Source organism: Saccharopolyspora tripterygii, from assembly GCF_054778355.1.
Map to the genome: position 1 here is coordinate 56,798 of NZ_BAAGZP010000015.1, position 113,542 is coordinate 170,339.

A 113,542-nucleotide genomic window follows, 5' to 3' on the forward strand; every position below is an offset into this window, starting at 1 on the left:
CTGGCACACCATGTACTTCCGGTACAAGACCGTGGACCCGTACTACGGGACGTCGTTCTACACCATCGACTTCTCCGGACCGGCGCCGCTGATCCGCCGGAAGACCGTGGTGCTGAAGAACGACTACATCCACCACGTCGTCGACGTCTACCACATCTGAGCGAGGCCGTCATGACCCACCAAGTCGCACTGTCCTTCGAGGACGGTGTCACCCGGTTCATCACGTGCGAACCCGACCAGACCGTGGCCGACGCGTCCTACCGGCAGCGTATCAACATCCCGCTGGACTGCCGCGACGGAGCCTGCGGCACCTGCAAAGCGCTCTGCGAGTCCGGTGACTACGACGGCGGCACCTACATCGACGACGCGCTGACCGCCGACGAGGCCGACCGCGGTTACGTGCTGCCGTGCAGCATGACGCCGAAGACCGACCTGGTGCTGCAGATCGCCAGCACCTCGGAGGTCGCCAAGACCAGCGCGGCGAGCTACTCGGCCACGATCGCTGAGCTGCAGCGGCTTTCATCGACCACGGTGGCGCTCACCCTGGAAACGCCTCAGCGCGACGACCTGGCGTTCCTGCCCGGCCAGTACGTCAACATCGCCGTGCCGGGCACCGATGAGGCGCGGTCGTACTCCTTCAGCAGCTCACCGGACGACAAGAGGCTGACGTTCCTGATCAAGCTCTCGCCCGGCGGCGTGATGTCGGACTACCTGACGGAGCGGGCTAATCCCGGTGACGAGCTGACCTTCACCGGGCCGCACGGCAGCTTCTTCCTCCGCGAGGCGGAACGACCCGTGCTGCTGCTCGCCGGTGGCACCGGGCTGGCGCCGGTCCTGTCGATCCTGCGGACCATGCGCGCCGCGGGGTCGACTCGGCCCGCGCACCTCGTCTACGGCGTCACGACCGACGACGACCTCGTGGAGTTCGAGGCGCTGCGCGAACTCGCCGGGGAGATGGACAACTTCAGCTGGGACTACTGCGTCGCGGACCCGGGAAGCCAGGCGCCGAACAAGGGCTACGTCACCACGCTCATCGGCGCCGAGCACCTCCACGAGGGCGATGTCGCGGTCTACCTCTGCGGTCCGCCGCCGATGGTGGAGGCCGTGCGGAAGCACTTCACCGACGACGGGTTCCAGCCGACCGGGTTCTACTACGAGAAGTTCGCGCTCGCGGCCCCCGGCGGTGAGCAGCCGCAGGCCGAAGCGCCGACAGCGCCGGAGGTGGTGGCTCAGGAACCGGAGCCTGCCGCCTCCGAACCGGTGGCGGAGGCCGAACCCGAACCCGAGCCCGCCGCGCAAGCGGCTCCCGTCCGCGCGGATCTCGGTTCCGCGAGCAGCGGGGCGAGCCGGACCATCGCCGGGCAGACCATCTTCTCGCCGACGACGGCAGAACCGCTGCGCGCGGGGTCGCCGCGGGCGGCGGAGGAGGAGAGCGCCACCGCACGCGCGATCGTCGGCCAGGTGATCTGGTCCGGTGGTGGCGGGAGCAGGGTGCTCGATCCCGGCGAGCCGATGATCGGCGACGCCGCGGGCCGGTCGATCGCGGGCCAGGAAATCCTGCCCGCGCGCGACGACATCGCCCCGCTGGCGGAGCCGGAACCCGCGCCCTCACCGGGCTGCTACGAGATCGGCGAGGAACATCCCTCGGTGCACGAGTCGGACGCCGTCTTCGAGGCCCGGAGGGCCCTGGAGCTGGGCGCCGTCGACATCACCCTCGGCCGGCTCACCTCCCAGCAGCTCGCCGGGTACCGGTTGCTGGCGGAGTCGACGGTGCCCTACGTGGACGGCGACCGGTTCGTCGACGCCGCCGCCTACACCGAGTCCAACGCCGCCTTCCACGAGTACCTGTTCACCCTCACCGGCAACGAACACCTCCTGAAGGCCTACCGCGCGCTCGGCATCAAGGGCCACATGGAGACGACCCTGCGCAACGCGACCTGGTGCCACCCGCGCTGCACGCAGGACCACCTCGACATCGTCAGCGCCTTCGAGGCGGGCGACCGCACGACCGCCCGGCGCCTGATCGCCGAGCACTCCGACCGCTCGAAGACCACGACGCGGCGGGCGATGTCCGACGCGGACGCCGCGAAGCGGCCGCGCTTCGTCACCCCGGGCCGGTTCGAGGGCAAGGTCGTCGTGGTCACCGGCGCCGCCCAGGGGATCGGGGAGCACGTCGCCCGCAGGATCGGGGCCGAGGGCGGCTCGCTCGTGCTGGCCGACCGCTCGGAGATCGTCGAAGGCCTGGCCGGAGAGCTGCCCGGCGAAGCGATGCCGGTGCTGGCCGACCTGGAGAACTCCGAGGGCGCCCAGTCGGTGGTGGACGCGGCGCTCGCGCGGTTCGGCCGGATCGACGTGCTGATCAACAACGTCGGCGGGGCGATCTGGTTCAAGCCCTTCACCGAGTTCACCCCGGACCAGATCGAGGCCGAGGTCCGCCGCTCGCTGATGACGACCCTGTACTCGTGCCACGCGGTCCTGCCGACGATGACCGAGCGGGGGAGCGGTGTGATCGTCAACGTCTCCTCGGCGGCCACGCGCGGGATCCACCGGATCCCGTACTCGGCGGCCAAGGGCGGCATCAACGCGATCACGGCCTCGCTGGCGTTCGAGTGCGCCGATTCCGGTGTGCGGGTGGTCGCCGCCGCACCGGGCGGTACCGACGCACCGCCGAGGCGCGTCTCCCGGGGCGGCGATCCGCTGGAGACCGACGAGGAGCGCGCCTGGTTCCAGGCCCACATCGACCAGACCGTGGGCACCTCGCTGATGAAGCGCTACGGCACGCTGGACGAGCAGGCCGCGGCGATCACGTTCCTGGCGTCCGAGGAGGCCTCCTACATCACCGGCACCGTGCTGCCAGTCGCCGGCGGCGACCTCGGGTGACGAGCTCCAGCGGGACTCACCGGCGTCCCGGCACGGCGATCCGCGCCCGCACGACGCGGGGAGCGGATCGCCGTGCTTTCGCCGCACCTGATTCGTCGCCGCTCGGGCCATGCGTCATGGTGGACGAGCAGGTAGCGGCAACCGCGCTCCTGGTCGGCGACGATCGTGAGGTGGACGTGACGAGAGCGGTGGGCTCGCTGATCGGGCGAGCGGAGCTCGTGGCCGGGCTGGAGCAGAGCCTCCGGGCGGGATCGGGCTGCTTCCTCCTGCTCTCCGGTCCCGCCGGGATCGGCAAGTCCGCGGTCGTCCAGCACCTCCTGCGGCGCAGCGAAGCGCCGCGCCACCGGCTCACCGCAGCGCCCTGGGAGTCCGACCGCCCGTACGCCCTGCTGTCCCAAGCTTTTCCGGGCCTGGCAGCCGCCCACCCGCTGGACGCCGCCACGAGCCTGGCCGGGCGCTTGGTCGCGGACACCCTGCTGGTCATCGACGACGCGCACTTCGCCGACCTGGAGTCGCTGCAGGCCCTGGCCTCGACCACACGGCACCACCCCGAGATGCGGCTCCGGGTCCTGGCGACGGCCACCACCGGCGAACGGCGAGCGGACCCGGCGGTGCTCGACCTGCTGCCTCGGATCGCGACCGACAGCCTCCGGATGCCTCCGCTGGACGCCCGGCAGATCAGCGAGCTGGCCGCTTCGTACGGCGTCGCGCTGCACCCGTCGATGGCGGGAAGGCTGCTGCGCCACACCGCCGGTCGCCCGAAGCCCGCCGTGGAACTGCTCTCCGAGCTGCCGCGTGCCACCTGGTCGCAGTTCGACCCGGCGCTGCCTGCCCCGGCTGCCGTCGACACCCGAGTTCGCAGGGCGCTCGCGGAGTGCTCACCGCCGGTCCGGCAGTTCGCGGAGGCCACCGCTGTCCTCGGCACCGACACGCCGGTGCGGGACGTGATGATCCTGGCCGAACTGGACGCGGACCCGCTGGCCACGCTGGACGCGGCTGCCGCGGCGGGACTCGTCGAGCCCGCCGCGCGCGGGCTCACCCAGGTCAGCACACCCGATCACCTGGTGCGGGCGGCCGTCCTGGGCGGCCTCGGACCCGCGAGACGCGCCGATCTGCAGCGTCGCGCGTCGGAGCTCGTCGACGACCCGGTCCGGTCGCTGCGCCTGCTGGTCGCGGCCAGTCCCGTTCCCGACGCGGAGGTCGCCGAGCGGCTGGACGCCCTCGCCCGCGAACACGCCGCCGGGGGCGCGTGGGGCACGGCGGCAACGCTGCTCCGCGACGCCGGCCGGCTCACCGACGACCCGCAGCAGCGGCAGTCGCGGATCACGCGGGCCGTCGACGCCCTGATCGGCGCGGGTGACGTATTCCGCGCGGCAGCGCTGGTCCCGGAGGTGGAGAGCCTGCGCGAAACTCCGCTCCGCGACGCCGTTCTCGGCTACCTCGCGGTCGTGCGCGGCCGGTCGGCGGAAGCCGGGACGCGGCTTCGTCGCGCTTGGGACATCGTGAGCGCCGAACGCGAACCCGAGACGGCGGCGATCGTGTGCCAGCGCTACGTCCTGGACGCCCTCGCCCGCTACGACGGTGCGGACCTCGTGCGGTGGGCCGATCGCGCGGTCGAGTTGGGTGACGCCGAGACACCGCCCGCCGTGGAAGCCGCGGCGATCCGCGGGCTGGGTCTGGCGGGGATCGGACGGGCGAAGCAGGCGCGCCGCGACTACGAGCAGCTGACCGGCAGGCTGCGGCACGGCGCTCAGGCGCAGCGCGCGATGCTGGCCCGCGGCTGGCTGAACCTGATCACCGACCGGATCGACGACGCGCGCATCGACCTCGAGAGCTCGGTGCCCACCAGCTATCTCGGCGGCTCGGCCCGGATCTCGCTGTGGGCGCGCGCGTGGTTGGCGCGGACGCAGTTCCTCACCGGGGAGTGCGACAACGCGCTCGCGACCGTCCGCGAGGCCTTGGAGCTGCAGGAGAGCACCGGCATCCTGCTGACGGGTCCGCTGCTGCTGTGGACCGCCGCGGGGGTGCACGCGCTGCGCGGCGAGTGGTCGGCCGCCGAGGACGTCCTGGTGCGCTGCGACACCGGCGCGAGCGACTACCGGATCATGCGGGTTCCGAGCCTGCTCGCGCGCGCCCACGTCGCCGAGGCGCGCGCCGATTCGGCCGGGGTCGTGCGGGCGCTGTACCCGCTGACCCGCTCCGCCCAGCACTCCAGCGTGGACGAGCCCGGGCACTGGCCCTGGCAGGACATGTACGCCACCGCGCTGGTGCTGCTGGGACGGCTCGACGAAGCGGACGAGTTCCTCGTGCCGCACGAGAAGCTGGCGCTCAAGCGCGACCACGGCACGGCGCGGGCCCGGCTCTGCGCCGCGCGCGGCCGCTTGCACGGCGTGCGCGGTGACGTCACCGCCGCGACGGCTTCCTTCGAGGAAGCGCTGGAGCTGATCGGCGCGCTGCCTGCCCGCTACGACCAGGCGCGCATCAACTTCGGCTACGGCCAGACCTTGCGCCGGCTCGGTCGCCGCGCCCGCGCCGACGTCGCGCTCACCACCGCCCGCGACGGTTTCGCGGCGATGGGCGCCACCACCTACGTGGAGCGCTGCGATCGCGAGCTGAAAGCGGGAGGCGTGCACGCCACCCGCTCGGACTCGACGCTGACCCCGCAGGAGGACGCGGTGACGCGACTGGTCGCACGAGGCCTGTCCAACAAGGAGGTCGCGGCGGAGCTGTACCTGTCGAGCAAGACCGTGCAGTACCACCTCACCCGCATCTACGCGAAGCTCGGCATCCGCTCGCGCACCGAGCTCACCGCCCGCCACATCGCGGCTCTCGAAGAAGACGCGGAGGACTGACCGTCCTCGAAAGGGACGCGATGAAGGGATCTTTCGCTGTTCAGGTTGTCGGGCCGACTGACCGCGGATCCCCGGCGACGGGAGCGATGCCGCGACGCGTGGTACGAATGGCGATGACCGAGGTGCTCGCGTGCAGGTCCGCGAGACCGGGTCCGCAGCAGTCCTTCGATCGAGAGGAACGAGCGCGATGAGCGACCAGACACCGGAACCCGATGTCGAGCAGCTGACGATCTGGCGCAACGTGCTGGATGCCCTGGGACAGCTCAACGCGGCCTGGGAGAACGCCGTGGATTCCTCGGCTCAGGACGACGGCGGGGCCGGAGCGCTCCCGAGCTTCCCGGACGAACTGGTGGTCTCCCTCGCGAACGCGGGTGTGAAGGGCGCCCGCGCCCTGACCGGGATCGCCGGCGCTCTCGACGAGCGCTCGGAGCACGACTTCTCGGAGGTCGTCGAGTCCCAGAAGGGCGTGGAAGGCCGGTGGGAGAGCTCGCGCGACCGGGTCGGCGAGCCGAACGCGAGCTGAGGCGCGCTCGAACGCGCCAGGAGAACTGATCGCGGCTGCCGTCGCCCGGTGCACCGGACGACGGCAGCCGCGTTTGGTGTCAGGAGGCCAGCGAGGCCGAGAGCGAGATCGTCGTGCCCGCCAGCGCCTGGCTCACCGGGCAGTTGGCCTTGGCGTCCTCGGCGGCCTTGACGAAGGCGTTCTCGTCGACCCCGGGCACCTCGCCCCGCACCGTCAGGTGGATGCCGGTGATCCCGTCGCCCGGCTTGAACGACACCTCCGCGTGCGTTTCGAGCTTGGTGGGCGGCGTGCCCGCCTGGCTCAGGCCGTTCGACAGCGCCATCGAGAAGCAGCTGGAGTGGGCGGCGGCGATCAGCTCCTCGGGGCTGGTCTTGCCGTTGGGCTCCTCCGCGCGGGACGGCCAGGAGACCGGGTACTGCCCGACTCCGGAGGAGTCCAGAGCTACCTCGCCGGTGCCCTCCAGCAGAGTGCCCTGCCAGACGGTGTGCGCGGTGCGTGTAGTGGCCATGCCGGTTCCTTCCTCGTCGAATGGTGATACGCCGCGTTCGCCGCAGCGCCACCCAGCATCCGATCACACCTCACGCCCCGACGCCCACCACGTGGCCCGGAACGGGGGGTGCGCGGCGGTCCGCCGCGACGGCGAAAACCGTTCGGGTTCGGCTCCGGGCGGATGACGGGGACGAGAGCGGGGGAGAGCTACTGCGAGCTAGTCCACTGTGGATCCGGTCGTGGGGGTGGGGAAGTTCTCATGAAAACTTCCCCACCCCCCACACGGGCCCACTGTGGAAGGCCACTTGCGATGGCAGGACGACCCTGAGCGTTCCAGAGCCGACCGCGTGCTCGTAGCCGCCGAGACTGGGCGGAACCGTCCGGGATGGAGTTCTCGACCGCCTCCTCGATCGTGCCCGAGCACACCACGCTGACGAGGACCCCCTCTCCCGCTTCGGCACCTTCTACCTGGAAGGGGGCGTCACTTGATGAGCCGGAGCACGTCGCGGAACGCGGGGTTGTCGCTGTCGTGGAGCCACTCGAACATGACCATTTCCGCGGTGACCACGTCGATTCCGTGAGCCCGCATCCGGTCCAGAGCGCGATCGCGGTCGGATGCGGAGCGGCTGCCCACGGCGTCGGCCACGACGGCGACGTCCCGTCCGCGGGCGCGCAGGGCGAGCGCTGTCTGCAGGACGCAGACGTGGGCCTCGCAGCCGGTGATGATCACGGTCCCGTCGCCGGGGTCGTTCTCCGCGCCGAAGCTCGTCTTGAGCTCCGCCGGGCGGGGGAGCAGGTTCGCGATGTCGGAGGCAGTCGCTCCCAGGCCCGCCGGGTTCTGCTCGGTCGCGCGGACGTCGACGCCCAGGAGCCCGGCGGCGCGGATCAGCCGCGTGGTCTTGTCCAGCACGGCATCCGCCGAGGCGATCGCCGGCATCAGGCGCTCTTGGAGGTCGACGACGAGCAGCACCGAGTCGTCGGCACGCAGCAACGGCATGAGAATTCCCTGGTTGAGGCCGGTGGGGCGAGTCTACGCGGCCGTTGGTGGACGGTCAGCTCTCCCGCTGGCTCCCGGAGGTGGTGGTGTCGCGCCCGCGCAGGATCTTCCACAGGACCGCGGCGAGGGCGATGAGCGTGAGGACCAGCAGCACAGCGGTGTTGGAGACGCCGGAGATGAGCTGCTGCAGCCACGCCTGAACCGCGAACTGGGTGTCCACATCGGTCAGTCCGCCGAGGCTCGCGGTGCCCTCGGTGAGGACGAACATCAGGCCGATCGCCACGAAGACGAGTCCGGAGATGATGTTGGTGGTGTGCAGGCGAAGCGGACCGATCGAGACCTCGCGCCCGCGCAGCCACGCTCGCTGCCCGAGCCGGAACCGCTCCCAGAGCAGCGCCAGCACGAAGAGCGGGAACGCCATGCCGAGCGCGAAGACCGCGAGCAGGATCGCGCCGTAGACCGCCTGGCCTCCGGCGGCCGACACCGTGAGCACGCTGCCCAGCAGCGGCCCGGCGCAGAACCCGGCCAGGCCGTAGACCGCGCCGAGCGCGTAGACCGAGAGCCCCGAGCCGATGCGGATCCGGCCGGTCAGCTGCTGGGCCGCGCTGAACCCGAAGCCCTTGCCCGAGATCTGCAGGACCCCCAGGCCGATCAGCACGGCTCCGCTGACCAGGGTCAGGGTCGTGCGGTGCTGGGTCAGCAGCGCTCCGAAGAGCCCCGCGGCAGCGCCGAGCGGAACCAGCGTGGTGGCCAGCCCGAGGTAGAAGACGGCGGTTCTGGCGACCAGCTTGCCGACACCGTCGAAGGCGTAGGCGAAGAAGGACGGCAGCAGCATCGCCGAGCACGGGCTGATCAAGGTGAGCAACCCGCCGAGGAACGCTCCGAGCAGCCCGATCTCGCTCATCCCGCCGCGGCCTTCGACTGGTCGATGACGGCGGCGAACTGCTCCAGCGGCTGGGCTCCGAGGATCGGCTCACCGTTGACCAGGAACGTCGGGGTGCTCGACACGCCGATCTGCGAGCCCTCGGTGGCATCGGCCTGGATGGCGGAGAACGTGGCGGGGTCGTTCATGTCCGCTTCGAACTTCGCGATGTCGGTGATCCCGACCCGCCCGGCGTAGTCGACCAGCTTGTCGTGGGGGAGGGCCGGGTGACCCTTTTCCGGAGCGTCGGCGTAGATCGCGCCGATGTACTCCCAGAACTTGCCCTGGGCGGCTGCGGCGCGGCCCGCCTTCGCGGCTTCCAGCGACTCCTCGCCGAAGATCGGGAAGTCCCGCCACTCCAGGCGCAGGACGCCCGCGTCGACGTAGCGCTTGATGAGCTCGGGCTCGATGTCCCGGGAGAACTTGGCGCAGAACGGGCAGCGGAGCTCCGCGTAATTGATCATGACGACCGGTGCGTCCGGCCTGCCCAGAGCCAGCGGGTCGTCGGGGGCTCGACGCGCCAGCTTGGCCAGGGGCTTCTCCTGCTGGGCCTGAGCTGTCGACGGTTCGTCCGACCCGTTCTGCGTGGCCAGCATCTTGCCCAGCAGGACCGCGGCCACGAGGGCGAGCGCTCCCGCGATCCCGTACAGCAGCGTCCTCTTCGTGCTCGTCCCGCCCACCGGTGTCCACTCTCCTTCGCTCGGGCGCCACGAGCCTACCTACGACGATCTGTAGTAGTGGAGCCGGGGACCGGTGAGGTACGCCATGTGGGCGAGCTGGGCAGAGCGCGGGTAGCGCGGCCCGAACCGCCGTCAGGACCAGCAGTAGAGGAGCACGAGGCACGCCACGGCGCCCACGGCGAGGACCGCGGGTGAAGCGGACGCGACCGCGGCGGCCGCGCACGGCGCGCGCAGGCGACCGCCAGGAGCCGACGTCCTCAGCCAGTGCAGGCGCAGCCGGGTCGATTCGCCCGACATCGCCAGCGACGTCGCGGGCACCGCGTCGGCAGTGACCGCGCGCAGCGCCGCGCGCACCGACCTCGGTCCGCACCGCTGGGCGGCCGCGGCGTCGGCGGAGAGCTCGACCAGCACGCGCACCGCGGGCGTCGCGGCGCGGAACAGCGGGACGAACGGCAGCGCCCTGGCGAGCGAGGTCACGATCAGCAGCAGCGCGTGGTGCCGCCCCGACAGGTGGGCGCGCTCGTGCGCCAGGACCGCCTCACGGGTGTCGGCGTCGAGGCGCCGCACGCCGGTGGTCGCCACGATCGCGCCGCGCCGGCCGCCGACGCTGTAGGCCACCGGCTGCTCCTGCTCCAGCCACAGCACGTGAGAATCCGGATCTTCGCAGGAGAGCAGGCGCACGGCGGTCAGGTGCCGTCGCCGCAGCGCGGCATCCTTGCGGACCTGACCGACGGCGACGACCAGCACGCGCAGGACTGCGACCGCCACCAGCGCCGCCCCGGTGAGCCGGAAGAGGTTCTCCCAGGCCGCCGCCTGGCCGTGCACCACGTTGACGCAGCTCTTGGCCATGCCGATGGTGCTGTCGACTGACGCGTTGTTCGGGGTCAGCAGCAGCGTCGCCCCCGCGACCGCGGACCCCACCGCCACCAGCGGGGACGTCACCCAGCCGGCCAGCGCGATGCCGGGCGCGACCCGGGGGTGGAGCAGGTGGCGCAGGTAGAGCGGCCCGAAGACCGCGATCGCGATCGCTCCCGCGAGCAACCCGAGGGCGATCGTCATGGCTGCCCGCGTCCCTTCTCCAGCGCTCGCCGCAGCAGCTCGGACTCGCGCTCGGAGACCGAAGCCGCGAAGTGCAGCAGGACCGACTCGGCATCGCCGGAGGAGTCGAGCACCTCGCGGAGCAGGTCCGCGCTCGCCTCTCCCCGGGAGCGGGCGGGCGAGTAGCGGTAGGCGCGCCCGCTGCGGGTGCGCTCCAGCCAGCCCTTGTCGTGCAGCCGGTCGAGAACGGTCATGATCGTGGTGTAGGCGAAACGGCGCTCGGTCGGCAACCGGTCGAGGACGTCGCGCACTCGCAGCGGCTCATCCGACCGCCACAGGACGTCCATGACCTTGAGTTCCAACTCGCCGAGCCCGTGCATCGCACCTCCAACCCCGGCCATTTTAGGCGACGAAGTGGATCATCGACGTGGCTCCTCGCGCGGCCGGCCGCCACTTCCAGGGCTTTCGACCGTGCCGAGGTCGCGGTCGTGGCTAGTGGAATGAGGTGGTGCCACCAGGCTCGCGGTGGCGGGGACGGGCCCGCTGACCGGCAAGCGGAAGGGGTGCACCACGGTGACTGCGCTCGAAGCGGACGAACAGCTGGCAGGCGGACTCGCGGTCGAGGTGATCGAGACGTCGTCCCTGGGCGACCGCAGCTACCTGGCCACCGACGGCGACGTCGCGGTGGTGGTCGACCCGCAGCGCGACGTGGACCGGTTGATCGCTTCCGCGGGCAGATCCGGCGTGCGGATCGCACTCGTGCTGGACACCCACGTGCACAACGACTACGTCTCCGGTGGGCTGGAACTGGCTCGGCTGACCGGTGCCGAGTACGGCCTGGCCGCCGCGGACGACGTGCCCTTCCGCCGGCGGCCGCTGTCCGACGGCGAGGTCGTGGATGTCTCCGAGCGGCTGCGCGTGAGCGCGGTGGCCACTCCCGGGCACACCTTCCACCACCTGTCCTACGTGCTGGAAGGTCAGCGGGGTGCGGTGGGCGTCTTCACCGGTGGATCGCTGCTGTTCGGCACGACCGGGCGCACCGATCTGCTGGGCGAGCAGCACAGTCGGGACCTGGCCCGCCACCAGCACGCGTCCGCGCGCAAGCTCGTGTCGATGTTGCCGGAGGGCGCGCAGGTCTGGCCGACCCACGGGTTCGGGAGCTTCTGCTCGGCCACCCAGGCATCCGGGGACTCGGGCACCGTCGGGGAGCAGAGGCGCATCAACCCGGCGTTGACCCTGGCGGAGGCGGACTTCGTCGAGCAGACCTTGGCCGGCCTGGACGCCTACCCGGCCTACTACGCGCACATGGGCGTGCAGAACGCGGCGGGGCCGAAGCCGCTGGACCTGCGCGAACCCGAGCGCGCCGATCCGGCGGGCCTGCTGGACCGCTTGGAGCGCGGCGAGTGGGTGGTCGACCTGCGTTCCCGGAAGGCCTACGTGCTCTCGCACCTGGCGGGGACGGTCAGCATCGGACTGGACGGGCCGCTGGCGACCTGGCTCGGGTGGATGATCGACTGGGGCGCCCCGATCACGCTGCTGGGCACGTCTCGCGAGCAGGTCGCCGCGGCGCAGCGCGAGTTGGCGCGCATCGGCATCGACGAGTTCTCCGCGGCGGCCGTGGGCGCGCCGGAAGAGCTGGCCGCCGACCCGTCCCAACTCCGCCGGATCCCGACGGCCACGTTCGCCGATCTGGCGCTCGCCTTGAAAGGCGATTCCGACGGACTTCCCGCGCCGGACGCGGTGATGGACGTGCGCTCCCGCAACGAGTTCGCCGCAGGCCACGTCGCCGGGGCGGTGCACGTTCCGCTCCACGAGGTCGTCGGCCGTCTCGACGAGCTCCCCACGGGTGTGGTGTGGGTCCACTGCGGCAGCGGTTATCGAGCCGCCGCCGCTGTGGCGCTGCTGGAAACGGCCGGTCGCGCGGTCGTTCTCATCGACGACCGGTTCGCCGACGCCGCCGAAGCAGGTGTTCCCGTGGTGGGCGGGAGCTGAGGTCGCGGGCCGGGGTCAGGGGCGTGCGGTCGGCAGGACGTCCTCCGCGACGTCGAGCACCGCGTGCAGGGCTGCGGACTGGTCGGTGGAACGCCAGACCAGGGAGACCGGCAGGACCGGAACGGGTGCCTTGAGCGGGACGAAGACCACGTGCTCCAAGGCGATGCTGTGGGCGGCTTCCACGGTGAGCGCGACTCCGACGTTGGCGCCGACCAGCGCCAGCAGGGTGAACGAGTCCGGTGCCTCCTGAACGATCCGCGGTGTGAAACCGGCTTCGAGGCAGGAGCGCACACCGAGCTCGCGGACCTCCGAACCCCGTGCCGCGGGGAAGGTCACGAAGTGCTCGTCGGCCAGATCCTCCAGCGCCACTTCCTCTTCGGCGGCCAGCGGGTGCGAATCGGCGACGGCGAGCAGGAGCCGGTCGTTGCGGACCACGCGGTTGTGGAGGCCGCGGTTGTTGGTGACCGTGGCGAAGGCGAGGTCAAGGCTGCCGTCGGCGACCCTGCCCACGGTTTCACCCGAGTAGTACGGGCCTTGCAGGACGAACTCGATGCCGGGCAGTTCGGCGGTGACGGCTCTGGTCAGGATCGGCAGGGTGACCGCGCTGCTCGTTCCCGCGAAACCCAGGGCGACCCGCCCGATCTGGCCGCGGCCGGCGGCTCGCGCCGCGCGGCGCGCCACGGCTGCGGCGGCCAGCACCTCTCGCGCCGGTCCGAGCATGGTCGCGCCGGCCGCGGTGAGCTTCACCGATCGGGTGCTGCGGTCGAACAGCGTGGTGCCCAGATCGCGCTCCAGCAGGCGGATCTGCTGGCTCAGGGGCGACTGCGACATGTGCAGGCGCGCCGCCGCCCGGCCGAAGTGCTGCTCCTCGGCGACCGCGACGAACCCCGCCAGGTGCCTCAACTCCATCTGCATCGGTTCCCTCACCCAGCCGAACGGGACCCCATATTAAGCCCCCATCACCAACAAAAACACCAACAACCCAAACCAAATCCAACTCAGTGCCGGGTCGAGTCAGGGGTGAACGTGGGCCGGTCCCAGTTTTAGTCCAAACCGAGCCATGATCATGTCCGTTTTGCCCGCTCAGTTCGGACTAAAACTGGGACCGGACGAGGAGATGCCCGCTGATCGGCGGTGGCCGGGCTGGAGTGGTGCCGGATTGAGTGCGATGACATCTCACGGTGGGTCGAGATTGATGTTGGACGTTCCAGAATCGCGCTGCCATCGTGAAGTTCACCGCGCCGCAGGACGACCGCCGATCCGCACGATTCGGGGATCCGCGTACCTCGTGATCAGGCCGGCGCGATCGCCCGGGAAGTCGCCGTCCCGGGCCGGAACTCGCGAGAGGATCACCGTGAACTTCGCCGACAGAGACCCCGCCCTCAGGCCGCTGCTCGACAGCTACCTCCCGGCCGAGGACCGCGCGCGCATCGAGCCCTTCCTGAGCGAGCTCGGAGAGATCGCCGGTGGCGAGCTGGACCGGCTGGCGGCGACGGCCGACCGGAACCCACCCGCGCTGAGGCAGTTCGCACCCGACGGCACCCGCATCGACGAGGTCGAGCACCACCCGGCCTACGACCGGATGTCCGAGATCGCCTTCGGCACGTTCGGCCTCGCCGCGATGTCGCACCGACCAGGCGTTTTCGGCTGGCCGACCAAGGCCCCGCACCTGGTGAAGTACGCCGTGTCGTACCTGTTCGTGCAGTCCGAGTTCGGCTTGGCCTGCCCGGTGTCCATGACCGACTCGGCGGCGCGAGTGCTGCGCCTGTTCGACCAGGAGAACTTCGCGGCGGAGATCGACGCGCTGACCGCTCGCGATCCCGCGTCGAGGGCGACCGGTGCGATGTTCATGACCGAGAAGCAGGGCGGCAGCGACGTGGGTGCCACGTCCACGGTCGCGACCGACCACGGCGACCACTGGACGCTCCAGGGCCACAAGTGGTTCTGCTCCAACGTGTCCGCGGACGTGATCCTCACCCTCGCCCGGGTTCCGGGGCAGGGGGAGGGGACTCGCGGTCTGGGGCTGTTCATGGTCCCGAAGCACCGGCCGGACGGCACCCGCAACCACATCAGGATCGACCGCCTCAAGGACAAGCTCGGGACCAGGTCGATGGCCAGCGGCGAGGTCACCCTGGAGGGCGCTTTCGCCCGTCCCGTCGGCGACCTGACCCGGGGATTCGTGCAGATGGCGGAGATGCTCAACGTCTCCCGCCTGTCCAACGCGATGCGGGCGAGCGCGCTGATGCGCCGCGCCGCCCGGGAGGCCGTCGACCACGCCCGCGGCCGAGAGGCGTTCGGGGCGCTGCTCTTCGACCAGCCGCTGATGCGTTCCACTCTGCTGCCGCTGCTGCTGGACGCGGAGGCGTCGCTCGGTTTCGTGCTGGAGGCGGCCGACAAGCTCGACGCGGCCGATGCCGGAGATGAGCGGGCGAGCGCGCTGGTCCGCGTCCTCACGCCCCTCGCCAAGCACACCCTCTGCAAGCGGGCCCGCCACGTCACCGGGGAGGCGATGGAGGTGCGCGGCGGCAACGGCTACATCGAGGACTGGGTCAACCCGCGACTGCTGCGCGATGCCCACCTCGGGTCGATCTGGGAGGGCTCGTCCAACGTGATCGCCCTCGACGTGCTGCGCTGCATGCGCCGCGAAGGTTCCCACTCGCTGCTCATCGACACCTATCGGGAGAGGCTGGGCGCGATCGACGAACCGGCGGCCGATCTCCTGGCGCAGCACTGGGAATCCCTGAGGTCCCGGGGCGCGGAGCTGCTCGATGCCGCACCGTTCGACCAGCAGGTCGGCGTCGCGTCCTACGCCGATGACCTCAGCGACGCGGTGATGGCCACGTTGCTGCTGGAGCAGGCGGACCGCGAGCTGAGAGCCGATCGCGGACACCGGAAGCTGCTCGTCGCGCACACCTGGATGCACCGCCTCGTCGAGGGGCGGCTGCTCCGCGCACCCGCGCTGGGGGCGTTGGAGCAGATCGCCGACGGCGGGGAGGTCGACGCGGACACCGCCCGGGCGGCGCGCGATGCCTTCTCCGGGGGCGTGCGAGGGGGACACCGTGCCTGACCCGACCGCACCCTCGCCCGCGATCGGTCCGCTGGCCGGCCTCCGCGTCGTGGACCTGTCCAAGATCCTCGCGGGCCCCTACGTCACGATGTCGCTGGCGGACCTGGGCGCCGAGGTGGTGAAGGTCGAGCACCCCGAAGGCGGGGATCCGACCCGCAGGTGGGGGCCGCCGTTCAACGGGCCGGACGCCACCTACTACCTGTCGGCCAACCGCAACAAGCGCTCGGTGGTCCTGGACCTGAAGTCCGAGGCCGGTCAGGTGGCGGTGCACCGGCTGATCGAGACCGCCGATGTGGTCGTCGAGAACTTCCGGCCCGGCAGCTCGCTGCAGGAGCTCTACAGCGGCGAACGCCTCTGCGAGCAGTACCCCGAGCTGATCGTGCTGCACATCTCCGCGTTCGGTGACTCGGGTCCGATGCGGGGGGAACCGGGTTACGACATGGTGGCGCAGGCCGCGGCCGGGCTGATGTCGCTGACCGGTGAGCCCGATGGCCCACCGCTGAAGGCCGGCTACGCGATGGCCGACCTCAGCGCGGCGTTGTTCGGCATCATCGGCGTGAACGCCGCGCTGGTCGAGCGCGCCCGGACCGGACGCGGTCAGCACATCACCACGTCGCTCTACGAGAGCCAGCTCGCGCTGCACGTGAGCTGGGCGACCGGGTACTTCGCGACGCGCGAGCGTCCCGGCAGGCTCGGTTCCGGTCATCCCAACCTCGTTCCCTACCAAGCGTATCCGGCTTCCGACGGGAACTTCGTGATCGCGGTCGGCAACCAGGACATGTGGCGACGGCTGTGCACGACGATCGGTCGCGACGACCTGCCGGAGGACCCCCGGTTCGGCACCAACGCGGGCCGGGTGGCCCACCGCGAGGCCCTCAACGTCGAGCTGGAGACGACGCTGCGCGAGCGGACGGTCGAGCAGTGGTGTGCGGAGTTGGGGGAGGCGGGGGTCCCGGTGACGCCGATCCGCTCCCTCGACGAGATCTACGCCTCCGAGCAGACGCGGGTTCTGGGCATGATCGGCACCGTCGATCACCCGGCCGTCGGGGAACTGGAGCAGATCCGGTTCCCGGTCAACTTCCGGGGACAGCGCCCGGAGTTGCGCTCCGCGCCGCCGATGCTGGGCGAGCACAGCCGAGAGGTGCTCACCGAGATCGGCTACGACGACGACGAGATCGACCAGCTCCTCGGAAGGGCCGGCTGACCGGCCCGCGCACTGGGAACCCCTGTCCCCGAAGAGCAATCACCCCTCGCTGGAGCCGGGACCGCGTCGGTGCATTGAGACGCAACCGGTCTCAGCGGAGCAGAGAAGTCGTCTTGGACATGTCCTAATCGGGCTGCCAGGGTGATGCGCATCTCGTCATGCGGTCGGCGGTGCTGGTGCGCCCGCGCAACGGGAACGCGACACGAGAGGAATTCGCAATGGAGCGAGCACAGGCCGAAGCGAACGCTGATGCGGAACACGCGCCCGCCCGCGCCCGGGAGGCGCGAAGAGCCGGTGTCACCGCCTTCGTCGGGACGACCATCGAGTGGTTCGACTTCTACATCTACGGCTCGGCCTCGGCCCTGGTGCTCGGCAAGATCTTCTTCCCCGAGGCATCCCCGGCGCTGGGCACGCTCGCCGCGTTCGCCACGTTCTGGGTCGGCTTCCTCGCCCGGCCGCTGGGCGGAGTCGTGTTCGGCCACTTCGGCGATCGCGTCGGGCGCAAGAAGGCCCTGATCGTCACGCTGGTGATGATGGGCGGGGCCACGTTCTGCGTGGGCCTGCTGCCCACCTACGCCCAGATCGGCGTCGCCGCACCGGTTCTGCTGATCGCACTGCGGATGGTGCAGGGCGTGGCGATGGGCGGGGAGTGGGGTGGCGCCGTCCTGATCGCCACCGAATACGCGCCGCCGGGCAAGAAGATCCTCTACGGCGCCTTCGCTCAGCAGGGTTCGCCTGCCGGGAACCTCCTCGCCACGCTGGCCTTCCTCGGCATCGCCCACCTGTCCGACAGCGCTTTCGAGTCCTGGGGCTGGCGCCTGCCGTTCCTGGCCTCCGCCGTCCTGGTGCTCGTCGGTCTGTTCATCCGGCTCCGCCTCAGCGAGACACCGGAGATGCGCGCGGTCATCGAGTCGAAGCAGCGCTCGAAGCTGCCCATCAAGGAAGTGCTCGGTCGCTACCCGATGCTGGTCGCGCTCGGCGTGGGCGCCGGTACCGCCGGTGTGGCCATCACCTACGTCAAGACGACGTTCGCCTTGTCGTGGGCGACCAAGGAACTCGACTTCAGCCGCTCGTCGTTCCTGACCGTGATCACGATCGCGCTCGTGGTGCAGGTGTGCGCGCAACCGTTCGGCGCCGTGCTGGCCAGCAAGGTCGACCTCAAGCGCGCGGTCCTGTGGATGCTGCTTCCCGAGATCGTGCTGCTTCCGGCGATGTTCGCGCTGGTGAGCACCGGATCGATGCCCCTGGCGATCCTCGGGATGGCACTGGCCACCGCCCCGCACGCGATGTACTACGCGGCGCTGGCCGGACTGCTGGCCCAGGTGTTCCCGGTGGAGGTCCGCTACACCGCCATCTCGCTGTGCTACCAGCTGTGCACCACGATCTTCGCCGGAACGGCGCCCATCGCCTGCCAGTTCCTGCTGGCCCGCACCGGATCCATCGTGCCGGTCGTGGCGCTGGGCATCGGCTACGTCGTGATCACCCTGGTGTGCGCCATCGCCCTCATCCGCCGCAGCAAGGCCCTGTCGCAGCAGGACGTTCGATGACCGTGGACGCCGAGGACACCGGCAGCGTCCGCTGACCATCAATCGTCCGGCGAAGGCGAACGCGCTGCTGCACCACTACCTCGGGAATCGACCGCTACTCGCAGAACCGCTAGCAGCGCAGGCGAACCGCAGCGACTCTCCGGTCGCTGCGGTTCGCCGCGGTCGCGACCCTGTTCAGCGGGTCATCAGGCGCGTCGGCGCGGTGGAGGCGTGGTGCAGAACCCACTCCAGCGGACCGCGGCGCAGCAGTGCGCGCCAGACCGTGGTGAGCAGGACGGTCGCGGCCACCAGGACGAGCCACGGCAGGTAGGGGTGCGATTTCATGGTCCGGCCCAGCTGCTCGGCGCCGAAGGCCTTCAGGGCCAGCAGGTGTCCGGCGTAGGCGGTCAGGGCGAGCGCTCCCACCGAGGAGATCGGCAGCAGCGTCCGGGGGAGCCGTTGTCCCCACAGGCACAACCCGATCACCGCGAAGGCGATCCCCGTGGAACCGATGATCTCGAACGGGGTTCCGCTGTGCGCGGAGGCGGTGAGCAGCCACGCCGCCGACGTCGTGGGAGCGGTGCCCATACTGGTGGACATCACCGCGTCGAGGACCTCCGGCGGAAGTCCGGGCGGGAGCATCGCCATCAGCGCTTCCCGGCCGCCGAGCGGGTTCAACGCGATCCACGAGCCGCCGTAGCCGAGAACGGCCAGCCCCACGCCGAACGCGACGAGCCTCCCGCGCACCGCGAGCAGGTCGAGCCTGCCCACCGCCATGCCGGCCAGCAGGAAGGGGAACCAGGTCGCCACCGGGTACGCGCCGGTGAGCAGCAGACTGTGGGTCAGCATCCACAGACCGTCCAGCGAACCGAGATCGCTGAACCGAGGCGCGTAGCCCAGCACGTTGGTGTCGATGCCCTTGCGCAGGAAGAACGACAGCAGCGGCCCGCCGATCGCCAGCACCGCCGCCAGGACCGCCAGCGCACCGGTCCGCAGCCGCAGCAGCGGGACCGAGAGCAGGAAGAGCACGCCGTAGAAGGCCAGGATCACCATCGCGGGAACCTGGAGGGTGCTCAGCGCCAGGCCCAGCGCGAACAGCAGGACCGCGCGCACGGCGATGCGCACCCGCGACATCCGCATCCGGGGCCCGCGGTGCGGTTGTGAGCCGCCGCTGAGCAGCGAGATCGACACGCCGGCCAGCACTGCGAACAGCGCGGCCGCGCGGCCGGTGACGAGGCTGGACAGCCAGGTGGTCGGAGGCATGGTGTGCGCTGCGAACATGCCGAGCACGGCGAGTCCGCGCGCCACGTCCAGCCCGACCAGCCTGGTCCGTTCGGCCTGCTCCGGAGGGTGGTGTTCGTCGGCCATGACGAGAGTCGTGGAAGTCACGAGGAACACCGTCACATCCGAGATCGGCTTCGCGGATCAACCGCAGGGCCTCGGCGACTAGAACTTTGGGCCAGTACCGCACTAGTACTCCTGGCCAAGCTCGCATCAGCGGGACTCGGGACGGGAATCCGCCTCAAGCGGGGGTGGAAGTGCGGTGCGATGGGGCACATTCGGGCTCGGATCGCCCGAGCTACTGCCCGGCCACGACATCATGCGAGGTGGACGCTGAGCGAACCTGGGGAGAGACCTGGTGGCCGTGATCGCAGCACTGTTCTCCTACCCGATCAAGGGCTGCGCGGGTGTGCACCTGCAGCGGGCGACCGTGGAACCGACAGGTCTGCCGCAGGACCGCGCCTTCATGGTCGTCGACGAACGCGGAGTGGCCCGCACCCAGCGCCGCGACCCCCGGCTCGCGACGCTCCGGCCCGCGGTCAGCGCGGACGGCCGGAACCTGGTGGTGGGCGCGCCGGGTGCAGCGGACGTCCAGGTCGAGGTCGACTTGAACTCGGCGCGGCGGGAGGTGGAGATGTTCGGGGTGCCGCACCCCGGAATCGACCAGGGCGAGGAGGTCGCGGCGTGGCTGTCGGAGGTCCTCGACGCGCCGTCCAGGCTGGTTCGGGTGCCGCCGGAACGTCGTCGCGTTGCCGACGGCTGGGTGTCCGGGCCGTCGCACTACGCCGACAGCAGCGCGGTGCACCTCATCTCGCAGGCCTCCCTGGACGAGCTGAACGCGCGCCTGGTCGGACGAGGCGAGCCACCGGCTCCGATGGAGCGGTTCCGCCCCAACATCGTCGTCGCGGGGTGGGCGGAGCCCCACCTGGAAGACCGGATCCGGTGGTTGACGGCCGGTTGCGCCACGCTCGCCTACGCGAAGCTCGCGATCCGCTGCGCGGTCCCGATGGTCGATCAGCGCACGGGTGCCAAGGACGGTCCGGAGCCGTTGCGGACGCTCGCGACCTACCGCCGCGCGGCGCGAGGTGGCCTGGCGCTCGGGATCAAGCTGTCCGTCGTCGCGCCCGGTGAACTCGCGGTGGGTGGCGAGGTGCGGGTCGATTCGTGGGGCGACTCGGAACTCTGAACGCGTGTGGGGCTTGCCCTGGTGCCGGGGTTCAGGTGGTCACCGCCGCGCGCTGCGGCTCGGTGACGGGGGCGAGGCGCTGATGTGCCGCGGCGAAGCACGCCCGGCACAGGTCGCCCTTCGGGATGCTCGTCAGCCAGCCCGCTGGCGCGAGGCAACCGGGTGCCGGGGTCTCCTGGCAGATTCCGTGATGCCCGGCCGCGCTGCAGAGGCACGCGCACACCGGTTGCAGTTTTCGCATCGTGTATCGCCCTCGCGGTTCGCTGCTTCGTCGGACGTCTCCAGAAGCTATCCGCAGCAGCGGCCGGAAGTCAACGCTATGTGATTTCGCGGTAGTAAGAAGGCAAGTGCATTATCCCTGGTGAAAGCCCAGGCCAAGCCGTCAAGTGAATGTCGGGTAGCCGACTGCCGCATCTCGCGCCGACCGCGTCCGCGTAGCAGGTGCGACGGCGCTTCGGCGTGGGCCGCGCCCAGCGGTGCTCCGTCGCGCCTCGGGGGTCGGGCTGGTGGCCCAGTTTTAGTCCAAACCGAGCCATGATCATGTCCGAAATGTCGGCTCAGTTCGGACTAGAACTGGGATTCGACCCGAACGGGGTGATCGGCGAGGTGCTAGCCGGGTCGGGGATCGATGCCTCGTGCCGGTGAGGGTGGCCGGCTGGGCCGAGGAGGGCGCGGAAGCGATTCTCGTCCCGTCGGGCTTCACCTCGGCGTCGTTCTGCTCCGGTCATTTTCTTCGAGTAAACCAGTGCGGTCTGCGTACGGCGTTGACACCGAACCGACTGCAAGGGCGGATGAACGCCCTCATCCGCATGGTGGTCATGGGCGTGGCACCGGCCGGTGCTTTCGCGGGTGGGGCGCTCGGCGGTTGGCTCGGAACCCTGCCGGTCCTCGCCCTGGGAGCCGTGGGCGTCCTCCTCACCGGAGGCTCCCTGCTCCTTTCTCACATCCGGACGATCGTCGCGCTCCCTGATCTGGAGAGCAACACCAGCTGAGAGTCGGCACCCGCCCCCTAACGGCGCCATCCCTCATCAACACAGCGATGCCGTTGGCATGGCTGAAAGTACGGCGCGATCCTTCTTGCTGCCCACCGCTGACCGCCGTCCCGCCTCGTGGAGGCTTCTACGCGTGGGTGGACGTGTCCCGGGCGGGGCTGGACGATCGGGAATTCGCCCTGGAACTCCTCGAATCCGGGGCAGCGGCCGTCGCGCCCGGGAGCGCGTTCGGTCCGGGCGGACGAGGACACATCCGCCTGTCGCTCACGACGCGCGGCCGAGGCGGTCTAGGGCGCCGCTCGCATCAACCGGTTCACCGCAGACCGGTGCGGTCCGTGCGTCCGGCCGGTTGCGGCCAGTTCCGACACGTCCGGGCCCACGATCTGAGATCCGTTGACCACCAGGTGTGATGGCTGGCATTCTCCGAATCATGCACCTCCGGCAGCGGTTCATCACTCGACGCCACGTTGACTTGCGTCGAACCGCCAGCGCGCTGTGTGCTCAGCCGCTCGGCTGACACCTCGGTGTCACGTCCTTCTCCGGTGCCGTTGCGGCGCTTGAGAAGTCGACTTCTCCTCCTCATCCGCTGAACACCTGCGTTGAGCGGTTCCCCGGTTCGTCGTGAACCTCTCTCGGCATGCCGTTTTCCACCTTCGTGTGCGCGGCCGACCTCGCGCGCCCTCTGACACCTCCTGGAGGCCCTCCATGACCTCGACCGACGTCCCGGTCGACAACGGCGTCAACGTCGATGCGCTGCTCGGTGCCCGAGCCGCATTGGCCGATGCTCCCGACGTCGCTCAGTTCCGCTGGCGCGCGACCAACTCCTGGGTGAAGGGGACCCACAGCCAGTCCACTGTGGAGACCTTCTACGGGCTCGGGGACGAGCAGCGGCACAAGAAGACCTTCTCCTACGACGCCGACCACCCCGAGGTCTTCGCCGCCGAGGACAACGGTTCGACTCCGGTGGAGTTCGTGCTCGTCGCCCTGGGCAGCTGCCTCACCGCGGGTGTCGCCTCCGTCGCCCAGCAGCGCAAGATCCAGCTGCGGTCGGTGCGCGCCACCATCGAGGCAGACTTCGACCTGCACGGCATCCTCGGTGCGGACCCCGAGGTGCGCAACGGGTTCAGCGGCGTGCGCGTCAACTACGACATCGACGCCGACGCCACTCCGGAGGAGATCAAGGCGATCGTCGCGCAGTCGCAGAAGCGCTCCGCCGTCTACGACGTGCTCACCAACCCGACCAGCGTCACGGTCGAAGTGAACTGATCCGAGGAGCACAGCCTTGTCGAAGGTGACCACGGTCGTCGTGGGCGCGGGACAATCCGGGCTGGCCATGAGTCGCTACCTCGCCGGCAGTTCGATCGACCACGTGGTCCTCGAACGCGGCGAGGTGGCCGACTCGTGGCGAACGCAGCGCTGGGATTCCTTCCGGCTGCTCACGCCCAACTGGATGACCCGCCTGCCGGGCTACGCCTACACCGGTGACGACCCGGACGGCTACCTCACCGCGGCCGGGACCGCGGGTCTGCTCCACGACTACGCGGTCTCGATCGATGCGCCGGTCCGCAGCAACACGGCGGTGACGTCGGTGAAGCCCGCCGAGGGTGGGTTCGAGGTGCGCACCGACCGGGGGACCTGGGAGGCCCGCGCGGTCGTGGTCGCCTCCGGTGCCTTCGGTGAGGCGAAGGTTCCCGCGGTGGCCGAGCGGATACCGCCCGACATCCCGGAGTTCACCGCGGTGAACTACCGCTCCCCGGACCAACTCCCGGACGGCGGTGCGCTCGTCGTGGGTGCCTCGTCGACCGGGGTCCAGATCGCCGAGGAGCTGCAGCGCTCCGGGCGCCCGGTCACCTTGGCGGTGGGCGAGCACGTCCGGATGCCCCGCACCTACCGGGGCCGGGACGTCCTGTGGTGGATGGACGCCGCAGGCGTTCTCGACGAGTCCTACGTGGACGTCCCGGATCTCGTGCGGGCGAGGAACCTCCCGTCCATGCAGCTGGTCGGGACGCCGCAGCGCACCACGCTCGACCTCAACGCCCTGACCCGGATCGGCGTGCGGCTGACCGGAAGGCTCGCCGGTGTCCAGGACGGCACGCTGCAGTTCTCGGGTTCGCTGCCGAACATGTGCTCGCTGGCGGACCTGAAGCTGGGCAGGCTGCTGGAGTCCTTCGACACGTGGGCCGAAGGCGCGGGTGTCACCGACTGCGGCCCCGTCGAGCGGTTCGAGCGGTCCGAGGTTCCGGCCGCACCGCTCACCCTGGACCTGCGGTCCGGCGAGATCCGCAGCGTCGTCTGGGCCACCGGGTACCGCACGGACCTGTCCTGGCTCGACGTCCCGGTGCTGGACCGCAAGGGCCGCATCGTCCACGACGGCGGTGCGACTCCCTGGCCCGGTCTCTACGTGATGGGGATGCCGTTCCTGCGGCGCCGCAAGTCGACCCTCATCGACGGAGCCGACGCCGACGCCCGCGACCTGTCCGAACACCTGGTGGGCCACCTCGCCGGCCAGGACACGCACGCACAGCCGGTCAGCTGATCGCACGACCGGCGCTTCCCGGAGGACCGATGGACCGCCAGTGGGGATTCCGCACCCGTGCGCTGCACGCCGGTGCCGTGCCCGACTCCGCGACCGGCGCCCGCGCGGTGCCGATCTACCAGAGCACCAGCTTCGTCTTCGAGGACACCGCCGACGCGGCGAGCCTGTTCGCGCTGCAGAAGTTCGGCACCGTCTACAGCCGGATGTCCAACCCGACGGTGGCGGTGCTCGAAGAGCGGCTGGCGAGCCTGGAGGGCGGGCTCGGCGCGGTGGCCACGGCCAGCGGGCAGTCCGCCGAGTTCCTGACGTTCGCCGCCCTGGCCGGTGCGGGCGACGAGATCGTCGCGGCCGCCGGGCTCTACGGCGGGACCATCACGCAACTCGACGTCACGCTGCGCCGGTTCGGCGTGACCACCCACTTCGTGCCGGGCGGCGACCCGGAGGCCATCGGGGCGGCGATCACCGACCGGACGAAGGTCGTGTTCGCCGAGGCGATCGCCAACCCCTCCGGCGAGATCGCCGACATCGCGGCGCTCGCCGAGGTCGCGCACGCGGCGGGCGTCCCGCTGGTCATCGACGCCACCCTGGCCACGCCGTACCTGCTCCGGCCGATCGAGCACGGCGCCGACATCGTGATCCACTCGGCGACGAAGTTCATCGGCGGCCACGGCACCACGCTCGGCGGCGTGGTGGTCGAGGCAGGCAGGTTCGACTGGGGCAACGGCCGGTTCCCCAGCATGACCACCCCGATCCCGTCCTACGGCGGTTTGAGCTGGTGGGGCAACTTCCAGGAGTTCGGGTTCCTCACGAAGCTGCGCGCCGAGCAACTGCGCGACATCGGCCCGACCCTGTCGCCGATGGCCGCGTTCCAACTGCTGCAGGGCGTGGAGACGTTGCCGCTGCGCATGTCCGAGCACGTCGCCAACGCCCGGGCCGTAGCGGAGTGGTTGGAGGCGGACCCGCGCGTGTCCTACGTCCGCTGGGCCGGGTTGCCCGACCACCCGCACCACGAGCGCGCGCAGCGCTACACCCCGGAGGGACCGGGCGCGGTGTTCGCGTTCGGCGTCGCGGGAGGTCGTGATGCCGGCCGGAAGTTCATCGAATCCGTCCAGCTGTGCAGCCACCTGGCCAACGTCGGCGACGCCCGGACCCTGGTGATCCACCCGGCGTCGACGACGCACCAGCAGCTCAGCGAGACCCAACTGCAGGACGCCGGTGTCCCACCGGACCTGATCCGCATCAGCATCGGACTGGAAGACGTCGAGGACATCATCTGGGACCTCGACCAGGCGCTCACCGAGGCAACCGAGGAGAAGGCATGACCGCGCCAGGATGGGTCGGCCCGTCGGCTCTGGAACGGCAGGCGCTGCTGCGCCGGACGCGCAGCGTCGCGGTCGTCGGCGCCTCGCCGAACCCGGCCCGGGCCAGCAACTTCGTCGCGACCTACCTGCTTGCCAGCACCGACTACGACGTGCACTTCGTCAACCCCAACGCCACCGAGATCCTCGGCCGCCCGGTGCACGCGTCGCTGGCGGACCTGCCCGTGGTGCCCGACCTGGTCGACGTCTTCCGTCGGCCGGCCGACCTCCCCGGCGTGCTGGCGGAAACCGTGGAGGTCGGCGCCTCGGCGCTGTGGTTGCAGTTCGGCCTGCACGACGAGGCGATCGCGGTGGAGGCCGAGGCCGCCGGGCTCGACGTCGTGATGGACCGGTGCGTGAAGATCGAGCACGCCCGGTTCCACGGCGGGCTGCACCTGTCCGGTTTCAACACCGGCGTGATCAGCTCGCGGCGGGCGCGATGACCAGAACCGGCGTCGCCGTCACCGGAGCCTGGAGAGAGGGCGATCCGGTGGGGCGGCGGCGCTTCGTCGACGTCCCACCGCTGACGCTCGAACGCGGTGCGACGTTGCCGACGACCAGGCTCGCCTACGAGACCTGGGGCCGCTTGAACCCCGAGCGGGACAACGCGGTGCTCGTGCTGCACGCGATGTCCGGTGACAGCCACGCGGCAGGCGAGGCCGAACCGGGACACCCCGGCCAGGGCTGGTGGGCCGGCGTGATCGGGCCGGGTCTGGGCATCGACACCGACCGGTGGTTCGTGGTCTGCCCCAACGCCCTCGGCGGGTGCCAGGGTTCGACCGGTCCGTCAACGCCCGCGCCCGACGGACGGGCGTGGGGGAGCCGGTGGCCGGCCGTCACGATCCGCGACCAGGTGCAGGCGGAAGTGGCGCTGGCCGACGAGCTCGGCGTGCGCAGCTGGGCGGCCGTCGTGGGCGGTTCGATGGGCGGGATGCGGGCGCTCGAGTGGTCGCTGTCGCGCCCGCAGCAGGTGGATCGCGCCGTCGTGCTCGCGGTCGGCGCCGAAGCGTCGGCGGATCAGGTCGCGACCTGCCGTGTGCAGATCGAGGCGATCCGCGCCGACCGCGACTGGCACGGCGGCGATTACTACGACGAGCCGTCGGGCCCGACCGGCGGCGTGGCCATCGCGCGCAGGATCGCGCACCTGACCTACCGCAGCGCCGCCGAGATCGACGACCGCTTCGGCCGCGACGCCGCGCTCGGCGGTGATCCGCTGGAGGAGGGCTTCGCGGTCGAGTCGTGGCTGGACCACGTCGCCGCGGGCCTGGTCGACCGCTTCGACGCGGGGAGCTACGTCTCGCTCAGCGAAGCCATGAACAGCCACGACATCGGCCGGGGGCGTGGTGGCCGGGCGTCCGCGCTGCGGGGGATGCGCGCACGCCCGACGGTCGTCGGCGTCGACTCCGACCGCTTGTACCCGCTGCACCAGCAGCGAGAGCTCGCCGATCTGCTCGGGGTTCCGCTGCGCGTCGTGCGCTCCTCGCGCGGGCACGACGGATTCCTCGTGGAGGCCGACCAGGTCAACGCGATCCTCTCGGACGCGCTGGCATGAGCGTTCCCCTGGTCCGGCGGCTGCACATCGACCTGCGACGGGTAGCAGCCCAGCGCTGTTGACCTCCCGGAGCTGCGCTGCGAAATCCATCGCCCTGACCACGAGGGAGAACCCCATGTCTTTGACCGAAGTCATCGAAACCACCCGCTCAGCGGTGGACGCGGACCCGAGCAACGCGGCCGCGTCGTTCAACGCGACCCACCGGCTGGTGCCCGGAACCAAAACCCAGGTCGAGGTGTCGATCCGCGACCACGAGCTGACCGTGGACGAGCCCGTTGCTCTCGGCGGCGAGGACGCGGCCGCCAACCCGGTGGAGTTCGCGCTGGCCTCGCTCGGCTCCTGCCAGGTCATCACCTACCAGTTCTGGGCGGCCCGGCTGGGCATCCGGCTCCAGGACGTGACCGTGCGCGTCGAGGGCGACCTCGACCTGCACGGGTTCTTCGGCTTCGACGACAACACCCGCGCGGGCTTCCGCGAGGTGCGGGTGCGAGTCGATCTCAGCGGACCGGAAACCCCGGAGCGCTATGAAGAACTCCGCAGGCACGTCGACCAGCACTGCCCGGTCCTGGACCTGTTCCGCAATGAAACCCTCACCACGACCGAACTCTCGGTATGAGGGATCCGCGCGGCGAGGGGTCTCGCGCCCCCGCCGCGCGGTACCGCCGAGCGGGTGCGAGCATCATGGCCAGGTGAAAACCGTTGTGCGACTTGGGGTAGGTTCGGTGAACGGCTGATGGCGCAGGTCGCGGAGTGAGGCGGTGGGGCGGCGCTCACGCGGTTCGTCGCCCGGGCCCGGGCTCGCCAACTTGAACGAGGCAGGAGCTCCTCCAGCGCGGGACCAGTAAAGACGTTGCCCTGGGGCAATCAAAAATGCGCGTGAGGGATGTTACTCTTCAGAGGATCTTGACCGGCGCGTTCGCGCGGGGGCATGTTCGCATGTCTGCTTGGATCACCTGTCTGGAGGAGAGCCTGATGCGATTGCCGACACCGCGCGCGACCACGGCTCTGCGAGGTCGACCCATATCCTGATCCGCGCGCGCCGCTCTGCGGAGGCGGCTGCACGAGCGGAATCCTCGCCCGCGCCAATCGGGCGAGGAGCGTCCGAGGACGAGCGCCGGAGCAGAAGAGGCTCGCACGACGTGCCTCGATTCGGTGCGCAGATCGTCGCGGAATCACGGAATTCGGGCCGGATGATCCGGCCACTTCTCAGCAAGGACGCCAGCGGCGCAGGCCCGCGTGCATCGGGCCGATGCGTCGGTGGTCATCAGGTCCTGCCTTCAGCACACCGCGGAACAGACCGGGACTCGGTTGTGTCCGCCACCGCCAGAACTGGACTCGCCGAAAAGGGAGGAACGGCCCATGTCACAGCCAGAACCGGTCGCCAAGAACGCGGATAAGGGATATGTAGCTCTCCTCGGCTGGAGCCTCAACGCGGTCGAGGCGCTCGACCGGTTCGATCGGCGGTACGTCGTCGTGGCGCCGGACTGGGCCGAGAAGTACTGCGTCGAGCACGATATCCCCTACGTGCCGTGGAACTTCGAGCGGCTCAACGACCGCTCGATGGAGATTGCCGAAACCCTGCAGGAGAAGGGCGTCGACGTCGCCATCCCGCTGTTCGAGGAGACGGTGGAGTGGGCGGGGGCGATCAACTCCGTGCTGCTCGACAACCCGCGCCTGTTCGGCCAGGCCATGCTGCTGCGCGACAAGGCGCTGATGAAGCGCCGCGCGCAGCTCGGCGGCATCCGGGTCGGGATCTTCGAGGAGGCCCACGACCGGGACGACGTGATCCGCTTCCTCAAGCGCGTCAACCAGACGCTGCTCAAGCTCGACGGCGACCCGAACGACCCGATCCACCTCAAGGCCTTCGACAAGGCCGGCTGCCTGGGACACCGGGTCATCCGCACCCCGGACGAGATCGACGTGATCCCGGACGAGGAGTTCCCGGTCCTGATGGAGTCGCACCTCGACGGCTGGGAGTTCGCGGTCGAGGCGTGGATCCACAACGGCAAGATCAAGTTCCTGAACATCTCCGAGTACGTCAGCCTCGGTTACTCGGTGTTCGTCCCGGCGACCCCGGAACTGGAGCGGTACAGGCCGCAGATCACCGCCCAGATCGAGAAGCTGATCAAGACCTTCGACATCGAGTTCGGCTTCATCCACCCCGAGTACTTCGTCACCAGCGACGGGGAGATGTACTTCGGCGAGGTCGCTTACCGGCCGCCGGGCTTCAAGGTCTTCGAGCTCCTCGAACGCGCCTACGGCTTCAACGCCTACCAGGGGCTCGTGCTGGCCTTCGACCCCAAGACCACCGAGGAGGAGATCGACGCGTTCTTCCCGCGCGAGGTCGTCGACTCCAACGGGGTGGCGGGCTGCTTCGGCGTCTACCCCCGTCGCCGCGTCGTCAACGAACTCCAGATCCCGGAGCAGACCGAGGACGACGACTACTATGATTCGCACGACCTCTCGGCGCCGCTGGAGGAAACGGTCACGAAGAGGACCGCGTTCGGCACCCACTGGGGTCTGCTGTACTTCTTCGGTGAGGACCCCTACCGGATGCGCGAAGTGCTGAAGGAGCAGGAAGAGCTCGACTTCTACGTCTGACGACAGCGTCGACGCAGGAGAGACCTACCAGAGGGAAGCCCTTGAAACCGACCGCGGACGCAACGAGCCAGGCCACGACGCTCGACAAGCGCGTGGCCTCGCTCGACGGCGCGATCCAGGCCATGGCCGAGACCCCCGATTTCGGCAAGCACGCGAAGGTGCGGCGGGTCCTGGAGTCCTTGCGGCGGGTGCTGCTGCAGAACGGCGGCGCCGCCGCCGTGCAGGCCCGCGCGCAGGCGCTGGAAGAAGCCGGCCTGTTCCTGGGAACCGACTGGGCCTCCCCGGAGATCCTCATCCCGTCGCTGGTGGGCCCCGGCCTGCGCAGCAGGGACGTGGACACGGTCGTGATGGAAGCGGTCAGCGAGCTGCGCATGCTCGCCGTGTCCAGGGGTGAGTTCGCGCACCCGACGATCTCCGCCGAGGACGCGGGCCACTTCCTGTCCCAGGTCATGGCGATGAACCTGGAGCTGCTGTTCACCGCGCCCAGCGAGGCGGAGCGAATCAAGCAGGGCCGGATCGCGCACCTGATCAGGGACCTGTTCCGGCACCTCGCCGAGGTCGTCGGCTACGAAACGGTCCTGGACAAGCTGGTGGACGAGATCTGGCGGATCCTGCGCCAGCGGCCCATCCAGGTCGACCAGGTGCAGGCGCTGATCACCCGGATCGCCGTCTACCGGGGCGACCCGGAGATCGACCTGGGCGCCTCGTCCGGGCAGGGCATCGACCGGCTCATCAGCAGCCTGTTCGGGACCACCGAGGTGTGCCGCGACGACCCGGGCGTGGAGGTCTTCCGCTCTCGGCTGGAGGCGATGGACACCGGCGGTCTGCAGTACGAGGCCAGCGGCTTCGCCCGCGCGATGCACGACACCGGATTGGTGTCGCCGTACCACGCCGAGCTGCTGCGCTTCGTGCTCAACGAGAGTGACTACCTGGTGGGCGAGGCGCTCGGGCTCTCCGACACCGGGCGGAACTGCCTGATGCGCTTCAGCCACCTGGTGCACGAGCTGATCGAGACCGCCGTGCACCCGCAGACCGCGCAGTGCGTCTACGGCCTGGCGCTGCTGCTCGACCGCGGCATCCTCTACGAACCGCCGGTGGTGCCCGCGCTGTGGCGCCAGCTCGCGCTGGAGCTGTCCTCGGCCGCTCGGGAACGCCTGACCCTGGCCTTCGGCGACCAGCCCTCGCCCGAGGCGAGGCTCACCGCCGGGGTCCTGTCGATGCTGGGCCAGCCGCTCGGCGTCGGGCAGGGCGACAACCCGACCTGCCAATCGGCCCGGGCGCTGTCGATGTGGGCCTACAACGACCCCGACTACCTCCTGCAGATGGTGGTGTGGGCCGCCCGCGACGACGAGGTCATCATGCACTTCGAGGGCCAGCCGATCTCCTCGAAGGAGCTGGCGGCCGGTGTCGCCACCGCGATGCCGGTGGACCTCGACCCGGTCTCGCTGCTGGTCGTGCCCCACCTGGACCGGATCTACGCGGAGATGGGCCGCCGCTGCGCCGACCGGCCCGGCGACCCGCACCGGTGGGTCAACCCGGAGTTCCACGGCTGGTGGGCCTCGCGCGGATTCCGGATCAACGTCGACGTGGCGACCGGCAACCTCATCGACCTCGACGCGTTCCTGCGGGAGTTCCACGCCAGCTACCACCCGTCCTACAACGGCGGCCGGCCGCTGATCCACCCGCAGCCCGCGGGCGTGGCGGTCACCGACAGCGCGGCCCGCTACATCGGGTGGCACGCGATCACGATCCTGCGGGTCGCGGCCGATCCGCAGGAGGTCACGCGGGTCTACTTCTTCAACCCCAACAACGACAGCGGCCAGGACTGGGGCGACGGCGTCGTGGTGTCCACCGCGGGCAACGGCGAGCGCTTCGGCGAGGCCTCGCTCCCGTTCGGCCAGTTCGCGTCCCGGCTCTACATCTTCCACCTCGACCCGCTGGAGCGGATGGAGCCGGAGAAGGTGCCCGCCGAGGACGTCGAGCGGATCATGGGCTTCATCGAGCGCAGCTGGGGCGCCGAGCGGCTGCCTGCGGGGAGCTTGCAGGCCTCGAAGGACCCGCAGAGCTGACCCGCCGCGGCTCAGCCGTGGTCGGCGCGCAGCGCCTCGCCCAGGGTGGCGTGGCATTCCAGCAGCACGTGAAGCCCGGAGGCGCGCAGCGCTTCCTGCACGGCCAGGTCGTCGACCACGACGCGCAGGGCTCCGCCTCGCGCCTGGACGAGCATGTGCGCGTAGGTGAGCAGCTGCAGGTCCGGGACGTCGAGCAGCCGCATCTTCGTGAGATCCACGATGACCGAGCGCGCCGTTGACGTCGGTTGCGGCCAGAGCATGGTTTCGAGCTGGGCGACCGTCTCCTGATCGACCGGAGCGGTCACGGCGACGACGATCGCGGCCGGGTTCGGGAACGACACCTGCACGCTGGGCGCGGGTGCCTTGACCACGGGCTCGGCCGAGGGCGCCTCGTCGACGAGGGAACCGGGAACCCGGGATTCGACGGTCATCCTGTCTTCCTTCCGCGCACCGCCGGAGTCCGGCGCGATCCGCCGCCACCGCCTCGGTGCCTCGCGCACCACCGCACGCCGAGTGCTCGCCCTGATCGAGTTGAACCAACCAATTCTAGCGAGCGCTTGCCCGAGGGCAAGTGGTTTCCCGTGACCGGTTCGCGTTTCCGGGCTCCACGCGGGCGGAGCGGCGGAGAGCGCGTTGATTGTCGTGCGGCAACGAATCCGCCTCCGCGCTCAGAGCACGATCCAGTCCCGACCGAGCGCGACCGGGCGCACGCCGGTGTCAGGGCCGATCCAGTCCACGCACACCGCCACGGCGTCGTCGTCCAGCTCGCTGTCCTGCAGGAAGGCTCGGAGGTCGCTGAGCAGGGAGCGCACCGCCTCGGCCGGGGGCAGTCGGAGGCTGCTGCGCAGCGCTCGGCGCAGCGAGCTGGTGCTGTAGTCGCGGTCGGCGAGCACCGCGTTGTAGATCCCGTCGGTGAGCACGAACAGCCGCTCGCCGGGTTCGAGCTGGAGGCGCTGCACCTCGTACTCGGTACCGTCTGCCATGCCCAGCGGGAGCTGGGCGTCGAGGTCGACCTGCTCGGCGGAGTCGGCGCGCACCCGCCACAGGCGGGGAGAACCCGCGTCGATGATGCTGAGCTCGCCGGAGGTCAGGTCCAGCTGCATCAGCAACGTGGAGACGTGCTGCGCGCCCGCGTGCTGGGCCCAGATCGCCTGATCGGCGAGGGCCGCTTGGGTGGCGAGGGTGCCCCCGCTGCGACGAGCGTTGCGCAGCGCGGTGATCCCCAAGGTCGTCAGCATGGCTGCGGTGGTGCTCTCGCCCATCCCGTTGGTGACCGCGACCGTCAGCGAGTCGAGGTCCTGAGCCCAGTCGAAGTTGTCACCCCGCACCGCGTAGGCAGGTTCGAGCTGACCCGCGAGCCGGTAGGCGGCGTGATCCACCGAACGCACCGGCAGCAGCTGCCACTGCATCTCGGCCGCGAGCGTCAGCCGCTGCGGCCGGCGAGCCCGTCGGTACCGGTCGGTGGCCACTTCCGCGAGCGTGATCGCGTGCGCCACGAGATCGGCCGCGGCGGCCAGCTCCTCGCGCGTGGTCTCGTCGGGGGACTCCGGTAACCGCAGCCACAGGACCCCCAGCCGGTCGCCTCGCACGGTCATCGGCAGGTGCAGCGCGACCTCGTCCTCGATCGGCTGCTGGAGGCACACCTGGTCGCAGAACGCGCGCCCTTCCAGCGTCGCCACCAGCGGGACGCCCGGTCCTTCGGGTTCGAGCACGGGTTCCAGGACCGCGAGTCGCAGGTCGACCAGGTAGATCTCGAGCCCTGCCACCCCGAAGTGCTCTCCCAGCGCGATCATCAACGTCTCCGGCAACTCGTGAGCCGGGACGTCGCGCAGGGTGCGATCGAGGGAATCCAGACGCGTGGGGACGGTCACCAATTTCTCCGGCTTCACCAGGGCCCGCTCAAAGCTGCGGGCGGGCATGGGTCGTGACATGACACAATACGCCCGGAGCCGCACGTGCCCGGACCCGAGACATCCGGCGAGGAGGGCCTTCTTGGCGCACAAACTCGATTCCCTGTCCTCCGAAGCCCTGGACGAGCTCGAAGCCGGCGTCGGCGTGCTCATGGTCGTCTGGGGGCGCAGCGCCGAACGCATCAAGCCGCAGGTCTCGCCCTCGCAGCTCCGGGCGCTGGTGGTGGTGGACCGGCACGGCTCCATCAACCTCATGAGCCTCGCCGACGAGCTGGGATCGATCCCGTCGGTGACCAGCAGGCTCTGCGACCGGCTTCAAGCCGCGGGCCTGCTCAGCCGCGTCGCCGGCGCCGACGACCGGCGCGAGGTGATGCTCCAGCTGTCGAAGGACGGCAGGCGTCTGCTGCGGCAGTTCCAGCGGGAGCGCAAGGCCGACCTCAAGCAGGTGCTGGACGCGATGACGCCCCGGACTCGCAACGCGCTGCTCACCGGCTTGAGCGCGTTCCACGCGGCAGCGACCGAGATGGGCCTGCCCGACGAGGAATTCGCCTGATCCCCACCTGAACCGGTCGAGGTGCTCGGCGCGTGCGTTGGTTGCCGCAGGGCAACGAAACCGGACGCGAGAGGCCGGTGACCAGCGCGGCCGTTCGAAGATCAAAGCCGGCAAAGAACCTGCTGTGCAACGGTTCCGTCGCGAAGCGTGACAAGCGATGTCGGCGCGCACTACGGTGGCTCCCACTCTGGCGGCGCGCGCCCGACCGGCTATCTGATCTGGAGAAACGACATGGCACGCAAGCGAATTCGGTTCTGGATACGTGGTCTTCTGCTCGTCGTGGTCCTGTTCGTGGTCGCGGTGGTGGTCACCGCGATCGTGATTGCGAACGATCCGGCCAACGCCGCCGGCGGGATCAACGGGTTCCTCTCCAGCATCGACGACGGCGCCAAGGCTGTGCTCCGCGCTCCGATCGCTTTCTTCGGCGCCTTGCTGACCTTCGTGGAGCGCATCGGTTCCTGACCGGCAGGAGGACTTGAGGGGCACCGGGGGCGCGGTTGGGCACGTGAATCGCGTCCCCGGTGCCGCGGCATCTCGGGAGAAGTCCACTCGCGCTCGGCGAGGTGTTGCGGAACACAGCTGCGCTGGGTCGAAAGGCCTGCCCGGAGGGTGACCGCCGCGCTGCATCCTGGTGTTGGTTCTCGGGGAGCGGGAGCTATCGGGGACGGGGTCGGCGTCGGCCGGGCCTGCGAGTGCGAGGGGAGCATCGATGGGGCAGATCGCGGAGGTCGTCGGGGCATCGGGCCCTGCGACGCTGGAGGACGTGGTGTCGGCGGAGGAGCGTGCCGCGACCCAGCCGTTGACGAGACTGGTCCCGCCCCAGCGCGGGCCCGCGGACGGCGGCATGCGGCTGGTGGTGAGCCGAGGGCCGGACACGGGGGCGGAGTTCGCGATCTCGGCGCCGCTGACGGTGATCGGCAGGCACCGGGACAGCGATGTCGTGGTCGACGACGTGACGGCCTCCCGGCATCACGCGGAGCTCGAGGTGATCGACGGCCGGTGCGTGCTGTTCGACGGCGGTTCGCTGAACGGCACCTACGTCAACCGGCGGCCGGTGACGTGCGTGGAGCTCACCGACGGCGACGAGATCTGGATCGGCACCGCGCGGTTCCTCTTCCACGCGGCGTGACGACGTCGCGCGGAGCTCGACTCGGGGCGCGGGTTCCCCAGCGGATCCCGCGCCAGAACTCTGCGTCCGAAAGGCGTTGTCGCAGAGGAAAATAGCCCCAATTCGGGGATGCTTTCGCGCTCGGTGAAGCGGATACTGGCGGATGTCACGTTCTATTGTGGAGGTGGAGTGATGTCGAGCAGCACACCGATCGCTGGGCATCCGGATCTCACCGAGATGCGCACGCGGTACGAGCGGGCTTCGGAAACCCCGACCGCTCAGGTGGCGGACGGCCTCGTAGTGCTCGGAGGCCTGTTCGTCGCGTTGTCGCCGTGGATCACGGGATTCGCCGCCACGACACCGTCGCTGGCGCTGAACAACCTGATCATCGGCCTGGCCGCCGCGGTCCTAGGGCTGTCGTTCGCGGCGGCCTACCACCGCACCCACGGCATCGCCTGGACCTGCCCGGTGTTGGGGGTCTGGACGATCCTGGCCGTCTTCGTGATGAGCGGAACCGCCATGACGACCTCGACGGTCCTGTGCAACATCATCGGCGGAGCGGTGCTGGTGCTGGCAGGCGCAGCGACCATGGCTTCAGCGATGTCCTCCTCTCGATGATCCCGGAGGTTCGCTGAACCACCGCGGGGTCGTGATCGGGGGAGGGGCAGGGCCACGGGGGTGCCGGCAGTGGCGTTGGAGACGGCACCTCCCGTGACCCTGGTGATCAGCTCAGCGTCGGACGCACCGCCGCGGTCGCGCTGATCACGTTCTTGAGGGCCGTGTTGACCTCGGCGTAGCCCCTGGTCTTGAGGCCGCAGTCGGGGTTGACCCACAAGCGCTGCGCGGGAACGGATTCCAGCGCAGCGCGCAGCAGCGAGGTCACCTCGTCGGTCTCCGGCACGCGTGGCGAGTGGATGTCGTAGACACCGGGACCGACGCCCTTGGCGAACCCGACCGCGTTGAGGTCCGAGAGCACCTCCATGCGGGAGCGCGCGGCCTCGATGCTGGTGACGTCGGCCTCCAGGGCCACGATCGCGTTGATCACGTCGCCGAACTCCGAGTAGCACAGGTGGGTGTGGATCTGGGTGGTGTCGGTGACCCCGGAGGTGGCCAGCCGGAACGATTCCACCGCCCAGTCGAGGTAGTGCTTCTGCTGCGCGGCGCGCAGCGGCAGGAGCTCGCGCAGGGCCGGTTCATCGACCTGGACCACGCGGATACCGGCCGCTTCGAGGTCGTGCACCTCGTCGCGGATGGCCAGCGCCACCTGCTTGGCGGTGTCGGCCAGCGGCTGGTCATCGCGGACGAACGACCACGCGAGGATGGTGACCGGGCCGGTGAGCATGCCCTTGACGGGCTTGTCGGTCAGCTTCTGCGCGTAGGTCGCCCACTCGACGGTCATCGGGTTCGGGCGGGAGACGTCGCCGAAGAGGATCGGCGGGCGCACGCACCGCGACCCGTAGGACTGCACCCAGCCCTTGTGCGTGCTGACGAATCCGTCCATGAGCTCGGAGAAGTACTGGACCATGTCGTTGCGCTCGGGCTCACCGTGCACGAGGACGTCCAGGCCGAGCTCTTCCTGCAGCTCGATGACCCGCTGGATCTCGTCGCGCATGCGCTGCTTGTAGGTGGCGGCGTCGATCGTGCCGTTGCGCAGCGCAGCGCGAGCCTTGCGGACGTCGGTCGTCTGGGGGAACGAACCGATGGTCGTCGTCGGCAGCGGGGGCAGCTGCAGCGCCTCCTCCTGGGCCTTCTGCCGCTGCGCGTAGTCATTGCGGCGGGAGTCCGCGGGCCGAAGCGCGCGCAGCCGGGTCTGGACCTCGGCGTTGCGGACGCGGTCGGCGGCGGCCCGGTCGGCGACCACCGCGGCGGCCTCGGCGAGCGCGTCGGCGACGACCTCGCGGCCCTCGCGCAGCGCGCGGCCCAGCACGACGACCTCCTGGACCTTCTGCGCGGCGAAGGCCAGCCAGGACTTCACCTGAGGGTCGATCTGGGTTTCGGCTTCGACGTCGTAGGGGACGTGCAGCAGCGAGCACGAGGTGCCGATCGCGACCTCGTCGGCCACGCCGAGCAGGGTCGCGCCGGTGGTCAACGCCTGGTCGAGATCGGTCCGCCAGATGTTGCGGCCGTCGACGAGGCCGGCGACCAGCGACTTGGTCCGCAGGCCCGTGAGCGCGGGCAACTTGTCCACAGCGGAGGGACTGGTGACGAGGTCGAGGCCGAGCGCCTCGACCGGCGCGTCGGCGAGCACGTCGAGCGCGTCACCGAGATCGCCGAAGTACCCGGCGACGAGCAACGCGGGGCGGTCCGAGAGCTCGCCCAGCCGGCGGTAGGCCTCGCGCAGCGCGTCGAGCTCGGCCTGCGTGCGGTCGGCGGCGAAGGCGGGCTCGTCGAGCTGTACCCACTCGGCACCGGCCTGCTTGAGCTCCGACAGCAGCGCGGCGTAAGCGGGCAGCAGCTCGTCGAGCTTGTCCAGCGGTGCGAACGAGTCGGGGGCGCCTTCAGCGGGCTTGGACAGCAGGAGGAAGGTCAGCGGCCCGACCAGCACCGGCCGGGTGGTGACGCCCTGCTCGGCTGCCTCGCGGAACTGCTCCACCGGCGTCCGGTCGGTCAACGAGAACCGTTCCTGCGGGCTGATCTCCGGGACCAGGTAGTGGTAGTTGGTGTCGAACCACTTCGTCATCTCCAGCGGTGGGGTGGAGTCCACACCGCGGGCCATCGCGAAGTAGGTGTCGAGCGGGTTCAGCCCCAGTTCGGCGTACCGGGACGGCACGGCGCCGAAGGTGACCGCGGTGTCGAGCACCTGGTCGTAGTAGGAGAACGTGTTGCCCGGCACCGAGTCCAGGCCCGCGTCGGCGAGGAAGCGCCAGGAGTCGGCGCGGATCTTGCCCGCGACGGCGCGCAAGTCCTCCTCGCTGCTGCGCCCGGCCCAGTAGCTCTCCAACGCGCGTTTGAGTTCACGGTCCGGCCCGATCCGGGGGTAGCCGAGTACGGTAGATCCGATCTTGGTGGTCAACGCCCTCTCCTCGCGAGCTCGACATCAGAGGCTCCGAGGTCGCCGTGGAGGCGTGCGGGCGGACACGGGCAGCCGCTTTCGGGCAGCACCGCTTTCCGTTCGTCCGCCAGGTCCTCCCTCGAGACCTCGGATCAGCGCGCGCCGCGGCGCGCGCACCGGTGGCAGGTCTTCGGACTCGCGGGCGCTTCCCGGCCTGGCCGGGCGTTCCTAGTGGCCGTCGCTTCCCGGGCCTCTCGGCCCAGTGCTTGTCTTCGGTCGTGCGACCGGTGACGGCTGTCGTTCCCGCTCACCGCTGCGGGGCAGTCCCGGGTTCGCACCGGGTTCCCTCTTGCCTCGTCCGTCCCTGCGCACGACCTCGGTCGCACCGGGGCGGACGAACCACCAGCACTCACCAGGTTAGTGCCGAAACTTCCTTTGGCAAGCAGTTCCACGATGTGCGCGCCCGGTGCGGACGAGTTGCCGGCGCCCAGCACCGCCCGTGAGGTCGCGGTTCTCCAGATGCACACGCGCTGATGAGACTCCGGTCACAGGGAACCCGCGGGCCGTCGCGCACGGGATCCGGCCGGGTTCATCACCCTCCACAACGGACGGTGAAAGAGCTTGGTGGAGGGGCCGGGTCGGGCTACATCGCGAAGTAGCGGAGCCAGACGTAGAGGGTGGACAGCGCGATGGTCACCGCGGTGACGACCATGCCGTACTTGGTGAACTGCCAGAAGCTGATCGGGTACCCGTTGCGGGAGGCCCAGCCGATCGCCACGACGTTGGCGCTCGCGCCGATCGCGGTGGCGTTGCCGCCGAGGTCGGCGCCGAGGGCCAGCGACCACCACAGCGCCTGGCTGATCTCCGGGTCCGGAACCGTGGCCACGAGCTCCTCGACGATCGGGATCGTGGTCGCCACGAAGGGGATCGTGTCGATCATGCCGCCGATCACCGCCGACCCGATCAGCAGGCCGACCGCGGCGAGGAAGTAGTTGTCGCCGACGAGATCGATCGCGGCGCGCCCGAGCGTGTCGATCACCCCGACGTCGACGAGCCCGCCGACCATGACGAACAGCCCCATGAAGAACACCAGGGTCGACCAGTCGACCTCCTCGAGGAACTGCGGCGCCGTGGTCTGCGAGACCAGCACCATCAGCCCGGCGCCGAGCAGGCCCACGAAGGCCGGGTCGATGCCGATCGGCCCGTGCAGGACGAAGGCGACGACGACCGCGCCGACGACGATCAAGCAGCGCCGCAGGAGCCGGTGGTCGTGGATGGCGTCGCTGCCGTCGAGCTCCATGATCTCGGCCATGTGCTCGTCGGCGTCCAGGAACGCCTTGCGGAACAGCACCCGGCACATGCCGATGAAGACCGCGAGCAGGATGACGGTGATCGGTGCGAGGTTGTAGAGGAAATCGGTGAAGGTGAGTCCCGCCCGGCTGCCGATCATGATGTTGGGCGGATCGCCGATCAGGGTCGCGGTGCCGCCGATGTTGGCCGCGAGCACCTCGGCGATCAAGAAGGGGACGACGGGCAGCCGGAGCCGCTGGCAGACGGCGAGGGTGACCGGCGCGATCAGGAGCATGACCGTGACGCTGTCGAGGAACGCCGAGACCAGCGCGGTCAGCAGGACGAGGATGATCATCAGGCGGAACGATTTCCCGCGGCTCTGCTGGGCGGCCCAGATGGCGAGGTATTCGAAGACGCCCGTGTGCTTGAGCACGCTGACGGTGATCATCATTCCGAGCAGGAGGAAGATGACGTTCCAGTCGATCCCGGTCTTCTCGTCGAAGAAGGCGGAATGGGCGTCGACGGCGCCGATGAGAACCATCACCGCAACGCCGCCGAGCGCCGCGGAGACGCGGTGAACGCGTTCGGTGGCGATCAACCCGAATGCGATCAGGAATGTGCTGATGGTCAGTGCGATTACCACGGCCGGGTCGCTTTCGGGGAGGCTCCGCGGGGGAGCGGTCGGTCGTGGTCGGTGGTCTCTGCGTCGTGCCGGTCGATGGTCACCACCGTCTCTCGATTCACGGTTCGCGGGTGCGTTCCCCTTCCGCAGCCGGTTCTCCCGCGCGCTGGAACCGGTGCGCGGCGGTGAACGAGAGGATCAATCCACCTGCGATCATCAAGGCCTGTCCGAGGGCGAGACCGGCGACGACGGCGATGAGCGCTGTGGTGAGCACCAACCAGTCGAAGCCTCGTGAGATCCCATCGGCAGGGGCGTGCGGATCTTCGTCTCGGCGCTGGAGCGGCCCCTCGGTCGTTTCCGAGGATTGTAGCGGTAGATGACGGCTCCTTCCGTGGAACCATGTTTTCCGCTGAACGTCCTCGTGAATGGGATCGGCGTGCGCAGGACAAGTTTTTGGGGCGATGATCTCGTGTTCGAGTCGGGATCGGCATCGGGGTGAACACCCATTTTCTCAGCGTGATCTCCGCTTTTCGTGAAACGGATACGGCGGAAGTCGGATGTGAGATGTGGTCGGTTTGGATTCCCATTCCGGCTGCTTGGAATCGCGGTCAGCTCGGGCGAACGCCGTTGCTGAACCGAGCATCGTTCGGATGAATCGTGGCCCTGGGTGCCGCGGTGCGCCGGCGATCACCGGGGCCCGCGCTCGTCGCGGCTCCGGCGCCTCTCGGCGCGTCCGATCACGGCCTGGGCCGGGATCAGCAGGAGCCAGCAGGCGGGTGCCCACCTGGGGTTCAGCAGCGCGACCGGCATGGAGACGACGAAGATCGCGACCGTGACCGCTGAGGGAGCGAACGCGGACGTGGCCGACATGCCGCTGCGCAGGTTCCCGGAACGGTGGGCGAGCACCACAATGATCAGCTCCAGCGCGGCGACGGCCGAGACGTTCGCCGCGTAGCCGATCACCGCGACCGGCTCGTGCCCGTAATCGGCGAGCAGCGAGGAGGGGAACGGCAGCAGCGCCACGAACCCCAGCAGGACCACGTTCACGGCGGGAACCGGCGGCGTGATCCGCCGGATGTCGCGGAACAGTTCGCGGTGGCCCAGCCACAACAGGCCGATGACGAGGAACGCGATCGCGTAGGCGGTCATGGCGGGGGCCAGGTCGCGCAGCGCTTCGCGCAGGCCGCTGTCCGGCAGGCCTTCCGGCACGCGGAGGTCGAGCGCCAGCAGGGTGGCCGCGATCGCGAACACCCCGTCGGACAGAGCGAGCACTCGCCCGTCCTGATCCGAGATGTCGTCCTCGACGGCCACACCAAGAGAGTGGCCCACATCCCACGAACGAGCACAGTGATCTCGGCGTGGCCCGGAAGCCGCTGCTGTCGGTTCGGAGAACGCCGGGACGGGGCTTGATCATGCCGTGACGGCATCGTTTCTGATGTGGGAGTCCACCTCCGAGAGGAACCCGAGAATGCCCGTCGAGACCCAGTCCGCTCCTGCGATCGGGGTGCCCGCATCACCGACCCCGGTGTCCGAGCGCGCGCTCGCCCCGGATCTCGCCCGGGGCGTGATGCTGCTGCTCATCGCCCTCGCGCACGCCCCGTGGTTCGCCTACACCGCCGACATCGGCGTGACGCTGATGCACCCGGGGCAGGGCGGCGTCGCTGACCGGATCGCCCAGGCGGTCACGATCATCGCGGTCGACGCCAGGGCCTGGACGATGTTCGGGTTCCTGTTCGCGTACGGGATCGGCCAGCTCTACGCCCGCCGCACGGCAGGCGGCAGTTCGACCCGCGACGCGCGGCGGCTGCTGCGCACCCGGCACTGGTGGTTGCTCGGGTTCGGGCTGGTGCACGCCGCACTGCTGTGGCAGGGCGACATCCTCGCCACCTACGGACTCCTCGGGCTCCTGCTCGTCCCGCTGTTCCTGCGGCGCAGCGACCGCGTGCTCAAGGTCTGGGTCGGGGTCCTGCTCGGCGTCGGCGCGGTGTTCTCCGTCGGATCGGCAACGCTCGCGCAACTCGTTCCAGCGGCCGGTGGCGGCTCCAACCTGCAGCAGATGACCATCGCCGAACCGAACTACCTGGTCGCGATCCCGATGCGGCTGCTGACCTGGAGCACGGGCCTGGTGTCGGGGTTGGCGACGCTCGTCCTTCCTGCCGCGTTCCTGCTCGGGCTGCTCGCCGCCCGGCACCGCGTGCTCGAAGGGCCCGCGCGTCACCTGCCGCTGCTGCGCGGCACCGCCTTCGGCGGCCTCGCGGTCGGTTGGAGCTTCGGGCTGGTGCAGGCGCTCGTGCACTTCGGCGTGATCGAGCTGCCCAACCCGATGGCCTTCGGCACGGTGCACCTGTTCACCGGGATCTTCTGCGGCATCGGGTACGCGGCCCTGTTCGGACTCCTGGCCCACCGCATCGCCGGTCGCGGCGAGCCACCGCTCTTGGCGCGCGCCCTGGTCGCTCTGGGCCGCCGGTCGCTGAGCGGATACCTGACCCAGTCCCTGCTGTTCGTGCCGCTGCTCTCGGCGTGGGGCTTCGGGCTGGGCGCGCACCTGACGAGCTGGTCTGCGATGGCCGTGGGCTTCGCGGCGTGGCTGCTGACGCTCGTGGTCGCCCACGCCCTCGACCGCAGGGGCATCAGAGGTCCGGCCGAAACGCTGCTCCGGCGCCTCACATACCGTCCCGGACGTCACCGGGCAACGGCTGTCGAGTAATGAAACACGTCCTGGCCGAAGCGAAAAAGACTGGGCCGCAGAGGGATCAGAGGCAGCAGGTCTGGAACACCGAGCGGGGAAAGGGGCGTCAGCCTCGACCGGGAGTGGCGTCGTGCTCGGGTGCGGGCGCGGTCATGACCCAGCCTTCCGGTGCACGCGTCGCACGGTGTTCACGGCGTCCTGCGCGTCGGTGGCGGTGCCGAAGGTCGTCACGGCGAGGAAGGTGCTCGTGCGCTGCAACCGCCCCCACGGATCGCCCCGGTAGCCGGAGTGCGCGGCCACCGCGGCCATCGCCAGCGGGTGCAGCGACTGCAGCAGCAGCGCCCGCAACCCGCCGACGAACATCGCGGCGTCGGCGTGCACCGCCCGGATGGGCCGGTCCTCGGCGAACCAGCGCGGCCCCGGGAGGTCGTGGATCCGAGTCCGCTTCTCCGGGCCGTCGGCACCGGCCACGCGTGCGAACAGCGCGGCGCCCCAACGCTGCCGCAGCAACGTCAGCGCACCCTGCGGGCTCTCCGACATCAGAGCGCCAGTATGGGCCTGACGCGGGCTCAGGTCCACGGCGCCAAGCGGGTGACGCGGCCGTGCCCGGTTGACCTCCGGCCCGCGCGGGTATGACGAGAGGCGATGCGGACGCGGGCACGCGGTTCCGCCGGGGTTCGATCGTCAGGAGGTTCGCATGGCCGAGGAAGCTCGTTCAGCGGTGCTCGCGGGTTTCGACGGCTCGGAGGCGTCTCGTGAAGCGGTCCGGTGGGCCGCGCGCGAGGCCTCCAGCCGGGGTTCGCCGCTGTTGCTCGTGCACGTGCTGGCACGTCCTTTCCAGCACTCCATCCAGATGCGCATCCCCGACCAGGAGCACGTCATGGACAAGCTCCGGGAAGCGGTGCGCCAGGAACTCGATTCCCTCGAAGAGGAGTGCAGGACGAGCGCTCCCGGTCTCGAGGTGCGCAAGAGCATCCCGGTCGGCGACGCGGCGCAGTTCCTGGTCGAGCTCGCCGGCGAAGCGGATCTGGTGGTGCTGGGCGGACCGCTGGTGGGAGCCAGCACGGATCGCCTGGGCGTCACCGCCGCCGAGGTCATCGCGCGCCGGGCCGCCGCTCCCGTCGTGGTGGTGCGCGGGGACACCAGCGCCTCCGCGGACGCGCCGGTGGTCGTCGGCGTCGACGGGTCCGACGTGAGCACCCGGGCGATCGGGTTCGCCCACGAGACGGCCTCCCGGCAAGGCCGTCCCCTGGTGGGCGTGCACTCGTGGAGCGAGTCGGCGTTCAACCCGTTCGACGTCGTGGACGAGTGGGACGCCGACCGGAGCGAGTTCCGGGAGAAGGCGAGCGAGGTGCTGGCGGAGTCGATGGCCGGATACCGCGAGCAGTACCCGGACCTGCCGGTGCGGCACGTGGTCGGCCCGGACCGGCCCGCGCAGCTGCTGCTCGGCGAGTCGGACCGCGCGAGCCTGCTGGTGGTGGGCAGTCACGGCAGGGGAGCGGTGCGCCGCACCTTCCTGGGCTCGGTCAGCCACGCCGTTCTGCACCAGGCGAACTGCCCGGTGGCCGTGCTGCCCGCGGAGTGAGCCGTCCCGCGGCGCGAGGTGACTTAATGCCCTGGGGAGTTCGCGGCAGCGTCTGGAGCATCGGGCGGTGTTGAACTCATCCCGGCGCGGGTGGTCTCCACCGCGCCAGCGTCGAACCTGGGAGGGCTGCATGGGCACCATCACCACCGCGGACGGGACCGAGATCTACTACAAGGACTGGGGATCGGGACAGCCGATGGTCTTCAGCCACGGCTGGCCCCTGTCGGCCGATGACTGGGACGCCCAGATGTTGTTCTTCCTGCAGCGCGGGTACCGGGTGATCGCACATGACCGGCGTGGACACGGTCGTTCGAGCCAGACCGGCGAGGGCCACGACATGGACCACTACGCCGACGATCTCGCGGAGGTGTTGAACCACCTGGGGATCACGGGTGCGGTGCACGTGGGCCATTCGACCGGCGGTGGGGAGGTCGTGCGGTACCTGGGGCGTCACGGTGAAGCGCGGTCGTCCAAAGCCGTTCTCATCAACGCGGTTCCGCCGCTGATGGTCCGGACGGACGCCAACCCCGGTGGGCTTGCCCACGAGGTCTTCGACGGGCTCCAGGCGCAACTCGCGGCCAATCGCTCGCAGTTCTACCGCGACCTGCCGTCCGGGCCCTTCTACGGGTTCAACCGGCCCGGCGCCGAACCATCCGAAGCGCTCATCCAGAACTGGTGGCGTCAGGGCATGATGGGTGGCGCCAAGGCGCACTACGACGGGATCGTCGCCTTCTCGCAGACCGATTTCACCGACGACCTGACGAAGATCACGGTGCCGGTGCTGGTGATGCACAGCGAAGACGACCAGATCGTGCCCTACGAGGACGCGGGCCCGCTGTCGGCGAAGCTGTTGCAGAACGCGACGCTCAACACCTACCAGGGCCTCCCGCACGGCATGCCCACCACGCACGCGGAGAGGATCAACGCCGACCTGCTGGAGTTCCTGAACGAGAACTTATGAGGCCGCGCTGCCCAGCGGTCCTCCGCCGACCGCTCGTCCGCGAGGACGGGCGCTCGACGAATGCACGCCTGCATCCGCATAGAACGTGTTACAGTTCCGTGCGTGTCGCAGGGGCATGCGAGCTCGACCCTCGAGTCTGCCGGTGACCGCCGCGTTGGCGTGGCGGAGTCAGCCGGGGGTCTGGTCGCCGCACTCACTAGAAGTGGCAACAAGTTCTAGAATGTGAGCGTGCATGGGCGTGGAGATCCCTGACTCGATTTCGGTCGAGTCGGTAGGTACCTGGTCGGACGAGGTCGACGTGGTCGTGATCGGCGCCGGGATGGCCGGGGTGAGCGCGGCCCTGGAGGCCAGGGCCTCCGGCGCGAGCGTCCTGGTCCTCGACAGCGGTGGCCGTCTGACGTGCACCAGCGCGATGGCCGGTGGGCACTTCTACCTCGGTGGTGGTACCGAGGTTCAGCAGGCGACCGGGTGGGACGATTCGCCCGAGGCGATGGCCGATTACCTGGCCCTGATGTCGCCCGAGTGCGACCCGGCGAAGATCCGCGCCTACGCGGAGGACAGCGTGGAGCACTTCCACTGGCTGGAATCGCTCGGGTTCGAGTTCAACCGCTCGTTCTACCCGGAGAAGGCGGTCGTGCAGCCCGGGGTCGAGGGGTTGAGCTTCACCGGCAACGAGAAGTGCCTCGACGTCGCCGAGGTGGTCAAGCCGACGCCGCGCGGCCACAAGGTTCCGGTGCCGGGTGACACCGGCGGGGCCGGGCTCGTCGTGGGTCTGGCGCTCGACAAGCTCGACGCCCTCGACGTCGAAGTGCGGTGGGAGACCGGAGCGACCGGGATGATCGTCGACGGCGACCAGGTCGTCGGCGTCACGTGGAAGAACTACGACGACACCGGTGCGATCCGGGCGGGTTCGGTCATCGTCGCGGCGGGCGGGTTCGTGCTCAACCGCGAGATGCTGGAGGAGCACGCGCCGGACCTGCTGGCCGTCGAGAGCAACGGCATGGCCCTGGGCAACACCCACGACGACGGGCTCGGCATCCGGATGGGGCAGTCCGTCGGAGGCGTGACCGACCACCTCGACAAGGTCTTCGTGACCGGCCCGTTCTACCCGCCGGGCGAGGCGCTGCGCGGCATCGTGGTCAACAAGCTCGGGAAGCGGTTCGTCAACGAGGACTCCTACCACTCGCGCACATCGGCCTTCGTCTTCGAGCAGCCCGACCGCGAGGGGTACCTGATCCTCGACTCGGCCACCATGGTGCAGCCCTCCTACCGGTTCCAGCCGCTGGTCGACGGCTGGGACACCATCGAGGAGATGGAGCGGGGACTGGGAATTCCCGCTGGAGCGCTGGCGAAGACCATGGCCGACTACGACGAAGCCGCTGCGCGCGGCGAGGATCCCGAGTTCCACAAGGCGCCCGAATACCTCGTTCCGCTCGACCAAGGTCCCTGGGGTGCCTACGATCTCACTCCCGGCAAGTGTTTCTACGCCGGTTTCTCCTGCGGTGGCCTGCGGGTCACAGTGGACGGACAGCTGCTTCGCGCGGACGGTTCGGTCGTGCGCGGCGTCTACGCGGCGGGGGCGTGCGCCTCCAACATCGCGGTGGACGGCAAGGGCTACGCCTCGGGAATCCAGCTCGGCGAGGCGTCCTACTTCGGCCGCCGAGCCGGCCGCCGCGCGACGGCCGAGGTCGCCCAGCGCTGACGCCGGTCCGGAGTTCTCGGTCGCCACGAGTTCCGCGCCTCCTCGGCGACCGAGGTCGGGGCGCCGGGCGTTGCCACGTGCGACGCCCGGACCTCGCATCTCGGGAAGCCGAAAGGTGAACGGAGAGCGAAAAATAGCACTCGACTCCGTGCTGGACACGTGTCTAGAACGTGTTACGGTCGAGTGCATGGTCGATACCTCGGTGGGGACGGTCGAGCGCAGTGATCGGGACCGGGTCCGCACGCTCACGCTGAACCGTCCCGCTGCGCTCAACGCGCTCGACGAGGCCATGTACGACGAGCTGACAGAGGCGCTGCTGGCCGCCGCCGAGGACCCAGACGTGGCCGTCGTGACGATCATCGGGGCCGGGCGGGCGTTCTGCGCGGGCACCGATCTCAAGGAGATGTTCCAGCGGGCGACCGACCCTGAGTTCGTGCCGGGACGGCACGGCTTCCTGGGGCTCGTCGATGCTTTGGCCGATTTCGCGAAGCCGCTCGTGGTGGTGGTCAACGGGCTCGGCGTCGGCATCGGCCTGACGATCCTCGGCTTCGCCGACCTGTCCTTCGCCTCGACCGAGGCGAAGATGAAATGCCCGTTCACCAGCCTGGGAGTGGCGCCGGAAGCGGCGTCCAGCTACCTGCTTCCCCGGCTCATCGGCAGGCAGAACGCGGCGTGGGTCCTGCTGTCGAGCGAGTGGATCACCGCGCAGGACGCGCGGGAGATGGGCCTGGTGTGGAAGGTCTGCCCGCCGGACGAGCTCGCGGAGACGGCCCAGCGCCACTGCGCCACCATCGCCGCGCACCCCATCTCCAGCCTCACGGCGGTGAAGAGCTCCGTGGCAGCACCGTTGAAGGCCGGGATCGCCGCGGCCCGCGAACGCGAGAACCAGCACTTCGCGGAGCTCTTGGGAAGTCAGGAGAACCAGGCCGCCCTGGTCTCCTTCGCCGACGGCTGAGACGCGCGGGAGAGTCCCTTGTGGACGGATACGCGCGGGATCAGACCGGGGTGCTGCCGTTGACGATGAGATCACCGACCGCGCGACGCGGTGCGGGAACGGTGGGGCGCCCGTAGCCGATGCGCAGCATCGCCTGCGGGTGCAGCGTCCCGCCCAGGAGTTGGCGGAGCTCGTCGCGGATCTCGTGCACCTCGACGACTTCGGAGAGCATCGAGGCGGACAGGCTGCGGGAGGTGGCCGTCAGCCACACGTTCTCCAAGGCCTGCCCCGCCCGCAGCTCGTCGGCGGGACTCTCGTGCTGCGTGCACAGCACGACCAGCAGGGGGCGGGACTCGTAGGCGACGCCGTCGGGGCGTTCCGCGAGACCTCCGGAGAAGTCTCGGTGCACCCACTCGTCCTGGGGGTCCGGCCTGGGTCCCGCGGAGTCCGTCGGGACGCCGTCGACCGCGCTCGCGGACGGACCCGTCCAGGCCGCCAGCTCGGCCCGGAACCGGGCATCGGCCTGCTGCACCCGGTGCGCCCTGTGCACCAGTACTTCCAGGGCCCCGAGCTCGCCCGGTGTCACCGCGTGCAGCCAGCACTGCTCGCTCTGAGCCGCCAGCAGCAGCTCGTGGCGGTCGGCGGCCTGCACCGGGACGTCGCGGAACGGCGCGCGGTGGCTGTGCCGCTGGGGGATGGCAGCGTGCAGCTTCACCGCCACCGGCCGGGGCTCCGGGCGCCCGCCGGCCCGGACCTCGGCGAGCGTCGTCGCGTGGGCCAGGTGCGGGAGCAAGGTCACGACCGGCCGCACCCCGGCGCCCTCGAGGGCGATCCGGAGGTTGAACAGCGCGGCTCCGCAGGCCAGCCGGAGCTCGCGCCCGTCGGGGTCGGCGGCGGGCAGCCGGCGAGCGGGGTCGAAGTGAAGCTCGATCAGGTGAGGCAAGATCCGGAACTGCCACGGTTGTGTGTTGTGCAGCGACGGAGCCAGTCCGGCCAGTCCGATGACCTGTTCGACCTGGGTGGGTGTCAGGTCGAACGCCGTGGAGATCCTGTGCACGGCCACCTCCTAGTCGAAGTCGCGGCACCCACGAGGCGTGGGACCTGGCGATCGGACACCGCGGGTGTCCGGGGATCGCGGACCTGCGCCACTGCGGCCACGTGCGCACCAGGCGCACCTCCGGTCGCCCGTGGTTGCGGCCGGCGGTTGCGGGACTACTCGGTCTTGACCGACCAGCCGTTGAGCAGGAACAGCACCGCCGCCAGGGCCGCGGTGGTGAAGAAGGCGGCGCCTTCGCCGAGCATGAGGCACAACGCGGCCAAGAACGTCACCGCGAGTCCCAGCGATCGGCGCGGTGTGATCCACACGCGGAACCGGTCGCGCGCCCGCTCGGTGGTCAACTTGCTGACGAACGAAGGGTCGTCGCTGCGCAGTTGCCGTTCCATCCCCTCGAGGATGCGGATTTCGTGTCGTCGAAGCATGGTCTTCTCCGGCGGTCGTGTGGTCTGGTCCCGCCACCATCGCGAACCGCGCGGTGGCTCCGGTAGAGCCGATAGGCCCTCCCGTCTCGACCCGCCTGCGGCGGCGCGCAGGAAAAAATGAGGACGAAAGGCCTGGTAGACAGGCCGGGTTCGCCTGCATCCTGGTGGTGGTTCCCGGGGAGAGCGCTCGGAGACCGACGCAACGCACCACGTCGCGCTAGGAGAACGCTGATGGGCCAGATCGCAGAAGTCGCCGGACTGCTCGGCGAGCCCACGTTGCACGTGACGGGTCGGGAGCTGCCCGTCGTTGGACCTCAGCCGGGGCTGATCCCCGCGCAGCGCGAGTCGGCGGAGACCATGCGTCTGGTGGTCGGTCGGGGACCGGATGCCGGTGCGGAGCTGGCGATCTCGGCGCCGCTCACGGTGATCGGGCGCCACCGCGACTGCGACATCGTGATCGAGGACGTGACCGTCTCCCGCTACCACGCGGAGCTGGAGGTCGACGGCGACCGCTGCTACCTCGTCGACGGCGGTTCGCTCAACGGCACCTTCGTCAACAGGCGCGCGGTGGACCGGGTCGAACTCGTCGAGGGCGACGAGATCTGGATCGGCAAGGCCCGGTTCCTCTTCCGCAGCGGAGCAGCCGAAGAAGCCCGCTCCGCCGCTCAGCGCTGAACAGCCTTCGGGCTCACCGGCGGCGGGTGCCTGAGCCGGTGTCCTCGTGGATGTGCTGGGTCTCCGCCCAGTACTGCTCGGCATGGCGCATCGCCGACGCCAGGACGGCGTTCATGCCCTGGAGGTCCTTGATGGCCCGGTCGAGCGCCTCCTGGGGGTGGTTGCGCAGCGCCTGCCGGTACAGCTCGACCCGGTCGACCTGGTCCAGCTTGCTGGTGAGCTCGCCGGACAGGCTGTGCAGTGACCCCAGAACGCCGAGCAGGGCCGCGCCGTAGGGCGGCCAGTCCAGGGAGGCGAGGTCCCGGTCCGCGCAGTTCCTGGCGGCCCGGTCGAGCGCTTCTCGCGCTGCGTAGAGGTCTTCGAGGGGATGCCGCCTCATCACGTCCACCTTCCCCCAAGCTGGTCGCGCTCGTTGTTACCCACGTCGCGGAGCGCCGAAACATCGCCCGGGGGTGCTGCCGGTCAGCCCTGCGAGCCGGTCCCGCGGTGCTGCTGGAACCGCTCGCGCGCTGCTTCGAGGTCGACCAGCGGGGCCGGGTAGCCGAGCTTGCCGAGCGCATCGGTGCCGAGCCGCCAGGGCTGGTGGAGCTCGCGCGGGTTGTCGAGGTCGGCGAGCTCGGGCACCCAGCGGCGCACGTAGTCACCGGAGGAGTCGTAGCGCTCGGCCTGCCGCACCGGGTTGAGGACCCGGTTGGGACGGGTGTCGGTCCCGGTTCCGGCCACCCACTGCCAGTTCATCTGGTTGTTGGCGACGTCGCCGTCGACCAGGTGCCGCTGGAAGTGCTCGGCGCCCGCGCGCCAGTCCAGGTAGAGGGTCTTGGCGAGGAAGCTGCCGGTGATCAGCCGGGCCCGGTTGTGCATCCAGCCCTCGGACAGCAGCTGCCGCATCCCGGCGTCGACGATCGGGATGCCGGTCTGGCCCTCCTGCCACGCCTGGAGCGCGTGCGGGTCGTCCCGCCAGGTGTCCGCGCGCGGCCGGTAGTCGGCGTGCGCGGTGGCGGGTCGCGCCGCCAGCACCTGGAAGTGGAAGTCCCGCCAGGCCAGTTGGCGCACGAAGGCATCGGCGCCCTCGGTGTGGCGGGCGCCGGCCTCGGAGGCCAGTTCGAGCGCCGACAGGCACCCGAAGTGCAGGTAGGCGGACAGGCGGGAGGTGCCGCGTTCGGCGGCGAGGTCGTCGTGCCGGGCGTGGTAGCGGTCGGCGTCCTCGTCGAGCCAGCGGTGCGCCCGCTCCCGGGCTTCGGTCTCGCCACCCGGCATCGGTGCTGCGGTGCGCGCCGGGGAAGGAGCGTCCGGTGTGGATACCTGCGGAGGAAGTCGCAGGCGGCGCGGAGCGCTCGCGGTGCTGCGGCGGGCGGTGCTCGCCCAACGCCGGTGGTAGGGGGTGAAGACCGCGAAGTGGTCCTTGCCCTGCGGGGTGACCTCCCCCGCCGGCAGCACGGTGTGCACCGCCTCGTGGACGGTGAGCTCGCACCGCTGCGAGGCCAGCGCTTCGGAGAGCCTCCGCTGGCGACGCGCGGCGAAAGCGGAGGCGTCCGCTGCGATGTGGACGTTGGTCGCGCCGACCTCGTGCGCGAGGCGGGCCACTTCGGCGACCACGTCGCCGTCCCTGCGGACGAGCGCGGCGCCGCGTTCGCGCAGTCGCGCGTCGAGATCCGCGAGGCAGTCGTCGAGGAAGCGGCGGCGGGGCCCCGCGGCGAACCCCGCCGCGCTGACCGCCTCGTCGTGCACGAACAGCGGCAGGACGTGGTCGGCGCGGGCCGCTGCAGCGAGCACCGGGTTGTCGTGGACGCGGAGGTCACGGGTGAACACGGCGATCGCGGTGGTGGACATCGGTGGCACCCTCCGTGGGGCAGGTGGTGGTCTCCTCCGGACCGTTGCGAGGGTCCCACCCTCCTCGCGCGCCCGCCCTACGCACCCCGGCTCGCAGGGGTCAGGTCGTGGTGCGGAACAGGTGCTCGGCCCGATTGATCGCGTGCTCCAGGTCCTCCGGTACAGGAGTGAGGTCTGCGGTGATCTCGTCGATCGCGCGCAGGCCCGACCGGTGCAGCAACCGCTTCTCGTTGGTGACCCACTGGCCGCGCGCTGCCAGCACAGCGTGCGCGGACTGCGTGGCGGCCGTGGCCAGCGCGCCCGCGACCTCGGTGAGTTGTCCGCGCGGGGCGTGGGCGCCTCGGGCGTAGTGCAGCATCAGGTTCGCCTGTCCGCGCCACACCGGTGGAGCCGCTTCGCGCAGCGCCTCGGGGTAGGTGGGACGTGGCAGGGTGCCGCGCAGCGTCCGGTTCACGGCGAGCTCGGCCACCACGAGGTAGGTGGGAATGCCCGCCAGGTGGAACATCAGCGGTTCCCACCGGAACCTGCCGTGCTGAGCCTCGGCCAGTTCGTGCTCGACGACGTCGAGGTCGCGGTAGTGGACGTCCACGTGCCGGCCGTCGATGGTGAGCCAGGCTCCGCCGTTGAAGACGCCGCCGCCCCAGGCGCCGATCTCGGAGACCTCGCCGTCCCATCCGACTGCGCGGAGGTCGGTGGGATCGAAGTCGCCGCGGTAGTAGACGGCGAAATCCCAGTCGCTGTCGGGAGTGTGGGTGCCTTCGGCCCGCGAGCCGCCGAGCGTGACCGCTCGCACTCGCGGGAGCGCGGCCAGCCGGTCGGTGACGTGGGCGAGGAACTGCTCGTCGTGCATGGTGTTCCCTCGGTGTGGAGTGGTGCGGGTGGGCAGCACGCCGGGGACGCCGGAGCAGGAGCTCGAACGGCGTCGTGGGATCAGCGCGCGCTGGGCCGGACCGTCACTTCACGGCCGCTGACCTTACGTCCTCTTCGGTCCGAGGGAAAGCAGCGCGGTCACAGCGATCCTCCGGCGTCGATGAGCTGGGTGGTTCCGGTGATGAACCGCCCCTCGTCGGACACCAGGAACAGCACGAGGTCGGAGACGTCCTCCGGTTCCAGCGCCACGACGGGCAGCCGGTTGAGCGTGCGCGCGGCTTCCTCGAAGTCGCTGCGGGACGGGCTCTCCAGGTCGGGGCGGAAGAGCCGGTAGGTCGCGTCGTTGAGGATCATCGGGGTCGCCACGGTCGTCGGGTGGACGGTGTTGACGCGGATCTCGTGCGGTGCGAGCTCTTTGGCCATCACCTTCATCATCTGGACCAGGCCGGCCTTCGACGCCGCGTAGTGCGCGGTGTTCTCGTTGGCGTGCATCGCGGCGAGCGAGCTGATGATGACCACGGACCCGCCGCGCTGCCCGTCGACGACGTGCGGCACCGAGGCCTTGAGCGACTTCCACACGCCCGTGAGGTTGATGTCGATCATGTCCTGCCAGGTCTCGTCGCTCATCTCGAAAGTCGGAGCGGGACTGGAGATTCCGGCGTTGGCGACGACGACGTCGAGACGTCCAAAGGCCTGGATCCCGTCGTCGACCGCTGCCGCGAGAGCTGCGGAGTCGCGAACGTCGGCCTCCCGCGCGATGATCCGGCGGCCGGTCGCTTCGACGAGTCGTGCGGTGTCGGCGAGTTGCTCGGCCGTGGCCAGCGGGTAGGGGACGGTCCGGACATCGGCGGTGGTGTCGACGGCGATGATGTCGGCGCCCTCCGACGCGAGACGCACGGCGTGACTCCGGCCCTGGCCCCTGGCCGCACCGGTGATGAACGCGACCTTGCCGTCGAGCTTGCCCATGATCACCTCTCCACGCGCCGGGTGCGGAGCTGTTCCTCGCACCCGGGTGCGCTGGCGCTCCCGCTCATTTGTCGCGCACGCGGAGCCGCCGGGCAAGGCGGCGATCGGGTCAGCGCGCCTTCAGCGCGTTGCCCGACAGGGCTAGTTGGCGGCTCTGCGCGACGAGGCGACCCCGGGAGTCGTAGACGTCCGCGTCCTCGTTGAACCAGCCGTCGGAGCTCACCGCGTCGCACCGGGTGTAGCCCGCGACCGGGCCCGGCGCGGGCAGCGCGCGCAGCTGGTAGGTCAGTTCGACGGTCGGGCACCAGCCGGAGTGGCCGAGGCCGAACACCGTCGGCGGCAGCATGTCGACGGCGACGATCAGCGACAGCGGGTCGAAATCGGTGCCGTCGGTGAGCTCCATCCAACCGCGCACCTCGGTGTCCTCGGCGGTCTCACCGCGCAGCAACGCGGTGGACTGCGGGTCGAGCCGGAGGTCCAGGCGCCCGAGCAGGTTGTCGCTCGCGGGCGACCGGTGACCGCCGCACTCCTCCCTGGGCTTGATCGGAGGCTGCTGCGCGGCTTCCCACTCGTGCGCGGCATCGGTGATCTCGCCTGCGGAGACGGTGGCCGCCACGCAGGTCTTGCCGTTCTGCACGAGGCCGGCGCGGACGGTGGAGAACAGGCGTCCGCGCTTGATCAGCTCGGTGTGCAGCTCGACCTCGCCGATCTCGGGTGAGCGCAGGAAGTGCGCGCTGACCACCAGCGGGTGCGGGCGCTCGGCCGCGGTGAGCGCTGCCTTGGTCAGCAGCGCCATCATGTACCCGCCGTGCGGGTTGGGCCCGATCGACCACTCGCCGTCCAAGGCGGTGGAGTAGACGCCTTCGCGAAGCGCCGTCACGGTCGTTGCCTCGGCGAATGAACGCATGCGCGGCACATTACCTGCTCGAACCAGTTCCGGAACCCTGTCCCCAGCCGCGCTGGTGGGGTGGCTTGCGCACGATCAACCGATGATGTGACCTGGGTTACGCAGCACGGGCTGATCGCCGACGAAGGAGACGATGATGAGCAGACTGCGGTTCGGCGTTTTCCTCGCGCCCTTCCACCCCGCCGGTCAGAACCCGACCCTGGCCATGCAGCGCGATCTCAAGCTGATGGAGCACCTCGACTACCTCGGGTACGACGAGGCGTGGATCGGCGAGCACCACTCCGCCGGTAGCGAGATCATCGCCTCGCCGGAGATCTTCATCGCCGCAGCGGCCGAGCGGACGCGCAACATCAAGTTCGGCACCGGGGTCACCTCGATCAGCTATCACAACCCGCTGTGGGTGGCCGACCGGATGGTGATGCTCGACCACCTCACCAGGGGTCGTTCGATGCTCGGCGCGGGGCCCGGTTCGCTGCCCACGGACTCGGCCATGATCGGGCTCAACCCGACCGACACGCGGGAGCTCCTCGACGCCAACCTCGACATCATCATGCGGCTGCTGGCCGGCGAGACCGTCAGCGAGCAGACGCCGACGCACGAGCTCGTCGAAGCGCGCCTGCAGCTGCGGCCCTACACCGAGCCTTGCTTCGACGTCGCTGTCGCCGCCGTCGCCTCGCCGACCGGACCGCGCCTCGCGGGACGGCACGGCACCGGTCTGCTGTCCATCGGAGCGACGTTGACCCAGGAAGGCTTCGACGCGCTCGCCCACCACTGGAGCGTGGTCGAGGAGCGCGCCGCGCACCACGGGCGGCCAGCGCCCGACCGGTCCGGTTGGCGCCTCGTCGGCCTCATGCACGTGGCCGAGACCAGGGAGCAGGCCTACCGGGATGTCGAGCACGGAATCGAGCAGTGGTTCACCTACTTCCAGAAGGTGGCCGCGTTCCCGCAGATGGCCGTGGACGGCTCGAACATCCGCGAGATGATCGACTTCATCAACGAGGCGGGCATCGGCGCGATCGGCACCCCGGAGGACGCGCGGGCGCAGGTGCAGCGGCTCGCCGACCAGTCCGGCGGCTTCGGCGCGATGCTCCTGCTGGCCCACGAGTGGGCCAACCCCGAGGCCACGAAGCGCTCCTACGAACTCATCGCCCAGGACGTGATGCCGCACTTCCAAGGCCACGGGATCACCCACCACGAGTCCACCCTGCGTGCCAAGCAGCACGCCGCGGGCACCCGGAGCGGCCATGCCGAGCAGCAGCTCGCCGCAGTCGACCGGATGACCGCGAAGTACGCGCAGGAGGTCGAGGGGGAGAAGGCCGTCGACTGAGACCTGTTGAGGAATTGTCGTGTGGGTGGGTGGGGAAGTTTTCATGAAAACTTCCCCACCCACCCACACGACACCCCGGATCCTGCTCCGCCGCAGGTCATGCGTGGTTCGGGGTGTGAGAGCATGGCGGCATCATGGAGGATCTGCTGCTCGACGCCCCGGTCATCGCCAGCGTCAAGGACGAGGCCGGGCTGGAGGCCGCGCTCCGGTCGGAGTGCCCCGTGGTGTTCCTGCTGCACGGCTCGGTGCTCACCGTCCCGTCGCTGGTGGAACGCCTCAAGGACGGCGGCAAGACCGTGCTGGTCAACGTCGATCTCATCGAGGGTTTCGCGGCGAAGGACGTCGTCGTCGAGTTCGTGCGGGAGAGGACGCGTGCCGACGGGATCCTGAGCTCGAAGGCCGCGCTGATCAAAACCGCTCGGGCGCACGGGCTTCTGGGCGTGCACCGGTTCTTCCTCGTCGACTCCTTCTCCTACCGCAGCCTCGGCAAGCAGATCGCGATCTCGAAACCGGACTACGTGGAGATCCTGCCCGGGTGCGTGCCGAGGGTGATCACCTGGCTGCGCGAGGACGTCGACGTGCCGATCATCGCCGGTGGCCTGGTGTGCGACAAGGACGACGTGGTCGCCGCCCTCGGCGCCGGCGCGGTGGCCATCGCCTCGTCGAACAGCGACGTCTGGGCGATGTGACTCAGCCGAAGATCCGCGCGGACCGGCGGAAGACCTCGTCGGTGTGCCGGGTGATGTCCCGGTGGACCTCCAGCTGGCGCGCGTAGAGCTCGTGACGCGCGTCGTCCGGCAGGAATTCTTCGTCCACCGAGACCATCGCGGCCACCGCCTCGTCGGTCCCGGCGAACCGGCCGAGCCCGACGCCCGCGCAGATCGCCGCGCCCAGCCCGGCGGCGTCGGTCACCGCGGTCCGCACGGCCGGGACGCCGAAGACGTCGGCGATGATGCCCATCATCACGTCCGCGCCGGCGCCACCACCGGAGACGATCACCCGCTCGAAGCCGGTGCCCAGCTCATCGCCGAGCGCTCCCGCCCGATCGCGCATCGTCAGCGCGATCCCCTCCAGGACCGAGCGGTGCAGGTGAAAACGACCTTGCCTGCCGTCGAAACCGAGGAAGGAGCCCTTGCGGTGGGGTGCCTCCGTCGGCGCGAGCCAGTCGAGCACGGTCATCAACCCGTCCGAGCCCGCCGGGACCTGCGCCGCTCCCGCGTCGAGGTACTGCTCCGCCGTCACACCGGCTCGGCGCGCTCCTGCGGTGACCTCCTCGCCGAGCAGGTCGCGAAGCCAGCTCACGGTCCACATCCCGCGCCGGATCCCGCCGCTCTCGTAGAGGTACTCGTGGGGTGCGCAACCGAAGTTCGTCCAGAACTCCCGGCCGTCGCGGATGTTGCGCTCACCCGTGGTCATGCCGGCGATGTAGGTGCCCAGCGACAGGAGCAGCCGGTCTCGGCCGCGCAGGCCGGACCCCAGCGCCTCGACGGCTTTGTCGTTGGCCGTGGCGACCACCGGCAGGCCCTCTGGCAGACCGGTGAGCTCGGCGGCGCCCGCCGTGACTCGGCCCAGGACCTCGCCCGGCATGACCAGCTCGAACAGCTTCTCGGGCGCGATGCCCATCGACTCGATGACCTGCGGGTCCTGCGACCACTGCCAGGTGTCGGTGTCGATCGGCCACATCCCCTGGTAGTTCGCCGCGGTGTCGCGGAACTCGCCGGTCAACCGGTGGGTGATGTAGCCCGACGAGGTCGTCACGCGGGCGACCGCCTCGTCGGTGTGCTCGTAGGGCCGTGAGACCCGCTCGTCCATCCAGCTCAGCACCGGTTGGGCGAGCGTTCCGTCGGCGCGCAGCAACGCGCGGCAGAACCGGATCGTGCACAGCCCGGCACCGACGATCGCGGCCGGGTCGCCGTCGAAGCCCGCCATCGCCTCGCGGCACGCCGCCGCCACCGAACCCCACAGGTCGTCACCGGGGTGCTCGACGACGCCCGGCGCCGGGGTGTCGTTGGGGCGCAAGGCTTGTCGCCCCCGGCTGACAGGAGTGCCGCGCTCGTCGAAGATCGTGACCTTCGTGCTCTGCGACCCGTTGTCGATGCCGATCAGATAACTCGTCAACTGTCCTCTCCCAGCCCAGGAGCGACGCGGCGGTGGGGCTCGCCACCGCCGCGCGCAGGGGATCCGGCGCGAGACTAGAAGCTGTTTAGGAATGCGGCGGAGCCGCTGTTTCAGGTGTGGGACTCCCAGCGTCTTCGTGGCGAGTACGCCGCCGACGCCGATGTCCACCCCGGGGGTAAGCGGAAGACATCAGGAGCGGCGCACGGGTCCACGAAGGCGCTGCGCTTTCCCGTTCGGGGGTTTCCGCTACCCGCACCGCCACGCAAAGTAATTCATCAACAGCTCCTACCCCGCCGGGAAGATCGTGCCTCGGTTCATGATGCCGTTCGGGTCGAAGGCCTCCTTGAGGCGCACCAGCATCGGGTAGGCGGTGCCGTGCTCCTGCTCGGTCCACTGCGCGCGGTACTTGCCGATGCCGTGGTGGTGCACCATCGAACCGCCGTGTCGCAGCGCCTCTTCGACGATGATCGCGTTGATCGGCTTGTGGTACTTCTCGATCTCCTCGCGGGGTTCGCAGCGGATGCGGTAGTCGTAGACGAAGTACATGTTCGTGCCGGTCTGGTAGCTGTGCGAGGAGTGCCCGCCGAGCATCGTCACGTCGTCGGCGTGCGGGTACTCGGTGCGGATCCGGTGCATCACCGCGTCGTAGATCGCACCGACGGAGGACCAGTCCGCCGAGATCTCGGTGGTGTAGCCCAGGCGCTGCTCGGCGAGCATGGCGCGCTGCTCCGCCTCGATCTTGTCCGGCCCCCAGTTGAGGTTGTCGAACCAGGACTCGATCAGCTGGGGATCGACCGCGGTGTGCTGGTGCCGGGAGACCACTCGCTCGATCTCGGCGCTGGTGGCCTCCACGATGCCAGCAGGCCCCTCGGACACGAACAGCAGCACGCACTTGCCGTTCGCGAAGTGCGAGAAGTGCTGCGCGGCATCCTCTTCGGAGTACACCCGCGCCACCGACGGGCGGAATCCCTCGGTGATCACTTCGCGCAGGATCGCGAGTCCGGTGTGGACGTCGTCGATCAGGTAGCCGTGGAAGCGGTTGTTGGCCGGACGGTGCTTGAAGACCTTGACGGTGACCTCGCTGACGAAGCACAGCGCGCCCTCGTTGCCGATCACGACGTGCCGGATGTCGGGACCGGCGGCGCGGCGCGGCACGTTCTTGATCCGGCTGATGCTGCCGTCGGGGAACACCGCCTCCAGGCCGACCACCATGTCTTCGATGCCGCCGTAGAGCGTGGAGAACTGGCCGATCGAGCGGGTCGCCACCAGTCCGCCCATCTGCGCCAGCGGCTTGGACTGCGGCGAGTGACCGGTGGTCAGCCCCTGCTCGCGGAGGGTGTCCTCGAGGACCTGCAGCGGCACTCCGCACTGGGCGGTGGCCTGCATGTTCACCTCGTCGATGCGCACGATCTCGGTCATGTCCGAGCCGTCGAGCACGATGGTGCCCTCGACGCTGGTCTCCAGCCCGCCCTCGGTGCCGGTGCGGCCGGTGCGCGGCACCACGTTGATCCGGTGCTCGTCGGCGAACGCCAGCACGGCGGCGGCCTGCCGGGCGTCGGCGACGCGCACGACGGCGCGGGGGAGCGGTCCGTCGAAGATGCCGTGCACCGCGGTGTACTTCTTGAACCGGTCCACGCTGGAGGAGCGCAGGACCTCCTCGTCGGTCACCACGCGCTCGTCGCCCGCGATCTCCCGCAACCGCGCGACGATCTCGTCCTGGCCGAGAGCTGCTGATGTGGTCAAGGTTTCTCCGTATCGTTGCTGGTCTCGGGGTTTCGTTAAACGGTTCCCGATCATCGGGTGAGGTAGCCGCCGTCGACTGCGAGGACGTGTCCGTTGACGTAGTCGGAGGCGCTGGAGGCGAGGAACACGGTGGCGCCCATGAGGTCGGCGACCTCGCCCCAGCGGCCGGCCGGGATGTGGTCCAGGACGCGCTGGTTGGTGGTCTCGTCCGACCGGGTCCGCTCGGTGATCGCGGTGGCGAAGTAGCCGGGGGCGATGGCGTTGACCTGGATGTTGTGCTGGGCGAGCTCGTCGCAGTAGGCCTTGGTGAAGCCGACGATCCCGTGCTTGGTCGCGGCGTAGGCGGGTGACCACTGGCCGCCGAGGAACGAGAACAGCGACGCGATGTTGATGATCTTGCCGGAGCGCTGCTCGGTCATGTGCCGCGCCGCCTCTCGGCCCAGTTCAAACGGTGCCGTGAGGTTGACCTCCAGCATCGGATCCCAGTCCCGGCGGCCGAAGTCCTCCACGGGCGCCGTCCGGCAGACCCCGGCGGAGTTGATCAGCACGTCGACGGAACCGAGCCGCGACACGCACTCCTCGATGACCTCGCGAGGCGCGCCGTCCTCGGTGATGTCGGTGCGCAGGAACTCCATCCGCCTGCCCTCGGCCTCCACCAGCTCGCGGGTGGTTCCGCCGTCGTCGAGCGCGCTGGGGACGAACACGTCGGCGCCCGCCTTGGCCAGTGCCAGGGTGAACGCCTGGCCCAGACCGGTGTTGCCGCCCGTGATCACGGCGTTCTTGCCCGCCAGGGAGAACGCGGCGAGCGAGAAGTCGCGGATGTCCATAGATCGCCTCTCTCGGCCTTCGGTGCGCTGCGTGCGACCATCGTCGCCGCAGCCTCGTCCCGGGACCGGTCGGGAACCGGCCCCTGGCATGAAAAAAGAGAACAGTCCCCCGGTGTGAGCACGGGTTACTGTTCTCTGCGTCTCTAGTAACCACCCGCGGCGGACCGCGAGCGAGTATTCGGTTGTCGACGGCACGGGCCGTCGTTCGGTCGCCACGCTAGGCGAGTCGGGCCCGCGAATCAAGTTCCTGCTACCCGGGTCGACGGCAACTGGCGGCAACCGGTTGCCAGGCCGCCGCGAACTCGGCAGCGTCCAGGCGTCAGACGCGCGCACAATGTTGTGTTCGCCGGGCAGGGGTCGCCCGCCCCACCCGGCGCTGGAAGGAATGCACATGCATCTCTTGGACTGGGTGGTCGTCGCCGGGTACCTGTTGGTCATGCTGATCATCGGTGTGTGGTCGCACAGGCAGATCTCCACCACCTCCGACTACTTCAGCGCAGGCGGCCGGATGCCGTGGTGGCTGGCGGGGATCTCGCACCACATGTCGGGCTACAGCGCGGTGGTGTTCGTGGCCTACGCGGGAGTGGCCTACGACCAGGGCATCGTGTCCTACGTGGTGTTCATGTTCCCGCTGGCGGTGGCGACCGGCATCGGTGCCTTCCTGTTCGCGCCCAAGTGGAACCGGTTGCGCAGGCGGTACGACATCGCCTCGCCGCTGGAATACCTGGCTCGGCGCTTCAACGTCACCACTCAGCAGGCGCTGGCGTGGAGCGGGTCGGTGCTGAAGATCTTCGACGTGGCCGCCAAGTGGTCCGCGGTGGCGCTGCTGCTCAACAAGTTCGTGGGCGTCCCGCTCGGCTGGGGGATCGTGATCACCGCCGCGGTCACCCTCGTGTACTGCACCGCGGGCGGCCTGTGGGCGGACGCGCTCACCGAGTTCGGGCAGTTCATCATCCAGGGCGTGGCCGCGTTCGCGTTGATCGGCGCCGTCGGCTTCGCGCTGGCGGACAAGGGCCTGGACTACGCGAGCTTCTGGAGCGCCCTGCCCGAAGGCCACACCGCCCCCACCACCACGTCGTACCCGGCCTACTTCGTGCTGGTGTACATGCTGGTCAAGACGTTCGAGTACAACGGCGGCATGTGGAACCTGGCCCAGCGCTACATGGCGACACCGGATTCCGCGCAGGCCAGGCGGACCGCGCTGCTCTCCAGCGCGCTGTACCTGGTCTGGCCGATCGTGCTGATGCTGCCGATGTTCGCGGCCCCGCTGCTGGTCCAGGTCGAGGACTCCGAGGACGTCTACGCCCAGATGGCCATCGAGTTCCTGCCCGCCGGACTGCTCGGACTGGTGCTCGTGGGCGTGTTCTCGCACACCATGGCCATGGCCGCCTCCGACGCCACCGCCATCTCCGCGGTCATGACGCGCGACGTCCTGCCCCGGATCTGGCGGCGTGCGGCCGCCTTCACCGACGAGCAGTCGTTGAAGGCCGGGCGGTACCTGACGGTGACGTTCGTGTTCCTCAGCGTCGTGATCGCCATCAACGCCGAGAGCCTGGGCGGAGTCCTGGGGATCATCGTCGCCTGGGTCGGTGCGCTCATCGGGCCGATCTCGATCCCGCTGATGCTGGGCATGCTGCGCCCGTTCCGGCACGTCGGGCCCACGGCGGCGCTGGTTTCCTGGGCGGGCGGGCTGATCAGCTACGGGCTCGTCAAGTACGCGTTCCACCTCAGCGACGCGATCACGGTGGTGACGCCGGTGCTGGTCTCCTTGGTGCTGTTCATCGGGATCGGCGCGATCCGCCGGGATGCTCCGGAAGCCGCGGACGAGATCGTGGACGCGCTCGCCGACGACTCCCCGGAGAGCGCCCCGGCCGGTCGATGAGCCGGATCAGTCCGAGGCGAAGCGCTGCTGGAGCTCCTGGACCTCGGGCATCCCGACCAGGTCGGTGAACTCGGCGAAGGTGGGCAGCCCGGGCATCGCTGCGGCCGGCGTGCCGTCGGTTCGGATCGTGTCCAGCAACGACCGGATTCCCGCGGTGGCGGCCAGCAACGTGCCGATGGGGAAGAGGACGAGCGCGAAGCCGAGCTCGGCGATCCGGTCCAGCGGGATCGGGGGCGTGCGCCCGCCCTCGACCCAGTTGAACACCAGCGGTGCCACGCCGGCCAGCTCCTCGGAGATCCGGACGATGCTGCGCTCGTCGGTGGGCGCCTCCACGAACAGCAGGTCCGCGCCCGCCTCGGCGTAGGCCTTCGCGCGGTCGAGGGCGTCGTCCAGGCCGTGCACCGCTGCGGCGTCGGTGCGGGCGATGAGCAGGAAGTCCGGATCGGTCCGGGCGGCGACCGCCGCTCGGACCTTGCCGACCATCTCCTGCTCGGGGATGACCTCCTTGCCGCTCATGTGGCCGCACTTCTTGGGGAACACCTGGTCTTCCAGGTGGATCGCGGCCGCTCCGGCCCGTTCGTAACCGCGGACGGTGCGAGCCGCGTTGACAGCGTTTCCGTAGCCGGTGTCGGCGTCGGCGATCACCGGAACGTCGACGGCGGCCGAGATCCGGCTCGCCTGGTCGATCATCTCGGTGGCCGTGAGCAGTCCGACGTCCGGGCGCCCGATCAGCGAGGCAGTGGTGCCGAAGCCGGTCATGTACACGGCGCTGAACCCGGCTCGTTCCACCAGGGCCGCCGACAGGGCGTCGTAGGCACCCGGCGCGACGACGGGCCGCTCGTCGCGCAGCAGGGCGCGCAACCGCGCCCTCGGCTCACCGCTGGATCCCAGCAGATCTCCCACCGGACAACCTCCGAAACTGACGAGAACCGTTGCAAGGCGGCCTCATCCTCCCAGCGCCGGGAGGGGAGCGCATCAGCGTCCCCCGGCGAGGTCTTCGGCGATGTCGCGGCTGCCGTAGCCCTCCGGTGCCGCGACCTCGACCACCGGTTCCGGGCGGTCGTCGAACTCCAGGCGCAGAGCCTTGGCGATCGTCGCGTGCATGTCGTACATGCAGGTGATGTAGGTCAGCTGCAGGATCTCGTCCTCGTCGAGATGCCTGCCCAGCTCGGCGAAGACCGCATCGGGGACCCGGCCCCCGTCCAGCACCAGGGCATCGGTGTAGGCCAGCACGGACCGCTCGGGTGCGGAGTAGCAGTCGGCGACCTGCCACGAGGGGATCGCGGTGATCTTCTCCTCAGACAGGCCCAGGGCGCGCATCTGCTTGCAGTGCTGGGAGAAGACGAACTGGCTCCCGCGCGCCCACCCCGCCCGGCACTGACCCAGCTCCCGCAGCACCGGATCGAGGCTGGAGCTTCGGTACAGCGCGAACCCGCGCACTGCGTGCTGGAAGACGTCCGGGCACTGGGCGAACACCGTCCACCAGTCACCGGGCGTACCGGTGGCCGTGCCGTGGTCCACGGCGGGATCGCGGTCCGGGCCGAACAGCCGGTCGTAGAAGTGCAGGATCCGCTCGTCGCCGACCTCGGTGCGCGGGACCTCACGCAGGCGCGGCACTGCGATCCTCCACCGTGCGGTCGGCGCCGGTCTTGGGAGCGTGCGAGACGTCCGCCTTGGTGAATCCGCGCGTCCAGCAAGCGAATTCGAGCAGGATTCCGTCGGGGTCCTGGAAGTAGAAGGAGCGCACGAAGACCCCTTCGTGCAAGGTGCGGGCCACTGTGGACGGACTGTCGTCGTGGTTGAGGATCGGGCTGACCTCGACGCCCTTGTCCCGCAGCCGATCCCGGTACTCCTCGAACTTCGCCACCGGTACGTGGAAGGCGACGTGGTTCATCGACCCGACGGCGCTGAGCAGTTCACCTTCACCGGGGCGGGAAGCCGGCGCCGAGATCCCGGGCGCCGCGTCGGGGGCGTCGGGGAACCAGAAGAACGCCACGCAGTCACCGCCACCGCAGTCGAAGAAGAAGTGCTGGCCCCCACCACCGGGCAGCTCGATGGTCTTGATCAGCGGCATGCCGAGAACACCGCTGTAGAAGTCGATGGTGCGCTGCATGTCCGAGGAGACCAGAGCCAGGTGGTTGATGCCCCCGAGCTCGAACTCCGCGTTGGTCGTCGACATTGACGCCTCCGTTGGCTGACTTGACAGTCATATCAACTGTGCAGATGCTACGAAGCGTGATCCGGTGCGCACCGGGTTGTCAAGACCTGGTGGAAGGGGCGAAAGCATGTCCGGCAGGGCGGATTCCGCCGCTCCCGGTGGTGGCGCGCAGGGGAGCGCACCGCTGACCGAGCGAGGCGCGCGCACCCGCGAGAAGGTGCTCATCGCGGCGCGGGAGGTGTTCGAGGAGCGAGGTTTCCCGGCCACTCGGGTGGCGCACATCGCCGACCGCGCGCAGGTCGCCTACGGGTCCTTCTACACCTACTTCCCGTCCAAAGAAGCGGCATTCCTCGAGGTCGCCGACCGGTTGTTCGGCGAGATGACCGATCGCGGTGGCCTCCCCGGCGGTGGTGCGTCCCCGGCGGAGCGGATCCGCCGCGCCAACCGCGCCTACTACGAGGGCTACCTGCGCAACGCGAAGATGATGGCGATCGTCGAGCAGGTGGCCACGTTCAACGAGGAGTTCCAGGAGCTGCGGCGCAAGCACCGCGCGACGTCGATCGCGAGGACCACCAGGGCGATCCGCCGGTGGCAGCGCGACGGCCTGGTGCCCGACGATCTCGACGCCGAGATGACCGCACGCGCTCTGGCGGCGATGATCGACCACTCGCTCTACCTGTGGATCGTCCAGGGCGACGACACGCCGGACACCGAACGCCTCCTCGACACCCTGGACGCGCTCACCCACCGCGCGCTCGGACTGCCCGACTCCTGACCGGGGGCGTCGCCGGTCACCGCGCAGCGGCGGCGACCGGCTCATGCTCGCGGAAGTGGCGGACGAGGGCGCTGACCGCGTCCCGTCCGGCGCGGTTGGCACCGACCGTCGACTGCGATGGGCCGAAACCGACGAGCTGGACACGCGGTTCGCCGACGACCTGCGTTCCGCGGACCTGGATCCCGCCGAACTCGTTGCGCAGCGCGAGCGGGTCCAGGTGGTTCAGCGCGGGCTTGAACCCGGTGGCCCACAGGATGACGTCCACCGGCGTGAAGGTCCCGTCGGCTTCGCGCAGGCCCGTCGGCTCGATCGCGGTGAACATCGGTCGGCGTCGCAGGACGCCGCGCTGCTGGGCGGCGGTGGCGTAGGAGGTCCGCGGCAGTCCGGTGTAGGACACGACGCTGCCGCTCGGACGCCCGGCCTCCACGTCGGCGGCGACCTTCGCGACGACCTCGCGCCCCGCGTCGGCGTCGAACTCGTCGTCGCGGAACACCGGTTCGCGGCGCGTGTACCAGAAGGTCGTCGCCACCCTGGAGATCTCCTCCAGCTGCTGGATCGCGGAGATCCCGCCGCCGACGAGGGCGACGCGCAGGCCCGCGAACCTCTCGGCCGCGGTGTAGTCCTTCGTGTGCAGCTGCGTGCCGGTGAACGTGTCGCGGCCCGGGTAGTGGGGGAGGACCGGGTTGGTCCAGGTGCCGGTCGCGTTGATGATCGCGCGGGTCACCCACGCCCCCTGGTCGGTTTCCACGACGAGGTCGCCGTCGGGGCCGGGGGAGTCGTAGCGGACCGCGGTGACCGCCACCGGTCGCAGGATCGGCAGCTCAGTGGCCTCCTCGAAGGCCCCGAAGTAGCGCGGCACCGCATCGCGGCTGGGTTCCTCCGGGGCGACCGGCGGCTGCGGGAACCCGGGCAGGCCGAAGATGCCGTTAACGGTCGCCATGCGGAGCGATTCCCAGCGGTGTCGCCAGGCGCCACCGGCGGCCTCGCCCGCGTCGAGCACCACGAAGTTCCGGTCGGCGTCGGGGTGCTCCAGCGCGCTCAGGAAGTTCCTGCGCTGCAAGTGGTAGCCCGCGGACAGCCCGGACTGCCCGCCGCCGATGACCACCACCGTCGCCGTGCGGGGTGGCGTCCCCGGCGGGTGGGTGGGAGGTGTCATCTTCAGCATCGACCTCACGCGATCGTGGGCGGGCGGGTGCGCACGCGGTTCAACAACGCGCGGGAGCAGGTATTCCGATCCGGGTCCTGCCGGTGGTGCAGGCCACCGACCAGGGGATCGTCGGACACGACCGGCGTCGCGCGTGCCTGGCTCCGGATGGGCGATGCGTCGTAGGCTGATCGCGCGCATGGTCCGCTCGCCTCGACGAGGAGGTTCGCAATGGTCGCGGAGGACTCCCGCATCTACGACTTCGTCGAGCGGTGGACGGCCGAGAAGCCCGACGAGGAAGCCGTGGTCTTCGGCGAGCGCCGGTTGACCTGGGCGCAGCTCGACGACCGCGTCCGGCGCGCGGCCGGTGCGTTGCGGGCCTCCGGGGTCGGACCGGGTGAGCGCTTCGCCGTGGTGGACAAGAACCACCTCGCCTGCCTCGAACTGACCCTCGCGGCCTCGCTCATCGGCGCGGTCAACACCGTGGTCAACTTCCGGCTCGCCGCCGAGGAGCTCGTGCACGTGCTCAACGACTCCACGGCGCGAGTCGTGGTCGTCGGCGCCGAGTTCGCCGGGCTCGTGGACGAGGTGCGGGACCGGCTGCCGAACCTGCGCGAGGTGATCCCGCTCGGCGGTGACGACGACGAGTACGAGGAGCGGCTGGCCGTGGCCGATGCGGTCGCCGAAGCCCGTGAGTCCGGGCCGGACGACTGCTTCCTGCAGCTCTACACCTCCGGCACGACGGGCTGGCCGAAGGGCGCGATGCTGACCCAGCGCAGCATGATGGCCCACACCCGGGCGCTCACACCCGCCTACCGGATGGACGCCGACTCGATCGTCATCGTCGCGATGCCGCTGTTCCACGTCGGCGGCACGAGCTGGGCGCTGGGCAGCCTGAGCGCGGGTGCTCGCACCGTCCTCGTCCGCGAGATCGTCCCGGCCCCGCTGCTGGACCTCATCGAGAGAACCCGGGCGACGCACGCGTTCTTCGTCCCCGCCGTGATCCACGCGCTGCTGGAGGAGGGCGAGAGAGCGCGCACGGCGTCCGCGACGTTGGAGGTGCTCGGCTACGGCGGATCGCCCATGCCGGCTCCGCTGATGGCGCGGGTGCTGCGCTCGCTGCCGACCCCGCTCTACTCGGTGTACGGGATGACCGAGATGTCCGGCGTGTTCTGCGTCCTCGGGCCGGAGGAGCACCGCGACGAGCAGCGCACCCACCTGCGCGCGTCGGCGGGCCGGCCGCTGCCGGGCAACGAGGTCCGGGTCGTCGACCCGGCCACCGGTGAGGACGTCGAACCCGGTGAGCTGGGCGAGTTCTGGGTGCGCTCCGAGCAGCGGATGTCCGGCTACTGGAACCTGCCCGATGCCACCGCGGACACGATCACCCCGGAGGGCTGGTTGCGCACCGGCGACGCGGGTCGCGAGGACGACGATGGCTACCTCTACATCGAGGACCGGGTCAAGGACATGATCATCACCGGTGGTGAGAACGTCTACCCGGCCGAGGTCGAGCGGGTCGTCCTGGAATTCCCGGGCGTCGCCGAGGCGGCGGTGATCGGCACGCCCGATGAGAAGTGGGGCGAAAGCGTGACCGCCTACGTGGTCTGCGAGGACGGCGAGCCGGTCGACGAACGGGCACTGCTCGACTTCACCCGGTCGCGACTGGCCCACTACAAGTGCCCGAGGGCGGTGTCGCAGGTCCCCGCCCTGCCGCGCAACGCCACCGGCAAGATCCTCAAACGGCTGCTGCGCTCCGACCGCCCCGGGTGAGTCAGCCCGCGCGGTCGACGGGGAGCTTGCGCGCGAGGACTCCGGTGAGGGCCAGTCCCGCGGCGGTGACCCACAGGACGCCCGCGGCGCCGAGACCCGCCGCGACCGCTCCGACGGCTCCGGGGATGAAGACCTGTCCCGCGCGGTTGCCGGTGAGCCGCAAGGACATCGCCCTGCCGCGCGCTCCCGGTGGGGCGGACTCGGCGAGCCAGGACATCGTCAGCGGCTGGCCGACGCCGAGGCCGAATCCGGCGACGGTGACCGCGACGAGCAGCAGCCACACCGGCACCGGGGCCGCGGCGACGGTGATCCCGATGGCCGCGCCGAAGATGCTCAGGATCAGCAGCCGTCGTCGTCCGAGCACTTCCGAGAGGCGCCCGAGGAAGAACCGCGAAGCCATCGACGAGACGGCGCGCAGCACCAGCAGCGTGCCGATCAGCGAGGACGCGATGCCGCGTTCGGCCCCGAGCGCGGGCAAGTACACCAGCGAGATGTCGACCGCGGCGAGCACGGTGCACGCTGTGAGCAGCGCTCCGGCGAGTCCGGGCAGCCGCAGCAGCGAGCGGACGCCGACGTTCTCGGTCGCGGCCGGTCCGCGCTCGGCCCTGGTGTCGGAGATGGCGAAGGTGAGGGCGAAGAGCACGATCGCGATCGCGATGCTGCCCTGGAAGATCGGGGTGGTGTCCGGAATCGCCTGCGAGCCGCCGAAACCCACGATCATCAGCGGTCCCGCGGCCTGACCCAGCGAAGCGGCGAAGGTGTAGTAGCCGAACGCCGAGTCCATCCGTCCGCTGCTGGTGCTGTTGGCGACCAGCGCCTGCTGCCCGACGATCGCGCCCAGGTGGGCGGTGCCGAGCACGATGCTGCCCGCCACCAGGCCGGCGACGGTGTGACCGAGCGCGAGCAGGACAACCCCTGCGGCGCACATCAGCAGGCTTCCCGCCAGCATGACGCGACGTTCGCCGAGCCGGTCGACGATGTGCCCGGCCGGCAGCGCCAGCACGAGCGGGACCAGGGCGAAGCTGCCGGAGAGCACGCCGAGCAGCGACGGCGGGACGCCCAGCTCCAGCGCGCGGTAGGTGGTGGAGGGACGCAGGACGAAGGTGATCAGCTGGGTCAGCGTGGCGTGCGCGAGCAGCGTCCAGACCTGGCGGCTCGGCGTGGTCACTGCCAGAGCCTGCGGCTCGCCTGGACGGCGGCGAGGCTGCTGTCGATGTGCTCGTGCATCACCGCTGCCGCGCCGTCGGAGTCACCGGCGATGATCGCCTCGGCGAGCATCCGGTGCTCCTCGTCCTTCTTCGCCTCGGCCTCGGATCCGCGGTCGACCTCCAGCGCGAACCTGCGGTACCGGTCGGCCTTGTCCCACAGGGCTTCGAGGCTCTCGATGAGCAGATCGTTGTGCGAGGCGTGGTGGATCGCGCGGTGGAATCGCCGGTGGCGCAGCAGGTCGGCGACATCGGGGTTGCCGGGCATCGCGCGCAGGCCGTCCAGGGAGGCGCGGATCTCGGCGATGTCGTCCTTGGTGCGGCGGTCCGCGGCCAGCGAAGCCGCCAGCGGGTCCAGCGCGCGGCGCATCTCCAGCAGGTCGCGGTTCTCCTCCGCCTTGAGCTCGGTGACCTTGGCGTCGCGATGGGCGCCGAGCTCGACGAGCCCTTCGGCCTTCAACCGCCGCAGCGCTTCGCGGAGCGGGGTCGTGCTGATGCCGATGGTCTGGGCGAGGGTCGCCTGGTTGAGCACCGATCCGGGCGGGAACTCCCCGGAGAGGATCTTCTCGCGCACCGTCTCGTACGCCGCGTCGCTCTTCGTCCTCAACGGCGCAACGGCCTCTCCCACCCCGAAACCCCCACCGCTTATAACCTGAGCCAGAACACCCAGAACCCTAACTCCCGAACCCCACCCAACCCACCAACAGTGACGATGCCAACAGCACCCCAGAACTCTCCACCCCCGCACGCCCACGCCACCCGAACCACACCACCCCCAATCCGCGCAGCGGCCACGTCTTATAACCGTCCACAGGGCGACTCGCGCTCCACGATCCTCGCCCGGTCCCAGTTTTAGGGGTCGTTGCAGAATCACCTTGCTTGGCGGTGCGGGTAGCGGAACCTCACACGCCGCCTGGACTCCGTGCGCCACTCCTGATGTATGCCAATACACGGCGTCGCGGCGTACTCGCCAGACGACGGGTGAGAAATCCCCGCAGGGGAAGGCCACAGCGGTGCCAGCTGAGTCCCACACCTGAAACAGCGGCTCCGCCGCATTCTGAAACGACCCCTTAGTCCAAACCGAGCCATGATCATGTCCGAAATGTCGGCTCAGTTCGGACTAAAACTGGGAACTGGCGAGTGCGTCAGGTGTCGGGGGTGCGCCTGGCGCGGCTCGCCTCCGTTGCTGCGTGGTTGGCGTCGCCGGTGGTGGCGGCTCGGGCGGCCAGCTCCCGGTAGGTGAGGGGGTCGCGTTCGAAGCGGCCTTCGTGGGCGGCGACCGCTTCTCGTCGCTGCCGGTGCTCGGGATGGCGGTCCTCGAAGTCCCGGCGCTGCTCCACCGTTCGGCGCCAGTGGGCGATGGTGTCCCGGTCGCCGCGGTTGAGGCCTTCCCAGGACTGCGGCGCGGACGTCATCGGCGGCGGGGGCGCGGCTCGCCCGTGCATCGCGGGTGAGGGTGGGCGTCGCGTGGTGGTCGCGCCGCAGTCCGGGCACTCGGGTGCGGGGGAGGACCAGGACGCCACCATGACCTCGAACCGCGTTCCGCAGGTGCAGGCGTAGTCGTACATCGGCATGACCGCTCACCTCCGAGAGGAAGCGGCCGGCCGTCCCGCTCCAGGGGACGGCCGGCCGGGGAGATCAGGTGTAGTAGTTGCCGGGTCCGGTGCGCAGCTGGGTGATCTGCTCCGGGTCGTGGCCGTAGATCACCTGCGCGTTGGTGCGCTCCTGGATACCTCGGATCTTCTCCACGGATTCCAGCCACGCCACCGAGTCGTAGACGATGCCCGCCCCGATGGCCGGTGGTCCGTAGGATTCCCTGCGGTACAACGAGTCCGAGGCGAAGAGCATGGTTCCGGAGTCGGCGAGGTCGACCTGCAGGCTCATCGTTCCCCACGTGTGCCCGGGAGTGCGCAGCAACGTGACGCCGGGCAGCAGCTCGGTGTCCTCGCTGACGGTGTCCATCTCCAGCCCGTCGTAGTCGGACTTGATGTGCGCGCCCTTGTTGTAGCCGTCGAAGGAGAACGCGCCCTCCTTCTCCTTCTCATCGACGATGATCTTCGTGCCCGCTCGCTGCCAGAACTGCGCGTTGGCCGCGTGATCCATGTGCAGGTGCGACAGCACGAGGTAGTCGATGTCGCCGGGCTCGATCTCCAGCTGTTCGAGCCGCGAGTCCAGCCATTCCTGCTCGGGCACGGTGTCGACCGGGAAGAACTGGTCGAGACCGGTCGGGCCCCAGCGGTCCTCCCAGTCGCGCGGAACCCCCGCGTCCCACATCAGCTTCTGGCCGTTGGGGTGTTCCAGGTAGACGACGTGCGTCGGGACTTCGACCCAATCGCGCTGCTTCGAAGGCTGCTTCTGCGTGGCCATTCGGTTGGGGTCGATCAGCAGCCAGGTGAGGTCGGCGTGCATGGTTCCGGTCGGGATGATCGTGACCTTGATCTTGTCGTTGTCGGGCATGCCGAGCCTCCTTCACTGGTGCACGATGACGCCTCGGATGAGCTTCCCGTCCTTGAGGTCCTGGTAGCCCTCGTTGACCTGGTCGAGGGTGTAGGTCTTGGTGACGAGCTCGTCGAGCTTGAGACCGCCGGCGTTCCACAGCCGGAGCAGCTTGATGATGTCGTGCTGCGGGTTGCACGAGCCGAACTGCGCGCCCCGGATGACCTTCTCGTTGCGGGTGAACATCGCGCTGGGCAGCTGGATGGTCAGGTTCTCCGGGTTCGCCTGGCCGACCACCACGATCGTGCCGCCCTTTCCGACGATGTCGAACGCCTGCCGGACGACCACCTCGTCCATGACGCCGACGGTCAGGATCGCCTGATCGGCGCCCTCTCCCCAGGTGAGCTCGTTGACCTTGGCGGCCGCGTCCGCCGCGTCGGCGAAGACGTGGGTCGCCCCGAGCGCCAGCGCGGTCTCCCGCTTGAACTCCACGGGATCGACGACGACCACGTACTTGGCCCCGGCGTGCGCAGCGCCCTGGACGGAGTTGATCCCGACACCGCCGGATCCGTAGATCACCGCCGTGTCACCGGCTTTCACGCCTCCCGCGTTGACCGCGGAGCCCCAGCCCGTCGGTACGCCGCAGCCGGCGAGCACGGCCACCTCCAGCGGGAGCCACGGGTCGACCTTCACCGCGGAGCGGGCCGGAATGGTGGCGCGTTCGGAGAACGTGCCGAGCATGCACATCCCGCCGAGGTCGCGGCCGTCCCGGTGGTAGCGGAAGGTGCCGTCGGGCATGTGGCCCTTGAGGATGTTCGCGCCCAGGTTGCACAGGTTCGAGTGGCCGGAGGCGCAGTACCGGCAGACGCCGCAGCTGGGCATGAAGCTGCACACCACGTGGTCACCGGGCTCGACGTGCGTGACCCCGGGGCCGACCGCCTCGATGATCCCGGCGCCCTCGTGGCCTCCGACGATGGGGTACCGGGGTGAATCCCCGTAGACCCCGTCGGTCAGGTGCAGGTCGGAGTGGCACAGGCCGGCGGCGGTGAACTTGATTTGCACCTCGCCGACCTTCGGTTCGTCGACGTCGAGTTCGACGATGTCGAACTCCTTGCTTCCTTCTTCCAGGACTGCAGCGCGGGTCTTCATCGATCACCTCTGCGGACGTTTTCGGAAGTGCGAGGACGCGGGGTGAGGAGGTCGGCAGGAGAGGTGCGTCGCCCCTGGCGTTCCAGCGGGAACGCCGGTGCCGGTGGAGGTTGCGATCCGAGCCGGGAGGGGCCCGGCGGACTGGCGGGATTCGTACTCAGATATGTACGGCCAAAGCTCCAGCAGTTTCTCGCTGCGTGCGGAGGGTGTCAAGTCGAGAGTCGGAATCCGCGTTCTGCCAAAGGGATTAGTCCACGATCCCGGGCGTTGACAGATGGTGGTCGCGCTTGCACAATTGGCCGTACATTATTCGACCCTCGCGGTACCCGCAGCGACTCCCGGTCCGGGGTTCGCGTCGCGCGCACCGTGCACGATCGGGAGCGCGGATGACATCGACCGCTGAGGCGCTGGCGCGGTGGGCGCACGACCTCGTCCCGGAGCCCGTGGATCTGGTCCTCGCGCAGCGCTCCCTGGTCGACACCCTCGCGGTCACCCTCGCCGCTCGCGACGACGAGCTGGTCGGCATCGCTTCCGGGCTGCCCGATGCGGCGCGCTGGGCGGCCGTGGGGCACGTGCTGGACTTCGACGACCTGCACATGGAGTCGACCACGCACATCAGCGTGGTCTGCGTGCCCGCGACGCTCGCGGCCGGTGGCGATGCGCGGGCCTACCTGGCGGGAGCCGGGGTCATGGCGCGCATCGGCGTCGCGCTCGGCTGGTCGCACTACGCCGAGGGCTGGCACGCGACGTGCACGGCCGGAGCGCCCGGCGCGGCCGTCGCCGCCGCTGTCGCCCTCGGGTTGTCGCCCGAGCGGATCGCGACGGCGATCGCCCTCGCGGTGCCCGCGGCCGGCGGCGTGCAGCGCGCGTTCGGCACCTCCGGCAAGTCCCTCCAGGTCGGCTTCGCCGCGGAGGCCGGGGTGCGGGCGGCCCGGTTGTCGGCGGCCGGCGCCACGGCGGACCCGAGTGCTTTGGACGCCTGGCTGCACCTGGTCGGTGGTGACCCCGGCAGGATCGCCGTGTCCGGACCTGCGGTTCCCGGCGGCCTGGCGATCAAGATGTTCCCGTGCTGCTACGCGCTGCAACGCCCGATCAGCGCTCTGCGCGAGCAGTTGCCGGGCCCGATCGCGCCCGACGAGGTGGACGAGATCGTGGTGCGCACGCCCGGATGCGCGGTGCAGCCGCTGATCCACCACCGGCCGAAAACCGGTCTGCAGGGCAAGTTCAGCATGGAGTACGCCGTCGCGGCGGCCGTTCTGGACCCGCACCCCGGCTTCGCCAGCTTCACCGACCAGGCCGTGAACCGGGCCGAAGCCCAGCGCCTCGTGCGGCGGGTGGCGGTGGAGGAAGCACCGGGTGGGGACTGGCTGCTGGCCGGCCAGGTCGAGATCACTGCGTCCTTGCGGGACGGAACCCGGCACGCCGTCGAGCTGGAGCTGCCCCCGGGATCCCCCGGCAGACCTCCGTCCGAACAGGACATGGACGCGAAAGTCGCCGACTGCGGACGTGATGTTCCCGAACTGCTGTCCGGAGTGGACTGGGAGCGGGCTTCCGCGCTCCTCGCCGATCAGTTTCCCGGCACCACGACCGGCGTACCGATGAGCCGACACGAGAAGGACCCCGCGTGAACACCCTGAACGAGCAAGAGCAGGCGATCGTCGACACCGTGCGCGATTTCGTCGACCGCGACGTGCGCCCGGTCGCCCGCGACCTGGAGCACGCCAACGAGTACCCCGAGGAGCTCATCGAGCAGATGAAGCGGCTGGGCATCTTCGGCCTCGCCGTCCCCGAGCCCTACGGCGAAGTCGCCGTGTCCACGCCGTGCTACGTGCAGGTCACCGAACAGCTCGCGCGGGGCTGGATGAGCCTGGCAGGCGCGATGGGCGGGCACACGGTCGTCGCCAAGCTGATCCACACCTTCGGCACCGAGCAGCAGAAGCAGCGCTACCTGCCGAAGATGGCCACCGGCGAGGTCCGCGCCACGATGGCGCTCACCGAACCCGGCGGTGGCTCCGACCTGCAAGCGCTGACGACCCGCGCGGTCCGCGACGGCGACCACTACGTGATCAACGGGTCGAAGACGTGGATCACCAACGCTCGTCGCTCGCAGCTGATCGCGCTGCTGTGCAAGACCGATCCGGGCGCGGAACCGAGGCACCGGGGGATCAGCATCATCCTGGTGGAACCCGGCGACGGGTTCACCGTCTCCCGGGACCTGCCCAAGCTCGGCTACAAGGGCGTGGAGAGCTGCGAGCTGTCCTTCACCGACCACCGCGCCCCGGTGGACGCGCTGCTCGGCGGCGAGGAGGGCCGGGGTTTCGCGCAGATGATGAAGGGTCTGGAGATCGGGCGGATCCAGGTCGCCTCCAGAGCTCTGGGAGTCGCCCGCGCAGCGCTCGACGACGCGCTGCGCTACTCGCAGGAGCGGGAGAGCTTCGGCAAACCGATCTGGAAGCACCAGTCGGTCGGCAACCACCTCGCCGACATGGCCACCAAGTACACCGCGGCCCGCCAGCTGGTGATGTTGGCCGCCGACCGCTACGACGGCGGCGAGCGCTGCGACATGGAGGCGGGCATGGCCAAGCTCTACGCGTCGGAGGCCGCGATGGAGATCGCGCTCGACGCGGTCCGCGTGCACGGCGGTTACGGCTACTCCACGGAGTTCGACGTGGAGCGCTACTTCCGCGACGCGCCGCTGATGATCGTCGGCGAGGGCACCAACGAGATCCAGCGCAACGTCATCACCTCCCAGCTGATCGCGCGCGGCGGACTCGATGGATGATCACCCCATGACCACCGCGAACTCGGGACGACCGACGGGCCTTCGGGAATGAGCACCAGGGAGCACGGCGGCGAAGCGGCGTACAAGGTCCTCGCCCGCGAACTGCGGCAGGCGATCCTGCAGCGCCGCTACGTCGACGGCACGCGGCTGCCCACCGAGGCGGAACTGGCCGACGAGTACGAGGTCAGCCGCCAGACGGTGCGCCGCGCCTTCCACGACCTCGTGGCCGAGGGCATGGTCTACCGCGTGCCCGGGCGCGGAACGTTCGCCGCTCCTCGCGACGGCCAGTACCTGCGCCAGTTCGGGTCCATCGAGGACCTGATGGGGCTGTCGCTGGACACCCAGCTGGAGGTGCTCCGGCCGTTGCGCAGGCAGGTCGACATCGAAGCCGCCAGTCGTCTCCGGCTCGACAGCGATGTCGTGCACACGGTGGTCTTCCGCCGCACGCACTTCGGTGATTCGTTCTGCCACACCACGGTTCACCTGCATCCCGCTGCCGCGGCCGCCCTCGATGACGTGCCGGAACTCGGGCAGGAGGGGGCGGTCAGCGATGCCACGATCATCGGACTGCTGGACACGCGCTTGCCCTCGCCGATCGCGGAAGCCGAGCAGAGCATCACCGCTGCGGCTGCCGAGCGCACGCTCGCCGACGCGCTCGGCTGCCACGTCGGTGACCCGCTGCTGCGCGTGGACCGGATCTACCTCAACACCGAGCAGCAACCGGTCGAGCTGGCGATCAACCACTTCTTGCCCGAGCAGTACTCCTACCGCGTGAAACTCCGCCGCAGCACGCACTGACGCCGCTCACCACAACCGGGAGGACGAGCACATGCTTCCGCTCGAGGGCATCGTCGTGGTCGCCCTGGAACAGGCCGTCGCCACACCGTTCGCGAGTCGCCAACTGGCCGACCTCGGCGCGCGGGTGATCAAGGTGGAACGGGAGGGCGGCGATTTCGCCCGCGACTACGACGCCACGGTCAACGGGATGTCGAGCCACTTCGTGTGGCTCAACAGGAACAAGGAGAGCGTCGTCCTGGACCTCAAGTCCGAGGGAGGGCGGGAGGCGATGCACAAGCTGCTGGCCAAGGCCGACGTGTTCCTGCAGAACCTCGCGCCCGGCGCCGCGGCGCGGTTGGGGTTCGGCGCCGAGGAGCTGCGCTCGCGTCACCCGAGGCTGATCATCGGCGACCTGTCCGGTTACGGGAGCGACGGGCCCTACCGCGACAAGAAGGCCTACGACCTGCTCGTGCAGTGCGAGGCCGGGCTGGTCTCGATCACCGGTGGCCGGGAGGAGCCGGCGAAGGCGGGCATCTCGGTCGCCGACATCGCGGGCGGCATGTACACCTACTCCGGAGTGCTCACCGCGCTCTTCCAACGCGAGCGCACGGGTGAGGGGAGCGCTTTCGAGGTGTCCCTCCTGGACGCTCTCGCGGAGTGGATGGGATTTCCGTACTACTACACGGTGTACGGCGGCAAGTCCCCGTCGCGGACCGGCGCGCGGCACGCCGCGATCGCGCCGTACGGCCCGTTCCACGCCGGGGACGGATCCCAGGTGTTCCTGGCGGTCCAGAACGACCGCGAGTGGCGGAAGTTGTGCGAGATGGTGCTGGAACACCCGGACCTGGCGGATGATCCGAGGTTCGCCACCAACCCGGATCGCGTCGACAACGAGCGGGAACTGACCGCCGCCATCGAGGCCGCGTTCGCCGAGCTGGCCGCGGACGACGTCGTCGAGCGCCTGGACCGGGCCCAGATCGCCAACGCCCGGATGCGCACCGTGCAGGAGTTCGCCGACCACCCCCAGCTGGCAGAACGCAATCGCTGGCACGAGGTCGACTCACCGGTGGGCACACTCCGAACCTTGCACCCCCCGGTGACCGCGCCCGGACGCGCACCCCGCATGGACCCCATCCCCAGCATCGGCGAGCACACGGAAGCCGTCCTCGCCGAACTCGACGAAGACCCCGCCTGACGCAGTGATCAGAGCTCGTCGGTGTGGCCTGCTGCGGCGGTAGCCGTCCACCCACCCGACGAGCGTCCCCGGTCGACCTCAGGCGGTTGCGTCAAAGCTGGCGCCCTTCGTGCGGTGCGGTCCTGGGTGGCGCAGACTCGGGGGAGTGCCGTCCGGACTGGAGAGCGACGCACGGGCAGGGTGATCAGCGACATCACGGTGTCGGCCGACGGGTATTCCGCCGGGCCGAACCAGAGCGAGCAGCGGCCGTTCGGCGAGGACGGAGGCGACGGCTGGGGCAGCGCGCTGCACGCGTGGATGTTCGACGGCGCCGCGGAGAACCGCGCCGAGATCGACCAGGTGGCCGCCGCAGGCGCGTTCATCATGGGCCGCAACATGTTCGGTCCGGTCCGCGGGGAGTGGGATCGGCCGTGGAACGGCTGGTGGGGTGACGATCCTCCTTTCCACGCGCCGGTTTTCGTCCTCACCCACCACGCGCGCGAGCCGCAGCCGATGGACGTCGGCACCACGTACCGCTTCGTCACCGACGGGATCGAGGCGGCGCTCGCTCAGGCGCGCGCCGCCGCAGGCGACCGCGACGTGGCGGTCCAGGGCGGCGCGACTACCATCAACCAGTACCTCGCCGCAGGCCTGCTCGACGAGTTGCGGCTGCACATCGTGCCGCTCGTTCTCGGCGCGGGCACGCGGGTGTTCGAAGGCGTGCCACCGCTGACGCTGGAGCAGGTGAGCGCCCGGGGCACGAGCCGGGTCCTCCACGTGACCTACGCGGTGCGCCCCTGAGACGGGCGGCTGCGGCCGGCGAAGGTGCGGGCCTTGCTGCGGTTGCCGCAGACCCGCATGGAGCACCAGCGGCGGCTGCGGTTCTTCGTCGAGTCCCAGAACACCCAGCCGCAGTCCTCGGCGGGGCACCGCTTGACCCGTGCGATCTCGCCGGTGAGCAGCGTGGAGGCGAGCGCTGCGGCGATGGTCGCGAGCGCGCGCGACGTCGCGGGCAGCTCTGGATCGGGGTGCAGCACCGACCCCGGCGTGAGCGAGACCAGCAGCGGGAGTTCGCGCAGAACCGGGGTGGCGTCGGCGAGCACGTGCGAGCGCTGCTCCTCGGTGCCGAGCAGTTCGCGGACACCGCTGCGCAGCCGCAGGCAGCGGTCGTGGTCGGCGCCGGTCACCCGCGGTGTTCGGGCGGTCAGACCGGTGGTGACAAGCCATCGGGCGAGGTGGCTCGGTTGGCTCAGCGCGTCGGTGCCGTCCTCGACGTCGAGCGTGTTGGCGAAGGAGATCACCAGCTCCGCGTGCGGTGACGGTTCCACGATGCGCACCTCCTCCCCAGCCGCCATTAACCGGTCAAGTCTCTGACAGGTTATCCGTTGGCCTGATGCGGCGCCACGGATCCCGCTACGCTCATCACCACCTAAGTGCGTTAGATGGTTATGACGGAGGGGTGCTGATGGACGGGCTGGCCGAACGATCCGGGACCGCGCGGACGGGTGATCGCAGCGGGCACAACACCCTCGTGCTGGTGGTGTTCACGGCGATCACCAACCTCGCGGACGGCGTGCTGAAGATCGCCCTGCCGCTGCTGGCGACGACCCTGACCCGCTCGCCCGGCCTGGTCGCGGCCGTGTCGCTGGCCCTGACGCTGCCGTGGTTGCTCACCGCGCTGCACGTGGGCGTGCTGGTGGACCGGTTCGACCGGCGCGCACTGCTGTGGCTCGCGAACGGGATGCGCCTGCTGACCCTCGCCGCCCTGCTCGCGGCGTGGACCTCCGATGGTCTGGGGTTTCCGCTGCTGCTGGCCGGCAGCGCCGCTCTGGGCGTGGCCGAGGTGATCGCGTCGACCTCGGCGATGGCCCTGACCCCGTCAGCTGTGGGCCCGCAGTGGCGGGAGCGGGCGAACGCCTGGATCACCGGTGCCGAAACGGTGTGCAACGAGTTCTGCGGTCCGTTCGTCGGCGGCCTGCTGGTCGCGGTCGGCAGCACCTTCGCGCTCGGCGCCACCGCTGCCGGGTACGCGCTGGCCACCGCCGTGCTGGTGCTGCTGGTCGGCCGATTCCGAGTCGTGCGAGAGCACCGGGAGGTGAGCGTCAGCGCGCGGATCGGAGAGGGGCTCCGATACGTGTGGGAGCGCCGCCTGCTGCGGCTGATGGCGCTGGTGCTGACCGTGCTGTGCTCCTGCTGGGGAGCCTGGCTGGCGCTGATGCCGCTGATGGCCACCACCGTCTTGGGCCTCGGGCCTCGGGAGTACGGGATGCTGCTCAGCGCGCTGGGAGCGGGCGGGCTCGTCGGAGCGCTGAGCGTCACCGCCCTCAACCGCCTGATGGGGCAGCGCTGGGTGCTGTTCGCCGACCTCGTCGGCACGTTCGCCATGGTCATCGCACCGGTGGTGACCACCGAGCCGTGGGTGCTGGCGGCCGGAGCGTTCTTCGGCGGGATGGGCGGCACGTTGTGGGCCGTCAACGCCCGCACCATCGCCCAGCACCTCGTCGAACCCGAGATGATGGGCCGCTACAGCGCTGTGGCGCGGCTGTTCAGCTGGGGCGCGATGCCGGTGGGCGCCGGTTCGGTCGGGTTGCTCGGCGAGCTCTTCGGGATGCGCGCCGCGCTGGCCGTGTTCGCCGTCGCGGTGCTGATCACGATCCCGCCGTTCCTGCGCACCATGACACCGCAGGTCCTGGCTTCCGTCGAGCAGCGCCCGGCACCGGGCCGGTGAATCCCCGCTGGAACCCACCGGCCAGGTGCCGCTAGTAGCCGATGCTGCGGAGGTAGTCGCGGGAGTCGCGGAGGCAGTCCATCGGGTCCCGGCCGTACTGGTCGTCCTGCTCGACGAAGAAGTAGTCCGCGCCGGCTCGTCGCGCGGCCGGCAGGAGCGCCGGCCAGTTCATGTTGCCCTGCCCGACTTCCGCGAACTGGACGTTGGTGTTGAACAGGGTCATGAACCGGGCGCGGTCCTCGGGATCGCCCGAGGCCAGCAGTTCCGCAGACTCCGGCGGCAGCGGGAGCACCCGGAAGTCCTTGAGGTGGATCGTCTTGCAGATCCCCGAGTACTCCGCGAGCATGTCCAGCGGTGCCATGCCGCCGCGCTGCACCCAGAACAGGTCGACCTCGAAGGCGACCGACGCTGCTACCCGGCGGACCAGGTCGAAGATCCGTTCGCCCTCGTACTGCGCGAGGTCGACGTGGTGGTTGTGGTAGAGCAGCGTGATGCCCTCGCGCCCGAGTCGCTGGGCCTGCGCTTCGCACTCCGCGGCCCAGGCCTCGCACGCGGACTTCGACGACATCGCGTCGTGGGGCATCATCCCGATCCGCACGTAGCGGGTGCCCAGGCGTCGGCAATCGCCGACGATCTTGTCGAAATCGGTGTCCAGGGCGTCGCCGGTGGCGAACGCGGTGCGCTCAAGGGCCACCGACAGCGCGCCGACGTCGAGACCTAGTTCCGTGATGCCCTTTTCGAGCCCGGCGGTGTTCGCCTCGTCCATCGGGATCTGCGAGACCTCGACCGCGTCGTAACCCAAGTCCCGCACTTGCCTCAGGACCGGGAACATGCCTTGCTCCGCGACCTGCTGCTTGAGCATCATCATCTGAACGCCGAGAACTGCCATGCGATCTCCCTGGTGTGCGGTGGGTGCGGAGCCGTTCCGGGCTCCGGTCAGAACGTGCCCGCTTCGACTGCGGCGGTGCGCTCGGCCTGCTTGGCGACGTCGGCGGGATAGGTCTTGTAGAAGGCGAACCAGTACAGCGCGTTGATCAGGTAGGGGATGGTCACGAGGTAGAACATCACCTGCGTCGTGCCCAGGGCCTCGCCGAGGAATCCCATCGCCAGCGTCAGCAGAGCCGAAAGACCGCCCTGGATCAGGGAGAACAGCGCGGCGAAGGCGGTGGCCGACAGCTGCGTCGGCGCGACGGCCGACACCATCGGCAGCACGCAGGCGGAGAACCCGATCAGCACGATCAGTCCGAAGAGGAACATCACCACGTACGCGGCGAAGCCCTTGCCCCAGTCGAACTGCAGCGCCACTACCGACATCCCTGCGACGGCGGCCAGGTAGATCTGCATCAGCATGACCCGTCCCTTGTGGCCGAACCGCTTGACGAACCAGTCGCCGACGAACGACGACAGGGCCATGCCGCCGGAGAACACGGAGTAGAGCAGGGCTGCCGAGGGCACTTCCCAGCCGCGCGCGTCGACCATGAAGGTGACGAAGTAGGTGAACAGGACCAAGCTGGTGACCAGCGGGAGCATGCCGGCCAGCAGTGCGATGGTGGGGATCTTGAACAGCTTGACGGCGTCGGAAAGGCGGAACCGGCCGACCTCCGGGTCGTCGGCCACCGCGGTGCGGCGCCGCGGTTCCTTGACGAACAGCAGGATCCCCACGCCGGAGAGCACGCTGAGCCCGCCCATCGCGAACATCCCGTAGCGCCAGCCCTCGGGGTTCTTGGCGAACAGGGCGATGGCGGGTCCGAGGGCCATGCCGATCAGCGAGCCGAGCGAGCGGACGGTTCCGTAGGCGCGCCCGCGCTTCTCGTCGTCGAAGAGGTCACCGAGGAGCCCGTTGGTGATGGGTTCCGAGGCGACCGTGCCCAGCACGCCGATGCTGTAGAGGACGAGCAGCGTGGTGAAGTTCGGTGCGAGACCGGCGGAAGCCGTCCACAGCCCCCACAGTCCGGTCACGATGAACAGCACCTTCTTGCGGCCGAACCGGTCGGCGGCCATCGCCCACAGCGGCCCGGCGATCATCCGGGCGAAGCGGGACAGGCTCGCCATGATGCCCAGCGCGCCCAGGCTGAGCCCGAACGCGTCGCGGATCAGCGGGAAGAAGTTGTTGATCAGGCTGTTCTCGGAGTTGTCGATCGCGCTCGCCGCGGCGAGCGTTCCGATGGCCTTGCCGTTGCCCTTCGAGGGTGTCGCTCGCGGCGAATCCGGTTCCACCGCGAGGTTTCCGGTAGTCGACGTGCCTGAGGAGTCGGAACCTGGTGGGTGGTTCGCGCTCATCTCGGGTTTCCTTTCGCCGGGCGCTCACCGTTGCGCGACCGCGGGTGTGTGGGCGGGACGGCGGTGAACCTCCGTTGTCCCGCCCGGAGTGCGCTCCATTGCGACAGACGTCACAACGGGACAGAAGTGGTTGCCGCCAGTTGCAACCGGTAGGAAATCGGCCGGTCGCGGTGCTGTTCGGCGCATGCGCGCACCACTTCCCGGCGTCCGCCTGCCCAGGCGCACGCCGGTCGCGGAACGCAGCGTCAGGCGCCGGTCGGACGCTCGGGGAACACACCCTCCTGCCGAATCCGCTCGTTGAGCTCGGAGAGGTAGAGGTCCTCGTCGAAGTCGATCGGGACTTCGCGCCCGAGCCAGCTGGAGAGGTGGATCGCGTTGGCGAGCCGCACGCCGTTGATGCCGTCGCTGCCCGGTGCCATCAGCGGGGTGCCGTCGAGGATGTTCGCCGCGAAGTTCTCCAGCACGCCCGAGTGCTGCTCGCCCCAGGCGGATGCGAACTCCAGGACCTCCTGCGTGTAGTACGTGGTCGGGTCCAGCTCGCCCCTGAAGAGCTTGCGGACGTCGTCCATGCCCATGGCGCTTGACAGCTCGCGCTCGTCGGCGACCAGCCGGGTGATCGTGGCGGTCTTGGACCCGTCGACGACGATCTTGCCGCGGTCGCCGAGGATCTCCAGCCGATCGGTTCCCGTCAGGTCGTGCACGCAGGTGACGAAGGTGCCGGTGGCTCCGCCGCCGTAGTCGACCACCGCGGTCACCTCGTCCTCCACGGCGATGTCCCGGCGGAACCCGTAGGCGACCTTGGAGGACACCGACTGCGGAACACCGCAGATCCACTGCCACAGGTCCAGCTGGTGCGGCGCCTGGTTGACCAGCACGCCGCCGCCCTCACCGCCCCAGGTGGCCCGCCACGCGGACTGCTCGTAGTAGCCCTGCGGTCGCCACCAGGTGGTGATGATCCAGTTCGTCCGCCGGATCGCACCGATCTCCCCGTCGTCCACGATCTGCTTGATCCGCTGGTACAGGGGGTTGTTGCGCTGGTTGAACATGATCCCGAACGTCAGCTCGGGGTGCTGCGCGGCGAAGTCGTTGAGCTCCCGGACCTGCTTGGTGTAGACCCCGGCGGGCTTCTCCACCAACGCGTGCACACCGGCGGCCAGGGCGTCGATCCCGATCTCCGCGTGCAGGTAGTGCGGCACGGTCGTCACGACCGCGTCGACCTCACCACCGGCCAGCAGCGACCGGTGATCGGCGTGCACCGGCACGGCGTGCTCGTCGGCGGCGGCAGCTCGGCGCTCCGGGTCGGTGTCGGCGATGGTACCGATCTCCACGTTCGGGACCAGGCCCTCGGTGATGAACTTCGCGTAGGCGGAGCCCTGGGCCCCGAAACCGATGATCCCGAGGCGGACCTTCCTGGGCATGGGCGGATCTCCTTCGTCTGGTGAGCATGCCGGCGGACTCGTGCGGTCGACTGTGCGGTTCCGCCCCGGGCTCGACAACGGGTTGCCAGCTGTTTCCGCATCGCCTCGACTGTCCGGGTGGCAACAAACGGCAACAGGTAGGAGGGCCACGTGCTGCGCTCCATGGTGAGGGGGCACCGTTCCGGCCCCGCTCAGTGAGGAGCACGCCGCATGTGGACGCTTTCGGGATTCTCCGACGAGATCTCGCCGGACTTGCAGGAACAGGCCGCGCTGCTGTCCGAGCTCGGGTTGTCCCACCTCGAATTCCGCAGCGCGTGGCACACGAACGTGCTCGACCTCGATGCCGATCAGCTCGCGCGGGCCGAGGAGATCCTCGGCGCCCACGGCCTGCGGGTGTCGAGCATCGGGTCCCCGATCGGGAAGATCTCCCTCGACGACGACTTCGAAGCCCACCTCGACCGCGCCCGGCACGCGGTCGAGGTCGCGCACCGCTTCGGCGCCGGCTACATCCGCGTCTTCTCCTTCTACCCGCGTCCCGGCAGCGATCCCGACGACGCCCGCGACGAGGTGCTGCGGCGGATGCGGGCGCTGGCCGACGTGGCCGAGCGGGGCGGAGTCGTGCTGCTGCACGAGAACGAGAAGGAGATCTACGGCGACATCCCGCGACGGTGCGTCGACATCCTGGAGTCGGTGGGATCGCCGAACCTGCGCGCCGCGTGGGACGCGGCGAACTTCGTGCAGGTCGGCGTCCGGCCCTTCACCGAGGGCTACCGGGAGATTCGCCCGCACCTGGAGTACGTGCAGATCAAGGACGCGCACCTCGCCGGCGGGGAGGTCTGCGCGGCCGGTCGCGGCGACGGCGAAGTGGTGCAGACCGTGCGGGCGTTGCGGGAGGACGGATTCGACGGGTTCTTCTCCCTCGAACCGCACCTGTCCCAGGCGCACGCCCTCGGCGGGTTCTCCGGCCCCGACCTGTTCACCGAGGCGTGGAAGGCCTTCACCGAGATCCTGAACTCCGAGGGGATCGAGCACCGATGACCACCACAGCGGTGATCGGATGCGGCGACGTCTCGTCGGTCCACCTCGACGCCGTTGATGCGCTCGACGGGGTCGAGCTGGTCGGGGTCTGCGACGCGGACCCGGCGGTGCTGGCCGCCGCTGCAGAGCGGTGCGGAGCTCCCGGCTTCACCGACCACCGGGCGCTGCTGGCCCGGCTGCGCCCGGACGTCGTCCACATCTGCACCCCGCACCACCAGCACGTGCCGGTGGCGGTGGACTTCCTCGACGCCGGGGTGCACGTGCTGCTCGAAAAGCCGGTGGCGCACCGGCTCGACGAGGCCGAGCGACTGGTCGAGGCCGCTGAGCGCAGCGCGAGCCGGGTGGGCGTGTGCTTCCAGAACCGCTACAACCGCACCGCGCAGACGGCCCGCGACGTGATCGAGTCCGGCGAACTGGGTGCGGTGCTCGGCGCGACCGCCTCGGTGCTGTGGACCCGCACCCCGGACTACTACCGCGCCAAGCCGTGGCGAGGGCGCTGGGACACCGCCGGCGGAGGTCTGCTCATCAACCAGGCGATCCACACGCTCGACCTGGTGCAGTGGCTCGTCGGGGACGTGGTGGACGTCGAGGGCAACGCCTCCACCCGCCTCTACCGGGACCTCATCGAGGTCGAGGACACCGCGGAGATGCTCCTGACCCACGCGAGCGGAGCCCGCAGCCTCGTCTTCGGCTCGTTGGCGAACGTGGTCCACGCACCGGTCACGATCGACATCACCTTGGAGCGCGGAAACCTCTCCCTCCGCGGCGACCTGACCATCACCCGCCAGGACGGCCGGGTCGAGTCGGTCGCCGAGCGCCGGGCCTCGTCGAGCGGGCGCTCCTACTGGGGCCTGTCCCACGAAGCCCTCATCCGCGACTTCTACGCCGGTCTGGACGCGGAGGAGCCCTTCTGGATCAGCCCTCGCGAAGCGACGAAGTCGTTGCGCATCCTCACAGACGTCTACGCGCAGAGCGCTCTCGGGCCCGGTGCGAGCGCCGGTCCCGAGGGCGGTCTCCGATCGCGAGTCACCGGTCGGCTGGGGAGCGGTGCGGCGAATCCACCTCTCCACCTGCCGAAGTGACGGCACGGCCGGCGGTCTCGGGCAGCGAGGCCGCCGCCGCGAACGCGAGGAGGGCGACGACCGTCAGGTAGATCGCGGGCGCCAGCTCGTTCCCGGTCGTCGAGACCAGCCAGGTCGCCACGAACGGCGCGGTACCGCCGAAGAGCGCGTAGGCGACGTTGTAGGTCACCGCTGACGCGGTGAACCGCACGCGGGTCGGGAACACCTCGGAGAGCAGGACCGCGGTCACCACGTTGGCGGTGACCGCGCCCGCGGCGATCATCAGCTGACCGAGCAGCGCACCGCCGAACGAGCCCGTCGAAGCCAGCAGATAGCCGGGAACGGTGAGCACGGCGAGCGCTCCGGCGGCGGCGAACATGGTGCTGCGCCGCCCGATCCGGTCGCAGATCCGGCCGATCGGCGGGGCGGCGGCGACGGCGACGAGCAGCGCCAAGACGTTGGTGGCCAGGACGACGTCGGCGTCCATGCCCACGGTGACCTTCAGGTAGGTCGTCATGTAGGTCGAGAACAGGTAGAAGGACAGCGCGGTGAGCATGATGAAACCGCCGAGGCGCAGCATCGCCGAGCCCTGCGTCCTGAGCGCATCGCTCAGCGGTGAGTGCTTCCGCTGCTGCGAACCGAGCTCCTGGAACGCGGGACTCTCGCTCAGGCGCCTGCGGATGAAGAACCCGACCAGCCCGAGCGGCAGCGCGAGCAGGAACGGGATGCGCCAGCCCCACTGCGCCATCGCTTCCTCAGGAATGATCAGTTCCAGCGCGAAGGCCAGCGACGCGGCGGCGGCGAACGCGGCGAACGTGGCCGCGGGCAGCCAGCTCGCGACCCGCGCGCGGCGGTCCGCACCTGCGTGCTCGATCAGGTAAGTGCAGGCACCGGCGTACTCGCCACCCGCGCTGGCTCCCTGCACGCAGCGGGCCAGCGCGAGCAGCAGGGGAGCGGTGATGCCGATCGTGGCGTAGTTCGGGAGCACCCCGATGACGCCGGTCGACACCGACATCAAGATGACCGTGATGGCCAGAACGGCCTTGCGCCCGAGGCGGTCGCCCAGCGATCCGAACACGACGCCGCCGAGGGGGCGCATGGCGAAGGCGACGGCGAACACGGCGAAGGTCTGGAGCAGGCCGGCGGTGGTGTCACCGCTGGGGAAGAACTCGTTCGCGATCGCGGTGGCGAAGAAGCCGTAGATGGCGAAGTCGAACCACTCGACGAGCGTGCCGGCGGCGGCCGCGACGGTCACCTTTCGGATCTCAGCGCTCTCTACGTGATCGTGGGCGTCCGGTGGCATCGAGTCTCGTGGCATGTCAACTCCGCTGTACGGGACGGGCAAGTGGCTTCCAGGGCAAGTCGTGCCGCTACGTTAGTTGCTATGACGGCAACTAAGAAGGTCTAGCGGCAACCACTCCTTCCGTCAGCGAACGGTCACGGTTCCCGCGCTCAGGGCTACCTGGCTGCTGATGAAGACGAAACAGCCATGAAATAAGGGAGTGTCGGAGCTCACGACGGTAACAGATGTGAAATCCGGCAACCTTCGTCCGCTGCAGCCAGCTCCGAGTCGGGCAACATGATTGGTCCTGTGGCAACGGGCTATCCCTGCGCGGAAGGTCGCCCGCCGGTGCGGGACGGGATGGCGAACGGTGGCGAAGACCGATCGCTACCGTTCGCACCGCGGGTCGACCGACGACGAGGGAGTCGGAGCTCAGCGGCTCACGGGGCGCTGGTCTCGCTGAACTTCGGCAGTTTCCCGAGGTAGTCGAGCACGGCGGACAGCGGCTCGACGTCGCCGAACTTGGCGTCGATGTCGAAGAGGTTCCACTCCACGACGCCCTGGACCCGGTCGCCGACGGCTTCGCGCACGACGATCGGCCGGAACCCCTCGGCGATGGCGTCCTCGACGGTGTGCCGCACGCAGCCGGCCGCCGTCACGCCGGTGATGATCACGGTGTCGATGCGGTTGACCGTCAGGTATTGCTGGAGGTTCGTCCCGGGGAAACCGCTGGCCCGCTTCTTGGTGATGACCAGCTCGTCCGGTTCGGGGGCGATGCGGGAATCGATCTGCACGGCCTCGCTGCCCTTCTGGAGCAGCTCGACCGGGATCTTGTTGACCCACAGGCCCATGTCAGACGGTTTGCCGGGGTCGGTCACCTCGTAGGCGGTGGTCGTGTAGATCACCGGCACGCCCTTGCTCCGCGCTGCTTCGTTGAGCTGCTGGCACGCCGGGATGATGGTGTCCATCTTCTCGCAGGTGAACGCATGGCCGGGCCGGGTCCACGCGTTCGCCATGTCGATGTGCACGATCGCCGGCCGCTTGCCGTAGCCGACCCGGCGCTGGAAGCCGCGCTTCTCGTACTCGGCGGAGTCGTTGGCGAACGTCCGCTCCAGCAGCTCCCGCAGTTCCTGCGACATATGACCATCTCCTCTGCGACGGCGGGCCGTCAGAGCACTGCCCGCAATGTTGCCGTAGATGCAATCTAGTTGGCGGCATGGCGACGGGCAATGGTTTGGCTTCGGCTGATTACCGAGGTGCGCCGTCCAGATAGCGCTGACTGGAGCTGTGGCCGGCACGGCAGGGCCGCATCTCGCGATGGCGAGGTGTTGACCTATTGGACACGCTGTTGGCAGAGTTCATGGTCGAAGTGACTGCGGTCACGAGCAGTGGCTGCCAGCCGATCTCGCGATGACCGCGCCCAACGCTCCCCGCCGGTGAGGAGACGATGCAGATGAAACGTGTCGGAGTCGATGTCGGTGGGACGTTCACCGACCTGTACTTCTCGGACGATGCTTCGGGCCGAGTGGTCATCGAAAAGGTTCCGTCCACTCCGGACGATCCGTCGCAGGGCGTGCTGCACGGATTGCGCCTGCTGTGCGAGAAGGCCGCGGTCGAACTGCGCGATGTCGACCAGCTCGTGCACGGAACGACGGTCGCCACCAACATCGCGCTGACCCAAACCGGGGCCGAGGTCGGGCTCATCACCACCGATGGCTTCCGCGACATCCTGCACATCGGCAGGCACAAGAAGCCGTACAACTTCTCGCTGCAGCAAGACCTCCCGTGGCAGTCCTCACCTCTGGTGAAACGGCGTCACCGGCTGACCGTGCGGGAACGCATCGCCACCCCTGACGGGCAGGTCGAAGTACCGCTCGACGACCAGGAGGTGCGCGAGAAGGTGCGCGAGCTGCGCGACGCCGGGGTCGAGGCGATCGCCGTCTGCCTGCTGCACTCCTACCTCAACTCCGCGCACGAGCAGCGGATCAAGCAGATCGTCGCCGAGGAGTACCCGGAGTGCTACCTGTCGGTCTCCAGCGACGTGGTCCCGCTGTACCGGGAGTACGAGCGCTTCTCCACCACGGCGCTCAACGCCTACGTCGGTCCGAAGGTGTCGCGCTACCTCGCGGACCTGGCCGCAGCGGTCAAGGAACTCGGTTACACGCGCGACATCCTGCTGATGCAGTCCTCCGGCGGCATGCTGCCGGTCGAGCTCGCCGCTGAGCAGCCGGTCAACCTGCTGATGTCCGGACCGGTCGCCGGTCTGCTCGGCGGGATCTGGGCGGCGGAGCTCGCAGGGTTCGACAACGTGGTCACCCTGGACATCGGTGGTACTTCGGCCGACATCGGGGTGGCCCCCGGCGGGCAGCTGCGGATGCGGCACCTGCTGGATACCAAGGTCGGTGACTACCAGGCCATGGTGCCGATGGTCGACATCGACACGATCGGCGCCGGTGGCGGTTCGATCGCCTACGTCGATGAGGGCGGTGTGTTCCGGGTCGGTCCGCAGTCAGCGGGTGCCCGGCCGGGTCCGGCGTGCTACGGGCACGACGGCACCCTGCCCACCTCGACCGACGCGCAGGTCGCGCTGGGCAGGCTGCGCAGCAGGCGGGGTCTGGCGGGCGGTGGCACCCAACTCGACGTCGAGGCGGCCCGAACCGCGATGGCGACCGTTGCCGACCCGCTGGGCATGAGCACCGAGGAAGCCGCTCTGGGCGCGTTGCAGGTGCAGCGCTTCGGCATGACTCAGGCGATCGAGCTGAACTCGGTGCGTCGCGGGTACGACCCGCAGGAGTTCACCCTGGTGGCCGAGGGCGGAGCAGGACCGCTGTTCGCCTGCGAGATCGCCGGTGAACTCGGGATTCCGCGCGTTCTCGTGCCGCCGCACCCGGGCACCATCGCGGCCAACGGACTGCTGGCCACCGACCAGCGCTACGAATTCGCCGCCACCGAGCGGCACGTGCTCGACCGGGTCGACAAAGCGCGGCTGGCCCATAGGTACCGGGAGCTCACCGCCGAGGCCAACGCGCGCCTGGACGCCGACGGGATCCCGCAGGAGGCCCGCGAGCTGCGCAGCCTCGCCGACTGCCGGTACGAGGGACAGGGCTACGAGGTCCGTTTCGAGATCCCGCCCGGCGAGATCACCGACGACTGGCTGGACGAGCTCCGCGAGGCCTTCCACCAGGCGCACGAGACCGAGTTCGGGCACCGCTTCGCCACCGGCGGAGTGGAGATCGTCAACATCCGGGTGGTCGGCGTCGGCGAGGTGGAGCGGCTGCCCGCTCCGCGCGCCAAGGACGTGAGCGGCGGGCTTTCGGCTGCTCTGCTCGACACCCAGGACGTCGTGTTCGATGTGGACGGAAAGCCGACTCCGTGCCCCACCCCGTTCTACGACCGGGGCCGGCTCGGTGCCGGGCAGCAGATCGAAGGCCCGGCGATCATCGAGCAGTACGACACCACCACGGTCGTGCCGATCGGGTTCATCGCGAACGTCGACCAGCACGGCAACCTCGTGGTCGAGTGCCCGGTGCGGGAGGTGAAGGTCGAGGACGCGCTGGCGACACCGATCCGGATGCGGGTCATCGGCGGTGGATTCTCCTCCATCGCCAAGGAAATGGCCTCGGTTCTGTTCCGGATGGCCTACTCGTCGATCATCCGCGAATCCGAGGACCTCGGTGCGGGAATCTTCGACGCCGCGGGCAACGTGCTGGCCGAATCGGATTCGACACCGATGTTCATGGGTGCCATGCCCAAGATCGTGCGCGGGGTGCTGGAACTGCTCGGTGATGACATCCACGAGGGCGACGTCATCCTGCACAACGACCCGTACCTCGGGGCGACGCACTCGCCGGACGTGGCCGTGGTGACGCCGATCTTCCACGAGGGCGATCTGGTCGGTTTCGCCGGTGCTTCCGGCCAGTTGCTCGACATCGGCGGCGCCTACCCGGGACTCGCCGTCGACCTGGTGGACAACAAGGCCGAAGGGCAGATCTTCCGCGCGGTCAAGATCGTTGATCGCGGAGCGCGGCAGACCGCGCTGCTCGATCACATCCTCGCCAACACCCGAACGCCCACGCACAACGCGGGCGATCTGGAGGCCATGATGGCGGCCTGCGACCTGGCGCAGCGGCGGTTCCTGGACCTGGTGACGCGGTACGGGCGGGATTCGGTTCTGGACGCGGGGCGCTCGTGGATCGACTACTCGGAGCGGATGCTGCGCTCGCGCATCGCCGAGGTGCCGGACGGCGAGTACGAGACCGACGTCGGCTACCTCGACGACGACGGCCGCAACCACGGCGAGAAGCTGCCGATCAAGGTGAAGGTGATCGTCTCCGGGGATGAGATCACCTACGACCTCACGGGTTCGAGCCCGCAGGTGCCGACCGCCTACAACTGTCCCTACGAGGGCACCACGGTGTCCGCGTTCGCGTTCATCACCCGGATGATCTTCCTGGACGAAGCCGTCCACCCGGTCTTCGTCCCGCAGAACGAGGGGATGTTGAGGCCGGTCAACGTGATCGCGCCAGAGGGGACGATCTTCAACCCGACCTTCCCGACGGCGTGCTTCGCGCGCTTCTGCCAGGTGCAGCGCGCCGTGGACCTGGCGCTGCGGGCGCTGGCACCGGTGCTTCCCGAGCAGATCACCGCGGGCAACTCGGCGCACCTGCACTTCATGTCGTACTCCGGCTGGAACGAGCAGGACGGTGAGTACTGGGTGTACCTGGAGGTCAACGAGGGGTCCTACGGCGGGCGCCCGGACCGGGACGGGCTCGACTCGGTCGACTGCCTGATCGCCAACACCCGCAACAACCCGATCGAGGAGCTCGAATGGCGGTTCCCGATGCGCACCGACCGCTACGAGCTGCGCGACGAGCCCTGCGCGGCCGGTGAGTTCCGCGGTGGGATCGGTGTGGTGCGGGTCAACCGCTTCCTCACCGACACCGTGGTGACGTGCGAAGGGGAGCGGCACGAATCCGACGTGCCGTGGGGTGTCTTCGGCGGCCAGGACGGTTGCAACGCATCGCTGGTGAAGAACGTCGGCGGTGCGGACGAGCAGTCCTGGCCGTCGAAGGTGACCGCTCGCTCGTTGCGCGCGGGGGACTCCCTGGAGATCAAGGTGCCGAACTCGGGCGCCTACGGCGACCCTTTCCGCAGGGATCCGGAGAAGGTGCTCTCCGACGTCCTGGACGGGTACACCACGGTCGACCTCGCCGAACAGGACTACGGGGTCGTGATCGAACCGGGAAGCATGTCGGTCGACACCGTCCGGACCGGTGAGCTGCGCGCCGCGAGGCCGGGCGGCAGATGAGGTGCAGGTGGTGGCTTCGCACCTGCGCGGAGCCACCACCACGCGCCGCTCGCGGGCGGGAGTCGTGCACCTGCTCCAGTAGGATCGCACCTGGTTTTGCAGATGACGGGCACGGCAGTCGGTGGGGATGATGCTGTGATGCCCGCGAAGAATGGGGACAACGGGATGGCACTGCCCGCTGAAGCCGCGAACGCGGACGCTGCTGGGGAAGGTTCCGGGCGCGGTCCGCTGCACTCGTTGCTGAACGGGGTTCGCGTGCTGGAGGCGTTCTCGGTCGCCGAGCCGCTGCTGGGCGTCAACGAGATCGCCAGGCGCGTGAACCTCCACAAGAGCACCGTTTCTCGCGTTCTGAGCACCCTGGAGCAGGTCGACCTCGTCGAGCGCGACGAGCACAGCGGGCGCTTCTCACTCGGACTCGGCGTGATCGGTCTCGCCGGCCCGCTGCTCGCGCACCTCGACGTGCGCCGGGTGACCTACTCCGCGCTGGAGCAGCTCGTCCAGTGGACCGGGGAGACCGCGGCGCTGGCGGTCTGGAGCGGGCACGAGTCGATCGTCGTGGAGCAGATCCCGAGCCCGAAGCAGGTCAAGCACACGACTCCGCTGGGCACGCGGTTCAACAAGGCGATGAGCGCGTCGGTCCAGGTGTTCCTCGCTGAGCAGGAGGAGTCTGAGCTGCACCGGCTGCTGCGCCAAGGCATGGTCGCCGACTGCGGGAGCGGGGACGACGAGGTCGCGCGCCTGAGGGAGCGGCTCGACGAGGTGCGCGGCCAGGGCTACGCGCTCAACGACGGCGACACCGATCCGGAAGAGCTGTCGGTGGCCGCTCCGGTGCGCGACCACCGGCTGACGGTCGTGGCGGTCGTGCTGCTGTCGGTGCCGCGTTCGCGCACCACGCCCCTTCTCGTGGCCGACTACCAGCGCCGGGTGCGCGAAGCCGCGAACCTCGTGTCCGCCCGGTTGGGCGCCGCCCCGGCGGGCGGCGAGTAGTCACCGGGCGGAGTCGGAAGTGCTTGGCGGGGAGCAGGATTCGGCGACGTCGGGCAGCGCGAGCGAGGTGAAGGTCAGCTTCTCGGTGTAGTTTTGCTCGCCGACCTCCGCGAAGACGCCGATCCGGCCGTTGGGCAGCACGGTCAGCACCGAGTAGCCGGCGGGGCCGGTGTGCAGTCGCTGCTGGTCCGGCCAGGTGCTGCCGTTGTCGCAGCTGAGCCGCAAGGTCAGGTTCTCCCTCGCGGTGGTGCTGGCGGGGTTGCTGAACAGCAGCCAGTCCCGCGCCGGGCCGCTTCCCGCGTCGACCCGGATCTCGTCGGCGTTGACTCCGGGGTCGATGAGCTGCTGGTGGGGGACCGGGGTGCCGAAGCTGCGCCCGCCGTCGCGGGAGCTCGACCTGAGCCGGGTGGTGCCGTCGCTCGCCCTGCTGTTCTGCACGACCGTGCCGTCGGCGAGCTCCACGGGCTTGCTCTCGTCGGTCCCCGCCGCGAGCAGTTCGCCGCGCTGCCACGTGGTTCCGCCGTCGTCGCTGTAGATGTTCCCCGAGTGGACGGCCCCGCCGGCGTCCTTGACCACGATGGGCTGGAGGAGACGGCCGCCGCTGGTCCGCAGCCCGCGTCCGGACGAGGTGAACACCGCCTGCCAGCTCGGGTCCTTCACCTGCGGGTTGAGATCGACGGGCGTGCTCCAGGTGAGCCCGTCGTCATCGCTGTGCAGCACGCGCACGTGCAGCGTGTTCGGGTCGTCGGGGTCGGAGGTGCCGGGCTGGGAGTCCGGGAAGCCGACCTCGCCCGCGCTGTAGGTGCAGAACAGGAAGATCCGGCCGGACGAGGAGTCGTTGAGCAGGCTCGAATCCCCGCACCCCTGCGGACCGGGGTGGTTGATCGCCTCGCGCGGTTCGCTCCAGGTCTCACCGTTGTCGGTGCTCCTGCGCACCAGGACGTCGATGTCGCCGGGGAGATCGGAGGACTGGTCGTTGCGCCGGTCGAAGGCGGCGAGCACGGTGCCCGCGTTCGTGACCGTCAGCGCCGGGATCCGATAGGTGACCGAGGGCGGTGCGCTGACCGCGAGGTCGGTGGATCGCGGTGCGGATTCGGCGTTCTCGGCTGCTCGGGCGGGCGCGTGGGTCATCGCCGGAAGGGCCGCGACAGCGGCGGCGGCTGCGGCGGCGCGCCGGAGCGCGCGCGAGCAGGTGGGGACCACGGTCGGGCTCCTCTGCTGGGCGGCGGGAGGGAACACCGGCCAAGACGCATGACGTCATACCTCTCGCCGGACGCGCCACGTACTCAAGCAGGCCGTGCGAGGGCGGTCAAGGTGCGGCGAGCCCCGCCTCGGGGTTTCCGGGCGCGTCCACCGGGTTCACGCGGGTGAGGGCCTGGAACCCGTCGGCGGGGCTGGAAGCAGGTCGCGGGAGGTCAGGCCTTCCGCGACCGCCGATCAGGCGCCGCGCCAGACGGGCTTGCGCTTCTCGGCGAAGGCCAGGGCGCCTTCCTGCGCGTCGGCGGAGGTGAACACGGGCGAGGCGATCTCGGACTGGCGGGTGAAGGCCTCGCCGTCGGTCCAGTCGACCGCGCCGGAGACGATCTGCTTGGTGGCCCGGACGGCCAGCGGGCCGTTCTCGGCGATCCGGGCGCCGAGCGTGCGGGCCTCGGCGAGAGCCTCACCGGGTTCGGTGAGCGCGTTGACCATGCCGTGCTGGTGGGCGAGCTCGGCGGTGAGCGGGTCACCGGTGAGCGCGATCTGCATCGCCAGCTGGTAGGGCAGCGTCTTGGGCAGGCGCAGGAGTCCGCCGGCGGCGGCGACGAGGCCGCGCTTGACCTCCGGCAGCCCGAACTTGGCGTCGCGGGCCGCGACGATGAGGTCAGCGCTGAGCGCGAGTTCGCACCCTCCGGCGAGCGCCCAGCCCTCGACGGCCGCGATCAGCGGTTTCGACGGGGGCTTCTCGGTGAGGCCGCCGAAGCCCCGGCCGGGGATGCTGGGCGTCTCACCCCGGGTGAAGGCCTTGAGGTCCATGCCCGCCGAGAACGTGCCACCGGCCCCGGTGAGGATGGCGACGGTCAGGTCGGCCCGTGCGTCGAACTCGTCGATGGCGGCGGCGATGCCGTCGGCGACCGCGCGATCGACGGCGTTGCGCGCCTGGGGGCGGTTGATGGTGATCAGAGCTACCCCGTCGGCGAACTCCGTCTGGACGCTGTCGGTCATTGAGGTCTCTCCTTCATCGCAGAGGTACCACCCGAGCATGCGTGGTCGTGGATCAGCAGACAAGCACTGCCCGTCGACTCGTGTCAGGGCGGAAATCACTCGGTCGGGCATTGACAAGCCACTAACGTGCGCGGGCTCCAACGGTTCTCGCGGCCGCGGCGCTGGGATTCTGCCAGCATGCTCAAGAGCGAGATCGAACACGAGGTGGTTCGCCCGTCGCTTGCCTCGGGGATTCGAGGCCTGGAGTGGTGGGCGGCGGGTTTCGGCGCAGCGGTCGGCGCCGTGCTGATGCTCCTGGCGCATCGCGCCCTGGGCGACGACACCTGGATTACGTTGGGCTACGTGCGCAACCTCGCCGAGCACGGTCACTGGGGCCTGCTGGCCGACCGGGTCTCCAACACGCAGACCTCGCCGCTCAACGCGTGGCTGCTGGCCGCGATCTTCTTCGTCGTGGGACGTCCCGCGGTGGTGGTCGGCCTGCTGCTGATGGCCACGTTCGCAATCACCGGCTGGTGGACGGCCAGGATCGCGCGGATCCTCGGCGTCTCGGTGGTGCTGCCGTTCCTCGCGGTGGGCCTGCTGGCGAGTTCCCCGCTGCTGGTCTCCGCGATCGGGATGGAGACCTATCTGGGGATCGCGATGATGGTGGGCGTGGCCCGCTACGCCCTCGGGGGCAATCGGTGGGCCGCGGGAGTGCTGTGGGGCCTGGCGGTGCTGTGCCGGCCCGATTTCGTGGTGCCCGCAGGCGTGCTCGCGGCGCTCTTGCTGCTGCCGGGCGTCCGCACGAGGGTGCTGCGGCCGGCGCAGGCGGCGGGTGTCGGGGCGCTGGTCGCGCTGCCCTGGCACGTCTGGTCGTGGTTCCACCTGGGCGGGTTCGTGCCGGACTCGACCTTCATCAAGGTCACCTCGCCGGGCAGCGTGACCATGGTGGACGCACCGGTGAGGTTCTTCGCCGTCCTGCTGCCGGTTCCGACGATGATCACGGCGGTCCCGGTGGTCGTGGCGCTGGGATGCGGGCTGGTGGCGTGGCGCCGCCGCGGGGAGACGTGGGCGCGAGTCGCGCTGGTGTTCCTGGCCGCCGGGTGGGCGCACTGGGCGGCGCTCGCCGCGATCGGCGCGTTCCCAGAAGCGTGGTACTACGCGCCGCTCGTGGGCTTCTCGTTCGTCAGCATCGCGATCGTGCTGGCGCAGGCGCGGACGACGATCGGTTTCGTCGTCGCGTCCGCCTTCGGCGCGGCCTGCCTGGCGGCCAGCGGACCGACGCCGTGGTCGGTGATGCCGCTGGTGCTCAACCACGCCGAAACCGGCCAGTACCAGCAGGTCGGTGCGGAGGTCCGCGCGCTCACCGGTGGGCAGCAGGTCCTCGCGCCCGGCGAGATCGGAGTGCTCTCCTACTTCTCCGACGGCCTGATCGTGGATCACTTCGGCGACCCGGCGCTCACCAAGGTGCTGCTCGACAAGCGCTACGCCGAAGCCGGAACCCTGGAGAAGGCCGTGCTGGGCTGGAACTGGCGCCACTTCCCGGAAGCGCCGATGCCGCACTTCGACTACGTGCTGGCGTTCAAGAGGATCGCTCCTGACCTCCCGGGCCAGGTCCTGCGCACCTGGCAGGTCGGCACTCCCGCCCGCGGCCAGGACGAGCTCGTGCTCCTCAAGCTGAACTGACGGTGCGATCGGTGGCCCACCCGAACCACCGGCCACGCCCGGGTCTGGGTGGTCCTGAGCCGGACGCTCACGACGATCGGTGATGCTCGGCGAGCTCGTGGGCGAGGTCGTGCAAACGGGCTTTGGCCTCGGGCGGGCCGTGCACGGTGACCGACCTTCCGAACGGCAGGAGCGCTCGCACGTCCTCCAGGTGCCGGAACGTGATCGTGACTCCGTCACCGGCTTGTCGAAGCCGTTGACCGAAGATCCGCTGAGCCCGTTCGATCTGCGCCCGATCGAACGTGGCGCTGACTTCGATGACGTGATCGTGCGCCCACTGCTCGCTGAGCTCGGCCGCGACGCCGGCCAGGGTCTGGTCCGGCCGGGTCTGTCGCTCATGATCGGTCTCCGACCACGCGGCGATGCGCTCGAGGCGAAGCATCCGCGGCGCGCGCTCGTGGTCGGCGACCAGGTACCAGGTACCTGCCTTGGCGAGGAGTCCGTAGGGGTCGACGACGAGGTCGAGTCGCCGTTGCCGACGAGCGCTGTCGTACTCGATGCGGAGCCGGCGACGCCGCCGCACCGGACCGATCAGCGCGGCAGGAGCCGTGCCACCAGGTCGTGGTTGGAACCAAGGCCGACTGTCCACGTGGACGACCTCGGCGAGGGGAAGCAGGCCCTGCGTTGGCGGCCCCTGCACGTTGATGATCTTGGCCCTCGCGCGCGGTCCTCGGAGAGTCGCGTCGAGATCTTCTCGCTGCTTGTCATCCAGCCCGGTCAGCAACAGGTGGTCGCGTTCGTCCGGAGTGAGCCGGGTCAGGTCGAGTCCCGCGCTGGGCAGAAGGGTCACGCCTCCGAGTCGGCCACGTTGCACGGACACCGGGAAGCCGGCGTCCCGGAGCCAGTTGAGGTCTCGGGTGATGGTTCGCAGCGATACCCCGAGCGCTGCGGCGAGGTCGGAGGTGGTCACGGAATCCCGGGTGTCGAGCAGCAGCATCAGGGAGAAGAACCGGTCCGGAGTCACTCCCCGAGGTTCTCAGCAAATGCGACAGGATGTGACGCACATTCCGTTCAGGCTGGTGGATGCGTTGCCCCAGACCTGTGAAAGGCACAACCATGACCGCATCCGTCGTGACCATCGTCTACGTGAACGATGCTCCTGCCGCGGCACGCTTCTACGGCGATCTTCTCGGGAAGAGCCCGGCGTTCGAGACGCCGGGATACATCACATTCGACCTCGGTCCTGGCGCGGACTTGGCGCTGTGGTCGGGGCGGTTCGCGAACCTCTCTCCGGACGTCTCGCGAACCGGTGAGGTCTGCCTCGCCGTCGACGGTGGTTCCGACCAGGTTGAGGCTTTCTTCACGCAGTGGAAGGCCCGGGGCGTCACCATTCTGCAAGAGCCTCACGACGAGGGTTTCGGGCGCACCTTCCTAGCGGCCGACCTCGACGGCAACCGGATCCGCGTCGCACCGCGGGACTGAGTCGGCGCCACTGGCAGGCGCGGCCCTTCTTGTCGAAGTGCCGCGCCTGTCGTGCGTCTCGGTCAAAGCCGAATGGACGTTCCTGCGAACGCGCCCCTGGCTCCACTGTGGAGTCAGGGGCGGTCGGGGTCGTGACCAGCACGTCCGGCTAGATGCTCTCCGGTGTGCGCTCGGTGCTGGGGGTTGCGGTGGGTTCGGCTACCGGCATGGGGACTTCGGGCGGGAGGAATTCCGCGCGCAGGTCCTTCCAGAAGCCGACGGCGACTCCGATGAGGATCAGCAGGAAGGGCGCCGAGCTGACGATCACCATCTGCTGCAGCGATTCCAGGCCGCCGGCGGCCAGCAGGGCGATCGCCGCCGCGCCGGTCACCGCGCCCCACAGGGCGAGGACCCACGAGGGCGGGTGCTCGGTGCCGCGGCTGGTCAGCATGCTCAGCACGAAGGTGTTGGCGTCGGCTCCGGAGACGAAGAACAGCACGACGAGCACGATCGTCACGATCGAGGTGATGGTCGGGAACGGGAGGGACTGGAGGGTGGCGAAGAACGCGGAGTTCTCGTCGCCTGCCGCGGCCACGGCGATCTTGGTGCTGCCGATTAGGTCGCTGTGGATGGCGGTGCCGCCGAAAGCGGTGAACCAGAGGGAGAACACCACGCTGGGCACCAGCAGCACGCCCACGACGAACTCGCGGATGGTGCGGCCGCGGGAGATCCGGGCCAGGAACACTCCCACGAACGCGGCCCAGGACAGCCACCAGGCGAGCATGAAGTACGTCCAGGACTGCATGAAGTCGAGGTCGCCGCTGGCCGGGGTGATGAGGCTGGTGGACACCAGCTCGCTGACGTAGCGGCCGACCGACTGCACGTAGAGGTCCACCAGGTAGATCGTGGGTCCGACGACCAGGGCGAACACGAACAGCAGCGCGCCGAGACCCATGCTGGTCTCGGAGAGGAACCTGATGCCGCGGGCGACGCCGGTCAGCGCCGAGGCGGTGAACAGCAGGGTGATGACGGCGATGATCGCGAACTGCACCGGCGGCGAGTCCGGGACGCCGAACAGGGCCGTGAACCCGCCGTTGATCTGCAGCGCACCCAGCCCCAGCGAGGTCGTGGTGCCGAACAGGGTCGCCAGCACCGCGAACACGTCGATCGCCCCACCGGCGGGACCGTCGGCGCGATCGCCGATCAGCGGCCGGAACAGGGCGCTGACCAGCCCCGGGCGGCCCTTGCGGAACATCGACCAGGACATCGCCAGGCCGACCACCGCGAAGATCCCCCAGGCGTGCAGGCCCCAGTCGAAGAACGAGAACTGCATCGCCGTGACGGCCGCGCCCGGCGTCATGGGCTGGGCCAGGCCGTGCGGCGGTTCGGCGAGGTGGGAGATCGGCTCGGTGACCCCGTAGGAGATCAAGCCGATGCCCATCACGGCGGAGAGGATCATCGCGTACCAGGTCAGCCGCCGGAACGCCGGCCGCTCGTCATCCCGGCCCAGGCGCAACCGCCCGTACCGGCTGCACGCGAGGAACGCCAGGAAGGCCAGGAACCCGAGTGAGACCAGCAGGTAGGCCCAGCCGAATCCGGTCGTGATGCCGTCGAGCGCGGCCGAACCGGCTCGGGACAGCGAGTCGCCCGCGGCCGCTCCCCACACGACGATCGCCAGCGCGAGTCCGAGTGAGACGTGCAGGACTGGGCCGGGCCGCCGTTGTTCGGGCGGCGCGGACGGTGAATCAGACAATCGGTGACTCCGTGAGCTGGCTGGGGAAGAGGTGCGGGGACCTCTGCGGAAGCCGCGCGGCGCGGCCGTGGGGACACGGCTGACGGCTGAGATGGCGCGAAGGGCTCGCTGCGAGGGACGCGTGCGCTGGGGTTGTTGTGCTGTCGGCCTCGGCGACAGCGTTCACACTGGTCAAGGCTGGCCCGAGCGGGTGCCGAGTCTACGCGGGAGCCTCGCGCCCGCGGCACCCGCATCAGGGCGGTCAGCCGCCGGTGGCGACCAGCGCGATGAAGACCAGGCACACGATGATGTTGACCAGCCAGCTGTGGTCGTTCATCCAGTCCCGGACCGCGGGCATCGCGGTGACCGCCCGCTTGTGGAACACCACGTACAGCAGCAGGGGGAGCGCGGCGACCAGGAGGGTGGCGCCGATGAAGGGCAGAGCCGCGCCGAACCCGGCCTTGTGGTGCTCCAGGTTCATCCCCACGGTCAGCATGACCACGATGTCCGACGGCATCGCCAGGACCACCAGCAACCCCGTCTTCAGGCCGGTGGCCGGAGTCGCCGACAGCAGCGTGCCCAGCCACTTCGGCGGTTGCGCCGTTTTGCGGCCCAGGTAGTTCCGCACGGCGAGCAGCGCCAGCAGGCACACCAGGGCGATCTGGATCGCCTTGCCCGCTGTGCCCGAGGAGTGCGAGTCGCCGCCGACGGGCAGCGCGTTGCCCAGCAGAGCCGCCAGCTCGCGAGCGATGCCCACTCCGACGAGGACGGCGATCAGGACTCCCGACAGGAACGCCAGCGACACCCGGACCGGGCGTCCGGTGGTGACGAACACGATGGCGGACATGATCTGCGGACCGGCCATCATCGTGATCGCCAGCGGCAGGACTTGAAGGCTCACTGCTCACTCCCTCGCCCGTCGCGGCTGCGTCGTGGTGGCAGGAGAGGGCGGCGCCCGCCGGCGAGCGCCGCCCTCGTCCCGCTCAGGCGCGCAGCTCTCTGCCGTGGGCGACCAAGGCGTAGATCACCACGACGTCGAGCACGATGACGATCGCCGACCACAGGGGGTAAGCCGGGAAGAAGGCGATGTTGGCGAGCACGCTGAGCACGGCCAGCGCGACGGCCAGCGCCCGGGCCCAGGTCTTGCCGCTCATTACACCGATTCCGGCGGCCGCGAGGACCACCCCCATGATCAGGAAGCTGATGCCGACGCCACCCATGCCGACCTGCACCGCCGTCCCCGAGGGCACGAGGTACACCGATCCGGACTGCGAGAGCGCGATCAGGCCGTTGATGAACTGGACGATGCCGCCCGCCACCATGACCAGGGCTCCGAAGTAGATCCATCCGACCCATCCCGTGCGCGCGGGGTGAGCTCCGTGCGTAGCCATAGCGAACTCCTCAACCGTGGGTCACTGCTGCCGGGGCGACGGACCTCGACGACCTGCCACCCGCTCCACACTGTTCGCGGTCGCACCGGGCTCACCAGAGCCGAAAGCCCTTCCCCGCCGCCGGGTGGCGGTGATGCGGTGGGGGTGGGAACGGGACGGGTGTTCGTGCGCGCCGCCGGCGATCCGAGTCGGTACGGTGCAGCACGAGATCCACGCGGCCCCGCGTCGCGCCCAACGGCCACCGTCGGCCCTGTTGTGCGGAGGAACCACTGAGATGACCGATTTCGCCGCCCGCCCGGTCTCCGACGCTGGAACGCCGCACCGAACCGATGCGCGCGACCAGGCGTCGGCGCTGCTGCGGGCGCTCGCGGAGGCCGGAGTCGAGGCGGAGCACTCGGCGCGGCGGCGTGCCGAGTACTCCTACGACGCGTCGAACTACCGTGTCGAGCCGCTGGCGGTCGTGTTCCCGCGCGACGCCGACGACGTGGCCGCGGCGGCGGCTGCGTGCCGGGAGAGCGAGACGCCGCTGATCTCCCGCGGTGGCGGGACGTCGATGGCGGGCAACGCCGTGGGGCCCGGTCTGGTCCTGGACTTCTCGCGGTACATGGACAGGGTGCGAGCCATCGACGAGGAGGCCGGGACGGTCGACGTCGAGCCGGGCGTCGTGCTGGCCACCCTGTCGCGCGAGGTCGAGCGCGCCACGGGCGGCAGGCGGACCTTCGCGCCGGACCCGTCGTCGAAGAGCCGGGCGACGGTCGGTGGTGCGATCGGCAACGACGCGTGCGGCAACCACTCCGTGCGCTACGGGCGGACCTCCGACCACGTCGCGGAGATCGACCTGATCACCTCGGGCGGAGCGCGTCTGACGGCGACCGAAACGGGCCTGCGGGCCACCGATCCGGCCGATGGGTCCTCCGCCGCCCGCGCCGAGGAGCTCACCGCCTCGCTGGAGGGGCTGGCGCGCGAGCACCTGAGCGCCTTCCGGCTCGAACTCGGCCGCATCCCGCGGCAGGTCTCGGGTTATCACCTGGAGAACCTGCTGCCGGAGAAGTTCAACGTCGCCCGCGCGGTCGTCGGCTCCGAGGGGACGTGGGCGGTGATCGTCGGTGCGCGCATGAAGCTCGTCCCCAAGCCCGCCAGCGCGCTGCTGGTGTGCCTCGGCTACCGGGACGTGGTGGACGCGGCCCGGGACGTGCCGGCGATCCTGGATTTCTCGCCGGCGGCGGTCGAAGGCACCGACGAGGCGATCGTGTCCACGATGCGTCACCGCCGGGGGCCGGACTCGGTGCTCGGGCTGCCGGATGGGCAGGCGTGGCTGTTCGTGGACCTCGACGGCGACGACCCGGATTCGGTCAGCGCTCAGGCCGACCGGCTGCTGGAGCGGCTCGGCGACAACGGCCGCCTCGTGCAGGGGCGCAAGGCCGCCGACCCCGCGGAGCGCGCGTCGCTGTGGCGCGTGCGCGAGGACGGCGCGGGGCTCTCCTCCCGGCTGGCGTCCGGAGGCGAGTCCTGGCCCGGGTGGGAGGACGCGGCCGTCGCGCCGGAAGACCTCGCCGACTACCTGGACGATCTGCGCGAGCTGCTGGACTCCCACGGGCTGACCGGGGTGATGTACGGGCACTTCGGGGCAGGCTGCATGCACATCCGCATCACCTACGACCTGCGCACCGAGGAAGGGCGCGCGGTGTTCCGGGAGTTCACCCGGCAGGCCGCGGAACTCGTGGTGCGGCACGGTGGTTCGCTGTCCGGTGAGCACGGCGACGGCCGCGCCAGGTCGGAGATGCTGTCCATCATGTACTCGCCGGAGGTGCTGGACTCCTTCGCCGAGTGCCGCCGGTTGTGGGATCCCGCAGGCATTTTGAACCCGGGGTCGGTGACGGACCCGGACCCGATCGACGCGCATCTCGCGCTCGCGGGCGTGCCGGATCGGGAGTGGCGCACGAGTTTCGACCTCAGCCCCGCGTCGTCGGAGCGCGACCCGTGGGTGCACGCGGTGCAGGGGTGCATCGGCGTGGGCCGGTGCCGCGCCGACAGCGGTGGCGTGATGTGCCCGAGCTACCGGGCCACGCGCGATGAGAAGGACTCGACGCGGGGACGTGCCCGGGTGCTGCAGGACGTCGTCCGGGGCGCGCGCACGGTCGAGGAGGGCTGGCGGTCCGACGAGGTCCGGGAAGCGCTGGACCTGTGCCTGTCGTGCAAGGCGTGCGCGACGGACTGCCCGACCGGCGTGGACATGGCCACCTACAAGTCGGAGTTCTTCGACCACTACTACCGCGGCAGGATCCGGCCTCGGTCGCACTACTCGCTCGGCTGGCTGCCGCGCGTGCTGAAGCTGACCGGGCGTCTCTCGGGAGTGGTCAACGCCGTGCTGGCGACCAAGGTGGGCAAGGTCGCCGCAGCCGCGGGCGGGCTCACGACCAAGCGCGCGCTGCCGCGCTTCGCCGGGGCGGGGGAGTGGCGCCGCGAGGTCGCCGCCCAGGACCGGGCGGACGGCTCGGTGGTGCTGTTCGTGGACACCTTCACGCGCGGCTTCCGTCCCGAGGTCGCCGGTGCGGCCTCCCGCGTCCTCGGCGACGCGGGCGACACGGTCTCCTGCACCGCCGACGCCTGCTGCGGGCTGACCTGGATCTCCACCGGTCAGCTCGGCACCGCCAAGCGCCTGCTGGCGAAGGCGGCCGAGACCCTGGACGACGGGACGGACCGGCCGATCGTGGTGGTCGAGCCGAGCTGCGCCGCCGCGCTGCGCAAGGACCTGCCCGAGCTCGTGCACACCGAGCAGGCCAAGCGCGTCGCCTCCCGGGTGCGCAGCTTCGCAGCGCACGTCGCCGACCGCGTCACGGCGGGCTGGAAGCCGTCACCGGCCGAGCCCCCGCCGGACCGCGCGGTGCTGCAGACGCACTGCCACGAGCACTCGGTGTTCGGTGCTTCCGCGCAGCGAAAAGCATTGGCAGCAGCGGGAGTGCGCGACGTCGTGGACGCCACCGGGTGCTGCGGCGTCGCGGGCAACTTCGGTTTCGAAGCCGACCACTACGACGTGAGCATGCAGGTGGCCGAGAACGCGCTGGCCCCGGCCCTGCGCTCCACCGGCCAGGAGGAAGCCGTGCTCACCGACGGCTTCTCCTGCGCCAGGCAGGTCGACCAGCTCGCCCCCTCCAGGCCCGGCCTGCACCTCGCCCAACTCCTCGACCCCGGAGCCGGCGCGCGGAAACGCGATTCGCAAGGCTGAAAACCGGCCTCAGGACGTGGCTTCCGGGGCTCGACGCGCTGGCCCGGCGAGCGCTGAGGTGATCCGGCGTCAGGACGCGGGTGGTTGCGGGTAGTGGGCCGCGGTCGTCCCGCCCAGGGGAGTGGGGTCGAGACCGAGCTTGCGGTGATCCCAGGATCGGGTGCGCTGCACGTCCAGGCGGACGGCCACGCGCTTGTGGAGCATGTACTCCACGAACGGTTTCACCTCGTCGGTGTAGGGACCGTGGTAGCGCTCCCAGATGTTGACGCCGACGGCCCACAGCGCGTCCGCGTCCTCGACGATCTCCGCGCGCCCTTCCAGCGAAACGCCGCGCAACGTCTCGTAGGTGAGTCCGTCCTCGATCAGCACGGTGACCCGCGGATCGCGGCGGATGTTGACCGCCTTCTGCGCCTTGGCCTTCGTCTCGAACCAGACGACGCCGTCGATGAGCGCGAACCACATCGCGACGGCGTGCGGGTGCCCGGTGCCGCTCAGCGACGCCAGGGTCGCGGTGCGGCGGGTGGCCAGGAACGCCGAGATCTCCTCGGACGTCATCTCGACCTGGGCGCGTTGCTTCGCCATCGACCTTCCTCCTCGTGCTGGAGCGACTTCTGGAGAGCTCGTTCGGGTGGACCCGCGAGGACGGAGGCGACGACGTCGATGAGCTCCTCGACGATCTCGTCCACGCTCCACCCGTCGGGTCCCTGCATCTGGCGGACGTGCTCGACGTCGCCGAGCACGGTCAGCGTGATGTTCATGGCCTGGGACAGGCGGAAGTGCAGGGTTCTGCCCCCGATTCCCGGGCCGAGGCGTTCCAGCAGGCCGAGGAATTCGGGATTGCGCTGGAAGAACGCCTGCGACAGCGAGTCGAACTCGTCGCCGCCGGTGGCCAGGAGCCGCCCGACCAGGCGGATCCAGTGCTCGCCGCCGGATTCGAGCACTTCGACGAACGGCCACACGAAGGCCCGAGCCAGTCCGCGCGGGCCGACCTCGGTTCCGGGAGGATCGGTCAGCACGGCGTTGCGCACCTCGCTGACCTGATCCAGGCGACTGCGCAGGACCGCTTCGACGAGTCCTGCCTTGGAACCGAAGTGGTAGTGGATGGCCGCGACGTTGGTCCCGGCCTCCTGCATCACCGCCCGCAGCGACACCGCTTCGACACCGCGCTCGGCGAAGAGCCGCTCGGCCGCGCGGACCAGCCGCTGCTCCGTCGTCCCCGGAGCGGGGGCGCGGCGGGCATCGGTGACCATGCCCGGAGACTATCGGGTGTTTCAATCACGTGATAGGCCTGCGCGGAGGCGATCTGGTCAGACTGCGGCGATGTCGACGGACTTCGCCTGGAAGTTCCCGGCGATGAGCCGGCGCATGACGCGCTTGCCGACGGGATTGCGGGTGAGCGCGCCGGTGACCCGCCGCGTGAGGACGTCCCGGGTGGACTGCGGGACGAACATCGAAAGCCCCTGCGTGCGACCGAGTTGCTGCTGGGTCGTGATGAAGGGGCGCAGGCGCTGCTCCCATTCGCGCAGCGCGCGGGGGAGGGTGCCGGGGTTTCGCTGGAGGCTGGTCCCGAGCAGGTCGCCGCCCGCGAGCCCTGCGGAGGCGCCCATCCCGGAGTACAGGGTCATGCACCAGGCCGAATCACCGACCAGCACGACCCGATCGGTGTGCCACCGGGGCATCTCCACCTGGTGGACCGAGTCGAAGAGGTGGTGGTCGGCCGCCTCGAACTGGGTGAGCAGGTTCTCCAGCACCGGACCGGTGGGTCCGGGACCGAAGGCCTGGCGGAGCGCGTGCGCGGGAGGCTGCCGGAACTGCGCGTCCTCGTCCTCGGTGCGGTAGTTGAACAGCACGCCGGGCATGTGGTCGGAGAACGGGAAGACCCAGGCGGAGCGACCGGGTTCGGCCAGGACGAGCCCGTCGTTCGGCCGAAAACCGGGCACCGGCTCGGACAGGAGCGAGGCGCCGATGATGTGGTGGAGCGGGCGCAGGTGCTGCGAGTCCGCGCCGAAGACGAGGCGGCGCACGGTGGAGCGCAGCCCGTCGGCGCCGACCAGGAGGTCGAACCGCTCCTCCCGCACGCCGTCGTGGGAGCTCAGCGCGACGTCGACCCCGTCCTCGTGCTCGGTGACGGCGGTGGGAGTCGTGCCGTAGCGGATCTCGACGTGCGGGGCGACGACGTCGTGGAGCGCCGACTCGATGTCGCCGCGCAGCATGAGCCGGGGCTTGCCGGGCAGATCGCCGTAGGACATCCCCGGTTTTCCGCGACCCGACCGGTCGACGTGGTAGGTCAGGCTGGCCGCGTCGCTGCGGTTGCCGATCGCGTCGAGCACGCCCAGGCGCTCGGCGGTCGCGCGCCCGGTCTCGAACATGCCGACGAAGTAGCCGGGAGCGCGCCGGCTCTCCGCGCGTTCGGCGAGCACGGGTTCCCACCCGATCTCCCGCAAGCGCATCGCGGTGGTCAGCCCGCTGATGCCCATCCCGACGACCAGCGCTCGTGGTGCGTTCATCTCGCCCTCTCCAATCGGAGAACACATCTCCGGTTCCGCCGCCGAAGGTAGCACAACCGGAGATGGGTTCTCCGAATCGCTGCTACGCTGGGCTCATGAACGACACCTCGGCACGTCCGCTGCGCGCCGACGCGGAACGCAACCTCCGGCGGATCCTCGCCGCTGCCCAGGAGGTCTTCGCCGAGCGCGGTGTGGACGTGACGCTCGACGAGATCGCCCAGCACGCCGGAGTCGGTGTCGGCACCGTCTACCGCCGCTTCGCCAATCGCGAGGAGCTGGTCGAGGCGATCTTCGAGGACACCATCGGGCGCATGGTCGAGAAGGCCGAACGCGCCCTCGAGCACGACGACCCGTGGCAGGGCCTGGAGCTGTTCTTCCGCAACGCGGCCCACGACCTCGCCTCCGACCGCGGGCTGCGCGACGTCTTCCTGCAGGGCAGTCACGGCCGGACCAGGTCGGCCGCAGCTCGCGAGCGCCTCACGCCGGTCGTCGAGGCCGTGTTCACCCGCGCGCAGCGGGCTGGTGTGCTCCGCGCCGACGTCGAGGTGACCGACTTCCCGTTCATCCAGGTCATGCTCGGTGCGGTCGTCCAGCAGAGCCGGTCGGTGCGCCCCGACCTGTGGCAGCGCTACCTCGCACTCGTCCTGGACGGACTGCGCCGCGACCGGGCGGCCCCGACGGTCCTGCCGATTCCCGCGCTGGGCAAGGACGAGTTCGACAGGACCATGAGCCGACCGGCCGCCGGCGACATCACTTGATCAGCGGATCGCGGGGGAGTCCCAGGATTCGCTCGCCGATCTGGTTGCGCTTGATCTCGCTGGTGCCGCCCGCGATGGACAGGCCTCGGTGCAGCAGCGCCAGGGCCCCGCTGAACGCGCCCGGACCGTCGAGGTAGAGGGCATCCGCACCGCCCAGCGCGTTCATGATGGCCGCGGCGTCGTGCCCCAGCTCGGAGAGCACGAGCTTGGTGATCGCCCCTTCCGGTCCGGGTTCTGAGCCCGCGACGGCGCGGTGCGCCGAGCGCACGTTGAGCATCTCCATGGCGTGGTGCTCGGCGGCGTACCGGCCGATCCTGGCCGCTCCGCCGGTGAGCCGGTCCGGGTGGGCGTCGAGGTGCGGCACCATCGCGGCGGCGGGGGTGGACATCGTGCCCTGACCGCCGCCGATGCTGACGCTCTCGTTGCCGAGCGTGGCGCGCGCGACGGTCCAGCCGCCGTTGATCGGCCCGACCACGTCGTCATCGGGGACGAAGACGTCCTCGAAGAAGACCTCGTTGAACTCCGACGCCCCCGAGGGCATCTTGATCGGGCGGACCTCGACGCCCTGGGCCTGCATGTCGATGACCATCATCGTGATGCCTTGGTGCTTGGGCACTTCCGGGTCGGTCCGCACGGTCGCGAAACCCATCCCGGCCTTGTGCGCACCGCTGGTCCACACCTTCTGGCCGTTGACTACCCAGCCGCCGTCGACGCGGGTGGCGCGCGTCCGCACGCCCGCGGCGTCCGATCCTGCGGCGGGTTCGCTGAACAGCTGGCACCAGATCACGTCCTGGCGCAGCGCCGGGTCGACCCAGCGCGACACCTGCTGCTCGGTCCCGTGCTGGATGAGGGTCAGGATGACCCAGCCGGTGATCCCGTACGACGGGCGCTTCACCTCGGCCGCGGCGAACTCCTGCTCCACGACGAGCTGCTCGATGGCTCCGGCCGCCCGGCCGTAGGGCTTCGGCCAGTGCGGCATCACGTAGCCGGTCTCGATCAACCGCGCCTTCTGCTGCTCTTCGGGCAGCGCGGCGACTTCTTCGGCGATGGCGCGCACGTCCCGCCGCACGTCCTCGGCTTCGGGCGGCAGCTCGACGGTCCGCGCCCTGGCGACCCCGTCGCGGGTCAGGGCGGTGAGCTCCTCGGCCGCGTCGTCGGCCGACAGCAGCGTCAGCAGCGTCGTCGCCCGGCGCACGTAGAGGTGCGCGTCGTGCTCCCAGGTGATGGCGATGCCGCCGTGCACCTGGGTGTTGAGGTTGGCGCACAGGTCGGCGGCCGGGCCGGCGAGAGCAGCAGCCGCAGCCGCGGCGAAGGCGAGCTGATCACCACCCGTGGGGACGGCTCGGGCGGCGTCCCAGACGGCGCTGGTCGCGAGCTCGGTGGCCACGGCCATGTTGGCGCAGTGGTGCTTGACCGCCTGGTAGGTCCCGATCACGCGGCCGAACTGCTCGCGCTCCTTGGCGTACGCAGCGGCCTGCTCGGTGCACTCGCGGGCGACGCCGACCGCCTCCGCGGACAGGATCACGCGTGCCAGATCGATCAGCGCCCGACTGCCACCGGTGAGCACCGTTGCCGGTGCGTCCTCCAGGGTGACCCGGGCCGAGCGGCGGGAAGGATCGAGGTTCGCCGGGACCTCGACGGTGCTGCCCTGACCGACCTCGACGATCACCGCGTCATCACCGGCAGGCAGCACCAGCAGCTGCGCCAGCCCGCCGCCGACCACGGCCGGAGCCGAGCCCGACACGCTGCCGCCCGAGACCTCCAGCTCGGCGTCGAGGGCGATGCCCGCGGGCACCGAACCGTCGGCCAGACCCGGGAGGAGCCGCTTCCTGGTCGCGTCATCGGCGGCGGCGTCGATGACCGCCGATGCGATCACGGTCGGCGTGAACGGTCCCGGCGCCACCGCCCGTCCCAGCTCTTCCGCGACCACCACCGCTTCGGCGAGGCCGAACCCGGCGCCTCCGGATTCCTCGGGGAGGTGGAGGCCCAGCCAGCCCAGATCGGCTGCCTCGCGCCAGAAAGCCGGGAGGGATTCGGCGTCGGAGTCCAGCAGGGCCCGGCTGGCGGCGCGGGCTTCGCGCTGCGCGAGGAGATCGGACACCGTCTGGCCGAGGATCCGGTGATCTTCGTTGATCGCGATCGACATGACCAAAGCGTAAGTTCCCAGAGCTGTTCAGCCCAGCGGGAAGTAGACCCGATCCCGCGCGAGCCGGGACCGTTCGCCGATCCGGCCGGGGCGCGGAGGCGGATCCTCGCAGCCGAGCCGGGGTTCGCGCCGCCTGACCACGCCGCTACGCGGAGGCGAGCGGTGATCCAGGTCTCAGTCGTCTCGAACCGCCACGGCCGGTTGATCATCGGCGGGAGGCTGGGAGCAACGGGTGTGAGACGTGCGTTCGCCGTGCCGGTCCGGAATGCGGAGTCGCGCGACTTCGCGGAAGTGAGCGCCTGCGAAGGTCGATCCACGCCGTTGGGCTCCTCGTGCCACTGCACCGACGTTCGTCAGGAGAATCGCATGGACTTCGGCGTGTTCATCCCGATCGGCAACAACGGATGGTTGATCTCGGAGAACTCACCCCAGTACAAACCCTCGTTCGAGCTGAACAAGCGCGTCGTGCTGGAGGCGGAGCGGCAGGGCTTCGCCTTCGCGCTCTCGATGATCAAGCTCCGCGGATTCGGCGGCAAGACCGAGTTCTGGGACCACAACCTGGAATCGTTCACGCTGATGGCGGGACTGGCCGCGATCACCGAGCGCATCAAGCTCTACGCGTCCACCGCGGTGCTGACGCTGCCGCCCGCGCTCGTGGCCAGGATGGCCACCACCATCGACTCGATCGCCCCCGGCCGCTTCGGCATCAACATCGTGTCCGGGTGGGCCAAGGCCGAGTACGAGCAGATGGGGCTGTGGCCGGGCGACGACTACTTCGGCCACCGCTACGACTACGCCACCGAGTACGTCCGCGTGATGCGCGATCTGTGGGAGCACGGCACCTCGACGCTCGACGGGCGGTTCTTCCAGATGGACGACTGCCGCCTCGAACCCCGTCCGTCAGGCACCATCGACATCGTCTGCGCCGGGCAGTCGGAGCGCGGGATGCGGTTCTGCGCCGAGATGGGCGATTACAACTTCATTCTCAACCCGGGTGTGAACACCCCTGGCACCTACGAGGAACCGGTCCGGCGGCTGGCGGAGCAGTCGGCGCGCACCGGGCGCGACGTCGGTTCGCTGCCGTTGTTCATGCTCATCATGGATGAGACCGACGAGGCCGCGCGGGCGAAGTGGGAGTCCTACCACGCGGGAGCGGACGTCGCGGCGCTCGACTACATGTCGGACCAGGGCGCCCAGGACACCACCGCCGACCCGACCGGCACCGCCCGCACCATCAACCTGCCCGAGGGTGCGATCAACCTGAACATGGCCACGCTCGTGGGCTCCTACGAGACCGTCGCCCGCCACCTCGACGCGGTCGCGAAGCTGCCCGGCGTGAAGGGCATGATGTTCACCTTCGATGACTTCGAGCGGGGAGTCCACGACTTCGGCACGAAGGTCAAGCCGCTCATGGGATGAACGGGCTTGCGGCGGGCTTGGTTTCGCCGAAACCGCCCGCCGGCCGTTCCGTTCGTTCGGTAGGAGCGGTGGTGTGGTGGGGTGTCGTGGGGTGGGGGAAGTTTTCATGAAAACTTCCCCCACCCCACGACACCCCACCACGAATGGAACGATCAGAGCCGCTCGATGAGGGTTGCGTTGGCCATGCCGCCGCCCTCGCACATGGTCTGCAGCCCGTAGCGGCCCCCGGTGGTGCTCAGGTGGTTGACCAGCGTGGTGAGCAGTCGCGTGCCGGAGGCACCGAGCGGGTGCCCCAGCGCGATCGCGCCGCCGCGCGGGTTGAGCCGGGCCGGATCCGCGTCGAACTCGCGCTGCCACAACAGCGGCACCGGCGCGAACGCCTCGTTGACCTCGTAGGCGTCGATGTCGCCGATGGACACGCCCGAGCGCTCCAGGAGCTTGCGGGTGGCCGGGATGACCCCGGTGAGCATGAGCAGCGGATCGCTGCCGGTGACGGCGAAGCTGTGGAACCGGGCCTTGGGCTGCAGCCCGAGCGCCCGGGCTTTGGCCTCGCTCATGATGAGCACGGCCGAGGCGCCGTCGGTCAGCGGCGAGGAGTTGCCCGGCGTGATCCGCCAGTCGATCTCCGGGAACCGCTCGGCCAGCGCCTCGTCGGTGAACGACGCGCGCAGTCCCGCGAGCCCTTCGGCGGTGGTGGACACCCGCACGGTCTCGTCGGCGGTGGCCGTGCGCGCGGTGCCGTCCCCGCCGGTGATCTCGATCGGCAGGATCTCGTCGTCGAAGGCGCCTCCCGCGGCGCTGAGCGCGGCGCGGGCGTGGGAGCGGGCGGAGAACTCGTCGAGCTCGTCGCGGCCGAACTTCCACCTCGC

Annotated in this window: 101 protein-coding genes and 1 riboswitch (2 of these 102 cut by a window edge); of the genes, 49 read left to right on the forward strand and 52 right to left on the reverse strand. The window is 69.9% G+C overall.

Annotation, left to right across the window (positions count from 1 at the left end):
* The 4 genes from benB to ACYVF3_RS12200 form a co-directional block, all read left to right on the forward strand.
* Positions 1–160 carry the end of a benzoate 1,2-dioxygenase small subunit gene (gene benB / locus ACYVF3_RS12185; protein WP_461154339.1) on the forward strand. The gene continues 383 nt to the left of window position 1, outside the view, so the window shows 160 of its 543 coding nt (coding positions 384–543); its start codon lies beyond the left edge, outside the window; the stop codon is at positions 158–160.
* Positions 161–171: 11 nt separating this feature from the next.
* Positions 172–2,880, forward strand: coding sequence for a benzoate 1,2-dioxygenase electron transfer component BenC (gene benC, locus ACYVF3_RS12190; RefSeq protein WP_461154340.1), 2,709 nt, complete (start codon positions 172–174; stop codon positions 2,878–2,880).
* Positions 2,881–3,056: 176 nt separating this feature from the next.
* Entirely contained in the window at positions 3,057–5,732 is a 2,676-nt protein-coding gene (locus ACYVF3_RS12195) for a helix-turn-helix transcriptional regulator (protein ID WP_461154341.1), read from the forward strand.
* Positions 5,733–5,919: 187 nt separating this feature from the next.
* The gene (locus tag ACYVF3_RS12200) at positions 5,920–6,255 is read left to right on the forward strand and encodes a hypothetical protein (RefSeq protein WP_461154342.1); all 336 of its coding nucleotides are present in this window, start codon (positions 5,920–5,922) and stop codon (positions 6,253–6,255) included.
* Between the two features lie 79 nt (positions 6,256–6,334).
* Here ACYVF3_RS12200 and ACYVF3_RS12205 read toward each other — a convergent pair whose 3' ends face one another.
* The 6 genes from ACYVF3_RS12205 to ACYVF3_RS12230 form a co-directional block, all read right to left on the reverse strand.
* Entirely contained in the window at positions 6,335–6,763 is a 429-nt protein-coding gene (locus ACYVF3_RS12205; RefSeq protein WP_461154343.1) for an OsmC family protein, read from the reverse strand.
* Between the two features lie 462 nt (positions 6,764–7,225).
* Positions 7,226–7,741 (reverse strand): isochorismatase family protein, encoded by a 516-nt coding sequence (locus tag ACYVF3_RS12210; RefSeq protein ID WP_461154344.1) that lies wholly within the window; start codon positions 7,739–7,741, stop codon positions 7,226–7,228.
* Between the two features lie 55 nt (positions 7,742–7,796).
* Positions 7,797–8,645 (reverse strand): cytochrome c biogenesis CcdA family protein, encoded by an 849-nt coding sequence (locus ACYVF3_RS12215; RefSeq protein WP_461154345.1) that lies wholly within the window; start codon positions 8,643–8,645, stop codon positions 7,797–7,799.
* On the reverse strand, positions 8,642–9,343 hold the full coding sequence (locus tag ACYVF3_RS12220; protein ID WP_461154346.1) for a DsbA family protein: 702 nt from the start codon (positions 9,341–9,343) through the stop codon (positions 8,642–8,644). The genes ACYVF3_RS12215 and ACYVF3_RS12220 overlap by 4 nt, the downstream gene beginning before the upstream one ends.
* Before the next feature lie 132 nt (positions 9,344–9,475).
* The gene (locus ACYVF3_RS12225; RefSeq protein ID WP_461154347.1) at positions 9,476–10,402 is read right to left on the reverse strand and encodes a M56 family metallopeptidase; all 927 of its coding nucleotides are present in this window, start codon (positions 10,400–10,402) and stop codon (positions 9,476–9,478) included.
* Positions 10,399–10,761: a BlaI/MecI/CopY family transcriptional regulator gene (locus tag ACYVF3_RS12230; protein ID WP_461154455.1), complete on the reverse strand. Its 363-nt coding sequence runs from the start codon at positions 10,759–10,761 to the stop codon at positions 10,399–10,401. The genes ACYVF3_RS12225 and ACYVF3_RS12230 overlap by 4 nt, the downstream gene beginning before the upstream one ends.
* A 193-nt stretch (positions 10,762–10,954) precedes the next feature.
* Between ACYVF3_RS12230 and ACYVF3_RS12235 the strand changes: the two genes are divergently transcribed.
* Entirely contained in the window at positions 10,955–12,373 is a 1,419-nt protein-coding gene (locus ACYVF3_RS12235; protein ID WP_461154348.1) for an MBL fold metallo-hydrolase, read from the forward strand.
* Positions 12,374–12,388: 15 nt separating this feature from the next.
* Here ACYVF3_RS12235 and ACYVF3_RS12240 read toward each other — a convergent pair whose 3' ends face one another.
* Positions 12,389–13,288: a LysR substrate-binding domain-containing protein gene (locus tag ACYVF3_RS12240; protein WP_461154349.1), complete on the reverse strand. Its 900-nt coding sequence runs from the start codon at positions 13,286–13,288 to the stop codon at positions 12,389–12,391.
* Positions 13,289–13,727: 439 nt separating this feature from the next.
* Here ACYVF3_RS12240 and ACYVF3_RS12245 point away from each other — a divergent pair, with 439 nt between their 5' ends.
* From ACYVF3_RS12245 to ACYVF3_RS12255, 3 genes are all read left to right on the forward strand, one after another.
* Positions 13,728–15,440, forward strand: a complete 1,713-nt coding sequence (locus ACYVF3_RS12245) for an acyl-CoA dehydrogenase family protein (RefSeq protein WP_461154350.1) — start codon at positions 13,728–13,730, stop codon at positions 15,438–15,440.
* Complete coding sequence (locus ACYVF3_RS12250) at positions 15,433–16,644, forward strand: CaiB/BaiF CoA transferase family protein (RefSeq protein ID WP_461154351.1); 1,212 nt, start codon at positions 15,433–15,435, stop codon at positions 16,642–16,644. The genes ACYVF3_RS12245 and ACYVF3_RS12250 overlap by 8 nt, the downstream gene beginning before the upstream one ends.
* 218 nt (positions 16,645–16,862) lie before the next feature.
* Positions 16,863–18,191 (forward strand): MFS transporter, encoded by a 1,329-nt coding sequence (locus tag ACYVF3_RS12255; RefSeq protein ID WP_461154352.1) that lies wholly within the window; start codon positions 16,863–16,865, stop codon positions 18,189–18,191.
* Positions 18,192–18,365: 174 nt separating this feature from the next.
* Here the strand turns inward: ACYVF3_RS12255 and ACYVF3_RS12260 are convergent, their stop codons facing one another.
* Complete coding sequence (locus ACYVF3_RS12260; RefSeq protein WP_461154353.1) at positions 18,366–19,559, reverse strand: DUF418 domain-containing protein; 1,194 nt, start codon at positions 19,557–19,559, stop codon at positions 18,366–18,368.
* A 250-nt stretch (positions 19,560–19,809) separates the two neighbouring features.
* On the opposite strand from ACYVF3_RS12260, the gene ACYVF3_RS12265 reads away from it, so the two are divergent.
* The gene (locus ACYVF3_RS12265; protein WP_461154354.1) at positions 19,810–20,637 is read left to right on the forward strand and encodes an MOSC domain-containing protein; all 828 of its coding nucleotides are present in this window, start codon (positions 19,810–19,812) and stop codon (positions 20,635–20,637) included.
* Between the two features lie 31 nt (positions 20,638–20,668).
* Here ACYVF3_RS12265 and ACYVF3_RS12270 read toward each other — a convergent pair whose 3' ends face one another.
* Positions 20,669–20,878 carry a hypothetical protein gene (locus tag ACYVF3_RS12270; protein WP_461154355.1) on the reverse strand — a complete coding sequence of 70 codons (210 nt, stop codon included), beginning with the start codon at positions 20,876–20,878 and terminating at the stop codon, positions 20,669–20,671.
* 406 nt (positions 20,879–21,284) lie between these two features.
* Between ACYVF3_RS12270 and ACYVF3_RS12275 the strand changes: the two genes are divergently transcribed.
* The 10 genes from ACYVF3_RS12275 (at position 21,285) to ACYVF3_RS12320 (ending at position 31,745) form a co-directional block, all read left to right on the forward strand.
* Positions 21,285–21,629 carry a hypothetical protein gene (locus ACYVF3_RS12275; protein ID WP_461154356.1) on the forward strand — a complete coding sequence of 115 codons (345 nt, stop codon included), beginning with the start codon at positions 21,285–21,287 and terminating at the stop codon, positions 21,627–21,629.
* Between the two features lie 430 nt (positions 21,630–22,059).
* Positions 22,060–22,146 (forward strand): putative leader peptide, encoded by an 87-nt coding sequence (locus ACYVF3_RS12280; protein WP_461154456.1) that lies wholly within the window; start codon positions 22,060–22,062, stop codon positions 22,144–22,146.
* 188 nt (positions 22,147–22,334) lie between these two features.
* Complete coding sequence (locus ACYVF3_RS12285; RefSeq protein ID WP_461154357.1) at positions 22,335–22,895, forward strand: OsmC family protein; 561 nt, start codon at positions 22,335–22,337, stop codon at positions 22,893–22,895.
* 25 nt (positions 22,896–22,920) lie between these two features.
* Positions 22,921–24,165, forward strand: coding sequence for an NAD(P)-binding domain-containing protein (locus tag ACYVF3_RS12290; protein ID WP_461154457.1), 1,245 nt, complete (start codon positions 22,921–22,923; stop codon positions 24,163–24,165).
* A gap of 29 nt (positions 24,166–24,194) precedes the next feature.
* Positions 24,195–25,487: an O-acetylhomoserine aminocarboxypropyltransferase/cysteine synthase family protein gene (locus ACYVF3_RS12295; protein WP_461154358.1), complete on the forward strand. Its 1,293-nt coding sequence runs from the start codon at positions 24,195–24,197 to the stop codon at positions 25,485–25,487.
* Positions 25,484–25,966 carry a CoA-binding protein gene (locus tag ACYVF3_RS12300; protein ID WP_461154359.1) on the forward strand — a complete coding sequence of 161 codons (483 nt, stop codon included), beginning with the start codon at positions 25,484–25,486 and terminating at the stop codon, positions 25,964–25,966. The genes ACYVF3_RS12295 and ACYVF3_RS12300 overlap by 4 nt, the downstream gene beginning before the upstream one ends.
* Positions 25,963–27,075 (forward strand): homoserine O-acetyltransferase MetX, encoded by a 1,113-nt coding sequence (metX, locus tag ACYVF3_RS12305; protein WP_461154360.1) that lies wholly within the window; start codon positions 25,963–25,965, stop codon positions 27,073–27,075. The genes ACYVF3_RS12300 and metX overlap by 4 nt, the downstream gene beginning before the upstream one ends.
* A gap of 115 nt (positions 27,076–27,190) precedes the next feature.
* A complete protein-coding gene (locus ACYVF3_RS12310) occupies positions 27,191–27,691 on the forward strand; it encodes an OsmC family protein (RefSeq protein WP_461154361.1) in 501 nt (166 codons plus the stop codon).
* 743 nt (positions 27,692–28,434) lie between these two features.
* Positions 28,435–29,676, forward strand: a complete 1,242-nt coding sequence (locus tag ACYVF3_RS12315) for an ATP-grasp domain-containing protein (RefSeq protein ID WP_461154362.1) — start codon at positions 28,435–28,437, stop codon at positions 29,674–29,676.
* 41 nt (positions 29,677–29,717) lie between these two features.
* A complete protein-coding gene (locus ACYVF3_RS12320) occupies positions 29,718–31,745 on the forward strand; it encodes a hypothetical protein (RefSeq protein WP_461154363.1) in 2,028 nt (675 codons plus the stop codon).
* Positions 31,746–31,756: 11 nt separating this feature from the next.
* On the opposite strand, the gene ACYVF3_RS12325 is transcribed toward ACYVF3_RS12320, so the two are convergent.
* Complete coding sequence (locus ACYVF3_RS12325; protein ID WP_461154364.1) at positions 31,757–32,176, reverse strand: STAS domain-containing protein; 420 nt, start codon at positions 32,174–32,176, stop codon at positions 31,757–31,759.
* Between the two features lie 237 nt (positions 32,177–32,413).
* The gene (locus ACYVF3_RS12330; RefSeq protein ID WP_461154365.1) at positions 32,414–33,616 is read right to left on the reverse strand and encodes a PP2C family protein-serine/threonine phosphatase; all 1,203 of its coding nucleotides are present in this window, start codon (positions 33,614–33,616) and stop codon (positions 32,414–32,416) included.
* Between the two features lie 121 nt (positions 33,617–33,737).
* Here ACYVF3_RS12330 and ACYVF3_RS12335 point away from each other — a divergent pair, with 121 nt between their 5' ends.
* The 4 genes from ACYVF3_RS12335 (at position 33,738) to ACYVF3_RS12350 (ending at position 35,934) form a co-directional block, all read left to right on the forward strand.
* Positions 33,738–34,208, forward strand: coding sequence for a MarR family transcriptional regulator (locus tag ACYVF3_RS12335; RefSeq protein WP_461154366.1), 471 nt, complete (start codon positions 33,738–33,740; stop codon positions 34,206–34,208).
* A 147-nt stretch (positions 34,209–34,355) separates the two neighbouring features.
* Positions 34,356–34,670 carry a hypothetical protein gene (locus ACYVF3_RS12340; RefSeq protein ID WP_461154367.1) on the forward strand — a complete coding sequence of 105 codons (315 nt, stop codon included), beginning with the start codon at positions 34,356–34,358 and terminating at the stop codon, positions 34,668–34,670.
* A gap of 247 nt (positions 34,671–34,917) precedes the next feature.
* On the forward strand, positions 34,918–35,337 hold the full coding sequence (locus ACYVF3_RS12345; RefSeq protein ID WP_461154368.1) for an FHA domain-containing protein: 420 nt from the start codon (positions 34,918–34,920) through the stop codon (positions 35,335–35,337).
* Positions 35,338–35,508: 171 nt separating this feature from the next.
* Positions 35,509–35,934 (forward strand): SPW repeat protein, encoded by a 426-nt coding sequence (locus tag ACYVF3_RS12350; protein WP_461154369.1) that lies wholly within the window; start codon positions 35,509–35,511, stop codon positions 35,932–35,934.
* A 106-nt stretch (positions 35,935–36,040) separates the two neighbouring features.
* Here ACYVF3_RS12350 and metE read toward each other — a convergent pair whose 3' ends face one another.
* From metE to ACYVF3_RS12370, 4 genes are all read right to left on the reverse strand, one after another.
* Entirely contained in the window at positions 36,041–38,329 is a 2,289-nt protein-coding gene (gene metE, locus ACYVF3_RS12355; protein WP_461154370.1) for a 5-methyltetrahydropteroyltriglutamate--homocysteine S-methyltransferase, read from the reverse strand.
* A gap of 143 nt (positions 38,330–38,472) precedes the next feature.
* Positions 38,473–38,727: riboswitch (cobalamin riboswitch) on the reverse strand.
* Between the two features lie 224 nt (positions 38,728–38,951).
* Positions 38,952–40,241: an ArsB/NhaD family transporter gene (locus ACYVF3_RS12360; RefSeq protein ID WP_461154371.1), complete on the reverse strand. Its 1,290-nt coding sequence runs from the start codon at positions 40,239–40,241 to the stop codon at positions 38,952–38,954.
* Positions 40,242–40,338: 97 nt separating this feature from the next.
* On the reverse strand, positions 40,339–40,494 hold the full coding sequence (locus tag ACYVF3_RS12365; protein ID WP_461154372.1) for a hypothetical protein: 156 nt from the start codon (positions 40,492–40,494) through the stop codon (positions 40,339–40,341).
* A gap of 413 nt (positions 40,495–40,907) precedes the next feature.
* Positions 40,908–41,531, reverse strand: a complete 624-nt coding sequence (locus tag ACYVF3_RS12370) for a TMEM175 family protein (protein WP_461154373.1) — start codon at positions 41,529–41,531, stop codon at positions 40,908–40,910.
* Positions 41,532–41,688: 157 nt separating this feature from the next.
* Between ACYVF3_RS12370 and ACYVF3_RS12375 the strand changes: the two genes are divergently transcribed.
* A complete protein-coding gene (locus ACYVF3_RS12375) occupies positions 41,689–42,927 on the forward strand; it encodes a DUF418 domain-containing protein (RefSeq protein ID WP_461154374.1) in 1,239 nt (412 codons plus the stop codon).
* A 132-nt stretch (positions 42,928–43,059) separates the two neighbouring features.
* Here the strand turns inward: ACYVF3_RS12375 and ACYVF3_RS12380 are convergent, their stop codons facing one another.
* A complete protein-coding gene (locus ACYVF3_RS12380) occupies positions 43,060–43,449 on the reverse strand; it encodes an oxygenase MpaB family protein (RefSeq protein WP_461154375.1) in 390 nt (129 codons plus the stop codon).
* 157 nt (positions 43,450–43,606) lie between these two features.
* Here ACYVF3_RS12380 and ACYVF3_RS12385 point away from each other — a divergent pair, with 157 nt between their 5' ends.
* The 4 genes from ACYVF3_RS12385 (at position 43,607) to ACYVF3_RS12400 (ending at position 48,112) form a co-directional block, all read left to right on the forward strand.
* The gene (locus tag ACYVF3_RS12385; protein ID WP_461154376.1) at positions 43,607–44,494 is read left to right on the forward strand and encodes a universal stress protein; all 888 of its coding nucleotides are present in this window, start codon (positions 43,607–43,609) and stop codon (positions 44,492–44,494) included.
* 130 nt (positions 44,495–44,624) lie between these two features.
* Positions 44,625–45,455: an alpha/beta fold hydrolase gene (locus ACYVF3_RS12390; protein WP_461154377.1), complete on the forward strand. Its 831-nt coding sequence runs from the start codon at positions 44,625–44,627 to the stop codon at positions 45,453–45,455.
* Between the two features lie 238 nt (positions 45,456–45,693).
* Entirely contained in the window at positions 45,694–47,157 is a 1,464-nt protein-coding gene (locus ACYVF3_RS12395) for an FAD-binding protein (protein WP_461154378.1), read from the forward strand.
* Positions 47,158–47,344: 187 nt separating this feature from the next.
* Positions 47,345–48,112, forward strand: a complete 768-nt coding sequence (locus tag ACYVF3_RS12400; protein WP_461154379.1) for an enoyl-CoA hydratase/isomerase family protein — start codon at positions 47,345–47,347, stop codon at positions 48,110–48,112.
* A gap of 40 nt (positions 48,113–48,152) precedes the next feature.
* On the opposite strand, the gene ACYVF3_RS12405 is transcribed toward ACYVF3_RS12400, so the two are convergent.
* Complete coding sequence (locus ACYVF3_RS12405; RefSeq protein WP_461154380.1) at positions 48,153–49,148, reverse strand: Acg family FMN-binding oxidoreductase; 996 nt, start codon at positions 49,146–49,148, stop codon at positions 48,153–48,155.
* 155 nt (positions 49,149–49,303) lie between these two features.
* Entirely contained in the window at positions 49,304–49,570 is a 267-nt protein-coding gene (locus ACYVF3_RS12410; protein ID WP_461154381.1) for a DUF3040 domain-containing protein, read from the reverse strand.
* A gap of 231 nt (positions 49,571–49,801) precedes the next feature.
* Here ACYVF3_RS12410 and ACYVF3_RS12415 point away from each other — a divergent pair, with 231 nt between their 5' ends.
* A complete protein-coding gene (locus tag ACYVF3_RS12415) occupies positions 49,802–50,245 on the forward strand; it encodes an FHA domain-containing protein (protein ID WP_461154382.1) in 444 nt (147 codons plus the stop codon).
* A 13-nt stretch (positions 50,246–50,258) separates the two neighbouring features.
* Here the strand turns inward: ACYVF3_RS12415 and ACYVF3_RS12420 are convergent, their stop codons facing one another.
* The 5 genes from ACYVF3_RS12420 to ACYVF3_RS12440 form a co-directional block, all read right to left on the reverse strand.
* Entirely contained in the window at positions 50,259–50,624 is a 366-nt protein-coding gene (locus tag ACYVF3_RS12420; protein WP_461154383.1) for a hypothetical protein, read from the reverse strand.
* Between the two features lie 83 nt (positions 50,625–50,707).
* A complete protein-coding gene (locus ACYVF3_RS12425; protein ID WP_461154384.1) occupies positions 50,708–52,075 on the reverse strand; it encodes a cryptochrome/photolyase family protein in 1,368 nt (455 codons plus the stop codon).
* Positions 52,076–52,175: 100 nt separating this feature from the next.
* Positions 52,176–52,925 (reverse strand): nucleotidyltransferase domain-containing protein, encoded by a 750-nt coding sequence (locus ACYVF3_RS12430; protein ID WP_461154385.1) that lies wholly within the window; start codon positions 52,923–52,925, stop codon positions 52,176–52,178.
* A 158-nt stretch (positions 52,926–53,083) separates the two neighbouring features.
* Positions 53,084–53,911 (reverse strand): mycofactocin-coupled SDR family oxidoreductase, encoded by an 828-nt coding sequence (locus tag ACYVF3_RS12435; RefSeq protein ID WP_461154386.1) that lies wholly within the window; start codon positions 53,909–53,911, stop codon positions 53,084–53,086.
* 109 nt (positions 53,912–54,020) lie between these two features.
* On the reverse strand, positions 54,021–54,818 hold the full coding sequence (locus ACYVF3_RS12440; protein ID WP_461154387.1) for a thioesterase family protein: 798 nt from the start codon (positions 54,816–54,818) through the stop codon (positions 54,021–54,023).
* Positions 54,819–54,954: 136 nt separating this feature from the next.
* Here ACYVF3_RS12440 and ACYVF3_RS12445 point away from each other — a divergent pair, with 136 nt between their 5' ends.
* Both ACYVF3_RS12445 and ACYVF3_RS12450 read left to right on the forward strand, forming a co-directional pair.
* Entirely contained in the window at positions 54,955–56,145 is a 1,191-nt protein-coding gene (locus ACYVF3_RS12445) for an LLM class flavin-dependent oxidoreductase (protein ID WP_461154388.1), read from the forward strand.
* Positions 56,146–56,279: 134 nt separating this feature from the next.
* The gene (locus ACYVF3_RS12450; protein WP_461154389.1) at positions 56,280–56,834 is read left to right on the forward strand and encodes a glycerol-3-phosphate responsive antiterminator; all 555 of its coding nucleotides are present in this window, start codon (positions 56,280–56,282) and stop codon (positions 56,832–56,834) included.
* A gap of 1 nt (position 56,835) precedes the next feature.
* Here the strand turns inward: ACYVF3_RS12450 and ACYVF3_RS12455 are convergent, their stop codons facing one another.
* From ACYVF3_RS12455 to ACYVF3_RS12465, 3 genes are all read right to left on the reverse strand, one after another.
* The gene (locus ACYVF3_RS12455; protein WP_461154390.1) at positions 56,836–58,263 is read right to left on the reverse strand and encodes an FGGY-family carbohydrate kinase; all 1,428 of its coding nucleotides are present in this window, start codon (positions 58,261–58,263) and stop codon (positions 56,836–56,838) included.
* Between the two features lie 285 nt (positions 58,264–58,548).
* Positions 58,549–60,006, reverse strand: a complete 1,458-nt coding sequence (locus ACYVF3_RS12460; protein ID WP_461154391.1) for an FAD-binding oxidoreductase — start codon at positions 60,004–60,006, stop codon at positions 58,549–58,551.
* A 50-nt stretch (positions 60,007–60,056) separates the two neighbouring features.
* On the reverse strand, positions 60,057–60,833 hold the full coding sequence (locus ACYVF3_RS12465; protein ID WP_461154392.1) for an SDR family NAD(P)-dependent oxidoreductase: 777 nt from the start codon (positions 60,831–60,833) through the stop codon (positions 60,057–60,059).
* A gap of 391 nt (positions 60,834–61,224) precedes the next feature.
* Here ACYVF3_RS12465 and ACYVF3_RS12470 point away from each other — a divergent pair, with 391 nt between their 5' ends.
* A complete protein-coding gene (locus ACYVF3_RS12470; protein ID WP_461154393.1) occupies positions 61,225–62,715 on the forward strand; it encodes a sodium:solute symporter family protein in 1,491 nt (496 codons plus the stop codon).
* A 6-nt stretch (positions 62,716–62,721) separates the two neighbouring features.
* Here ACYVF3_RS12470 and ACYVF3_RS12475 read toward each other — a convergent pair whose 3' ends face one another.
* The 3 genes from ACYVF3_RS12475 to ACYVF3_RS12485 all read right to left on the reverse strand — a co-directional run bounded on the left by ACYVF3_RS12475 (position 62,722) and on the right by ACYVF3_RS12485 (position 64,894).
* A complete protein-coding gene (locus ACYVF3_RS12475) occupies positions 62,722–63,618 on the reverse strand; it encodes an isocitrate lyase/PEP mutase family protein (protein ID WP_461154394.1) in 897 nt (298 codons plus the stop codon).
* A 72-nt stretch (positions 63,619–63,690) separates the two neighbouring features.
* Positions 63,691–64,332: a carboxymuconolactone decarboxylase family protein gene (locus ACYVF3_RS12480; RefSeq protein WP_461154395.1), complete on the reverse strand. Its 642-nt coding sequence runs from the start codon at positions 64,330–64,332 to the stop codon at positions 63,691–63,693.
* Positions 64,316–64,894 carry a VOC family protein gene (locus tag ACYVF3_RS12485; RefSeq protein ID WP_461154396.1) on the reverse strand — a complete coding sequence of 193 codons (579 nt, stop codon included), beginning with the start codon at positions 64,892–64,894 and terminating at the stop codon, positions 64,316–64,318. Before ACYVF3_RS12485 ends, ACYVF3_RS12480 begins: the two co-directional genes overlap by 17 nt.
* A 106-nt stretch (positions 64,895–65,000) precedes the next feature.
* Here ACYVF3_RS12485 and ACYVF3_RS12490 point away from each other — a divergent pair, with 106 nt between their 5' ends.
* A complete protein-coding gene (locus tag ACYVF3_RS12490; protein ID WP_461154397.1) occupies positions 65,001–65,648 on the forward strand; it encodes a TetR/AcrR family transcriptional regulator in 648 nt (215 codons plus the stop codon).
* Between the two features lie 16 nt (positions 65,649–65,664).
* Here ACYVF3_RS12490 and ACYVF3_RS12495 read toward each other — a convergent pair whose 3' ends face one another.
* The gene (locus ACYVF3_RS12495) at positions 65,665–66,804 is read right to left on the reverse strand and encodes an NAD(P)-binding domain-containing protein (RefSeq protein ID WP_461154398.1); all 1,140 of its coding nucleotides are present in this window, start codon (positions 66,802–66,804) and stop codon (positions 65,665–65,667) included.
* 219 nt (positions 66,805–67,023) lie between these two features.
* Between ACYVF3_RS12495 and ACYVF3_RS12500 the strand changes: the two genes are divergently transcribed.
* Positions 67,024–68,562, forward strand: coding sequence for a long-chain-fatty-acid--CoA ligase (locus ACYVF3_RS12500; protein WP_461154399.1), 1,539 nt, complete (start codon positions 67,024–67,026; stop codon positions 68,560–68,562).
* A gap of 1 nt (position 68,563) precedes the next feature.
* On the opposite strand, the gene ACYVF3_RS12505 is transcribed toward ACYVF3_RS12500, so the two are convergent.
* The 5 genes from ACYVF3_RS12505 to ACYVF3_RS12525 form a co-directional block, all read right to left on the reverse strand.
* Entirely contained in the window at positions 68,564–69,730 is a 1,167-nt protein-coding gene (locus ACYVF3_RS12505) for an MFS transporter (RefSeq protein ID WP_461154400.1), read from the reverse strand.
* Positions 69,727–70,374, reverse strand: coding sequence for a GntR family transcriptional regulator (locus ACYVF3_RS12510; protein WP_461154401.1), 648 nt, complete (start codon positions 70,372–70,374; stop codon positions 69,727–69,729). The genes ACYVF3_RS12505 and ACYVF3_RS12510 overlap by 4 nt, the downstream gene beginning before the upstream one ends.
* Before the next feature lie 538 nt (positions 70,375–70,912).
* Positions 70,913–71,341: an FmdB family zinc ribbon protein gene (locus tag ACYVF3_RS12515; protein WP_461154402.1), complete on the reverse strand. Its 429-nt coding sequence runs from the start codon at positions 71,339–71,341 to the stop codon at positions 70,913–70,915.
* 64 nt (positions 71,342–71,405) lie between these two features.
* Complete coding sequence (locus ACYVF3_RS12520; RefSeq protein WP_461154403.1) at positions 71,406–72,224, reverse strand: N-acyl homoserine lactonase family protein; 819 nt, start codon at positions 72,222–72,224, stop codon at positions 71,406–71,408.
* Positions 72,225–72,236: 12 nt separating this feature from the next.
* Positions 72,237–73,352, reverse strand: coding sequence for an NDMA-dependent alcohol dehydrogenase (locus ACYVF3_RS12525; protein ID WP_461154404.1), 1,116 nt, complete (start codon positions 73,350–73,352; stop codon positions 72,237–72,239).
* 386 nt (positions 73,353–73,738) lie between these two features.
* On the opposite strand from ACYVF3_RS12525, the gene ACYVF3_RS12530 reads away from it, so the two are divergent.
* From ACYVF3_RS12530 to ACYVF3_RS12550, 5 genes are all read left to right on the forward strand, one after another.
* The gene (locus ACYVF3_RS12530; protein WP_461154405.1) at positions 73,739–74,980 is read left to right on the forward strand and encodes an MmgE/PrpD family protein; all 1,242 of its coding nucleotides are present in this window, start codon (positions 73,739–73,741) and stop codon (positions 74,978–74,980) included.
* Positions 74,977–76,134, forward strand: a complete 1,158-nt coding sequence (locus tag ACYVF3_RS12535; RefSeq protein WP_461154406.1) for an acyl-CoA dehydrogenase family protein — start codon at positions 74,977–74,979, stop codon at positions 76,132–76,134. The genes ACYVF3_RS12530 and ACYVF3_RS12535 overlap by 4 nt, the downstream gene beginning before the upstream one ends.
* Before the next feature lie 48 nt (positions 76,135–76,182).
* Positions 76,183–76,932: a GntR family transcriptional regulator gene (locus tag ACYVF3_RS12540; RefSeq protein ID WP_461154407.1), complete on the forward strand. Its 750-nt coding sequence runs from the start codon at positions 76,183–76,185 to the stop codon at positions 76,930–76,932.
* Positions 76,933–76,963: 31 nt separating this feature from the next.
* Positions 76,964–78,106: a CaiB/BaiF CoA transferase family protein gene (locus tag ACYVF3_RS12545; protein ID WP_461154408.1), complete on the forward strand. Its 1,143-nt coding sequence runs from the start codon at positions 76,964–76,966 to the stop codon at positions 78,104–78,106.
* Between the two features lie 180 nt (positions 78,107–78,286).
* Entirely contained in the window at positions 78,287–78,886 is a 600-nt protein-coding gene (locus tag ACYVF3_RS12550; protein WP_461154409.1) for a dihydrofolate reductase family protein, read from the forward strand.
* Here ACYVF3_RS12550 and ACYVF3_RS12555 read toward each other — a convergent pair.
* On the reverse strand, positions 78,868–79,413 hold the full coding sequence (locus ACYVF3_RS12555) for a CGNR zinc finger domain-containing protein (RefSeq protein WP_461154410.1): 546 nt from the start codon (positions 79,411–79,413) through the stop codon (positions 78,868–78,870). The two genes, ACYVF3_RS12550 and ACYVF3_RS12555, sit on opposite strands and share 19 nt — an antisense overlap.
* Positions 79,414–79,550: 137 nt before the next feature.
* Between ACYVF3_RS12555 and ACYVF3_RS12560 the strand changes: the two genes are divergently transcribed.
* Entirely contained in the window at positions 79,551–80,813 is a 1,263-nt protein-coding gene (locus ACYVF3_RS12560) for an MFS transporter (RefSeq protein ID WP_461154411.1), read from the forward strand.
* 31 nt (positions 80,814–80,844) lie between these two features.
* On the opposite strand, the gene ACYVF3_RS12565 is transcribed toward ACYVF3_RS12560, so the two are convergent.
* The 3 genes from ACYVF3_RS12565 to ACYVF3_RS12575 form a co-directional block, all read right to left on the reverse strand.
* Positions 80,845–81,702 (reverse strand): sugar phosphate isomerase/epimerase family protein, encoded by an 858-nt coding sequence (locus ACYVF3_RS12565; RefSeq protein ID WP_461154412.1) that lies wholly within the window; start codon positions 81,700–81,702, stop codon positions 80,845–80,847.
* A 47-nt stretch (positions 81,703–81,749) separates the two neighbouring features.
* Positions 81,750–83,093, reverse strand: coding sequence for an MFS transporter (locus ACYVF3_RS12570; RefSeq protein ID WP_461154413.1), 1,344 nt, complete (start codon positions 83,091–83,093; stop codon positions 81,750–81,752).
* Between the two features lie 245 nt (positions 83,094–83,338).
* Positions 83,339–84,511, reverse strand: coding sequence for a Gfo/Idh/MocA family protein (locus ACYVF3_RS12575; RefSeq protein ID WP_461154414.1), 1,173 nt, complete (start codon positions 84,509–84,511; stop codon positions 83,339–83,341).
* Between the two features lie 210 nt (positions 84,512–84,721).
* Between ACYVF3_RS12575 and ACYVF3_RS12580 the strand changes: the two genes are divergently transcribed.
* Both ACYVF3_RS12580 and ACYVF3_RS12585 read left to right on the forward strand, forming a co-directional pair.
* Positions 84,722–85,549 (forward strand): sugar phosphate isomerase/epimerase family protein, encoded by an 828-nt coding sequence (locus tag ACYVF3_RS12580; RefSeq protein WP_461154415.1) that lies wholly within the window; start codon positions 84,722–84,724, stop codon positions 85,547–85,549.
* Entirely contained in the window at positions 85,546–86,631 is a 1,086-nt protein-coding gene (locus tag ACYVF3_RS12585) for a Gfo/Idh/MocA family protein (RefSeq protein WP_461154416.1), read from the forward strand. Before ACYVF3_RS12580 ends, ACYVF3_RS12585 begins: the two co-directional genes overlap by 4 nt.
* Here the strand turns inward: ACYVF3_RS12585 and ACYVF3_RS12590 are convergent.
* A complete protein-coding gene (locus ACYVF3_RS12590) occupies positions 86,576–87,928 on the reverse strand; it encodes an MFS transporter (RefSeq protein WP_461154417.1) in 1,353 nt (450 codons plus the stop codon). The two genes, ACYVF3_RS12585 and ACYVF3_RS12590, sit on opposite strands and share 56 nt — an antisense overlap.
* Positions 87,929–88,332: 404 nt before the next feature.
* Positions 88,333–89,031 (reverse strand): isochorismatase family protein, encoded by a 699-nt coding sequence (locus ACYVF3_RS12595; protein ID WP_461154418.1) that lies wholly within the window; start codon positions 89,029–89,031, stop codon positions 88,333–88,335.
* Positions 89,032–89,345: 314 nt separating this feature from the next.
* Here ACYVF3_RS12595 and ACYVF3_RS12600 point away from each other — a divergent pair, with 314 nt between their 5' ends.
* Entirely contained in the window at positions 89,346–93,200 is a 3,855-nt protein-coding gene (locus ACYVF3_RS12600; RefSeq protein ID WP_461154419.1) for a hydantoinase B/oxoprolinase family protein, read from the forward strand.
* 138 nt (positions 93,201–93,338) lie between these two features.
* A complete protein-coding gene (locus ACYVF3_RS12605; protein WP_461154420.1) occupies positions 93,339–94,187 on the forward strand; it encodes an IclR family transcriptional regulator in 849 nt (282 codons plus the stop codon).
* Here the strand turns inward: ACYVF3_RS12605 and ACYVF3_RS12610 are convergent, their stop codons facing one another.
* Both ACYVF3_RS12610 and ACYVF3_RS12615 read right to left on the reverse strand, forming a co-directional pair.
* Positions 94,188–95,390 (reverse strand): sialidase family protein, encoded by a 1,203-nt coding sequence (locus ACYVF3_RS12610; RefSeq protein WP_461154421.1) that lies wholly within the window; start codon positions 95,388–95,390, stop codon positions 94,188–94,190.
* 234 nt (positions 95,391–95,624) lie between these two features.
* Positions 95,625–96,389 carry a crotonase/enoyl-CoA hydratase family protein gene (locus ACYVF3_RS12615; RefSeq protein WP_461154422.1) on the reverse strand — a complete coding sequence of 255 codons (765 nt, stop codon included), beginning with the start codon at positions 96,387–96,389 and terminating at the stop codon, positions 95,625–95,627.
* 177 nt (positions 96,390–96,566) lie between these two features.
* Here ACYVF3_RS12615 and ACYVF3_RS12620 point away from each other — a divergent pair, with 177 nt between their 5' ends.
* Positions 96,567–98,054 (forward strand): hypothetical protein, encoded by a 1,488-nt coding sequence (locus tag ACYVF3_RS12620; RefSeq protein ID WP_461154423.1) that lies wholly within the window; start codon positions 96,567–96,569, stop codon positions 98,052–98,054.
* Positions 98,055–98,121: 67 nt separating this feature from the next.
* Here ACYVF3_RS12620 and ACYVF3_RS12625 read toward each other — a convergent pair whose 3' ends face one another.
* A complete protein-coding gene (locus tag ACYVF3_RS12625; RefSeq protein WP_461154424.1) occupies positions 98,122–99,057 on the reverse strand; it encodes a helix-turn-helix transcriptional regulator in 936 nt (311 codons plus the stop codon).
* A gap of 92 nt (positions 99,058–99,149) precedes the next feature.
* Here ACYVF3_RS12625 and ACYVF3_RS12630 point away from each other — a divergent pair, with 92 nt between their 5' ends.
* Positions 99,150–99,515 carry a VOC family protein gene (locus ACYVF3_RS12630; RefSeq protein WP_461154425.1) on the forward strand — a complete coding sequence of 122 codons (366 nt, stop codon included), beginning with the start codon at positions 99,150–99,152 and terminating at the stop codon, positions 99,513–99,515.
* A gap of 148 nt (positions 99,516–99,663) precedes the next feature.
* Here the strand turns inward: ACYVF3_RS12630 and ACYVF3_RS12635 are convergent, their stop codons facing one another.
* The 3 genes from ACYVF3_RS12635 to ACYVF3_RS12645 form a co-directional block, all read right to left on the reverse strand.
* Positions 99,664–101,247: a BCCT family transporter gene (locus ACYVF3_RS12635; protein WP_461154426.1), complete on the reverse strand. Its 1,584-nt coding sequence runs from the start codon at positions 101,245–101,247 to the stop codon at positions 99,664–99,666.
* Between the two features lie 241 nt (positions 101,248–101,488).
* Positions 101,489–102,127, reverse strand: coding sequence for a GAP family protein (locus ACYVF3_RS12640; RefSeq protein WP_461154427.1), 639 nt, complete (start codon positions 102,125–102,127; stop codon positions 101,489–101,491).
* 82 nt (positions 102,128–102,209) lie between these two features.
* Positions 102,210–102,617: a DUF7144 family membrane protein gene (locus ACYVF3_RS12645; RefSeq protein ID WP_461154428.1), complete on the reverse strand. Its 408-nt coding sequence runs from the start codon at positions 102,615–102,617 to the stop codon at positions 102,210–102,212.
* Positions 102,618–102,891: 274 nt separating this feature from the next.
* Between ACYVF3_RS12645 and ACYVF3_RS12650 the strand changes: the two genes are divergently transcribed.
* A complete protein-coding gene (locus ACYVF3_RS12650; RefSeq protein ID WP_461154429.1) occupies positions 102,892–105,843 on the forward strand; it encodes an FAD-binding and (Fe-S)-binding domain-containing protein in 2,952 nt (983 codons plus the stop codon).
* A gap of 69 nt (positions 105,844–105,912) precedes the next feature.
* On the opposite strand, the gene ACYVF3_RS12655 is transcribed toward ACYVF3_RS12650, so the two are convergent.
* Genes ACYVF3_RS12655 through ACYVF3_RS12665 form a run of 3 tightly spaced genes read right to left on the reverse strand, consistent with a single transcriptional unit; the run spans position 105,913 to position 108,350 of the window.
* A complete protein-coding gene (locus ACYVF3_RS12655) occupies positions 105,913–106,425 on the reverse strand; it encodes a pyridoxamine 5'-phosphate oxidase family protein (protein WP_461154430.1) in 513 nt (170 codons plus the stop codon).
* Complete coding sequence (locus ACYVF3_RS12660) at positions 106,395–107,093, reverse strand: TetR/AcrR family transcriptional regulator (protein ID WP_461154431.1); 699 nt, start codon at positions 107,091–107,093, stop codon at positions 106,395–106,397. Before ACYVF3_RS12660 ends, ACYVF3_RS12655 begins: the two co-directional genes overlap by 31 nt.
* A 57-nt stretch (positions 107,094–107,150) precedes the next feature.
* Complete coding sequence (locus tag ACYVF3_RS12665) at positions 107,151–108,350, reverse strand: FAD-dependent monooxygenase (RefSeq protein WP_461154432.1); 1,200 nt, start codon at positions 108,348–108,350, stop codon at positions 107,151–107,153.
* Between the two features lie 95 nt (positions 108,351–108,445).
* Between ACYVF3_RS12665 and ACYVF3_RS12670 the strand changes: the two genes are divergently transcribed.
* Positions 108,446–109,108 (forward strand): TetR/AcrR family transcriptional regulator, encoded by a 663-nt coding sequence (locus ACYVF3_RS12670; protein WP_461154433.1) that lies wholly within the window; start codon positions 108,446–108,448, stop codon positions 109,106–109,108.
* Here the strand turns inward: ACYVF3_RS12670 and ACYVF3_RS12675 are convergent.
* Positions 109,101–111,254: an acyl-CoA dehydrogenase gene (locus ACYVF3_RS12675; RefSeq protein WP_461154434.1), complete on the reverse strand. Its 2,154-nt coding sequence runs from the start codon at positions 111,252–111,254 to the stop codon at positions 109,101–109,103. The two genes, ACYVF3_RS12670 and ACYVF3_RS12675, sit on opposite strands and share 8 nt — an antisense overlap.
* 366 nt (positions 111,255–111,620) lie before the next feature.
* On the opposite strand from ACYVF3_RS12675, the gene rutA reads away from it, so the two are divergent.
* Entirely contained in the window at positions 111,621–112,673 is a 1,053-nt protein-coding gene (rutA, locus tag ACYVF3_RS12680; protein WP_461154435.1) for a pyrimidine utilization protein A, read from the forward strand.
* Positions 112,674–112,825: 152 nt separating this feature from the next.
* Here the strand turns inward: rutA and ACYVF3_RS12685 are convergent, their stop codons facing one another.
* Positions 112,826–113,542: the 3' portion of a thiolase family protein gene (locus ACYVF3_RS12685; RefSeq protein ID WP_461154436.1), read on the reverse strand. 474 nt of this gene lie beyond the right edge of the window; only the last 717 of its 1,191 coding nucleotides appear in the window; its start codon lies beyond the right edge, outside the window; the stop codon is at positions 112,826–112,828.

Bases quoted from the DNA above. Each gene is read 5' to 3' on its own strand.
- ACYVF3_RS12375 (WP_461154374.1), top strand. From the start codon at position 41,689: ATGCCCGTCGAGACCCAGTCCGCTCCTGCGATCGGGGTGCCCGCATCA.
- ACYVF3_RS12660 (WP_461154431.1), bottom strand. From the start codon at position 107,093: ATGGTCACCGATGCCCGCCGCGCCCCCGCTCCGGGGACGACGGAGCAG.
- ACYVF3_RS12425 (WP_461154384.1), bottom strand. From the start codon at position 52,075: ATGTCCACCACCGCGATCGCCGTGTTCACCCGTGACCTCCGCGTCCAC.
- ACYVF3_RS12595 (WP_461154418.1), bottom strand. From the start codon at position 89,031: ATGTCGCAGGAACTGCGGGAGCTGCTGGAGCGGACGTTCGCCAACGAC.
- ACYVF3_RS12530 (WP_461154405.1), top strand. From the start codon at position 73,739: ATGACATCGACCGCTGAGGCGCTGGCGCGGTGGGCGCACGACCTCGTC.
- ACYVF3_RS12570 (WP_461154413.1), bottom strand. From the start codon at position 83,093: ATGAGCGCGAACCACCCACCAGGTTCCGACTCCTCAGGCACGTCGACT.
- ACYVF3_RS12255 (WP_461154352.1), top strand. From the start codon at position 16,863: ATGGAGCGAGCACAGGCCGAAGCGAACGCTGATGCGGAACACGCGCCC.
- ACYVF3_RS12655 (WP_461154430.1), bottom strand. From the start codon at position 106,425: ATGGCGAAGCAACGCGCCCAGGTCGAGATGACGTCCGAGGAGATCTCG.
- ACYVF3_RS12445 (WP_461154388.1), top strand. From the start codon at position 54,955: ATGAGCAGACTGCGGTTCGGCGTTTTCCTCGCGCCCTTCCACCCCGCC.
- ACYVF3_RS12230 (WP_461154455.1), bottom strand. From the start codon at position 10,761: ATGCACGGGCTCGGCGAGTTGGAACTCAAGGTCATGGACGTCCTGTGG.
- ACYVF3_RS12590 (WP_461154417.1), bottom strand. From the start codon at position 87,928: ATGCCACGAGACTCGATGCCACCGGACGCCCACGATCACGTAGAGAGC.
- metX (WP_461154360.1), top strand. From the start codon at position 25,963: ATGACCAGAACCGGCGTCGCCGTCACCGGAGCCTGGAGAGAGGGCGAT.
- ACYVF3_RS12665 (WP_461154432.1), bottom strand. From the start codon at position 108,350: ATGAACGCACCACGAGCGCTGGTCGTCGGGATGGGCATCAGCGGGCTG.
- ACYVF3_RS12565 (WP_461154412.1), bottom strand. From the start codon at position 81,702: ATGGCAGTTCTCGGCGTTCAGATGATGATGCTCAAGCAGCAGGTCGCG.
- ACYVF3_RS12420 (WP_461154383.1), bottom strand. From the start codon at position 50,624: ATGAGGCGGCATCCCCTCGAAGACCTCTACGCAGCGCGAGAAGCGCTC.
- ACYVF3_RS12280 (WP_461154456.1), top strand. From the start codon at position 22,060: ATGCACCTCCGGCAGCGGTTCATCACTCGACGCCACGTTGACTTGCGT.
- ACYVF3_RS12215 (WP_461154345.1), bottom strand. From the start codon at position 8,645: ATGAGCGAGATCGGGCTGCTCGGAGCGTTCCTCGGCGGGTTGCTCACC.
- ACYVF3_RS12205 (WP_461154343.1), bottom strand. From the start codon at position 6,763: ATGGCCACTACACGCACCGCGCACACCGTCTGGCAGGGCACTCTGCTG.
- ACYVF3_RS12410 (WP_461154381.1), bottom strand. From the start codon at position 49,570: ATGCTTCGACGACACGAAATCCGCATCCTCGAGGGGATGGAACGGCAA.
- ACYVF3_RS12435 (WP_461154386.1), bottom strand. From the start codon at position 53,911: ATGGGCAAGCTCGACGGCAAGGTCGCGTTCATCACCGGTGCGGCCAGG.
- ACYVF3_RS12525 (WP_461154404.1), bottom strand. From the start codon at position 73,352: ATGAAGACCCGCGCTGCAGTCCTGGAAGAAGGAAGCAAGGAGTTCGAC.
- benC (WP_461154340.1), top strand. From the start codon at position 172: ATGACCCACCAAGTCGCACTGTCCTTCGAGGACGGTGTCACCCGGTTC.
- rutA (WP_461154435.1), top strand. From the start codon at position 111,621: ATGGACTTCGGCGTGTTCATCCCGATCGGCAACAACGGATGGTTGATC.
- ACYVF3_RS12630 (WP_461154425.1), top strand. From the start codon at position 99,150: ATGACCGCATCCGTCGTGACCATCGTCTACGTGAACGATGCTCCTGCC.
- ACYVF3_RS12620 (WP_461154423.1), top strand. From the start codon at position 96,567: ATGCTCAAGAGCGAGATCGAACACGAGGTGGTTCGCCCGTCGCTTGCC.
- ACYVF3_RS12430 (WP_461154385.1), bottom strand. From the start codon at position 52,925: ATGCACGACGAGCAGTTCCTCGCCCACGTCACCGACCGGCTGGCCGCG.
- ACYVF3_RS12520 (WP_461154403.1), bottom strand. From the start codon at position 72,224: ATGCCCGACAACGACAAGATCAAGGTCACGATCATCCCGACCGGAACC.
- ACYVF3_RS12645 (WP_461154428.1), bottom strand. From the start codon at position 102,617: ATGGCTACGCACGGAGCTCACCCCGCGCGCACGGGATGGGTCGGATGG.
- ACYVF3_RS12380 (WP_461154375.1), bottom strand. From the start codon at position 43,449: ATGTCGGAGAGCCCGCAGGGTGCGCTGACGTTGCTGCGGCAGCGTTGG.
- ACYVF3_RS12200 (WP_461154342.1), top strand. From the start codon at position 5,920: ATGAGCGACCAGACACCGGAACCCGATGTCGAGCAGCTGACGATCTGG.
- ACYVF3_RS12465 (WP_461154392.1), bottom strand. From the start codon at position 60,833: ATGGACATCCGCGACTTCTCGCTCGCCGCGTTCTCCCTGGCGGGCAAG.
- ACYVF3_RS12295 (WP_461154358.1), top strand. From the start codon at position 24,195: ATGGACCGCCAGTGGGGATTCCGCACCCGTGCGCTGCACGCCGGTGCC.
- ACYVF3_RS12515 (WP_461154402.1), bottom strand. From the start codon at position 71,341: ATGCCGATGTACGACTACGCCTGCACCTGCGGAACGCGGTTCGAGGTC.
- ACYVF3_RS12500 (WP_461154399.1), top strand. From the start codon at position 67,024: ATGGTCGCGGAGGACTCCCGCATCTACGACTTCGTCGAGCGGTGGACG.
- ACYVF3_RS12440 (WP_461154387.1), bottom strand. From the start codon at position 54,818: ATGCGTTCATTCGCCGAGGCAACGACCGTGACGGCGCTTCGCGAAGGC.
- ACYVF3_RS12310 (WP_461154361.1), top strand. From the start codon at position 27,191: ATGTCTTTGACCGAAGTCATCGAAACCACCCGCTCAGCGGTGGACGCG.
- ACYVF3_RS12670 (WP_461154433.1), top strand. From the start codon at position 108,446: ATGAACGACACCTCGGCACGTCCGCTGCGCGCCGACGCGGAACGCAAC.
- ACYVF3_RS12485 (WP_461154396.1), bottom strand. From the start codon at position 64,894: ATGTCGACGACCAACGCGGAGTTCGAGCTCGGGGGCATCAACCACCTG.
- ACYVF3_RS12210 (WP_461154344.1), bottom strand. From the start codon at position 7,741: ATGCCGTTGCTGCGTGCCGACGACTCGGTGCTGCTCGTCGTCGACCTC.
- ACYVF3_RS12415 (WP_461154382.1), top strand. From the start codon at position 49,802: ATGGGCCAGATCGCAGAAGTCGCCGGACTGCTCGGCGAGCCCACGTTG.
- ACYVF3_RS12470 (WP_461154393.1), top strand. From the start codon at position 61,225: ATGCATCTCTTGGACTGGGTGGTCGTCGCCGGGTACCTGTTGGTCATG.
- ACYVF3_RS12390 (WP_461154377.1), top strand. From the start codon at position 44,625: ATGGGCACCATCACCACCGCGGACGGGACCGAGATCTACTACAAGGAC.
- ACYVF3_RS12225 (WP_461154347.1), bottom strand. From the start codon at position 10,402: ATGACGATCGCCCTCGGGTTGCTCGCGGGAGCGATCGCGATCGCGGTC.
- ACYVF3_RS12495 (WP_461154398.1), bottom strand. From the start codon at position 66,804: ATGACACCTCCCACCCACCCGCCGGGGACGCCACCCCGCACGGCGACG.
- ACYVF3_RS12300 (WP_461154359.1), top strand. From the start codon at position 25,484: ATGACCGCGCCAGGATGGGTCGGCCCGTCGGCTCTGGAACGGCAGGCG.
- ACYVF3_RS12345 (WP_461154368.1), top strand. From the start codon at position 34,918: ATGGGGCAGATCGCGGAGGTCGTCGGGGCATCGGGCCCTGCGACGCTG.
- ACYVF3_RS12270 (WP_461154355.1), bottom strand. From the start codon at position 20,878: ATGCGAAAACTGCAACCGGTGTGCGCGTGCCTCTGCAGCGCGGCCGGG.
- ACYVF3_RS12490 (WP_461154397.1), top strand. From the start codon at position 65,001: ATGTCCGGCAGGGCGGATTCCGCCGCTCCCGGTGGTGGCGCGCAGGGG.
- ACYVF3_RS12545 (WP_461154408.1), top strand. From the start codon at position 76,964: ATGCTTCCGCTCGAGGGCATCGTCGTGGTCGCCCTGGAACAGGCCGTC.
- ACYVF3_RS12350 (WP_461154369.1), top strand. From the start codon at position 35,509: ATGTCGAGCAGCACACCGATCGCTGGGCATCCGGATCTCACCGAGATG.
- ACYVF3_RS12315 (WP_461154362.1), top strand. From the start codon at position 28,435: ATGTCACAGCCAGAACCGGTCGCCAAGAACGCGGATAAGGGATATGTA.
- ACYVF3_RS12585 (WP_461154416.1), top strand. From the start codon at position 85,546: ATGACCACCACAGCGGTGATCGGATGCGGCGACGTCTCGTCGGTCCAC.
- ACYVF3_RS12580 (WP_461154415.1), top strand. From the start codon at position 84,722: ATGTGGACGCTTTCGGGATTCTCCGACGAGATCTCGCCGGACTTGCAG.
- ACYVF3_RS12600 (WP_461154419.1), top strand. From the start codon at position 89,346: ATGAAACGTGTCGGAGTCGATGTCGGTGGGACGTTCACCGACCTGTAC.
- ACYVF3_RS12285 (WP_461154357.1), top strand. From the start codon at position 22,335: ATGACCTCGACCGACGTCCCGGTCGACAACGGCGTCAACGTCGATGCG.
- ACYVF3_RS12240 (WP_461154349.1), bottom strand. From the start codon at position 13,288: ATGCAGATGGAGTTGAGGCACCTGGCGGGGTTCGTCGCGGTCGCCGAG.
- ACYVF3_RS12450 (WP_461154389.1), top strand. From the start codon at position 56,280: ATGGAGGATCTGCTGCTCGACGCCCCGGTCATCGCCAGCGTCAAGGAC.
- ACYVF3_RS12650 (WP_461154429.1), top strand. From the start codon at position 102,892: ATGACCGATTTCGCCGCCCGCCCGGTCTCCGACGCTGGAACGCCGCAC.
- ACYVF3_RS12575 (WP_461154414.1), bottom strand. From the start codon at position 84,511: ATGCCCAGGAAGGTCCGCCTCGGGATCATCGGTTTCGGGGCCCAGGGC.
- ACYVF3_RS12615 (WP_461154422.1), bottom strand. From the start codon at position 96,389: ATGACCGACAGCGTCCAGACGGAGTTCGCCGACGGGGTAGCTCTGATC.
- ACYVF3_RS12605 (WP_461154420.1), top strand. From the start codon at position 93,339: ATGCCCGCGAAGAATGGGGACAACGGGATGGCACTGCCCGCTGAAGCC.
- ACYVF3_RS12540 (WP_461154407.1), top strand. From the start codon at position 76,183: ATGAGCACCAGGGAGCACGGCGGCGAAGCGGCGTACAAGGTCCTCGCC.
- ACYVF3_RS12560 (WP_461154411.1), top strand. From the start codon at position 79,551: ATGGACGGGCTGGCCGAACGATCCGGGACCGCGCGGACGGGTGATCGC.
- ACYVF3_RS12675 (WP_461154434.1), bottom strand. From the start codon at position 111,254: ATGTCGATCGCGATCAACGAAGATCACCGGATCCTCGGCCAGACGGTG.
- ACYVF3_RS12400 (WP_461154379.1), top strand. From the start codon at position 47,345: ATGGTCGATACCTCGGTGGGGACGGTCGAGCGCAGTGATCGGGACCGG.
- ACYVF3_RS12385 (WP_461154376.1), top strand. From the start codon at position 43,607: ATGGCCGAGGAAGCTCGTTCAGCGGTGCTCGCGGGTTTCGACGGCTCG.
- ACYVF3_RS12325 (WP_461154364.1), bottom strand. From the start codon at position 32,176: ATGACCGTCGAATCCCGGGTTCCCGGTTCCCTCGTCGACGAGGCGCCC.